This window comes from Prevotella pallens, assembly GCF_900454935.1.
Taxonomy (GTDB): domain Bacteria; phylum Bacteroidota; class Bacteroidia; order Bacteroidales; family Bacteroidaceae; genus Prevotella; species Prevotella pallens.
The window spans coordinates 1,787,813-1,903,155 of sequence record NZ_UGTP01000001.1; the positions used below are offsets into that span (position 1 = coordinate 1,787,813).

General features: G+C 38.2%; 78 protein-coding genes, 1 tRNA gene and 3 rRNA genes (2 of these 82 running past the window's edge). 35 read left to right on the forward strand and 47 right to left on the reverse strand.

Annotated features, from left to right (window positions below; genetic code table 11):
• Positions 1 to 1,022 carry the 3' end of a leucine-rich repeat domain-containing protein gene (locus DX009_RS07580; protein ID WP_115083572.1) on the forward strand. The gene continues 1,936 nt to the left of window position 1, outside the view, so 1,022 of the gene's 2,958 nt are visible here — the last part of the coding sequence; the start codon falls outside the window, past its left edge; its stop codon occupies positions 1,020 to 1,022.
• Between the two features lie 78 nt (positions 1,023 to 1,100).
• On the opposite strand, the gene DX009_RS07585 is transcribed toward DX009_RS07580, so the two are convergent.
• The 8 genes from DX009_RS07585 to DX009_RS07625 form a co-directional block, all read right to left on the reverse strand.
• Positions 1,101 to 1,565 carry an HU family DNA-binding protein gene (locus DX009_RS07585; RefSeq protein WP_006044422.1) on the reverse strand — a complete coding sequence of 155 codons (465 nt, stop codon included), beginning with the start codon at positions 1,563 to 1,565 and terminating at the stop codon, positions 1,101 to 1,103.
• A 907-nt stretch (positions 1,566 to 2,472) separates the two neighbouring features.
• Positions 2,473 to 3,036: a transposase gene (locus DX009_RS07590; RefSeq protein ID WP_115083573.1), complete on the reverse strand. Its 564-nt coding sequence runs from the start codon at positions 3,034 to 3,036 to the stop codon at positions 2,473 to 2,475.
• 928 nt (positions 3,037 to 3,964) lie between these two features.
• Positions 3,965 to 6,688: a fimbrillin family protein gene (locus DX009_RS07595; RefSeq protein ID WP_115083574.1), complete on the reverse strand. Its 2,724-nt coding sequence runs from the start codon at positions 6,686 to 6,688 to the stop codon at positions 3,965 to 3,967.
• 89 nt (positions 6,689 to 6,777) lie between these two features.
• Positions 6,778 to 6,978 carry a hypothetical protein gene (locus DX009_RS07600; protein ID WP_115083575.1) on the reverse strand — a complete coding sequence of 67 codons (201 nt, stop codon included), beginning with the start codon at positions 6,976 to 6,978 and terminating at the stop codon, positions 6,778 to 6,780.
• A 653-nt stretch (positions 6,979 to 7,631) separates the two neighbouring features.
• Positions 7,632 to 8,228 (reverse strand): tetratricopeptide repeat protein, encoded by a 597-nt coding sequence (locus DX009_RS07610; protein ID WP_115083577.1) that lies wholly within the window; start codon positions 8,226 to 8,228, stop codon positions 7,632 to 7,634.
• Between the two features lie 15 nt (positions 8,229 to 8,243).
• Complete coding sequence (locus tag DX009_RS07615; RefSeq protein ID WP_115083578.1) at positions 8,244 to 9,101, reverse strand: CvfB family protein; 858 nt, start codon at positions 9,099 to 9,101, stop codon at positions 8,244 to 8,246.
• 23 nt (positions 9,102 to 9,124) lie between these two features.
• On the reverse strand, positions 9,125 to 9,802 hold the full coding sequence (locus DX009_RS07620) for an ABC transporter ATP-binding protein (protein ID WP_115083579.1): 678 nt from the start codon (positions 9,800 to 9,802) through the stop codon (positions 9,125 to 9,127).
• A gap of 4 nt (positions 9,803 to 9,806) precedes the next feature.
• Positions 9,807 to 11,927, reverse strand: a complete 2,121-nt coding sequence (locus DX009_RS07625) for a cation:proton antiporter (protein ID WP_006044415.1) — start codon at positions 11,925 to 11,927, stop codon at positions 9,807 to 9,809.
• A gap of 174 nt (positions 11,928 to 12,101) precedes the next feature.
• On the opposite strand from DX009_RS07625, the gene DX009_RS07630 reads away from it, so the two are divergent.
• Complete coding sequence (locus DX009_RS07630) at positions 12,102 to 13,115, forward strand: aspartate-semialdehyde dehydrogenase (RefSeq protein ID WP_115083580.1); 1,014 nt, start codon at positions 12,102 to 12,104, stop codon at positions 13,113 to 13,115.
• A 90-nt stretch (positions 13,116 to 13,205) separates the two neighbouring features.
• Here DX009_RS07630 and DX009_RS07635 read toward each other — a convergent pair whose 3' ends face one another.
• The 5 genes from DX009_RS07635 to DX009_RS07655 all read right to left on the reverse strand — a co-directional run bounded on the left by DX009_RS07635 (position 13,206) and on the right by DX009_RS07655 (position 16,868).
• Entirely contained in the window at positions 13,206 to 13,601 is a 396-nt protein-coding gene (locus tag DX009_RS07635) for an FMN-binding protein (protein ID WP_115083581.1), read from the reverse strand.
• Between the two features lie 85 nt (positions 13,602 to 13,686).
• A complete protein-coding gene (locus DX009_RS07640) occupies positions 13,687 to 14,073 on the reverse strand; it encodes a hypothetical protein (protein WP_245944605.1) in 387 nt (128 codons plus the stop codon).
• A gap of 301 nt (positions 14,074 to 14,374) precedes the next feature.
• On the reverse strand, positions 14,375 to 14,824 hold the full coding sequence (locus tag DX009_RS07645) for an HU family DNA-binding protein (protein ID WP_115083583.1): 450 nt from the start codon (positions 14,822 to 14,824) through the stop codon (positions 14,375 to 14,377).
• A 191-nt stretch (positions 14,825 to 15,015) separates the two neighbouring features.
• Positions 15,016 to 15,750, reverse strand: coding sequence for a LytR/AlgR family response regulator transcription factor (locus DX009_RS07650; protein WP_115083584.1), 735 nt, complete (start codon positions 15,748 to 15,750; stop codon positions 15,016 to 15,018).
• The gene (locus DX009_RS07655) at positions 15,735 to 16,868 is read right to left on the reverse strand and encodes a sensor histidine kinase (RefSeq protein ID WP_245944606.1); all 1,134 of its coding nucleotides are present in this window, start codon (positions 16,866 to 16,868) and stop codon (positions 15,735 to 15,737) included. Before DX009_RS07655 ends, DX009_RS07650 begins: the two co-directional genes overlap by 16 nt.
• A gap of 408 nt (positions 16,869 to 17,276) precedes the next feature.
• Between DX009_RS07655 and DX009_RS07660 the strand changes: the two genes are divergently transcribed.
• From DX009_RS07660 to DX009_RS07680, 5 genes are all read left to right on the forward strand, one after another.
• Positions 17,277 to 17,358 (forward strand) — tRNA-Leu (locus DX009_RS07660).
• A 72-nt stretch (positions 17,359 to 17,430) separates the two neighbouring features.
• Positions 17,431 to 18,363, forward strand: coding sequence for a DUF3575 domain-containing protein (locus tag DX009_RS07665; RefSeq protein WP_115083585.1), 933 nt, complete (start codon positions 17,431 to 17,433; stop codon positions 18,361 to 18,363).
• A complete protein-coding gene (locus DX009_RS07670) occupies positions 18,360 to 18,914 on the forward strand; it encodes a DUF3575 domain-containing protein (protein WP_006044409.1) in 555 nt (184 codons plus the stop codon). Before DX009_RS07665 ends, DX009_RS07670 begins: the two co-directional genes overlap by 4 nt.
• Before the next feature lie 10 nt (positions 18,915 to 18,924).
• Positions 18,925 to 21,414: an OmpA family protein gene (locus tag DX009_RS07675; RefSeq protein WP_115083586.1), complete on the forward strand. Its 2,490-nt coding sequence runs from the start codon at positions 18,925 to 18,927 to the stop codon at positions 21,412 to 21,414.
• Positions 21,411 to 24,635, forward strand: a complete 3,225-nt coding sequence (locus DX009_RS07680; protein ID WP_115083587.1) for a hypothetical protein — start codon at positions 21,411 to 21,413, stop codon at positions 24,633 to 24,635. Before DX009_RS07675 ends, DX009_RS07680 begins: the two co-directional genes overlap by 4 nt.
• A gap of 932 nt (positions 24,636 to 25,567) precedes the next feature.
• On the opposite strand, the gene DX009_RS07685 is transcribed toward DX009_RS07680, so the two are convergent.
• Together DX009_RS07685 and DX009_RS07690 are read right to left on the reverse strand one after the other, a co-directional pair.
• The gene (locus tag DX009_RS07685) at positions 25,568 to 26,335 is read right to left on the reverse strand and encodes an ABC transporter ATP-binding protein (protein WP_115083588.1); all 768 of its coding nucleotides are present in this window, start codon (positions 26,333 to 26,335) and stop codon (positions 25,568 to 25,570) included.
• A gap of 28 nt (positions 26,336 to 26,363) precedes the next feature.
• On the reverse strand, positions 26,364 to 27,110 hold the full coding sequence (locus tag DX009_RS07690) for an MlaE family ABC transporter permease (protein ID WP_006044404.1): 747 nt from the start codon (positions 27,108 to 27,110) through the stop codon (positions 26,364 to 26,366).
• A gap of 139 nt (positions 27,111 to 27,249) precedes the next feature.
• On the opposite strand from DX009_RS07690, the gene lptB reads away from it, so the two are divergent.
• Both lptB and ettA read left to right on the forward strand, forming a co-directional pair.
• The gene (gene lptB, locus DX009_RS07695; RefSeq protein ID WP_115083589.1) at positions 27,250 to 28,089 is read left to right on the forward strand and encodes an LPS export ABC transporter ATP-binding protein; all 840 of its coding nucleotides are present in this window, start codon (positions 27,250 to 27,252) and stop codon (positions 28,087 to 28,089) included.
• A 101-nt stretch (positions 28,090 to 28,190) separates the two neighbouring features.
• On the forward strand, positions 28,191 to 29,888 hold the full coding sequence (ettA, locus tag DX009_RS07700) for an energy-dependent translational throttle protein EttA (protein WP_006044402.1): 1,698 nt from the start codon (positions 28,191 to 28,193) through the stop codon (positions 29,886 to 29,888).
• A 159-nt stretch (positions 29,889 to 30,047) separates the two neighbouring features.
• On the opposite strand, the gene DX009_RS07705 is transcribed toward ettA, so the two are convergent.
• The 16 genes from DX009_RS07705 to DX009_RS07795 form a co-directional block, all read right to left on the reverse strand.
• A complete protein-coding gene (locus tag DX009_RS07705; RefSeq protein WP_115083590.1) occupies positions 30,048 to 30,749 on the reverse strand; it encodes a DUF6630 family protein in 702 nt (233 codons plus the stop codon).
• Between the two features lie 177 nt (positions 30,750 to 30,926).
• The gene (locus DX009_RS07710; protein WP_006044400.1) at positions 30,927 to 32,087 is read right to left on the reverse strand and encodes an OmpA family protein; all 1,161 of its coding nucleotides are present in this window, start codon (positions 32,085 to 32,087) and stop codon (positions 30,927 to 30,929) included.
• A 2,506-nt stretch (positions 32,088 to 34,593) separates the two neighbouring features.
• Positions 34,594 to 36,420 carry a DNA mismatch repair endonuclease MutL gene (gene mutL / locus DX009_RS07730; RefSeq protein ID WP_115083592.1) on the reverse strand — a complete coding sequence of 609 codons (1,827 nt, stop codon included), beginning with the start codon at positions 36,418 to 36,420 and terminating at the stop codon, positions 34,594 to 34,596.
• Positions 36,421 to 36,427: 7 nt separating this feature from the next.
• A complete protein-coding gene (locus DX009_RS07735; RefSeq protein WP_115083593.1) occupies positions 36,428 to 36,700 on the reverse strand; it encodes a hypothetical protein in 273 nt (90 codons plus the stop codon).
• Positions 36,701 to 36,717: 17 nt separating this feature from the next.
• Positions 36,718 to 38,661: an OstA-like protein gene (locus DX009_RS07740; protein WP_115083594.1), complete on the reverse strand. Its 1,944-nt coding sequence runs from the start codon at positions 38,659 to 38,661 to the stop codon at positions 36,718 to 36,720.
• On the reverse strand, positions 38,658 to 40,091 hold the full coding sequence (locus DX009_RS07745) for a peptidylprolyl isomerase (RefSeq protein ID WP_115083595.1): 1,434 nt from the start codon (positions 40,089 to 40,091) through the stop codon (positions 38,658 to 38,660). The genes DX009_RS07740 and DX009_RS07745 overlap by 4 nt, the downstream gene beginning before the upstream one ends.
• A 16-nt stretch (positions 40,092 to 40,107) precedes the next feature.
• Positions 40,108 to 41,535 (reverse strand): foldase protein PrsA, encoded by a 1,428-nt coding sequence (locus DX009_RS07750; RefSeq protein WP_115083596.1) that lies wholly within the window; start codon positions 41,533 to 41,535, stop codon positions 40,108 to 40,110.
• Positions 41,536 to 41,643: 108 nt separating this feature from the next.
• A complete protein-coding gene (gene guaB, locus DX009_RS07755; RefSeq protein WP_006044388.1) occupies positions 41,644 to 43,128 on the reverse strand; it encodes an IMP dehydrogenase in 1,485 nt (494 codons plus the stop codon).
• A gap of 782 nt (positions 43,129 to 43,910) precedes the next feature.
• On the reverse strand, positions 43,911 to 46,094 hold the full coding sequence (gene recQ, locus DX009_RS07760; protein WP_006044386.1) for a DNA helicase RecQ: 2,184 nt from the start codon (positions 46,092 to 46,094) through the stop codon (positions 43,911 to 43,913).
• Between the two features lie 92 nt (positions 46,095 to 46,186).
• Positions 46,187 to 47,419, reverse strand: coding sequence for an ATP-dependent Clp protease ATP-binding subunit ClpX (gene clpX / locus DX009_RS07765; protein WP_006044385.1), 1,233 nt, complete (start codon positions 47,417 to 47,419; stop codon positions 46,187 to 46,189).
• Entirely contained in the window at positions 47,400 to 48,089 is a 690-nt protein-coding gene (gene clpP / locus DX009_RS07770) for an ATP-dependent Clp endopeptidase proteolytic subunit ClpP (RefSeq protein ID WP_006044384.1), read from the reverse strand. Before clpP ends, clpX begins: the two co-directional genes overlap by 20 nt.
• 817 nt (positions 48,090 to 48,906) lie before the next feature.
• Positions 48,907 to 50,340, reverse strand: coding sequence for a trigger factor (gene tig / locus DX009_RS07775; protein ID WP_115083597.1), 1,434 nt, complete (start codon positions 50,338 to 50,340; stop codon positions 48,907 to 48,909).
• Between the two features lie 262 nt (positions 50,341 to 50,602).
• A complete protein-coding gene (locus tag DX009_RS07780) occupies positions 50,603 to 52,270 on the reverse strand; it encodes a formate--tetrahydrofolate ligase (RefSeq protein ID WP_006044382.1) in 1,668 nt (555 codons plus the stop codon).
• Positions 52,271 to 53,060: 790 nt separating this feature from the next.
• Positions 53,061 to 54,098, reverse strand: coding sequence for a S41 family peptidase (locus DX009_RS07785; protein WP_115083598.1), 1,038 nt, complete (start codon positions 54,096 to 54,098; stop codon positions 53,061 to 53,063).
• Positions 54,098 to 54,916, reverse strand: coding sequence for a DUF3316 domain-containing protein (locus tag DX009_RS07790; RefSeq protein ID WP_115083840.1), 819 nt, complete (start codon positions 54,914 to 54,916; stop codon positions 54,098 to 54,100). The genes DX009_RS07785 and DX009_RS07790 overlap by 1 nt, the downstream gene beginning before the upstream one ends.
• A gap of 6 nt (positions 54,917 to 54,922) precedes the next feature.
• The gene (locus DX009_RS07795; RefSeq protein ID WP_115083599.1) at positions 54,923 to 57,757 is read right to left on the reverse strand and encodes a DNA gyrase/topoisomerase IV subunit A; all 2,835 of its coding nucleotides are present in this window, start codon (positions 57,755 to 57,757) and stop codon (positions 54,923 to 54,925) included.
• A gap of 693 nt (positions 57,758 to 58,450) precedes the next feature.
• Between DX009_RS07795 and DX009_RS07800 the strand changes: the two genes are divergently transcribed.
• The 7 genes from DX009_RS07800 (at position 58,451) to DX009_RS07830 (ending at position 64,638) form a co-directional block, all read left to right on the forward strand.
• Positions 58,451 to 59,620 (forward strand): sensor histidine kinase, encoded by a 1,170-nt coding sequence (locus tag DX009_RS07800; protein ID WP_115083600.1) that lies wholly within the window; start codon positions 58,451 to 58,453, stop codon positions 59,618 to 59,620.
• 363 nt (positions 59,621 to 59,983) lie between these two features.
• Positions 59,984 to 60,502: a YceD family protein gene (locus DX009_RS07805; RefSeq protein ID WP_115083601.1), complete on the forward strand. Its 519-nt coding sequence runs from the start codon at positions 59,984 to 59,986 to the stop codon at positions 60,500 to 60,502.
• A 22-nt stretch (positions 60,503 to 60,524) separates the two neighbouring features.
• On the forward strand, positions 60,525 to 60,710 hold the full coding sequence (gene rpmF / locus DX009_RS07810; RefSeq protein ID WP_006044375.1) for a 50S ribosomal protein L32: 186 nt from the start codon (positions 60,525 to 60,527) through the stop codon (positions 60,708 to 60,710).
• 7 nt (positions 60,711 to 60,717) lie between these two features.
• Positions 60,718 to 61,737: a beta-ketoacyl-ACP synthase III gene (locus DX009_RS07815; RefSeq protein ID WP_006044374.1), complete on the forward strand. Its 1,020-nt coding sequence runs from the start codon at positions 60,718 to 60,720 to the stop codon at positions 61,735 to 61,737.
• An 80-nt stretch (positions 61,738 to 61,817) separates the two neighbouring features.
• Positions 61,818 to 62,699 carry a GTPase Era gene (era, locus tag DX009_RS07820; protein WP_006044373.1) on the forward strand — a complete coding sequence of 294 codons (882 nt, stop codon included), beginning with the start codon at positions 61,818 to 61,820 and terminating at the stop codon, positions 62,697 to 62,699.
• 212 nt (positions 62,700 to 62,911) lie between these two features.
• Positions 62,912 to 64,225 (forward strand): ribosome biogenesis GTPase Der, encoded by a 1,314-nt coding sequence (gene der, locus DX009_RS07825; protein ID WP_115083602.1) that lies wholly within the window; start codon positions 62,912 to 62,914, stop codon positions 64,223 to 64,225.
• Between the two features lie 14 nt (positions 64,226 to 64,239).
• Entirely contained in the window at positions 64,240 to 64,638 is a 399-nt protein-coding gene (locus DX009_RS07830) for a hypothetical protein (protein ID WP_115083603.1), read from the forward strand.
• A gap of 593 nt (positions 64,639 to 65,231) precedes the next feature.
• Here the strand turns inward: DX009_RS07830 and DX009_RS07835 are convergent.
• Genes DX009_RS07835 through DX009_RS07855 form a run of 5 tightly spaced genes read right to left on the reverse strand, consistent with a single transcriptional unit; the run spans position 65,232 to position 71,269 of the window.
• The gene (locus DX009_RS07835) at positions 65,232 to 67,541 is read right to left on the reverse strand and encodes a RelA/SpoT family protein (RefSeq protein WP_115083604.1); all 2,310 of its coding nucleotides are present in this window, start codon (positions 67,539 to 67,541) and stop codon (positions 65,232 to 65,234) included.
• A gap of 33 nt (positions 67,542 to 67,574) precedes the next feature.
• Positions 67,575 to 68,696 carry a lytic transglycosylase domain-containing protein gene (locus DX009_RS07840; RefSeq protein WP_115083605.1) on the reverse strand — a complete coding sequence of 374 codons (1,122 nt, stop codon included), beginning with the start codon at positions 68,694 to 68,696 and terminating at the stop codon, positions 67,575 to 67,577.
• Positions 68,697 to 68,733: 37 nt separating this feature from the next.
• Positions 68,734 to 69,507 carry a DUF5683 domain-containing protein gene (locus DX009_RS07845; protein WP_115083606.1) on the reverse strand — a complete coding sequence of 258 codons (774 nt, stop codon included), beginning with the start codon at positions 69,505 to 69,507 and terminating at the stop codon, positions 68,734 to 68,736.
• Positions 69,508 to 69,547: 40 nt separating this feature from the next.
• A complete protein-coding gene (locus DX009_RS07850; protein WP_115083607.1) occupies positions 69,548 to 70,459 on the reverse strand; it encodes a ParB/RepB/Spo0J family partition protein in 912 nt (303 codons plus the stop codon).
• Between the two features lie 42 nt (positions 70,460 to 70,501).
• On the reverse strand, positions 70,502 to 71,269 hold the full coding sequence (locus DX009_RS07855) for a ParA family protein (RefSeq protein ID WP_006044366.1): 768 nt from the start codon (positions 71,267 to 71,269) through the stop codon (positions 70,502 to 70,504).
• Positions 71,270 to 71,379: 110 nt separating this feature from the next.
• Between DX009_RS07855 and surE the strand changes: the two genes are divergently transcribed.
• The 3 genes from surE to DX009_RS07870 are packed head-to-tail and all read left to right on the forward strand — an operon-like array spanning position 71,380 to position 73,924.
• Positions 71,380 to 72,153, forward strand: a complete 774-nt coding sequence (gene surE, locus DX009_RS07860; protein WP_115083608.1) for a 5'/3'-nucleotidase SurE — start codon at positions 71,380 to 71,382, stop codon at positions 72,151 to 72,153.
• Between the two features lie 51 nt (positions 72,154 to 72,204).
• Positions 72,205 to 73,344 (forward strand): lipid-A-disaccharide synthase, encoded by a 1,140-nt coding sequence (gene lpxB / locus DX009_RS07865; RefSeq protein ID WP_115083609.1) that lies wholly within the window; start codon positions 72,205 to 72,207, stop codon positions 73,342 to 73,344.
• A gap of 7 nt (positions 73,345 to 73,351) precedes the next feature.
• Positions 73,352 to 73,924: a hypothetical protein gene (locus DX009_RS07870; protein WP_115083610.1), complete on the forward strand. Its 573-nt coding sequence runs from the start codon at positions 73,352 to 73,354 to the stop codon at positions 73,922 to 73,924.
• A gap of 791 nt (positions 73,925 to 74,715) precedes the next feature.
• Here DX009_RS07870 and DX009_RS07875 read toward each other — a convergent pair.
• From DX009_RS07875 to DX009_RS07910, 8 genes are all read right to left on the reverse strand, one after another.
• A complete protein-coding gene (locus tag DX009_RS07875) occupies positions 74,716 to 75,348 on the reverse strand; it encodes a DedA family protein (protein ID WP_115083611.1) in 633 nt (210 codons plus the stop codon).
• Positions 75,349 to 75,398: 50 nt separating this feature from the next.
• A complete protein-coding gene (locus DX009_RS07880) occupies positions 75,399 to 76,841 on the reverse strand; it encodes an MATE family efflux transporter (RefSeq protein ID WP_115083612.1) in 1,443 nt (480 codons plus the stop codon).
• Between the two features lie 82 nt (positions 76,842 to 76,923).
• Complete coding sequence (locus DX009_RS07885) at positions 76,924 to 77,616, reverse strand: FKBP-type peptidyl-prolyl cis-trans isomerase (RefSeq protein ID WP_115083613.1); 693 nt, start codon at positions 77,614 to 77,616, stop codon at positions 76,924 to 76,926.
• Positions 77,617 to 77,645: 29 nt separating this feature from the next.
• On the reverse strand, positions 77,646 to 79,196 hold the full coding sequence (locus DX009_RS07890) for a glycine--tRNA ligase (protein WP_115083614.1): 1,551 nt from the start codon (positions 79,194 to 79,196) through the stop codon (positions 77,646 to 77,648).
• Positions 79,197 to 79,610: 414 nt separating this feature from the next.
• Positions 79,611 to 79,723 (reverse strand): 5S ribosomal RNA (gene rrf, locus DX009_RS07895).
• 145 nt (positions 79,724 to 79,868) lie between these two features.
• A 23S ribosomal RNA gene (locus DX009_RS07900) occupies positions 79,869 to 82,770 on the reverse strand.
• Positions 82,771 to 83,124: 354 nt separating this feature from the next.
• Positions 83,125 to 84,655, reverse strand: a 16S ribosomal RNA gene (locus DX009_RS07905).
• Together the 16S, 23S and 5S rRNA genes form the textbook arrangement of a ribosomal RNA operon.
• 489 nt (positions 84,656 to 85,144) lie before the next feature.
• Positions 85,145 to 85,513 (reverse strand): desulfoferrodoxin family protein, encoded by a 369-nt coding sequence (locus tag DX009_RS07910; protein ID WP_006046517.1) that lies wholly within the window; start codon positions 85,511 to 85,513, stop codon positions 85,145 to 85,147.
• A 276-nt stretch (positions 85,514 to 85,789) separates the two neighbouring features.
• Here DX009_RS07910 and DX009_RS07915 point away from each other — a divergent pair, with 276 nt between their 5' ends.
• Entirely contained in the window at positions 85,790 to 86,236 is a 447-nt protein-coding gene (locus DX009_RS07915; protein WP_115083615.1) for a hypothetical protein, read from the forward strand.
• Positions 86,237 to 86,391: 155 nt separating this feature from the next.
• Here the strand turns inward: DX009_RS07915 and DX009_RS07920 are convergent, their stop codons facing one another.
• Both DX009_RS07920 and DX009_RS07925 read right to left on the reverse strand, forming a co-directional pair.
• Positions 86,392 to 87,273, reverse strand: coding sequence for a hypothetical protein (locus DX009_RS07920; RefSeq protein ID WP_115083616.1), 882 nt, complete (start codon positions 87,271 to 87,273; stop codon positions 86,392 to 86,394).
• 236 nt (positions 87,274 to 87,509) lie between these two features.
• A complete protein-coding gene (locus tag DX009_RS07925; RefSeq protein ID WP_115083617.1) occupies positions 87,510 to 90,125 on the reverse strand; it encodes a hybrid sensor histidine kinase/response regulator transcription factor in 2,616 nt (871 codons plus the stop codon).
• Positions 90,126 to 90,506: 381 nt separating this feature from the next.
• Between DX009_RS07925 and DX009_RS07930 the strand changes: the two genes are divergently transcribed.
• From DX009_RS07930 to DX009_RS07970, 9 genes are all read left to right on the forward strand, one after another.
• On the forward strand, positions 90,507 to 92,816 hold the full coding sequence (locus DX009_RS07930) for a TonB-dependent receptor (protein WP_115083618.1): 2,310 nt from the start codon (positions 90,507 to 90,509) through the stop codon (positions 92,814 to 92,816).
• Between the two features lie 29 nt (positions 92,817 to 92,845).
• The gene (locus DX009_RS07935; RefSeq protein ID WP_115083619.1) at positions 92,846 to 94,744 is read left to right on the forward strand and encodes a GH32 C-terminal domain-containing protein; all 1,899 of its coding nucleotides are present in this window, start codon (positions 92,846 to 92,848) and stop codon (positions 94,742 to 94,744) included.
• 18 nt (positions 94,745 to 94,762) lie between these two features.
• Positions 94,763 to 95,917: an MFS transporter gene (locus DX009_RS07940; protein WP_115083620.1), complete on the forward strand. Its 1,155-nt coding sequence runs from the start codon at positions 94,763 to 94,765 to the stop codon at positions 95,915 to 95,917.
• 11 nt (positions 95,918 to 95,928) lie between these two features.
• On the forward strand, positions 95,929 to 96,813 hold the full coding sequence (locus DX009_RS07945) for a carbohydrate kinase family protein (protein WP_006044350.1): 885 nt from the start codon (positions 95,929 to 95,931) through the stop codon (positions 96,811 to 96,813).
• A 502-nt stretch (positions 96,814 to 97,315) separates the two neighbouring features.
• Positions 97,316 to 98,536, forward strand: a complete 1,221-nt coding sequence (locus DX009_RS07950; protein WP_115083621.1) for a BaiN/RdsA family NAD(P)/FAD-dependent oxidoreductase — start codon at positions 97,316 to 97,318, stop codon at positions 98,534 to 98,536.
• A gap of 622 nt (positions 98,537 to 99,158) precedes the next feature.
• Entirely contained in the window at positions 99,159 to 101,852 is a 2,694-nt protein-coding gene (locus DX009_RS07955; protein WP_115083622.1) for a 4-alpha-glucanotransferase, read from the forward strand.
• Positions 101,853 to 101,926: 74 nt separating this feature from the next.
• The gene (locus tag DX009_RS07960) at positions 101,927 to 104,140 is read left to right on the forward strand and encodes a glycoside hydrolase family 97 protein (protein ID WP_115083623.1); all 2,214 of its coding nucleotides are present in this window, start codon (positions 101,927 to 101,929) and stop codon (positions 104,138 to 104,140) included.
• A 43-nt stretch (positions 104,141 to 104,183) separates the two neighbouring features.
• Positions 104,184 to 106,100 carry a type I pullulanase gene (gene pulA / locus DX009_RS07965; protein ID WP_115083624.1) on the forward strand — a complete coding sequence of 639 codons (1,917 nt, stop codon included), beginning with the start codon at positions 104,184 to 104,186 and terminating at the stop codon, positions 106,098 to 106,100.
• 9 nt (positions 106,101 to 106,109) lie between these two features.
• Positions 106,110 to 107,960: a glycoside hydrolase family 13 protein gene (locus DX009_RS07970; RefSeq protein WP_115083625.1), complete on the forward strand. Its 1,851-nt coding sequence runs from the start codon at positions 106,110 to 106,112 to the stop codon at positions 107,958 to 107,960.
• An 889-nt stretch (positions 107,961 to 108,849) separates the two neighbouring features.
• On the opposite strand, the gene DX009_RS07975 is transcribed toward DX009_RS07970, so the two are convergent.
• Entirely contained in the window at positions 108,850 to 109,638 is a 789-nt protein-coding gene (locus DX009_RS07975) for a hypothetical protein (protein WP_115083626.1), read from the reverse strand.
• A gap of 488 nt (positions 109,639 to 110,126) precedes the next feature.
• On the opposite strand from DX009_RS07975, the gene tsaB reads away from it, so the two are divergent.
• The 6 genes in view from tsaB to rseP are tightly spaced (at most 52 nt apart) and all read left to right on the forward strand, a layout consistent with a single transcriptional unit that may run on beyond the window.
• Entirely contained in the window at positions 110,127 to 110,819 is a 693-nt protein-coding gene (tsaB, locus tag DX009_RS07980) for a tRNA (adenosine(37)-N6)-threonylcarbamoyltransferase complex dimerization subunit type 1 TsaB (RefSeq protein WP_115083627.1), read from the forward strand.
• Positions 110,820 to 110,871: 52 nt separating this feature from the next.
• Positions 110,872 to 111,474, forward strand: a complete 603-nt coding sequence (locus DX009_RS07985) for a DUF4290 domain-containing protein (protein WP_006044339.1) — start codon at positions 110,872 to 110,874, stop codon at positions 111,472 to 111,474.
• Positions 111,475 to 111,478: 4 nt separating this feature from the next.
• Entirely contained in the window at positions 111,479 to 112,792 is a 1,314-nt protein-coding gene (gene murA, locus DX009_RS07990; protein WP_115083628.1) for a UDP-N-acetylglucosamine 1-carboxyvinyltransferase, read from the forward strand.
• A gap of 13 nt (positions 112,793 to 112,805) precedes the next feature.
• Complete coding sequence (gene rimM / locus DX009_RS07995) at positions 112,806 to 113,327, forward strand: ribosome maturation factor RimM (RefSeq protein WP_040595535.1); 522 nt, start codon at positions 112,806 to 112,808, stop codon at positions 113,325 to 113,327.
• A 9-nt stretch (positions 113,328 to 113,336) separates the two neighbouring features.
• The gene (locus tag DX009_RS08000; RefSeq protein ID WP_115083629.1) at positions 113,337 to 114,491 is read left to right on the forward strand and encodes a 1-deoxy-D-xylulose-5-phosphate reductoisomerase; all 1,155 of its coding nucleotides are present in this window, start codon (positions 113,337 to 113,339) and stop codon (positions 114,489 to 114,491) included.
• 52 nt (positions 114,492 to 114,543) lie between these two features.
• Positions 114,544 to 115,343, forward strand: the 5' portion of a protein-coding gene (gene rseP / locus DX009_RS08005; protein ID WP_115083630.1) for an RIP metalloprotease RseP. Its footprint extends 601 nt past the window's final position; 800 of the gene's 1,401 nt are visible here — the first part of the coding sequence; it begins with the start codon at positions 114,544 to 114,546; its stop codon lies off the right edge, out of view.

Genomic DNA, 115,343 nt, shown 5'->3' on the forward strand with positions numbered 1-115,343 from the left:
AGGACGTTAATTGTTCAGGCAACCCCATTGCATCGCTCAAGGTAAGCTCTCCCGAATTGCTGTCTTTGTACTCTATGGAAACCAAACTTACAAGCATCGACCTATCGAAACTTGTCAAGCTAAAGTTTCTTATGCTCAAAGGAAACGCAGGTATTACATCGCTCAACTTGGAGAACAACAAGGACTTGGAAGAACTTGGATTCAGTTCTTGCAAAGTAAACCAAATCGACTTGAGACCTTTGAAGGGATTGAAGAAACTGTGGTGTGGCAAAAACCTATTCACAACGCTCAACCTTTCTCAGAATAAGGAAATAGCACTATTAGATGCAACCGAGTGTAAGCTCACCACGATTGCATTCCCCGAAAACAATTCGACCTTAGAAAAAGCACTGCTCTCCAAGAATGCTTTTGAAGCCATCGCATTCGAAAATCTTTCTGCGCTGAAAGTCATCAACCTACGAACAAACAAGCTAACAAAGGCAGAACTGAAGGGCTTGAGCAGTTTGGAAGAATTAGAACTTTCTTACAACCAACTCCACAGCGTGAACCTGAAAGAATGTCCGAACCTTAAGCAGCTCGGCGTTACTGCCAACGGTATGACTGCCTGCGAGCTCAACACCCTCTACAACCAGCTGCCAACATTGCCAACAATGCCTAAAAAGTATAATCTATACAACGGTACAAAGAAGGACGAAGCCGCATTGACAAGTAAAACCTCTATCGCAACAGAGAAGAACTGGAAGGTTTATGTGGAAGGAGATGGCAGTGGCTGCGCCGACGGAATAGACAATGCCAATGCCGACAACACACTCTCCATTGTCGCAAGCGAAGGTTTGTTGCGCATACACAGCCCATTTGCCCAATCCACCATACGTATTTACACACTCGACGGAAAGCTTTTGGCACAACAACATCTTACCCAGCAAGACACGACCATAAGTGTTCCGTTCGACGGAGCCTGCATTGTTCGATGCACCGACGATATTAGCCAAAATACAACAACAACGAAAGTTGTGCTTTAATAGGAAAAACTTCAAGAGGGTGTGCCCAAATAGACACACCCTCTCCATAATCTTTACATAACGCTACGCTTGTGCACCTTACGGGTGTGGTTGTCCGCCACCACCTTCGGGTTTCTTTGGGTCGGCTTCTTTTTCTTTGCCTTTCCATTCGTTCCACTCAATGTCTACGTCCGATAAACCTCGGGTAGACACCCTGCCCTTGCCTGCTCCACGATATCGGGTTTCGGGAATAAAACGCACACGAACGCCACTAATTTGGTTCGCCGATACTTCTTTCTCCGTTGCCACACCGTTCTTGTTTGTAACTGCCGTAAAGTAGAACGAACCTACACCGTCCAACTTCACCGAACGACCTTGTGCCATAAAGTCGCCCATCACACCGCCCAATGCCGTCAGCACTGCACGCACATCGGCAGGACTTACCGTCGATTCGGCTGCCAGACGTTTTGCCACTTGGTCTGTTGTTGCCGGACTCGATACTAAAACGGCTTTAGGATACCATTTACCGTTCACCTTCATTTTGGTTTTCTTATAAAAAGCCATAATAAAAATTTGTTAAGCCGAAAGCCCCAATTGTTAATATCAACGAAATGTACTGCCGTGCCCCACGGGTCCTACTGCCGTGCCCCACGAGTCCTACACCCGTGCCTTACGAGTCCTACACCCGTCAGAATATAAAATTGTAGCCCTTCGGCTGAGTTATATAAATTGTTTGTTTATACTCGCATTCGAGATTTTCTCCAACACGAGTTTTTATTTGGTTTTATCCAGTGTATGTTTGCGAACGAGCGCACAATAATTTGTAGTTATTCGGTGCGGACGGGCGCAATGAATCGGTCCCCTACGCCTACGGAATGTACGCTGCAATTGTTTATGCGCAACCAATGTTTATTCCACGAACACGTAATATTTACCCACGTACACCAACGTTTACCCACGTGCACCCACTGTAGGGGCCGATTTATCGTGCCCGCATATTACGGAATACACGGTGCAGATAACCGTGTACAACCAATGTTTATCCACGTGCACCAACTGTGATGCGTGATTGCATTTATACAATTCGGTGTGGACGGGCGCGATGAATCGGCCCCTACGCCTACGGAATGTACGCTGCGATTGTTTATGTACAACCAATGTTTACACCACGAACACGTAATATTTACCCACGTACACCAACGTTTACGCCACGTACACCCACTGTGATGCGTGATTGCATTTATATAATTCGTGCGGACGGGCGCGATAAATCGGCCCCTACACCTACGGAATGTATGCTGCGGATTGTCCACGCACACCAATGTTTATCCACGTACACCCACATTTACACCACGTGCACCCACTGTAGGGGCCGATTTATCGTGCCCGCATATTACGGAATACACGCTGCGATTGTCCACGCATGACTACGTTTAACCCACGTACACGCTGCTACACGCTATTTGGTACATTATACATCTCTTTCTTCCTCAAAATAATCGACTGGATTAAAATTTGCATCTATTCCTATTAAACTTAAAGTACCCATTATACAATCGCAGTTAGCATTATGTTCTGGATTTAACTTATCCTTACCCCATCGTTGTGGATTTTTAAATATATAGTTACGAACGAAACATAGTTCCCTTTCGTTTCTAATTACTCTGTCGAAATAGTTTCGTTGCCAAAGTTTCACATCATTATCTTTTATTTGTTTCGTATATTGGCATGAAGTTAAAGCCTTAATTGTCCGAACTACTTTTGCTATACTTTCTTTACCGTTATTCTCTATAATGAAATGAATATGATTAGGCATTATTACAAAATCGTCTACTCGGACTGTTATAAACTTTTTATGTATTTCTCGCAAACATCTATTTATTTCTCGTCCTATTACACTCAAGTATATTTCTCCATCTTTAACTTTGCTCAGAATTGTCTTTCGTTTATACGTAACAATTGTGATGAAATAATAACCTGGCAAAGTATAATCGTAATTTGCCCATCTAATGTTTTTCCGCTGTAAATATGCCATTATCGTATTTATAAGTTGTTTATTCGTAGTAGTTGCAATATTGTTTTCCTTATGTAGTATGTATCAATCTGTAGACAGAACACATGCAGAAAATGCAAATATACATAAAAATTAGTTTATGTCCATCGTAATTTTATCGAAAGTTGAATCATATTTTATTTAATACCCACTGTGATGCGTGATTGCATTTATACAATTCGGTGCGGACGGGCGCGATGAATCGGCCCCTACGCCTACGGAATGTGCGCTGCGATTGTTTATGTGTAACCAATGTTTATTCCACGAACACGTAATATTTACCCACGTACACCCACTGTAGGGGCCGATTTATCGTGCCCGCATATCACGGAATGTGCGCTGCGATTGTTTATGTACAACCAATATTTATTCCACGAACACGTAATATTTACCCACGTACACCAACGTTTATCCTCGTACGTCCACTGTGATGCGTGATTGCATTTATACAATTCGGTATGGACGGGCGCGATGAATCGGCCCCTACGCCTACGGAATGTACGCTGCGATTGTTCACCTACACCAATGTTTACACCAAGAACATGCAACATTTATCCACGTACACCCACTGTAGGGGCCGATTTATCGTGCCCGCATATCACGGAATATACGCTGCAATTGTTCATGTGCAACCAATGTTTACCCACTTACACCAAACGTGTATCCTCGTACACCCATTGTGATATGTGGTTGTATTTACATAATTTGGTGTGGGTATTTCTTTGTTTCATTAATTTTGTTTTTCATTTGTGCCATAGTATCTGTGCACTCATGATACTCTTTTTTTTAGAAGTGTGGCACCGACTCACGTCGCCACCACACTGAATTAAAATAGATTAACTGAAACTAATTGTATGTCTAAATACGGACGTACCGCCTGCAAATTAATCAAATTAATCAAATTAATCAATTATTCTGAGACTGGACGTACCGCATACCCGTTCGGACGGCGGATGTTGACCAGAAATAACACTTGGCTCCGCTCGAAGTACAGGCCGTAACTGTTGCTCGCGTTGTACGGAACTGCCGACCAATAGTAACCGCTGTTCCCAACATTGAACAACGACCCATCGTTCTGGCGGCGGATACCCGAAGCAGGAAAGAAAATTGTTTTGTTCTTGCTGCTATTGGTATAGAAGTTATGACCGTAAGCAGCAAGATACTTCTGGGAATCTGTTGTACCATCTACATTGATATTAGCTGCTGTAGTTTGAAACTTACCATTGCTGGTGAAACCAGTAAAGGCATTGCTTGCAGGCATCTTGAAACCAACAGGACTGGGGTCGTAAACAGTTTTAACTACAGCGTTGTCGTTCCAACCAGTGGTGGTGTTATCGGCAGACCAAAGGTTGTAGTAAGAGTAACCGGCAGGAGGTCTTTTCATCCAAGAGGAACCGACAATATAGAAGTTTTGAGGGTTCTGTATACCGTTGATGATGGACATTTTGTTGCCAGCATTCTTGTTAAAGGAGCCTTGAGGAAGAGATTCGTCAGTACCGGGGAAAGCATCTTTACGCCCAAACTGGTAAATGGTAGAAATACCTGTTCTTACAGTGCCTGGATTTTGGGTGATGGTAACGTCGCTGACCTGCTTTGTACCGTTGTTGGCAATGGTTTGTTCAACACGAACCTTGACGGTGTGGGGTGTATTGTAGAGAGTACCCTCCCACTTAGTAGGCTTCCAACCAAGTGTCTCTTCGGTGAAATTATATTTTACGCCTTGATAGTTGGTAACTTCTATCTTGTTGAGTGCACTCTTAGGAGCAAACCATAAATGCCAAGACCAAACTACAGTGCCATCTTTGGTAACAGCAACAACGGCGTTGCCACTCTTGATGTCGGTTGCCTTAACTTCGAAGTCTAAGTAACCATCGCCGCTTGCATCGTGTGCAATTTTAGGAGATGTAACAAGGTCTTTCTCGTCAGCCCAAACTATTTTTGCACCATCGATATTAGCATTGGCTGTATTGCTCTTTTCAATCCAAGGATTGGTAATGTCTTGGTTATTGTGGTCTTTGAAATTATGTAATATCATATCAGTACCGCCAGACATTGTAGGAGGTGCAGAACTGATATAGGAACTACTGTTTGTTGCACCATTCTCTATAGCATTACCATAAACAAGCGGTATACGATAATGGCCAGGAGCTGAGATAACGTAACAGTTGGCTGTGCTACGACTTACAGAGCCACCCTCAGTAGAAAGGTCGTAAGGGGCAGCAGCTGTGCCTAACGGAGAGGCTTTCTGTAATCCGTCGTTGCGTTGTTTTAAAAGATCTATCAGTGCTGCCTTCTTAAGTGTGGCTGTACCTTGTTCGGCAGCTGTACCACCGTTGCCCTCGGTCTTGCTAAGGCTGGTCAACCAATCTGGCTTCTCTGCCATAGAGAAGGTTCCATCGTTGTTGGCATCGTAGCCTATTACTTTCCAAGCTACAGCCTGTTGAGTACCATCAGGAGCTTGGCGATAACTGGTGATGCCGTATGGTTGTGATGTTGTTTCGTCGTATTCGGCTGCACGGCTTGGGTCGGTTGGGGTAAGCACATACTGCCAAGTAGAGTTTGTCTGGCTTAGCTTTAGTGTACGTGTTGTTCCTGCTTTCCATTCACCCTTCAATGTTGCCGTGATTTCAGTGTTATCTGTGAAGTGTACGTAAGCTGTAACGCTATTACCCGTAAGCACCTGTGGAATCATATAGAAGGTGAAGTTATCACCCGTGTTGCCCATGATGGTAACGTTAGGGTTGGAACTGGTGTTTACGCTTAAGCCCGAGAGAGTTGCTGTGCCACGTGTATCAGTAGAGTGGTCCCAATCTGCACCTACGCCATCGAGTCGTTGAGAAAGTGTGTACTTGCTTGCCATTACAGCATTGCGTATTTCTACTTTATCTATAGTTTTATTCCATGATAGATTCTGTCCAACGGCAAAGCGAATAGCGGTAAGGGCGTGGCGGAAGTTAAGATTGGTTGTTGGGTGTTCGCCTTGTGTAGCGTAGTGTACATCGCCAGTACAAGCAGTCATTAGGTCTACTTGGTCTGCTACGTTCGACTTAACTGTGAAATCTACATTTGGACTACCAGCCGTTGTTGTATTGTTAATAGTCATACTTGAATATTTCTCCTTTGAAGGATAAACTGCAAAGAAGCGAGCGTTTGGCTCTGCCATAGACCAACGTATAGGGTTGTAGAGTTCGCCGTTGCTCTTTGTTTTCTCTGCATGGAACCATTCGGGAGTTGTAAGAATGCTTGCAGCACCACGAATACCAGTAGACGAGAAGTCATCGTCTATATTGGTTTTTATTTTTGCACGTGTAGCAGCGTCTGCCTTTATTGGGTTCACGCCTTCTACGGTGGTTTCTATAAAACACACGTCTATGTTTCGATTGCTATGTGCTGCGAGTTTGTGTCCGGCAAGGTCGGCAGCTGTAATGCCGTTGGCAATGGCTCCGCGTGTCATTTCCAGTCCACGATTTACGGCTTGTTCCTGCACGTCGTTTATGCTGAAACGCACAAGGGCGTCGCCGTTGTTTTCTTGATTGGGGTTTATATCATCGTCGGCACACGATGTTACCGATAGCGCAATTCCACCCACCAAGAGTGAAGAGAGCGCATAATGGAAAATACTTTTCTTCGTCATGTTGTTTTCCGTTTTTAAATGTTAGTTACTGTTTTTTTGGTTTCTAGAGTTCCTAGGATTCCCAGGAAAGCTAAAGCTACTTAGTTTGCTTAACCCTCCACCTCGTCGTCAGGATTACTATCGTCTGATATATGTGGAACCACGATAATTGTTCCTGGTGTCTGGCTTCCTGAACCGCCACCACCTGGGCGTACTTGTGGACTTTCTGCTAATAAGTGGCTTTCTTCGTCGATACTAAGTATCGCTACATCGGGCTGTAGATAGTCCTTTCTTTTTTGGTTTTCTTTCATAATCTCATTCTTTTATGCAATTATTATATTTAAAAGGGTATGAGGCTATACAGTGGCATAAACCCCATAGATGCTTATTATGTTTTTACGAGATAAAATTGTGCTTATTTCTCTCTTGAGTTGTAAACGGCAGGGCACAAAAAAAGAACAAAGGAAACTCCTGCGAGTCCTTTGTTTACTATGGTTTGCACGGCACGCTTCGCGCGCGCGTACGAAAAAGTGTAAAGTTTTGTTTACGCCTGCATTACTAGAGAGAGAGAGAGAGAGAGAGAGAGAGAGAGAGAGAGTATACAAATATTTGGAACTACCAAATATTTAGCAATCTTTTTTTCGTTTTTCTCCTCGTGCTTTTGCAAGCCACATATAGACGCAACACTATTTACACCTTTATTATATAAGGTGTAAAACAACGTTATAATATGTAGATTTACTTGCATTCTTGTTAAATCTGGCTTAATTTGGTGGCAAAGGTAATAAAAAGCTATAAAAACAACAAATAAAATAGAGAGAAATTAAGAAAATATCTTTATAACCAATAAACCATAGCGTTCTATTTAGTTACATAACATTATTGAAAATACGCTGCATTTATTACATAAGACAGTATGTATTTACGCACATCTCGGCACATTTATAGTGTTATAAAAAAATAACTATTCTGAACTATTTGGCACATCGATACCTAATTCTTTTAGAACATTGGGTGCATCTTCGTCGCCATATTCAGTTGCTTTTTTATACCAGTGTATGGCTTCGTCTATGTTCTTCTCTACGCCATCGCCACGTCTATAACAATTTCCTATATAGAACATTGCCCATGGCTCGCATCCATTTGCAGCTTTATAGAGCCACTCTAAGCCACGTTTCTTATCTGGTTTTTCGCCATTCCAGCCTTCAAAATAGAGAATGCCAAGATAGTATTGCCCCAAAGCTGAACCTGCATAAGCAGCTTTTTGATACCAATGTAACGCACTCTGAGCATTGAATGCTACGCCCAAACCATAGGCATAGCATCTCCCCAGACCAGTATAAGCATCTATATTGCCAGTTTCGGCAGCCTTTTGATAATACTTAAAAGCGGTATCAAAATCTTCGTTATTAAACGCTTCGTCGGCATCTTCAAGCAATTTATCTGCTTCTGTTGCAGGCTTTCCTACATAATTGGTATCTACTCTGTGTGGCACTTCCTCTTGTGCAACACCCATCAAGGGTATAAATAGGGTGCAAAAGACTAAAGCTAACGTCTTCATTTTTAGATTATAATATTACACCAAGCGAATGGCAAGCGGTTCAACTGTAATGAGATGTCGCTTATAAAGGTCGCCAACGGCTTTCTTGTAGACTTTCTTTGACACATGAAAGAGATGTTTAATATCTTCTGCTTCGCTTTTATCGCCAAGGTTGCATACGCCTCCGTTGTCCTTTAAGTATTGCAGAAGCACTTCGGCAAAGTCTTTTGCATATTGCTGTCCTGTTGGTTGCAGCGTGCAGTCAATCTTTCCGTCTGGTCGGACTGTGGCAATATAACCCTTCAGATGGTCGCCCGTGTGGACGTATTGGAACACTTGGTCGCCATAAACAAGGGCAGGATACTTGTTGTCAATAATGACTTTGAAACCGAGTTCGGTCTTTTGCCAAATCATCAAATCAACCTCCTCGCCTTGCTTGTACGTTGGTTTCTCTTCCTCGAAATAATGTTCCACCTTCGCCGATGCCACCAAACGGTAAGTCTCTTCGTCAAGATGTACGTGCACAATATACGATTCGCCTATCTGCATACGTTTCTTCTGCTCGCGGAACGGACAGAACAAATCTTTTGTTACACCCCAATTAAGAAATGCGCCATACTCGTTTACCCACGAACATTCCAAATATGCAAACTCGCCCACTACGGCAAGTGGCTGCTCGGTTGTAGCAATGGGGCGTTCTTCCTGGTCGAGATACACAAAAACACGTAAGTCGTCGCCCACCGAAACATTATTGGGAACATATTTTTGAGGCATCAATATTTCGCCTGCGCGACCACCGTCGAGATACAATCCGAATGGATCTCTATTGCCTTCGCGCAATGCAACCTTCAATACAGTAAGCGTATTGTAATCGCCTATTTTTAGTTTTGCCATTTGTTATTTCCTTTCTTACTTTATTATACTGCGCTGGATTCGTTGCCCTCTCCCACTATGCGTCCGTCTTTCAAGTGTATGGTGCGGTCGGTTAGTGTAGCCAACGTTTCATCGTGTGTTACAATAACAAAAGTCTGACCAAACTTATCGCGCAAATCGAAAAAGAGTTTGTGTAGTTCTTCTTTATTCTTTGAATCCAAACTACCCGACGGTTCGTCGGCAAGAATTACTGCAGGGTTGTTCATTAGCGCCCTTGCCACTGCCACACGCTGCTTTTCGCCACCAGAAAGTTCGTTGGGTTTATGGTTTGCTCGTTCGCTTAGGCCCATAAACTCCAATAGTTCTTCAGCACGATTGTGCGCCTCTTTAGGTTTCATACCTGCAATATAAGCAGGTATCATAATGTTTTCTATTGCCGTAAACTCTGGTAAAAGTTGGTGAAACTGGAACACGAAACCAAGATGTTTGTTGCGAAACTCGCTTAGTTTATTGGTTGATAATGTGCTGGTTTCAATGCCATCTACTACAACGGAGCCATTATCTGGTTTATCTAACGTACCAAGAATTTGCAGCAACGTGGTTTTGCCTGCTCCAGAAGGACCAACAATGCTCACTATTTCGCCTTTTTCAATGCACAAGTCAATACCTTTCAGCACTTGCAGTGAGCCAAAACTCTTAGTAACACCTTTTATCTCTATCATAATTCTATCTTATTTTCTTTTGCATAAACTCTCGTAGAACATCATAAGCACTACGTTCTTCGGTGTGTTGCGACTGTGCAAACGTCATACCGTCCATACGATTGCCATACTGATCGGGGAATATTATCATAAGAGTCTTACTCTTAAAGAAGCGATTTACTTCTTCTGGTATGCGTTCCATCGCATTCTTATAAGATATAGTACCCTTTCGCGCTGTGATAATTACAAACAAATGGTCGTCTTGCACCTCTGTAGCCAACTGTGGAAGTTCTTTCCAATGCTTCATTTCAACATATTCAGCCCGTACATTTGGGTGTCGATTACGAATATATACAGTAATTAGTTCGATGGTTTCTTGACGAGCATGAAAAACAACACGGCAATCGCTGTTCGATGCTAAACGTGCTATTCGTTCCAACCAACGATAAAAGCCAGGTTCAAACTCAGCCCGCGAAGGCACAACAACTTGTATTCTACGAATTGTATTCAATGGTTGCACAATACGAGCTATTGTAATTTGGCGGCTCAAACCATTGTAAAGGCTCTGTGTAAATTGTCCCCAAAATCCCTTCGATATAGCTTGTTTGGCATGTAGTCCCATTACTATCTCAGATGCTTGGAACTCTTTAAAAGCATGTTTTATACCATTTGCTATGTTGGCAGCAATACGCACCTGTGTTACCATCGGCACATTGGCAGACGCAGCTTGCTTTTGCAGATGTTCTAATAAACGTCGTCCTTCTTCTTGATTGGCTGCTGCATTCACATCGTCGTACACAACGTTTAGTCCAACAAGTTCTTTCTTAAGCTTTTCGTTACGCATCATTATGGCTAACGAAAGCAAATTCTCGGCATATTCTGGATATTTCACTGGTATAAGAATGCGTTCGTCGTTATGCGTTCGCGCCATTTCAGGTTCTTCTTTTTCGGTTAATCGAATTTTTTGAGCAGCTCTCTCTGTTACAAACGATGAGATTATGCAAGTAAAAAGTATCATAATAACGATACCATTCAGCACTTCATCGTTGAAAAGGAATTTTCCAGGAGCTACCTCAAGCTTTAATCCCACCATCACCATAGCTATTGCGCCTGCTGCATGGGCACTTGTTAAACCGAAAAGCATATCAGACATTTCTCGTTTTAAACGAAACAAGAAGCCAGCAAGATAGGCTGCAATGGCTTTTCCTGTTGTTCCAAAGAAGACAATACATAGTACAACCCAAATGATATGTGTGCCTTCAAACAACGAACGCACATTTATTAACATTCCAACACCTATTAGGAAATAAGGAATAAAGAGCGCATTGCCTGTAAACTCTATATGATTCATAAGTGGAGATAGACGTGGAATGAAGCGATTTAATATTAGCCCTGAAAAGAACGCTCCAAAAATACCCTCCAAACCTACTGCTTCTGAAAGTGCAGCAGACAGAAACAGAATGCCTAAAACAAAGAGAAACTGCATTACAGCATCGGAATAGCGACGCAGAAACCATCGTGTAAGGCGCGGAACAAAGTAAATAAGCCCTGATATATAGAGTGCAAATTTAAGCATAAACCATAGCCAGAATATGCCACCACTACCGCCTTGACACAAATTTACTATCATTGCCATAACAAGAAGCGCCAAGAACAATGCTACCATTGTGCCACCAACACTAAGCGTTGAAGCTGAATGCTGAGAAAGGCCATAGCGTCCTACAATAGGATAGGCTACGAGTGTGCTTGATGACATAATACAACCAAGTAGCAAAGACGATGTTACTGAGTAGTGTAGCAAATATATTCCCATTAAGAAGGTAAGAATATAAGGTATAAAAAAGGAGAGAAAACCAAACAGCATAACACGCCATTTATTTTTCTTCAGTCCGTCCATATCCATTTCAAGACCAGCAAGAAACATAATGTAATATAAGCCTACACTTCCAAACAATTCGAACGAAGCATCGCGTTTCAGCACATTTAATCCATATTCGCCCACCAAAACACCAGCCAAAACCATTCCTATAATGTGAGGAATACGCAGTCTACCCATAATAATAGGCGACAATAGAATTAGCATCAATACCACAAAGAAAATCAATGTTGGATCGGTTATGGGGAAATATTGGGCTATTCTGAACATAATTGCTATTATAAATATGTGCAAAGGTAGCAAAAAGTTATGGGGTAAGTAGTGAAAGTAGAGAGTTTTTTGTATTTTTGCAAACGCAAACAACACAAACTTATGCCTTACTGGTATATGTTTGAATAGACATTTTGTGATGTATTGCACTATTAAAATTATAAAAACAAGGATATGAAAGTAGCTATTGTTGGAGCCAGTGGAGCTGTTGGACAAGAATTTCTCCGCATATTGGCAGAAAGAAACTTCCCTATAGACGAGCTTGTGCTCTTTGGTTCAAGTCGGTCTGCAGGTAGAAAGTACACATTTAAAGGTAAAGAATACGAAGTAAAACTTCTGCAACATAACGATGATTTCAAGGATATTGACATAGCTTTTGTTAGTGCAGGTGGCAGCACGTCGGCAGAATTCGCCAACACCATTACCAAATATGGGACTGTTATGATTGATAATTCAAGTCAATTCCGTATGGAAAAAGACGTACCATTGGTTGTTCCAGAAATAAATGCAGAAGATGCACTAACTCGTCCACGTGGTATTATTGCTAATCCTAACTGCACCACTATTATGATGGTTGTGGTTTTAAACCCCATAGAGCAGTTAAGCCACATAAAACGTGTACGCATCAGTAGCTATCAAAGTGCTTCTGGTGCTGGTGCAGCTGCTATGCAGGAACTACAACAGCAATATAAGGAGATTATTGAGACGGGCGAAGCTGAGACTATTAGTAAGTTTCCGCATCAGTTAGCCTACAATGTGATTCCGCAAATAGACAAGATGACTGAGACCGACTATACAAAAGAGGAAATGAAAATGTTCTACGAAACACAGAAAATTATGCATTCTGATGTTCGTACCAGTGCAACATGTGTACGCGTTTCGTCGCTTCGTAGCCATTCGGAGGCAGTTTGGATTGAGACTGAGAAGCCTTTGGAGGTTGCCGAAATACGCAAAGTGCTCGAAGCCGCTCCAGGAGTTACACTCGTAGACGATCCTCAAAATTATGTTTACCCTATGCCGTTGGAGAGTGCAGGCAAAGACGATGTGTATGTTGGGCGCATTCGTAAAGACCTTGCCGATGAAAATGGTACAACACTTTGGCTCACGGGCGACCAGATACGTAAGGGCGCAGCTCTCAATGCCGTACAAATTGCTGAATATCTGATTAAGGTGGGCAACGTGAAGTAAGTCTCCTCGAAGATTATATTTAAACAAGCAGCATTACTGTACTGAAGGAACGGTAATGCTGCTTTTATTTATTGTGTATGTTGTGTTGTTCTACTTGTGCGCCTTGTAATATTTAACGGCTGCTTCTACGTTGGCTTTTACTGCTCTTGACGAGAAGGTGGCTCCTGTTACACCATCTACTGAACCTACTTTTGATATGTTTTTATCGTTGTATTTTGGCAACATCTTTGAGGTAACCTGTGCAAAATATTGTGGTGTTTCGTTGTTTTTAAGTGCTACTACTTTCACTACTTTATCCTTCTTGATGTGTACTTCTAATGGTGTTGCACCTTTATAGCCGCGCACGTTGGTTACCAATGTGGTTGTGTTTACTACATACGTGCCGTCTTCTTGTTTACGCATTACGTTGTCGTCGTTTGCTGCTGCAAATGCAAAGCCTGCTGTAGTTAGGGTTGCTATGGCTATGGCTAAAGCTTGTTTTTTCATATTTCTTTCTATTGTTACTGATTATTATTTATTGTTGTTACTTATTTAACGTGAATTCGACGAATTCACGTTAAAATGGATGATTTCATTGTTTATATTTATCAATATTCTTTGTCCACGGCAATGCTTTCCCATTAGAAAAAGATTGCCAAATATTATTTACATCAAATGTTTTAAGATTAGATAATCGACAATCTGATGCAAATAAAAGAAAGTCTTTTTGTGTCTTAAAGCCATAAATCCTATTCTCATTAGCATTAATAATAAACCATGCTTCTTTGACTGGCTGTCCGGAAACTATCGGTTCTCCTTTACAATATAATAATATATACGGAGGATATACGCCCACTCTCTTAACATCGCTCGGTCCCTGTATATTTTGAATAGTTGTCGGAGGAATTTTTGTATCTACAATCCACTGGACATTATCGGTGCACGTTACTTCGAAAGGTTTAATTAGAGGTATCCTCATGTAATCCCAACCTGAAGTCCTTGTATAAAAATCCTCTTTGCTATCTTTTCTGTTATTTGTATTTGTACAACAACAAAAGAGTACAAAGTAAAGATACATTATTAATTTCATTATCGTCTCATTTTCTGTTCTAAATTCATCGAACTCACGTTATTTATTTACATGCAAATTTACATAAAATTATCGAACTTTATGGCTGTTGCTTTGAAAAAGTTGTGGCATATTATGAATATATAAAAGCCGCTTCTGCTTTGTTCAGAGGCGGCTTGTTGTTGATTACTGGAAAGTAGTGGGGGAGAGTTTAAGGGTGTGGTTGTCCTCCTTCTTTGCCTCCCTCTGGCTTACTTTCGTGCTTCTTTTTGCGTTTAGGGTTGTCCACGCTCAGCTCCACGTTCTTGGCAGCATCGCGCATCTGTACTTTAGGTGTGAACACGATTTTGGGCGACTTGAGTGTATCGACACACACGTCGATTTCGTTGTCCATCATCTTCGCAGGAACGAGGACACGGAACGAACCGAGGTCAGCCAAGTCTACGTTTACGCCCATAAGCAGCGCATCGCGTACGACGGCACCGAGCGAGATAAGAGCATTGCTTACATCGCCTGCAGATAACGATGTCTCACGCACAATGCGGTCTACTACCATTTTGTTTGTCAGGCGTTGTTTTGCCTTTGGCGAAGCGTAGTAAACGGTTTGTCCCTTACGCTTGCCGATGTTGAGCTTTCTCGATTTGATTTCAAACTCGATCATAATTGTTTTTTGTTTAATAGATTAATAAAATTGTTATATAATAGTACCTTTTATATACCACTCGTGGTATGTCATTGTATATCACTCGTGGTATACAATCGCATATCATGAGTGATATATTTCAGTTACTTCTTCACAGCCTTTCGTCCATTCACGATATACACACATTTCTATCGCCCTCTGCTGCACGCCTATTTCTCTAAGAACTTAGAGTTAATGTACCTTGTGAATTCTTCTCGATACATGTCGCCGATAGGAACATATACGCCATCGTTCATAAGAATACGATTCTTGTTTACTTCGTTTATATCTATCAAGTTAATAATCCATGAACGATGAATGCGCATAAAGCTATTATTAGCTAAATGTTTCTCCATCTTCTTCATACTCGAAAGTATCATTAATGGTTTTCTATCGCTTATAAAATGAATTTTTAGATACTCGCCCATACCTTCAACATAACGTATATCGCTGATGTTTACACGAATAATTTTATATTCATTCTTTAGAAACAGAGTGTCGTTATCTGCCAAAGAAACATTTGTTTTTGCTTGTTGCAACAACACATACTGCCGTTTTAAACTTTTAGCTGCTGCCATTAGTTCTTCTTGGCTAAATGGTTTAAGGAGATAATCAATAGCTTCTACTTTATAACCTTCTATAGCGTAGTCGCTATAAGCAGTTGTAAACACCACTAAAGGCTTTACTTCTAACGAGCGTACAAAGTCGAGTCCACTCATATCAGGCATATTAATATCTATAAATATAGCATCAACGGTTTGCCTTTCTATTTCTCTCTTTGCTTCAATAGCATTTTGGCATTCGCCAACCAGTTCTAAAAACGATATATTTTTTATATATGTAGCCAGCTGTTTCAGTGCCAAAGGCTCATCGTCTACTGCTAAAGTTCTTATTCTGTTTTCCATCTTGGAGTTGGTTTTTTGTCATTTTTCTTATTTGTTAATGATAATTCTAACCACACACTATAAGTTTTCTCGCCATCGTCTATTACGAGTTTGTGGCGGTTTGGATATATCAGGTTCAATCGTTGTTGTACACTCTTCAGCCCTACTCCGCCTTTCTCGCATTCAGTTTCAGACTGTTTACTATTTATACAGCAAAACTTTATCTTGTTGTTTTCTACAGAAAGCGAAATATCTATTGTGCTTATATACTGATAGCTTATACCATATTTAAAGGCATTTCCAACAAAACATACGAGTAGTAGTGGTGGTATTTCGCCCACTGGAAATTGCTTTGGGATATTAAGATTTATCTTTACCTTTTCTGTATAGCGCATACGCATCAACGAAATATAACTATGTATAAAGTCGCTTTCTTTCTGTAAAGGAATAAAAGTATTATTACCTTCGTAAAGAATATACCGCATCATCTTCGACATTACGATAATAGCCCACTTTGCTTTCTCAGGATCGATATCTACTAAAGCATGTATATTGTTGAGAGTATTCATAAAAAAGTGTGGGTTTATTTGATATTTCAGTGATATTAGCTGTTGTTCCAGGTTCTTTTTTTCTAAATCATATAGTTTCTTTTGGTCGTCATTATATTTAAAAAAGAGCTTTACGCCAAGATTCATTCCAAACATTAACACTAAGATTATGGTGTTTACAACTATTATTTGTGTTGTAATAGTAGTCTGATTATCTGTAATTCTGCTTTGAACATAGCCAGCCTGAACAATAGCTCTCAGACTTTCTTCCGCTGTTTGGGTATGAAAAACATATAACACAAGTACAAATATAAGTATTAGAATAATGGTCCCACACACATAGTGTATTCGTTGTTTGCGATAGATAATAAGTGGTAACAAAAAGAAATTATGCACTAAGAATGCACCAAAATATATGAAAACAACCGTCCAAACACTAAAAATATGAGTCCAACTATATGTTCTAAAGGTACTACTATCATAGAGAGACATTGCTGCTACGGGAATAAAAAAGATAAACAACCATAAAAGCGAATGAGCAACATTCTCTTTATACACTCTTGGTAGCTTTTTCCGTAACAGATTTATCATATATTCTATTTAAAGGTAGAGCATTCACATTTCAACAATGAGAACTCTTTGCAAAGATACAAAAATATTATTTCTTCACGCAAATCTCTACATAGAATATTCGTTTTATACTTTATAATTCACAGAAGTAAAGTTTTGCTCTAAAAAGACAACTAAATAAAACCGAAAAAGATACATTTGTGCCGAAACCGCAAAGCCATTGTAAACATTGAATATACATTTTTGTCGTTTCGTTAAAACTTAAAATACATCTATATACTTGCATCGAAGGAGAGCCGGGATACGAATAAATGGTATAACATGGGGATTCCAATAAGATGAAAAACAAAAAAGATAGTGTATTACAATAAAAATAAGCCAAATTATTTGGCTATTAATGAAAGTTAGCTTACCTTTGCACCCGCAAATGCGCTTGTGGCGGAATTGGTAGACGCGCTAGACTTAGGATCTAGTGATTTCCATCGTGCAGGTTCGATTCCTGTCAAGCGCACTCTTTCTTTATTAAGGCGTTGTTTCGCTAAAAAAGGATAACTCCACTAATTATACTTGCGTAATAAAGATTATGACTTACTCTAAAAAAAGCCTATTAACATTGGTTATGTTCTTGTTTGCTTATCCAATGATAGTATTAACTTATGCACAACATTCCACACTTTATTATAATAGAGTTGATAGCCTAAAATTAGGCGAAAGAATAGGTTTGCGCACAAATGTTGTAGACTGGATAATGCTTACACCTAACTTTGGCATAGAATACACCTTGGGAAACAAGAACTGGAACAAATGGACGCTCGGTATTTCGGGGAGAATTAACTGGAACACACAAACAAAAGACCCTACTTATAATGTGTACGATTTATACGATGGAAAAATAGAATTGCGCAAATATTGGCATGGAAATAATCCACGCCGCGTGTTTTATTGGGGTATATATGGTGGTGCCAATAGGTTTAACATTAAGTTTACAGACTTAGGAAAGAAAGGAAATGCATTTACTGGCGGACTTATGTTTGGCACAGTTGCACAGCTATATGGCTACCAAAATGGTGCAAGTTTAGATTTCGACTTTGGTATAAACGCAGGTGTCGTATTTGCAAAATACGAAGAATATCGTCGCGATGTTATCAATAACCGGCACGTTTATACCACTGTAACGCCACAAAATGGTTACAAACTAACGTTCAATCCTTTTGTTTATGCCGCTTCAACAGATATTTTTAGAGTGGGCTTAATATATCATTTCGGAACAAAAGTAGCTAACCGATACAAGAAACGTGAGGTTGTAGACGAAAAATATCGTATAGAACAAGCAAACAAAGCCTACGCAAAAGACACACTACACATTGCTAAGGAAGCAGAAAAGAAAGCTAAGCACATAGAAAAAGCTCGCAATAAACGACTAAAAGAATACGAGAAAGCTAAGAAGCAAGCAGAAAAGGCACAACAGAAAGTGGCTAAAGATATTGAAGAACGAAAGAAAAGAACAGAGAAATGAAAAGAATAGTCGCAACATTCTTAAGTATAATGTCGGCAATTATAGCCAACAGCCAATCCATCTCTGTAAATACAGATGTGGCAATGTTGGCTCTACAAACTTACAATATAGGTGCTGAGATGACAATTGGCAATCGTTCTACATTGGGATTAAGCGTGTTTGCAAATAACAAGCCATATTGGCACACAGAAACAAAGATGGTGGGCGTACAACCAGAATATAGATACTATTTTGGAGGGCGACCTATGTATCACCACTTTATAGGCGTAAGTGCCTTAGCCGTAGACTATAATGTTAAAGTAAGAAATACACGCTACGATGGCTTTGCTGCTGGTGCAGGACTAACGTTTGGCTATGTTGCATCTATTTCTAATCGTTGGACAATTGACGCGCATGCAGGTATCGGATTGGTTTTGTTTCATCAAAAGAAAACAACAGATGGACAACCAAACTTAGAAATATCCTCGGGTGTGAGAACATCAGATGGATACACTGGATACCAAATATTACCAACAAAAATTGGCGTTACGCTTTCATACATATTAAGATAAAGAAAACAATATGAGACTGAGTATAAAACGTTGCCTGACTATTCTATATCTACTGCTTGCTTACGTAAATATAACTAATGCGCAAGTAATGCACATAACGGGTAACGTATACAAAAACATGAAATCGTTTGATGGGGGTAAAACCAATAAAGTTCCTCTCTCCGTTCCCGTTTATATATTCGACAACCGAAACGAAGCCAATAAACAGGCTGCAACATATAGAAGTAAAAGCAAAAACATTAGTCAAGAGGTTACAATTAAAAGCAATGCAACCGTAACACCCGACTACGATGGACACTTCGAAGCTGATATTTCAGCCAAAGGAGCACTAATGGTTATAAACGAAGGCGAAGTAAAGGTAGTAAATATTGGTTCTAATCTGCAATACGATATAGTTTTTACCGATGGCTCAAAAACACTCTTACTTGCCAATACAACTGTTATAGGAAAACGCACAGGCGCAAACATCGTTGAAATGAAACCTATTGATGATGGTCCAAACCTGCATTGGAATGTTACAGTAAGGCTACCAGAATGGTATACAAAAGACCATTCACGGCTCATCTTCCAACCAATGGTTATCAATTGCGAAGAAGAAGACACCATACAATATCTTGAACCACTGGTGTTCGAGGGAAAACAATATCACAAGAACCAAATTAGAAGAAAGAGTTTCGATTACAATCGTAACGATTCGCTGCATAGCTATTACATCGAAGACCAACCAACCACTAACGATGCGTTTATCTTTCATTGGGAAACAACATATCCAAAACCTAATCCAAACAAGAGTTACAAGTGGGGCTCGGTGTTAAGACTAGAAGATTACACCCACATTTACTTTGAAGACAAATCGAAAAGCGGAACTTGCAATACACGTAAACCATGGAAGCTAATAGATGTTTCGATGGCTATGAAACAAATTAAGCTAACGCCACAGTACTATGAACAAGCCAGAGCTCAGCTTAGAGAAGTACCACGCGACCTACAATTGACATTCGTGGTTGGTAAAGATGAACTAACTTCTGATGCCTCTAATCAGCAGAATTTAGAACAGCTTGTTAAGGAACTTCGCTCTTATGGTCGTGCTTTAATGAACTTTACAGTTCAAGGAACAGCATCGCCTGAAGGCAATGTAGCATCAAATACTAAATTAGCTACTACACGTGCAAAGAAAGCACTGTCTATTATAGGCGGACAAATATCGAGTGCTGGCCTTGAAGTAAAAGAGCCTTTAGTTTATACATGGTTCGACGTTGCAGATTCGTTGAAAGCTCGTAACTTAGAAACAGAGGCTAACACATTACGCAACTACGCATTTAACAATAATATTAGTGGGTTGCGCGAAATGCAGAACCAACCTGTTATTCAGGAGATATTGCAGAATCAACGTCTAATGCGCTGTACTTATACGCTACGTCAGAATAAGGTTCTCGACCCACAAGAAGTGTTATGGACTTACTATAACGACAAAGATTACCAAAAAGGAGGCAAAAATGTATTCTCAAACGGAGATTATTATAATCTCTTTACACAAATAAAAGACTCCACAGAACTACGTAAACTAACTTATCGGGCATGGAATGAGATTAAAACACGGCGGACGATGCAATATAGCCCATTTGCTGCTTATATTGCAAACCGTGTTGCTTGCTATGCCATAGAGAGCGACTCTATAGACTTATCTATTCTTTCACCATTTATAGATATGAAGTCTGGTTTAGAAGTTTCGCGTCCAATATCTTTCGATAACGAGTATCATTACATCGTAAACAGACGAGAGCTTGTAGCCAACCAAGCTATAATGTATTTCAAAGCTATGAAACTTGGTGAAGCTTATCACCTTGCGAATAAACTTCCAAATACCGATGAGTATAAGAATATAAAGATGTTTACTGACTTAGAAACTCTTTTCTTCAAGCAAAACAAGACTGCTGATGAAGCTCGTCGTGCCAAAGATGCATTGGATTACGTTATGAAAACAAATGCAGAGAATTATGCGATACTAAATTTTGAACTAGCTTCTGAATTAGGAAAAACGTACGAAGAGCTTGAACCACTTATAGATTCGCTGCCCGATAATAACGCGAAGAAATGGTATATGAAAGGGGTTATTGAAGCAGGAAAGCCAGAAATAAGCGATGATGATTTTATGGAACTCACCGCAAAATATGGTCCTGATGTAGCATTGCGAATGACCGATAACACTATACCTTCATTCTTAGCCTACTTTCAGCATTGTTTCGATATGCGTCCACAATACAAAGGCTTATATAATTCAGATGCAAATATTCCTGATGATGTGCGCAAAAGAAACCCTTACGATGAAAAGAAGGCAGAGTTATACAGACAAAAGTTTACTGATTTGATGATTGCTGCTGGTAAAATTAAGGCACCAGAACAAGAAGAAGAGTCAAACGACAATAAAGAAACAACGGAAGAGAACAATAATAATGGCACGCCAACAACCACTTTACCTGTAGAGGAGATTAAAAAATGAATAGAATAGTACCTTTGGTAATGGCATTTTTTGCTATTATAACCCTTCAAGCACAAACTCCAATAAGCCAACCTACCGACACTGTTGTAAGGGATTTGAGCGAGTTAGAACAGAAAATGCAAGCAGAAGATATTACGGCAAAAATTGATACGGCTTATTATGGAACACCAAAACAAAGAAACTTCAATGCATTAGACTACAGTTTAGACAACCGACACCGCTATCAAGGCGACAAATGGACAAAGGGTGGCTTCGGTAAACATACATTCTTAGACTTAGGAGCTGGTGCCGTATTCTATCAGCATAATAACGATTATCAATTAACAACGCAAGCTGGTATTCATCTCCGAATAGGAAAAGAACTTAGTCCAATGAGTTCTTTCCGTCTGGGAATAGGCGGAGAGCTTGGTTACATTAGTGGCGAAGCTAACGTAAATTGGACGATGCGCGCCAATGCCGACTATCTTTTCAACTTCTCAAACTATCTTTTGGGTTATCGTCCTGACCGTCCATTAAGCGTATCGGGCATACTTGGTTTAGGTTTTCAACACTCACACTTAACAAAATACAATGGTTCTGCTGTTGCGAGAACTATGAAAGATAAAGCAACCTCTTACAATATACATACTGGTTTACAGTTTAAATTCCTTGCTGGAACACATGCTGCACTTGCCATAGAACCGTATATTATGGCTGGTACAGAGGGAATGGACTTAGATAAAGCCTCTAAATTTAACCACTTCAGCATTGGTTATGGTGTAAATCTATCGTATATTTGGTACTTCTACAACAATATGTCTGCACAAAAAGATGCGGGCGACTTCCAAAAACATTTTACCGATGATAAGCGATTGTTCCTCGAAGACCCTGCTAGACTACGCTGGCGACGTCCTTGGTTCTTCGAATACAGCATAGGTCCATCGTATTATTATTCTACAAACTTAAAGGTTGGAAAAACCATTGGTTATAGTGTTAGTGCTAATATTGGTCAATGGATGTCGTCGGCTATTGGTTTACGAGCAGGCATTAACCTAACGAATGCTGCATGGACAAAGGCAAGCGAAACCACATCGCTACTTGGAAAGTCGGGTGTTTCGCTCGATGCTATGCTCAATCCGTTCGGTTTTACACGCCATTACAACTGGGATAGCCCGGTGGGACTGAATCTTTACGGTGGTTACGAATTAGGACAGCTCCAATTAGTACACACTAATATAAATGATAAAACGAGTGGACGATACGCTGGATACCGATTAGGTGCACAATTCTGGGCTAAAATTACAAACGATTTGCGCCTAACTTTTGAGCCAAATTACATTCTAATAGAACACTTCGATCGTCCAGATGGACGTATGAAATATAGTCAGACTGACTTTAAATTGGGTTTAGCTGTACTATTCCGCAATAAATTGCAACGTAACTACGATGTTAATAATGCAAAGAATGACCTTCCAGAGAGTGGCTTCTTTATGGGGGGAGGATTTGGTTGGAACACTACCATTAACAAATGGAGATATACAGGCAAGTCGCGCGGACTGCTTTTAAACTTCAATGGCTTTGTTGGCTATAACTTTAATATGTATAGCGGAGCAAAACTTATGGTAGATTATGTTGCGAATCCCATCTGGCAAAAGAATGGCAGCGGCAACTTCTATAAGTTTACTTATAAAAACACATTCATATCTGCCGACTATCAGTTCAATGTACTCAACGCTATGACGGGATATCGTCCTGGAAGAAGATGGAATGTAGAACTTTATGGCGGACCATCTCTGGTGCTAAGCAAATATGGTAAAAAAGCAGATGTTGGTGCTAACTTTGGTGGAATGCTCTCATATCGTGTTCTCCCCTATCTATCCTTGTTTTATAGCCACACTGTTTATTGGATGCCAAGCAGCCATTATGACTCTGACCAGATATACACAACTCCTGGAGCCATATCGAATGTACTTACAGTGGGAGCTAAATATCATCTCGACGGATTTATTAAAACCATTAAGAACCTGCCGTGGAAAACAGCACCATCGTCGGGTTTACATCGCTTCTTTCTCGATTACGGATATGGGTATGCCAACTATCCTATGCTACCAAGTAAGGGAAAAGACTCGTGGGGAACATCAATGCAACTATCTTTAGGCTTGTGGGCAAACTCTTTCTTAGGAGCACGTGTTGGTTTGAATATGGCAAAAGGTGTGGATATGACCACTACACACACTACGAATGGACAAACAGAAGACATTCACCACGCTATTGGCTTAGGTACAATTGCTGGCGATGTGCTCATTAATCCGATGGGATTAAGCAAAAACTACAACCAGCACTCTCTGGTTGGAGCAAATATTCTCTTAGGTTACCAAAACGGTTGGCTTGTTATGAACGATGCTGAGCATACTATTAAGGGTTCAAGAATTACGGTAGACGGCTTCCGCGTGGGACTACAGCTATGGACACGACTTAGTAGAGACTTGCGTCTAAACATTGAACCAATGTATTCTTCGCTCAATGCACACGACAATATCTATATTAACGCAACAGGAAACACTCTATATAGAACAAGAGAAATGGACAGCACACCACTTAAGTTGGGCAATTCGTTCTCTGTTCGTGTAGGTTTAACTGTGCCTTTCAACCGTATTGCGCGCTACGAAGATGCAGATATGACATCGTTTGTGTCTAAAAAACCAATGCGCTTTTTCGCCGCTCTGGGTGGTGGTTGGAATATTCTACTCACAAAACACCGGTTTAAAGATAGCGGTGCAAAAATTAACCTATCGGCTTTTGGAGGCTACAAACTGAATGAGGTTTCGGCTGTCCGACTTGGATTAGAATACATGATGGACAATGTTAAGTATGCCTACATTGAAAACAATATAGCTAGCTTCAACGAAGATAAGCGTAACATTCTATTTGTTTCGGCAGATTTCCAACTCGATTTACTCGCTTATTTCCGTGGATACAGACCTAACCGTGCATGGAACGTTGCGCTATATGCAGGTCCTGCCATTGGCATTCAAACCAACAAAGAGCACTCTAAAGATGGCGCCATAAATCTGGGAATGACGGTTAGTCACCAGATTGCAAAGAATTTTTCTGCATTCTATAATCACAACATCTACTTAATGGGCTTCTTAGGTCGCGACAGTTTGCTACCAGGAACTAATCTCTTAGGAAAGATTACTGCTTTAAATTGCATAGACTTTGGAGTAATGTACAACTGGTAAGTTCCATTAAGAAAAATAAAATACAAAAAAGAAAGACATAATAGGCTGAAGGGAGAGGCAACCAACATATAATTGTATGCCTCGCCGGTCAGCCTTTTTTTTATTCAAATAGGCTATTAGAACCTTAATTTATTTTGTTTTTCTGTCGAGCAGATTAAGTGACTTTATACCGAAGGTATAATGAATTGCAACAAGTTAGATATACTCAACAGAATAGAGATGAAGACTTTTTAGAAAAGAAAACAATTGTGATAAAAGCCACAACTATATAACAATACACAAAACAACATATTACTGTTCAACAACTTAGAAGAATATCCAAAGCAAAATACCACAGAAAAAACAAATTCATACTACGCATCTGAATAAACATATTTTAGGTAGTATAATATAGCATTATAAAAGACATAGTTTTTTATGATATCTAAAACGTAACTGACAGATATCTGAGACGAACGTGACAGATATCTGAGACAAGCGTTAGAGATATCTGAGACAAGCGTTAGAGATATCTGAGACAAGCGTTAGAGATATCTAAAACAAAAAGAACTAAAATGTGGCTGATTTTTCTTACTATCTAAAATGTTCTATTTTATTTTTCAAAACCAGTAGACACAGCTTATAAAGTCTCCACCAATTTACTACGGAATCAAGTTAGAAAGGCTAACAAGATGCCAAGCAGACAACAAAAGATGGCAAGAAGTAATAGTATAAACAAAATACGACGATGCTACGGTAGAATAATCAAATTGTTTTTTAAACATTATCTCTCACTACTCGTTTGCATCGGCTATAAAACTCCTACGCAAGAAGTACATATAAATATCCATAATCAATAAAAACGCATATTCTTAATAATGTTAGCCATATAAACCAAACATACAGAATATGCGAAGAAAAAAGCAATGAAATATGGATAAAAGCAGAGTGCTTTATTTTTTCTTTCCGGTCTCTACCTGCTTTACTTTCTTAAACAAATCAGATGCAAATACAAGGTCGTTTAGTTTCTGATTATTGCTCGACATCACCGTGTCTTTGTTCCCTTGCCACTCTGCTTTACCATCTGCAATAAACACAATGTGTTCACCAATTCCCATAACAGAGTTCATATCGTGCGTATTAATAATAGTGGTAATATCAAATTCTTTCGTAATGTCCGACAATAGTTGGTCGATAACCAACGATGTTTTAGGATCAAGACCAGAGTTCGGCTCATCGCAAAACAAATATTTAGGATTCATTACTATAGCACGCGCTATAGCCACACGCTTCTGCATACCGCCCGATATTTCTTCAGGATATTTATTTTCTGCTCCCGTTAGGTTCACACGTTCTATACATTTTTGCGCCTGTGCATCGCGCTCTGCTGGTGTCATATTAGAAAACATATCAAGAGGAAAACGAACATTTTCGAAAACAGTGAGCGAATCGAACAAAGCAGAACCTTGGAAAATCATTCCCATCTCTCTGCGCATTCTAATCTTCTCTTTTTTATTCATCGCTACAAAGTTGCGATGGTCGTAAAGTACTTCTCCACTTGTAGGCTCTAACAATCCCACAAGACACTGCAGTAACACTGTTTTTCCTGCTCCACTCTGTCCAATAATCAAGTTAGTTTTACCATCTTCAAACACTGTATTTATGTCGTGAAGCACTTTTTTATCGCCAAACGATTTATATAAGTTTTTAACTTCTATCATATTTGTAAGCCTATTACGAAATAAACAATTAGCTAAGAAGCTGGGTTAAAAATACATCGCTAAATAGAATGAGCACACTGGAACTAACCACGGCATTGGTAGAAGACTTGCCTACTTCTACCGAACCACCCTTCACTGTGTAGCCAAAAAATGATGAGACACTTGCAATGATGAAAGCAAAGAAGAGACTTTTGGTTATACTCATATACATAAACCATGGATTAAAGTCGTGCTGCAATCCCGAAGTTAAATCTACAGGAGTTATAATATGCGCAAAGAAAGCAGTTGCGTAGGCTCCCACAATACCCATTGCAGCAGAAAAAATAACTAAGAAAGGCATTATGGTAATGAGTCCTACTATCTTAGGCAATATTAAATAGCTTGCCGAGTTTATACCCATAATCTCTAAAGCATCTATTTGTTGTGTAACACGCATAGTTCCTAACTCTGAGGCAATGTTCGAACCAACTTTTCCTGCAAGAATAAGACACATAATACTCGAAGAGAATTCGAGCAACATAATCTCACGCGTAACATAACCCGATACCCAAAGTGGCATCCACGGACTTTGAACATTTAATTTTATCTGTATGCAAATAACAGCTCCGATAAAGAAAGATATAAGCAAAACAATACCAATAGAATCGACACCGAGTTGCGACATCTCTTTTACATAGCGTTTAAAAAACATGCGGAAACGTTCAGGACGACTGAATGCGCGTCCCATCAGGAGCAGGTATCTACCAAGAATTGTAAGCCAATTAAATATAAGCATAGTTTGTATGTTTATTGTATGCGAGTGCAAAAGTAACCAAAATCCGCTAAAAAACTGCAATATAAGTCATTGTTTTAAGCAATATCAATGATATTAGCATTTATTTTACTACTTTTGCAACATAGAAACGAAATTAGAAATGCTCGACACAGAAAACATAATCATTGAACCCGAGAGCGAAAGAAACAGTGTTCTTCGTACCGAAGGACTTGTTAAACGATACGGAAAACGTACTGTGGCAAACGGAGTAAGTATCAATGTGCGACAAGGAGAAATTGTTGGACTGTTAGGACCAAATGGTGCTGGCAAAACAACATCGTTCTATATGACAACCGGTTTGGTGGTTCCAAACGAAGGACACGTTTACATTGACAACCTAGAAATAACAAAATATCCTGTTTATAAACGTGCTAAAGCAGGTATTGGCTATCTGCCACAAGAGGCAAGTGTTTTTAGGAAAATGAGTGTTGAAGATAACATTATGTGTGTGTTGGAGATGACAAAACTCACCAAACAGCAGCGCATAGAGAAAATGGAAAGCCTTATTAAAGAGTTTCGCTTAGAAAAGGTACGAAAGAATCTTGGCGACCGTCTTTCGGGAGGAGAACGACGCAGATGCGAAATTGCACGTTGCTTAGCAATAGATCCAAAGTTCATAATGCTCGACGAACCATTTGCAGGTGTAGACCCAATTGCAGTGGAGGATATTCAACACATTGTTTGGCGATTAAAATTCCGCAATATCGGTATTCTCATTACTGACCATAATGTGCACGAAACTCTAAACATTACCGACCGTGCCTATTTGCTATTTGAAGGACAAATACTTTTTAAAGGTACGCCAGAAGAATTGGCTGCAAACAAAATTGTGAAAGAAAAGTATCTTGGTACTGATTTCGTTCTGCAAAAGAAAGATTTCCAATTGTTAGACGAACGCAAACGTGCAAAAGAAGCAGAAGAAGAACTAAACAGAGAGTAAAGTCTATTACCTTTATATAAAACATAAGTGCAACAAATTTATACTATACCATAAATAACACTAACACAACTTAGAACAAATCAACAACAATAAAAAAATACATGGCAACAGTAGACGACAAGAAGATTATCTTCTCAATGGTGGGAGTATCAAAGATTATTCCACAAAATCAAAAACAAATTCTGAAGAACATTTACCTCTCGTTCTTCTATGGTGCCAAAATAGGTATCATCGGCTTAAACGGTGCTGGTAAGTCTACATTAATGAAGATTATTGCAGGCATTGAGCAGCCAACATCGGGCGAAGTTGTATTCAGTCCTGGTTATTCCGTAGGCTATTTACCACAGGATCCACCTCTCAACGAAGAGAAAACCGTAAAAGAAAACGTACAAGAAGGTGTACAACACGTTTACGATGCACTTCGTGAATACGACGAAATAAACGTAAAGTTTGGTTTGGAAGAATACTACAGCGACCCAGACAAAATGGATAAGCTAATGAAACGTCAAGCAGAAGTGCAAGATATTATTGATGCAACGGACGCTTGGAATATGGATTCGAAGCTAGAACGTGCTATGGCTGCGTTGCGTTGTCCTGCAGGCGACCTTCCTGTAACTCATCTTTCTGGTGGAGAACGACGTAGAGTGGCTCTATGTCGCCTATTATTGCAAAAACCTGACGTGTTATTGCTAGACGAACCTACTAACCATTTGGACGCTGAAAGTATAGATTGGTTAGAACAACACCTACAACAATACGAAGGAACTGTTATTGCTGTTACTCACGACCGTTATTTCCTTGACGATGTTAGTGAATGGATTCTTGAACTTGACCGTGGCGAAGGCATTCCATGGAAAGGAAATTACTCTTCATGGCTTGATCAGAAGACAAAACGTATGGAACAGGAAGAAAAAACTGCTTCTAAACGTAGAAAAACGCTTGAACGCGAGTTGGAATGGGTTCGTCTTGCACCAAAAGCACGCCAAGCAAAAGGCAAAGCTCGCCTAAATTCATACGAACAAATGCTTAATCAGGAGCAAAAAGATCGCGAAGAGAAGCTCGAAATATTTATACCAAATGGTCCACGTCTCGGTAATAAGGTTATCGAAGCACAGCACGTACAAAAAGCTTTTGGCGAAAAAGTTCTCTTTAACGACCTAAATTTTATGCTTCCACCTAACGGCATTGTGGGCGTAATTGGTCCGAATGGTGCTGGTAAAACCACTCTTTTCCGCCTTATTATGGGCTTGGAGACTCCAGACAATGGCAATTTCGAGGTAGGTGAAACAGTAAAACTTGCATACGTAGACCAACAACACAAGGATATAGACCCTAACAAATCGGTTTACGATGTTATTGCACAAGGCAACGAAAATATTAGAATGGGCGGACGAGATATTAATGCACGTGCTTACATATCACGTTTTAACTTCTCTGGAACTGATCAAAGCAAACTTTGTGGTGTTCTTTCTGGTGGCGAACGCAACCGTTTGCAGCTGGCTTTGGCATTGAAACAAGAAGGAAATGTGCTCTTGCTCGACGAACCTACCAACGATATTGACGTGAATACACTGCGCGCATTGGAAGAAGGTTTGGAAAACTTTGCAGGTTGTGCTGTTGTTATCAGCCACGACCGTTGGTTCTTAGACCGCATTTGTACGCATATTCTTGCTTTCGAAGGCAATGGCGAAGTGTTCTTCTTCGAGGGAACTTACTCTGAATACGAAATTAACAAGGCACGTCGCCTTGGAAACGAAGAAATTAAGAAAGGGCGTTACCGTAAATTAATGGAAGACTAATAGATTTTCGTATTAGCTGTAAAAAAAATAGGAGACTAACATTATATTGTATATGTTTGCCTCCTATTTTTGTATTCTTGCTTAATTAGAAAATTAATCCTAAATGGGTGGATTAGTCCCGTAACATTTTCATTTAATGCTTATATTGTTATAACCTGATTATATTTTTTCCGACAATGGCACTATTGTCACCCAATATTCATCGCTATTTGTATCAATAAACACTGTTTGAAATCCAATAGATTTCCATTGCTCGTTTAGATAGAAGCATTGTTGTGGAATATCGTTTAATGTAGATAAAGCTGCTTCGTCTATAGGAAGATTATTTTCTTTAAAGCATTTTAGGTTACGTATTCCATACAAAAACGTTTCCAAATCGTCTTTCCAATCAAAATTAACTACAAATTTAGCATTGCCAAGTACATAGAGTGTTACGATGTGCAATAAGGCAATATTGTTATCTCGGTGCAAATCTAACAAATAATCGTTATAATCGTAAGGCTGTTCTGGATTGTTTTCTATTTCTGTTTTGCAAAATCCTTCAGGGTCTTTAATCATATTAAGAACATTTCCCACCATTTCTGCATTATTGTTTGTAACACATTTCACCAGCTCTATAAGTTTATCATTAGTAGTAGGAACTGGAATTTGGGGTATATGTTGTTCTTTATCTGCGTTTTTCTTTGATTTTGAAAACAAACCTATCAATACAGGAATAACAACTAGTAATACCGTAAACAATAAAAAGCCTCCTTTTATGTATGCACCGTTTTTTATCATACTAATGGCAGACAATAGCATTACTATGAAAATTATAACAATAGCAACACTAAAGCAACCGCTAATTAGTTTATCTTTCATATATCCGATTTTTATATTTGTGTTTTATTTGTTTCACTTGTTTACAGAAACAAAGGTAGGTATTAATTATTTTAGCAAAGAAATAAAAGTCTATAATCTTGTTTTTTATCTCTAATAAAAACAAAATAGGTCATATTTTTCAATATGACCTATTTTTTATATTTATGTAGATTCTAATTAGTCTGTAACCTGAACAGTTGCACGACGGTTGAAAGAAATTGGTGTCAATGTATCTACACCACCCTTACCAACTTGTGAAATTTTGCTAGATTCTACACCCATCTTAACAAGTTCGCCTGCTAAAGTCTTAGCACGTTCTTCAGACAACCACTGATTGTGCTTTGCAGAACCTGTTGCACTATCAGCATAACCTGTAACAAGAAGGTTATTATTGTTGTCTACTGCATATTTAGCAAGTGCGCGTACATTTACAAGATCCTTCTGTGAAGCGATATTTGTCTTATCGAGGTTGAAGAATACTGAAATTGGAGTAGAAATAAGTTCTTTTACTGACTGACTTACTGTTTCTACTGGTTTTTGATTTGCAAGTGCATCGCGTAAACGAGCATTTTCAGCCTCAGCATCGCGTAAACGAGCATTTAAAGCATCGAGAGCTGATTGGTGTTGTGCGTTAAGAGCATCAACATCTGGAGTCTTTTCCCAACCAGATTTTCCAAGATTGAATTGTAAACCTAATTCTACATAAAGGTTGTTATCGTGTGAATCCCAACCACGGTTGCCATAATATTGGTCATATCCGTCAAGATCACCTTCGTAACGGTTCCAACCTGCTTCAGCATACAGACGCATAAGCTTACTTAAACGGAAAGATGCCTGAACACCTGCACTAAGTCCTGTTGCATATAAGTTATGACTCATTGTACGACCAACGCCTGCACCTACAAAAGGAATAATATCTACAAGACGATTTTCGCTATAACCTAAGAACATATTGGTAAGATTAAACATTGCCTGACCTTGTGCAATCCAATATTTGTTACCATTGTCTACAGTTGAAGTGTGAACATCTGTATTACCTACACGTTTACCCCAAATACCTTGTGCTTTAATACGAAGACCAAGTCCAGGAGTAAACCATTTTCCAATAGCTACAGCTGCACCTGGGTTTGAACGAAAGTCCTTAAATGGATTTCTTTTTAAATCAGCACCATGTTCCTGACCAGAATACCATGCATTCCAATCTGCACCTACTTGAAGAAACCAATTGCTCCAAAAAGAATTTGTAGCAACGCTATACTTTTTTGTAGGCACTTCGTCTTGTGCAAAACCAGCTACTGATAAGCTAGTAAATGCCAATACCATTAAAATTTTTCTCATAATCTTTATTTATTATACAATCAATTTTATGCTTAATTTTGTAATTAGTAAGTTGTATATCTCGAATTCAAGTGCAAAATTAAATATATTTTTTTAATAAACAACATTAAAACAGAGAAAAATACTGTTTTATGAAATATTTTTAATTTATACGGCATTACAACTTGATATAAAACATATATATATGTTCTGCATTTCGAAAGCAAAAAAATAATAGGAGAGTTTTTTAATAAGAAAAAAATAATTCGTAATTACAAAATATTTTTTTTTAATTATTTTTTTGCTGAATATTAATAAATATTTGGTTGGGGTGTAACAACTAAGGGCTCTGAACACATCACAATATCATTATTATTTATTGTTCCTACACCTAATATATATATTAACAGAAAGGCATTTTTAGTATATATTTTGTTTGTTCCCCTTACACTATATTTAAACATAGTGCTATCCGCCATGATGATTAAGATAATCAAGTATAAACAGCAGAATAACTTCTAAAATGAAAATACTATAGTTAAATATCTTGGCATTTTTCATCTTTCGTTTCATTGCAGGAGTATCTATTTGCTTCTCATACTCGGTAAAGATTTTAAGGTATCTGTCTTTCCGAAAGAATACAAGATACTCAAATATAAGAGAAATAATTGAATAAGACCAAATAAAAGGCTTATTGATAATATTTTGAATCTCAAGTAATTTACAAAGGAAGTGTGCAACCCCCAATATTAATCCAATGAAGAAAGACAAGTTCAAGGAACAGGCATAGAGTAAGCAAATATCCCGATCTTCAGTACTTCGTTTTCTATAAAACCGATACACTACGTAGTGTATCATAAAATAAAAGTCTATCATTTATTCCAAAAATCCATATCAAATTCTTCAAAGCCATATTTTCCTAAGAAATATCTGTGCACAGTATAGTGAAAGATGGCAATAATATAACGTGAATTCAACGAAATCACGTTATATTATATTTAAACATAATGCTACCCGCCATGATGATTAAGATAATCGCCTATAAAAAGCATAATAATGTCTACTATGAAAATACTATAGTTAAATATCTTGGCATTTTTCATCTTTCGTTTCATTGCAGGAGTATCTATTTGTTTCTCATACTCGGTAAAGATTTTAAGGTATCTGTCTTTCCAACAGAATACAAGACTCTTAAATATTAGAGAAATAACTACATAAAAACACAGGAATGGCTTATTGATTATATTTTGAATTTCAAATAATTTACAAAGGAAATGTCCAGCCCCCAACAGTAAAAATTCTGAAAGAATTATGTGCAAGCTAAAAGCATAAAGTAAGCAAGTGTCCCTATCTTGAGTACTTCGCTTTCTATAAAACCGATACACTACGTAGTGTATCATAAAATAAAAGTCTATCATTTGTTCCAAAAATCTATATTTAATTCTTCCATTCCATATTTTCCTAAGAAATATGCACCTGAAACAACCCAACCATAAGGAGGAATCATTGATTCCATACCACTGGCTTCCTGCTAATTGCATAGAGCTTATATCGAACTCACGTTCTTTTAAATGTTTTCAAATACAAAGATAAGAAAAAAGGGGCTTACACACTTTCATAGGACAGTACCACTTGAACTGTATTTTATATCACAAGACATTCAATAATAACATACTTACCACCAAAAACATAAGAGTTATAAGTAAAGCTAAATGTGTATTCTTTTGCCATTTCTTTATTATTTCAGGTGGTAATTGCTTAAATTCTTTGAAGTATAAACGATACTTCTCTTTGTGTATTACAGAAAACCAAACTAATAATTCAAAAAAAATTGTAGAGTAAAAATCATAATCTGACGAATAAGAAATATGAAATATTTTATAAATTAAACTATGAATAATAAGTAATTGCATCACAAGAATTAAAGAAAGCCACATCATAATAATTCCAGAATTCAAACTTGGACTATAATCTGGTAAAAAACGCTTGTATTTTATACAATATACATATATAACATAGTGGAATATGTTCAAATAGTATTCTATTAATTTCATATACGACTTATTGATAGAAAATTTCATTTACTATATCTCCTATACCCTTTCCGATTTTATCACCCAAATATGTTCCTTTATTCTATGCCCAATATTACCAAAATAGTATGCTTTTACATAGCCCTTAGGAAACAAATATTTGTCAATTCGTCCATTTTCTAAAAGAAATGTACTGTTGGGCATATAAGTATCTCCGTCAAATTATAATGCGTACATATTTCATTAGTGCATAATAAAAAACTTTTTTGCATATAACGATTGTTTGTTAAATTGATTTTAATGTTACAAAGGTATAATATTAAAAAAATATAACCAACAAAGAAAATAAAAAAAATGGTTTTAATGGGTGTTTTTAGAGAATAGAAAAGAATATTTTTTTGCTTTTATGGGTTTATTATTCTATAAAAGTAAGAAAAAGCGGAGTATATGCATAGTGGAAAGTAACCACTATGTTACGCAAAATATGTGTCGGTTTATTGAAACATTTTTTCGATATCAGCTTGTTTTAAAATTGTTAGAATGGGTTTTCCATTCGGTGTATAATTAACATTGGTGCATACAAACAACTGGTTTACAATATTCTCCATTTCTTCGTTGCTTAATACCTGTCCGTGTGGAATAGCTGCATTTTGTGCAAGGCTTAATGCTAATTTTTTATCAATATCTTGTTTCACAGAACTTTCTCCTTCTATAGTAGAAGTAACCATTTCGTTCACAAGCATAGGCACATTTAGTCCTTCTATTCCTGTAGGAATACCATTTACAGCATAGCTTCCGCTACCCATATTGCTAAGTTCGAAACCCATAGTTTCCATTTCGAGAAGTATATTTTGCAACATAACTTCGTTGTTAGATGGCAGGTTTACAATTTCTGGGAACAGCAATTTTTGTGTGTGCGCAGTATGTTCGTCTAACTGTTTCAGATATTGTTCGTACAAAATACGCACATGTGCACGATATTGGTCTATTATCATTAGTCCCGATTTTACAGTAGTTATAATGTAACACCCTTTATATTGATAATGTATAGGCGACCGTTCGTCTTCGATATGTGTATTATCAAATTCGTCTGGTTTAAATAAAGTTTGTTCATCGGTAGAACTTAATGCAGATGGCATTTCTTCAGATCCTACATTTAGTTCTTTGTAAAGTTCTTCCCACTGAGTTGTAGAAGAATTGTTTTTCTTAGTTTCTTTAAAAGGATTGTAAGTGGGATTGAAACCTACAGATGGAGCATTAATGTTTGCAGAAGGATTAAAGACAGGAATGTCTGGTTTTCCTTCGGTATCGAAATCTATAGATGGAATATCGTTGAATTTTCCTACAGCTTCTTTTACAGACGCCATTAGAATTTGCCAAATAGCTTGTTCGTTTTCAAACTTAATTTCTGTTTTCGTAGGGTGAATGTTCACATCTATATTTTCGGCAGGTACTTCGAAATAAAGAAAATAAGGAACTTGTTCGCCAAATGGTATCAGTCGTTCGTAGGCATTTACTACAGCTTTATTAAAATAGGGGTGTTTCATGTAGCGATTGTTCACAAAGAAATATTGCAAAGCACCACGTTTCTTTGCCGATTCTGGTTTACCCACAAAGCCATAAATACGACACAATGTAGTTTCGACATCTATAGGAAGTAGGTTTTGATTAATGCGCTTACCAAAAACATCTACTATGCGTTGGCGCAAATTGCAAGCTTTGAGCGAAAAAACTTCAACTCCATTAGAATGTAAAGTGAAAGAAATATTAGGATAAACAAGAACAATACGTTCGAATGCCGAAATAATATTATTTAGTTCTGTGGTATTCGATTTCAGAAACTTTCGCCGTGCAGGAACATTATAAAAGAGATTTTCTATCTTAAAATTGCTTCCTACCGGACAAGTACAAACTTCTTGATTTTCAAATTTGCTTCCAGAAATAATTAGTGAAGTTCCTATCTCATCTTTTTCTTGACGTGTCTTTAATTCTACACGAGCAACAGCAGCAATAGATGCTAAAGCTTCGCCACGAAAGCCCATTGTTGATAATGCAAATAAATCGTCGGCTTTTCTTATTTTAGAAGTGGCATGGCGTTCAAAAGAAAGACGAGCATCTGTTTCAGACATTCCCTTTCCATCATCTATAACTTGTATTAAAGTGCGCCCAGCATCTATAATTACAACATTTATAGTTTTTGCTTCTGCATCAACAGCATTCTCTATTAACTCTTTTACTACCGAAGCTGGACGTTGTATTACTTCTCCTGCAGCAATTTGATTTGCAACACTGTCTGGTAAAAGCTGTATAATATCACTCATTCTCTTTTTATTTAAGATAGATAATCAGTAGAACTGCTAAGATTATAACAAAAATGATAGTCCCAAAGAACGATAGCTGCAAACTATTTATCTTTCTATTTGCATTTCGGTTACTACGAAAATCAAAACAATATTCTTTTTCGTTTGCATTTACTTCTATTTCGCTTCCCGTTGTCTTCTTTAATTTCTCTTCCAATTTTTTTAGACGTTCTTTTCTTTCATCAAAATAGATATATTCATGATGGAATCGTCGTGGTTTTGGTAAATTAAAGAATATCATAAGTTAGAAATCTACAATTAGTTGCTAAACTTTTGACGTGGAGGAGCAGCTACTTCGGAAGGACGAATATCAGAATCGTCTTTTCGTGCCACTTTCCTGAATATATCGAATTTATCTTTCGGTCGTACCGTTTCGTACCAATGAAAATTAGGGAGAAATACTTTGTCGGGAGGTATTTGCGTAATAGGATATAAGGTAGAAGTAAATTTGTTTGTCCAAATTTTTTCTAACTGTTGTTGTGGCGACATATAAATACGCATTGTGTCGGTTTCCAAATAATTTAAGCCTATAATAGAACTATCCTTCTCTTCTATAGGATAATAAACGGTAAGAACATTGCTGATAGCTTGTGCAGTTCGCATTTTACCATCTAAGAACTGTGCATGCATTGTTTTAGAGGCTACCTGATTATAATGTTCTTTATCTTTAAGTTGTTCTATTGATAATGCGTTTCCAAAAATATGTGCTTCACGAATGGTGGAATCGTTCATAAAAACTTTGATAGAATCGCCGAGAAGTTGCCTATTGTCGCTCCAAACAATAGGTTCTTGGTACATAACCAAGCAAGAATCTTTAGTGTTAGCAATGAATAAACCACACACAGCTTGAACATCTGTACGATAAGCACGTACATTATCAATACCAAAAATTTTACGATAAACTTGTGGCGTGTTAAAATTAAAAGCCTTCATCGTAATAGTATCGGCATGTACAAACAAAGTGTCGTTACCTTTTGAAAAATCTTTGGCAACTGGACCTGGTTTTCCACCGTATGCAATGGCAGCTGTATCGGTATAATGAATATAATCGCCCTTAAAAGCGTGTTTACTTTTATAGTCAATATAATCTACATTACCTTTACCTTCTCCAACATGAGTCTTACTATTATATAAAAGATTATCGCCAGTTATGGTACGCTGCTTAAGTTCATCAACAATTTTAACATTGCCATGTCCCTCGCTATGTCCAGTATTTGCATTATAAATAACCTCTTCGCCAGTAATTGTACGTTTTTCTTTATGGTCTATAATTTTAACTTTTCCATGTCCTTCTGTATGTCCACTCTTACTATTATAAACAATGTCTTCGCCCATCATGGTACGTTTGTTTACTTTATCGTTTATCTTTACGTTACCATGACCAGTTGCATCGCCAGTAATACTATTATAAGTTATTTCGTTTCCTTCTATATCGCGTTGTGGAGACTTAATAGTAGAGAAGCCATTCAGTTGCATATTATCGGTTTTACTATTATATGTTCCATCTTCCGTATGAACAATTTCGCCTCGTTTAGTTCTAATTACCGATTTTCCAACAACATTCATTATTCCCGTTTCGGTATTTCCGTGTGCAGTTGGCGTATTAATATTGTATTTTGGTGTACGAATTACAACATTACCATAGAAATTAGCATCGTGTGTTTCTGTATTGTAATCGCCTTGATCGGCTGCAATTACATTTCCACCATAAATTAATATTCCACGTCCACCAAAATAATTTGCAACATTCGATGCCATATTGTAATCTAAACTATCGCATTTTAAAGATTTGAAAGGTTGGCGCACAACAACTTTTCCACGTGCTCTTAATGTTTGCTGAAAACCATCGTAAAAAGCTCGCTGACAAGTTAAGTGTGTTCCATCTTTGCGTTTAAAGTTTACATGTCCAAATGCTTGAAATGTATTTTGTTGGTCGTTAATATAAGCACTATCGCAAAGCAAAGTCATATCTTTATGCCTAAATTTTACATTGCCCTTTACAACTTGAACATTTGGCATTTCCATTTGGTTATAGCGTAAAATGTCGGCATGGTCAATATAAACCTTCGATTTTTGCTTTTGCTTCTCTTTTTGAGCAAAAACAGAAAGCGATGAGCTTAATCCAAATAGGCATAGAATCAAATAAATGAAGATTCTATGCCCGTAGAAATATTTTGTTTGTCTGTTTTTATCTATAATCATCTAACCCAACCTTCATATTCGAAATCGCAATCTCGATATTCAGGAGCCATCTTTACGTATGTTTCTTTTATCTTTTTCTCTATCCAATTACGGATAACTTCTTGACGTTTCTTTGCTACAACAATATCTTTCATAGGCTGTAAGTCTTCAGTAATTGTTGCACGATGTTCGTCAATTCTACTTTTCAGTTTAATAATGGCACACACTTCTTGCTCTCTCGAATTTTTCATTGTAAAAGGAGCTGATATCTCGCCAACTTTCATTGTGTCTACAATATGTGCTACTTCAGAAGGCAATTCTTTCATTGCAAAGTGCGATGTACGTGTTGCTCCTCGAACATTCATCATAAGTCCATGATTATTCTTTGTATCTTTATCGTCAGATAAATATGATGTAGCATCATCGAAAGTAAATTTCCCTGCCTTAATATCATTAGAAATAGAATCTAAACGATGCATTGCCGCATTTATTGCAGCATCCGAAACCTTTGGTTTTAACAATATATGACGACAGTTTATTTTATCACCACGTCGGTCTATTAATTGTATAATATGGTATCCAAATTCGCTTTCTACTATTTTAGAAATCTTTTTAGGGTCTGTCAAATTAAAAGCAGCTGCAGCAAATGTAGGATCTAACATTCCACGTCCCATATATCCTAATTCTCCTCCTCTACGTGCAGATTCTGTATCTTCAGAATACAGACGTGCAAGGGTCTCGAAAGAAGTTTCTCCTTTCGTAACTCGGTCTGTATAATTACGAAGTTGGTCTTTAATTCTTTCTATTTCTTCTGGGTCAATCTTAGGAGTTTGGGTCAATATTTGCACCTCTACATTTGTTGGTATCAATGGGATACTATCTGTTGGTAATTTTTTAAAGTATTCACGAACTTCAGCTGGAGAAACTTTAACATCGCCAACTAGTTTCTCTTGCATTCGTTCTATCAACAAACGATTTTTGAAATCATCGTGTAAGTCTTGTCGTATTTGCGCTATACTTTTGTGTTGATATTCCTCTAACTTCTCTTTTGAACCTATTTGAGGAAAAGAAATCCATGCATTAATTTGTTGTTCTACACTCTGCATCACCTCTGCTTCTGTAACAGAAATACTATCTAATGCTGCTTGATGCAAAAAAAGTTTTTGTACAGCAAGCTGTTCTAATATTTCACAATTAGGATTTTTCTTCCATTTCTTACCATCTGCTTCGCTTTGCAATCGCATAATTTCTAAATCAGATTTAAGAATTGGTTCATCGCCTACAACCCATAATACCTCATCGACAACACTTTCGGGGTTCTCTTTATCTACATTTGCCGAATCGTTTCCTAAAAGAGGTTTGGAAATAGAAAGCATTTTTGCTGGAACACCCATCATTGTGAGGACTGTTCCAACAAAAATAAATATAACACAATATTTCTTTAAATTCATAAGCTACTATTCTATATTAATGCTTATTAACTGTGGCTAAAACTTCAGGGTTTACTACGACAGAATATTTCTGACGAAGACTTTTTACCCACTCTTTTTCGAGTTCTTCTTGATAATCTGAAATTACAAGACTACGAACATCGTCTAAATCTTCTGGCGCTTTTAGTTTTTTACCATAAACTGCATCAATAGGATAATCTTTCATTGGTTTTACTTCTACTTTTTCTTTAAAAATATCTCTATCCACTAATGCATTGTCGCCTTTCTTAAATATTCCTTTTTCGACACGAATACGAATAGTACTATCGTTATTGAACGTTGTTCGTAGTTTTTCACCCCATGCTTTGAATGGAATTTTAGCTACACAGTCTTTCACTGCTTTTACATCGGCAGGATTTTGCACATGATAGGCTATACCTTTAAAGCGAGGTTCTTTCCACGCATAGTTTTTTCTATGCTTATTAAAGAATGTTTGCAAGCCTGCTTCGTCAGATGCTGCTTTATCCCATACTGTACGTGTGCTCATTTCTATAAGCAATAGACCATCGTGATATTCTTTTACAAGGTTTTTAAGATTTTCATCTTTCGCTTCCATTTCAGCAAGCTTCTTTTCTATTAGCTGTTCTGGTGTAACTCCATTTCCAGCTTCTGCAGCCATTCTACCAAGTTTTTGGTCGATAATTTGCTCACGCAAGTTGCGTGCTTCTATAAACTGACGAATATCAGCCTTTAAAGAGTCGTAGGGTTGAAATTCTTCTTTCTTAATATATTTAATGATGTGATAACCAAATGGAGACAACACTGGGTGGCTAATTTCTCCTGGCTTCATAGAGAAAAGTGCATTTTCGAAAGCTTGTACAGTCTGACCTTTTGTTATTAAAGGTAACTCTCCACCACGTACTGCCGAACTATGATCGTCAGAATATTTCTTTGCCAATTCTGCAAAGTTACCACCTTTTTTCAATACATTATATATAGAGTCGGCTCTGTTAGCGATGGCAGTTTGCTCAGCATCCGTTGCTTTCTGTTTAAGCGATAGCAAGATATGAGCACAGCGAATCAATCCACCATTTTTTTCAATTCTATCTCTTGTTTCTTTATAGATTTTCTGAGCTTCAGCCTCTACGTCAGCATCGGTAATCATTGTAGGACGTACCTGCTGATCGCGGTAAGTCATAAATTCTTGTTTAAAGGAACTAAGTGTATCCAGTTTCGCATCTAATGCAGCCTGTACCTTTAATTTATAGTTTATAAAAAGATCTACATAATCGCGTATAGATTTCTTATCAATCACGCCATCTGTATTATTCTTATTATACGAATATTCAAATTCCGAACGATGAATGGGATTACCATCTATCGTCATAATTACAGGATCGTCTTGTTGTGCAAAAGCCATTAAACTGCTGAGCAGTATAGTAGCTAAAGAAACTATTATTCTCATTTTAAACAATACTCGTTCTTTTGTTTTTTATATTATAGCCTATCTTCTTTCAGATTGTATGTAAAGCAATAAGCTTCTTTTATTGTAAACGAATCCGATTGCTATTTATTATTCTGGGCGTGAATAGTTAGGAGCTTCGCTTGTAATAGCAATATCGTGTGGGTGGCTTTCCATTACTCCTGCATTGGTTATGCGTGTGAACCGTGCATTATGAAGTTTTTCTATAGATGCTGCACCACAATATCCCATACCTGAACGCAAACCACCTACAAGCTGATAGACCACTTCTTGTACGGTTCCTTTATAAGGAACGCGTCCTGCTATGCCTTCTGGAACAAGCTTCTTATTGTCGTTAATATCGCCTTGGAAATAACGGTCGCGCGAACCATTCTTTTGCTCCATAGCTTCTAATGATCCCATACCACGATAGCTCTTGAACTTACGTCCATTGAAGATGATGGTATCGCCAGGAGACTCTTCTGTTCCTGCTACCAACGAACCAATCATTACACAACTTCCACCTGCGGCTAAAGCTTTTACCACATCGCCAGAATAGCGTAAACCTCCATCGGCTATCAATGGAACGTTTGTATCTTTCAATGCAGAATAAACGTCATAAATGGCACTAAGTTGTGGTACACCAACACCTGCAACAACTCGAGTAGTACAAATTGAGCCAGGGCCAATGCCCACTTTTACTGCGTCAGCACCATTCTCTACAAGAAATTTTGCAGCTTCGCCTGTTGCTATATTCCCTACTACCACATCTAGATTAGGGAAAGCTGTCTTCACATCGCGCAATTTTCCAATTACACCTTGCGAATGTCCGTGTGCGGTGTCTATAACTATGGCATCAACACCAGCTTCTACTAATGCCGAAGCACGCTCCATCGTATCTACTGTAACTCCCACACCAGCAGCAACGCGCAAACGTCCTTTTTCGTCTTTGCATGCCATTGGTTTATCTTTTGCTTTAGTAATATCTTTATAAGTAATCAGTCCTACCAAATGATTACTCTTATCAACAACTGGGAGTTTCTCTATTTTGTTCTCTTGCAATATTTGTGCAGCTGCCGTAAGGTCGGTTTGCTGATGTGTAGTTACGAGGTTTTCACTTGTCATCACTTCATCGATGGTCTTGTCGAAGTGACGTTCAAAGCGTAAGTCACGATTAGTAACAATACCCACTAAATGGTTTTCTTCATCAACAACAGGAATACCACCAATATGATATTCAGCCATCATAGCCAACGCTTCTCTCACAGTACGTCCTCGTCGAATGGTTACTGGATCGTATATCATTCCATTCTCAGCACGCTTCACTATGGCAACTTGCCGCGCTTGCTCTTCGATGGTCATATTCTTATGTATCACACCTATACCACCTTCGCGTGCAATAGCTATTGCCATAGCACTTTCGGTTACGGTGTCCATCGCCGCCGTTACGAAAGGAATGTTCAGTTCGATGTTACGTGAGAACTTGGTTTTCAACTCCACCCCCTTGGGTAGTACCTCAGAATAGGCTGGTATTAAAAGGACGTCATCGTAAGTCAGTCCGTCCATTACGATTTTATCTGCAACAAATGAAGACATATATGTATATTAGAAAATTTATTGCGTGCAAATGTACTAATTATAATTCGTATAGGTTATCATTTCTATGGTTTTTCTACTGTGCGTTAAAAGTATTTAACGCATTATACTATTTAATACCTTAATTCTCTATCATCTTTGTTTTTTACTCTTTTCATCAAACTTGTAAACGAAGGATATGCGTACAAAGAGATATATAGTTTCTTCTCATTGTTTGGTGCGTTGCATTGGTATATTGATAGAACTATTTCGCAGTGTTTAATGCACAGATAGTAATATTGCTTTTTATGTAGAACAACTTATGTTTTACTTGGAAAAATGGTTGGGAAATATTAAAAGCTTTCATCAGACCATAATAATGCTACGCCCCTATTACCTATTTGGGGTAAAAATATGAGATATCTAAAACGCTCGTGACAGATATCTAAAACGCTCGTGACAGATATCTAAGACGCAACTGACAGATATCTGTCAGTTACGCTTTAGACGTCATAACAAATAACAACCTGTGTGAGTTTATATATTCAGATGAAGATTTAAGAAATTCATTAGTTGCAACGTTTTAATATAAGTATTATTATAAGCGCCAGAACAACTATAAATTACTACAATCTTATTACATAAAAGTAGAGCTCATTACAATTATCCGCCTTTTCAATATATCCTCACATATTTCTATCGAGCTTAAAAACAATTTCTTCGCATCTATAGTTAAAGCTGTGAGATAATGGTAAAAAGAAACCGCCCTTTCTAAGTAGAAAGAGCAGTAGAATTTTCTTTTATTAGTTTGCCATTTCTGATATAAACTTAATTCGAACCAATCTAATATCTTCATCTGTGTAGTCCTCATCAAGCTCTTTGAGAGCCTCATCGATGCTGTCTGTATGACTGTTCATAAAGTAATCGTAGATATCATCTATTTTATCTTCATCGTAAATATCGTTTAAGAAGTAGTCTATATTGAGTTTTGTACCACTAAATACTATTTCTTCTATCTTCGAAAGTAGTTCATCAAAGCTTAGCCCTTCGGCAGTAGCAATGTCGTCTAACGGCAATTTGCGATCAATACCTTGTATTATCTTCACTTTTTGCATCGACTTCTTTGCCACAGTGCGTACACGCAGTTCTTCGGGTCGCTCTATATTCTTCTCTTTACAATATTTTTTAATGAGTTTACAGAACTCTTCGCCGTATCGTTTTGCCTTACCAACACCAACACCTTGTATGTTTTGAAGTTCCTCTTCGGTAACGGGATACATCATTGCCATTTGGTCTAAAGATGGGTCTTGGAAGATTACATAAGCTGGGATTCCTAACTTACGTGCCAGATGCTTACGTAAATCTTTTAGCATTGCATAAAGTTCTGGGTCAGCTACACTTGTTCCTCCCACCATACACTCGTCTACATCATCGGTTTTGAATTCTTTATCCATCACTATCATAAACGATTTTGGTTCTTTCAAGAATTGCTTTCCTGCTGCAGTGAGGCGCAATAAACCATAATTTTCTACATCTTTCTTTAAATAACCGTCCAACATAGCCTGTCTAATAACAGGGTTCCATATTTTAGGGTCTTCTTTCTCACCTAATCCAAATTCTTCTAGAAGATTATGCTTATGGTCTTTTATATCATCGGTACCACGTCCTTTAACAAAGTCAATAATGTATTCTTGACGGAAATTACCTCCCAAAGCCTTCACAGCTTGCAACACAATTAACAACGGTTCTTTCGCTTCTATTTTCTCTTTCGGGTGTAAACAATTGTCGCACATACCACAATTATCTTTAGGATAGTCTTCTCCGAAGTAGTGAAGCAATAATTTTCTACGGCAAACCGATGATTCTGCATACGTCTCAGTTTCTTGCAGCAATTGTCTTCCTATATCTTGCTCTGCAACAGGCTTGCCGTCCATAAAGTTTTCAAGCTTTTTAAGGTCATTTTTAGAATAGAAAACAATACATTGTCCTTCTTCTCCGTCACGCCCTGCACGTCCAGTCTCTTGATAATAGCCTTCTAAACTTTTTGGTATATCGTAATGAATAACAAAGCGCACATCGGGTTTATCTATACCCATACCAAATGCAATAGTAGCAACTATTACATCGATATTTTCCATAAGGAAGTCGTCTTGCGTTCTAGAGCGGGTCTCCGAATCTAAACCTGCATGGTAGGGTTCTGCCTTTATATCGTTTGCTTGCAATACAGCTGCCAGTTCTTCTACTTTTTTACGCGAAAGACAATAGATGATACCACTTTTTCCTGGATTTTGCTTAATAAACTTTATTATCTGTCTGTTAGTATCTTCTTCGTTCTTCTTAGATCTTACTTCATAATAAAGATTAGGACGGTTGAACGAACTCTTAAATTCGGCGCAGTCTTCAATACCCAAACTCTTCACAATATCAGTACGTACCTTATCAGTAGCAGTGGCAGTGAGTGCTATTATAGGAGCTTTACCTATTAAATCTACAGCTTGTCGTATCTTACGATATTCTGGGCGGAAGTCGTGGCCCCACTCCGATATACAGTGTGCCTCGTCTATTGCATAGAAACTTACCTTTACGGTTTTAAAGAATTCAATGCTTTCTTCTTTGTTTAACGACTCTGGCGCAACATAGAGTAACTTTGTTTTGCCATTCAATATATCAGCTTTAACATGGTCTATCTCTGTTTTCTTTAACGATGAGTTTAGATAATGCGCAACTCCGTCTTCTTCGCTGATACCGTTAATTACATCTACTTGATTTTTCATTAAGGCTATCAACGGAGAAATTACTATTGCTGTACCATCCATTATTAGAGAGGGCAGTTGATAGCAAAGGCTCTTACCGCCTCCCGTAGGCATCAATACAAAAGTATCGTTACCTGCTAACACGTTCTGGATAATAGCTTCTTGCGCACCTTTAAACTTATCGAAACCAAAGAAATACTTCAGTTTTTCTGTCAGATTGACTTCTGTTACCATGTTAATAGTTCAGTGTTCCTTATTAGAGAGGTAGGTTTATTTACGCTGCACTCATCTTATAAGTAAGATAGAGTGCAACGGTTGTTTATATTTTAAGCAGACTCAAGCTTATTGAGTTTTGCTTTATCTAATTGTTGTTGTGCATATTGGGCTGTAACCTTATATTCTTTCACATCTTTAGAGGGCAATTCAAACATCGTATCCATCATTACAGCCTCTACGATAGAACGAAGTCCACGAGCTCCTAACTTATATTCTACAGCCTTGTCAACTATATAATCGAGCGCATCTTCTGCAAATGTAAGATCGATACCGTCCATTTTAAAGAGTTTTACATACTGTTTGATAATGGAATTCTTTGGTTCCACAAGTATTTTACGTAATGCCTCTCTGTCTAATGGATTAAGATAAGTTAGTACGGGTAGACGTCCAATTATCTCTGGAATAAGTCCGAACGAGCGTAAGTCTTGTGGCAGCACATATTTCATTAGGTCCTTCTTATCGATTCTAGACACATTCTGCACCGAGTTGTAGCCCACAACGTGTGTATTGAGACGTTGTGCTATCTTTCGTTCTATACCATCGAATGCGCCACCGCATATAAATAGTATGTTTCGGGTATCTACATGAATGTAATCTTGATCTGGGTGCTTACGTCCTCCTTTAGGTGGAACATTTACCATAGTACCTTCGAGTAGCTTTAACAATCCTTGTTGTACACCCTCTCCGCTAACATCTCGTGTAATACTAGGATTATCGCTCTTCCGTGCTATTTTATCTATTTCGTCTATGAATACAATTCCACGTTCAGCAGCAGCAACATTATAGTCGGCAACTTGCAGTAAGCGTGACAGAATACTTTCTACATCTTCACCTACATATCCAGCCTCGGTAAACACTGTAGCATCTACAATAGTAAATGGGACATTCAGCAGTTTAGCAATAGTACGAGCTAAGAGAGTTTTTCCCGTACCTGTTGAGCCCACCATTATAATGTTACTTTTTTCTACTTCTACACCATCGTCGTCTTTCGACTGCTGTAACCGTTTGTAATGATTGTATACCGACACGGCAAGATAGCGTTTAGCCTCATCTTGTCCGATAATATATTCATCTAAATAAGCTTTTATTTCGGTTGGCTTTGGAACTTTCTCCATATCAATATCCTTGAGTTCTGGTGTTTGTTTACCCAATACACCAGACTCAACTACGATATTATAAGCCTGCTGTGCACAGTCTTCACAGATGTATCCTGTAAGTCCTGTAATGAGAAGCCGGACTTCATTCTCAGTTCTTCCACAAAAACTACATTTCTTTTGAGGCATTGTCTACTTCTTTTCTTATTAATACTTGGTCTATCATACCATATTCTTTAGCTTCTTCGGCAGTCATCCAATAATTACGGTCGCTATCGTTCCATACCTTTTCAAAAGTTTGGTGCGAATGATTACTGATGATTGTATAAAGTTCTTTCTTGAACTTCATTATCTCTTTTGCCTCAATTTCTATATCTGAAGCCTGTCCTTGTACGCCTCCAAGTGGTTGATGTATCATTACACGGCTATGCGGCAATGCCGAACGCTTACCCTCCTGACCCGCTACAAGCAATACGGCTGCCATAGAAGCTGCCATGCCAGTGCAGATGGTAGCTACGTCGCTGGAGATAAACTGCATGGTATCGTAGATGCCAAGTCCTGCCGTTACGCTTCCACCAGGCGAGTTGATGTAGATGGAAATGTCTTTCCCAGGGTCTACCGAGTCTAAATAGAGCAGCTGTGCCTGCAGTGTGTTGGCAGTATAGTCGTCAATTTGTGTGCCAAGGAAGATGATACGGTCCATCATTAAACGCGAGAACACGTCCATCTGTGTTACGTTCAACTGGCGTTCTTCCAATATATATGGATTAAGATATTGGTTCTGCATACTTGTAACCTCGTCTAACACCACACCATTTATACCCAAATGTTGGGTCGCAAACTTTCTAAAATCTTTCATTCTGTTTCTTTCTATTATTTTAATTAGACAATAATAAGGAGCAAGCGCCTTATTCGGTTTTATTGTCTTTAATACAAAGATTATGCCATTACAAAAACATTATCTATAGTATTCTAACACAAAGATAATAAAAAAAATAGTAACTACTTCAATAAAATAAAGAATTTTATTTGATATTCCATTGTTTTTTCTTTTTGAAGTGAGTGTAAATATGTTATATTCGCTTTCCAGACGTATAGAGACAGCTGAAAACAAGTGAAGATTTTACAAGCGGCGCCTACAGTTTATCCACATACACCTACTAATAAAATAAAAATATACTAGATATTTAGAAGAAACAATCCAGATGTTAGCTAGTCTTATTTCAGATATCTATCACGTTCGTCTCAGATATCTGTCACACTCGTCTCAGATATCTGTCAGTTACGTTTTATATATCATAACAAACAACAACCTTTATGACTCTATATTTAAATGGTATTTATTCTAATGATGATGATAAAATATTTTATTCTGTAATATTCTGATTTAAGCGTTATTACAAATATTTAAACTACAACATATTGTTCATCATTTTAGTATGTAGAAGCAATATTATTTACAACAAGATTCTTTTCCATAGTATTTTTATCACTTTCTAACTGGATATAGATTTAGGCTCTAACCAACGTAACAAATAGTTTGAGACAAAATATATCTCGAGATATAAAAAAAACAACACCTTCTCTAAAAACTTTCTTATTTGAAAGTTTATAGAAAAGATGTTGTCGCTCTATTAATGTAGTGTAAACTCTTACATTAACATTTCACTTCTTGTTTATTTCTCTTCGTTCTCTGCCTTATCAGCTTTTTTAGTCCTTTTTGCTTTCACTGGCTTTTCAGTGTCTGCAGGTTCAATAAGCTTATTAAACTCGTCGAGTGAAACAGACTTCTTCTTTAGCTTAACTATTGTTTTCAATACAGCAGAGAGCTTTTGGTCGAGTGCAGCATCAACAAAAGGTTCAATATCCTTACGATTCTTCAACATATCATTAACGTATTTGTCAATGTATTCGTCTGGAACATTATTCATTCCGTACTGTGCGAACTGTGCTCTAGCCATTTGTGCTGCGCTCTCACGTACATCTGCATCTTCTATCTTAATATTGTTAGCTTGTGCTATTCGGTCTCTAATAAGATGCCATTCAAGTTCTTTTATGCTTTGTTCGTAGTTCTTTTCTACAAACTCAGCACCTTTATCTTCGTTATTAGAGAGCATTATACGTTTCAGAAGTGCGTCTGGGAATTGAAGTTTACCTACTTTCTTCTCAGCGTAAGCACGTACATCTATCATAAACTTATAATCAGAGTCTCTTTCAAGTTGTTTGCTTACACCTTCAGCTATCGTTTTACGGAACGTTGCTTCATCGTTTATATTTGCATCTGGTCCATAAACGCTATCCCAAAGTTCTTTATTATTCTCTGCATTTACATAACGTGTTATCTCCGTTATCTGGTATGAGAAGTCGCCAATATGCTTTCCAATATCCTTATTGTCTATTTTCAATAGCGAAGCTACCTCTGCATCGTTTGCAGGATAAGCCTTGCGTGGGTTAAAGGTGATAATATCGCCCAGCTTGCAATTATCGAAAAGTTTCTTCTGATCGTCTACCTTAATATATTGAGGCATCATTACAGCACCTTCTACAGTAATGCCACCTTCCAAAGTGTTTCCGTTTTCATCAAGTTCACGAAGATCTCCCTTAAGCATATCACGCTTCTCTGGATCAAACTCTTCAACCTTATCGTAGTGTCCAGAACGACTTGCAAACATCTCTATTTGTTTATCAATAAGGGCATCGTCTACTTTTATATCGTAATATTCAATGGTATCTTTGCTTGTAAGCTCAATATCAAATTCTGGTGCAATTGCTATATCAAACTTAAAAGTATAAGGTGCTGGTTTCTCAAGTTCTACTGCCTCTTGTGAAGCTGACGCCATTGGTTGGCCAAGCATGTGGATTTTATTATCGATAATATATTTCTGAAGATTATCGCCTAATATTTTATTAATAGCATCCATTTTTACTTGTGTACCAACTTGGCGTTTAAGCAATCCCATAGGTACTTGTCCTGGACGGAAGCCTGGTATATTTGCACGCTTGCGATAATCTTTAAGTGCCTTTTCAACTTCTTCTTTGTAATCTTGTTCCTCAACAACAATAGTTAAAAGACCATTTAACTTATCGGGGGTTTCGAATGAAATTTTCATCTTTGAAGTATTATATGTTTAATATTTAATTATCAAATGAGTTCCTATAAAAAGAAAAGAAATGTACCATCTCCGTTTCCTTTTAGGCGCAAAGTTACTTAAATTTTAGCTAATCACATAATATATATAAAGAAAAAAAACATTTTTAAGATATTGACTTCTTTGTTATATCAATGCTAGTGAATAGTTCTATCACTATTATAAAGCAAAAACCTCGAAGACAATATATGTACTCCGAGGTTCGCAATTTATGGATCGCTTTTTATGACAAGCCTTCTATTACGCCATTCACTACGTGGATATTCTCTGCCTGTGGTTTTTTCGGCAGACCTGGCATTCGCATTATTGTGCCAGCAATAGCTACAATCATACCTGCTCCTGCATTAATTACGAAGTTGCGAATAGTAATTGGGAACCCTGAAGGTGCTCCGTAAGCTTTTGCGTCTTCAGAAAATGAGTACTGCGTTTTGGCTATACATACTGGAAGATGCTCTAAGTTGAGTTCCTTAATACGCTGTAAGTCGCGTTTTGCAGCAGGACGTAATACCACTTTTCCTGCTCCATAAATATTGGTAGCTATTTTTTCTACTTTAGTAGCTATATCATCTGACTCTTCGTATACATAGTTTAATGGTGCAGATGGATTCTTCTCAATAGTATCAACTACTAAATGTGCTAAATTTTCTGCGCCTTTTCCTCCTTCGCCAAAAGCTGTGTTAATGGCAAATCCAACGCCTTGTGCCTCGCAATGTTCTTTTACTAAAGCCAATTCTTCGTCTGTATCGGTTGCAAATCGGTTTAAACAAACCACAACTGTCTGTCCAAATGCTTTTAAATTGGCTATATGTTTATCTAAGTTGCATAGTCCTGCTTTCACTCCTTCTAAGTTTGGCTTGCTTATTTCTGCGACATCTATGCCGCCATGCATCTTTAAGGCTTGTGCAGTTGCTACGAGAACGGTGAGTACTGGAGATATTCCTGCTTTACGACACTTTATGTCTAAAAATTTCTCTGCGCCTAAATCGGCACCAAATCCTGCTTCCGTTATACAATAATCGCTAAAGGTCATTGCCATTTTTGTAGCCAATATGCTGTTACAACCATGTGCTATATTAGCAAACGGACCACCGTGAATAAATGCGGGTGTATTTTCTATGGTTTGAACAAGGTTCGGATTAATTGCTTCGTGTAAAAGTGCTACAATAGAACCTGTTATATTCAATTCGCGCAAGTATAGCGGTTTACCTTCTAGAGTTATACCTAAGATTATATTATCAAGACGCTTATGCAGGTCTTCTTCGCTAGAAGCTAAACAAAGAATAGCCATTATCTCTGAAGCAGGAGTTATATCGAAGCCACTTTCGCTAAGCAATCCATCTGTACGAGCACCCAATCCTGTTATAATGTTACGCAAATTACGGTCGTTTACATCTAAGACACGACGCCACCATACTTCCCTCATACCGAAGCCTTCATCTTGATGCTGATAAATATAGTTATCTAACATTGCCGATATCATATTGTTTGCAGAGGTTATTGCATGGAAATCGCCAGTAAAATGCAGGTTAATTTTCTCCATTGGTAACACTTGTGCATAGCCTCCTCCTGCAGCTCCGCCTTTCATACCAAAACATGGACCGAGCGAAGGTTCACGAAGGGCTGGTATTGCATTTTTACCAATGCGATTCATACCCAATGCTAAGCCTACACTTACAGTTGTTTTGCCTATCCCGGCTTTTGTTGGTGTAATAGCTGTAACAAGTATTAACTTCGATTTCTTAACCTTTTCTTCATCAATAAGTTTGTAAGGCACTTTTGCTATATACTTTCCAAACGGCTCAAGTTCGTCCGTTGGGATATTCACTTTTTTCGCAATACTATCTATTAATTCAAGTTTTGCTTCGTGAGCAATCTCAAAATCTGTTTTCATTTGTTTGTTCTTCTTTTTTTTAATGATAAGTGTTAACTGACGACTATTAGTTGTTTATGTTGCCAAAAGTATGAATTTTATATCTTACCACCAACTTTTAAAGCATATTTTTGTACAAAAATTTATTTAACGGCACATTTTTAGAACACTGTGCAACACTATTGCTATCTACAGATTGCAATATTACAAATTATAATGGAATAGGAATGGAATTACACTAATATCTTTGCATATCTACAATAAAGTTATATGTACGAATGAAAAGAAATACTTGTCTATTGAATTTGCCTAAAACAAAGTAAAGAAATTAGTTTGAATCTCACTTTATAGTACTAAAAAGTGAACCATAGAGCTGTAAATATATCTCATAAGTAGTATTCTTGCACAACTTATTTCATATTAATGTTGCTTAGTAGGAAAGAGGTAGAAAGCTTATAAACAGTTCTTACCAATTACTCACTTATCAAATAGAATTACTTTGTTTGTTTAGGAAAAGCCAGACTGTTTTTAGTTTCGTTTGTTTCAGATATCTGAGACGTGCGTCTTAGATATCTGTCGCATTCGTCTCAGATATCTGTCAGTTGCGGTTTAGATATCACAAAAAACTACATCATTTATGACCCCATATTTTATAGCTCTTAAAAGGTATTTATTCTACTGAATATTTATGGTTGTCTTAAGAAATACCTTTTACGAAATTAAATATATTTTATGCAGGCAACTAATAATAAAAACAGAAAATTAATACATCTTACATATATTTACCTATGCATAGATATTATCGCAATTATTAGTATACAAGATGACGTGCAAATTCTATAATGGTGTCTTTTCCACGATGAAAATCTTCTGAAGTAAGATTTACCTTATAGTCTGGGTCTATTCCAAATTCTGTCATTTGCTTATTCTTATCGTACATCGGACAAGCAGAAAAACGTATTAACCAGCCATTGGGAAGCTCAGCAGAGAATGGTAAGCCTGCTCCTCCACCAGTACGATCGCCCACTATTCTTACATTGGGAAAGCAGCGCATATACTTTACAAACTCGTTAGCAGCCGAAAAAACACTACGATTGGTTAATACAAATACAGGTTTTTGCCAGCGTATTCCCTTCCCTGGTTTTAGTATCTGTGAGCGAAGTGGCGAGAAATCGTTATGTCCTTTTCCTATTTTATGTTGCATATACCCCACAAGTGTTGGCTTATCAGTAAATCTTGCTGCCAATTCTTCTGCATTGCTCAGAGCACCTCCTCCATTATTTCGCACATCTATAATTAAGGCTCTACACGGTTGAAAGTATAAAAGAATATCATCGAGGTTGCCTGCCCCTATTCCATTTTGAAAACTTTCGCAACGCAAATATCCTATGTTGTCGTCAAGAATGGTATAATCCATTCCGCTTGCTATAAGGTAATCGGTTTTTAAATACTTTCGTAAGAGCGAGTCTGAATAGTTCTGTGGGTAATCTTCATGCCACGACCAATAACGCGCAGCATTAAAAGAAGTGTATAAATTTACGTGTCCATCTTTCAGTTCAGACAGCATATTAGCCATTACCTCAAATTGTTGGCGTTCCGTCATCGAGTTATCGAACTGCCGTAGATACTTATTTCGCACCGCTTCCCAATCAATACCTTTCTGGTCAAAGAAACAATAATGTTCATCAATAATCTTCCAAAGTGCTTCTGCATTACCTTGTACGGTATTCTGATACTCGTCGTTAGTTACACAAGATGAGAGCAACGACATTATAGATAACGATATTATAAATAATGTGTATGCTAACGCAGAAGTGGTATGATGGAAGAGACGTTTATACTTTTTCATTATGGAATAATCTTTGATATTGAGAATTTTCGTGCGATACCTATTATAAGAAGATTACTCCATGTGTGATATTTTAAGCCATTTATGCGTGCTTGTTGGAAGTCGCCTAAATAGCCAATTCGCAAAGTAGTGTGTTTCAAAGTAAAATCAATAGTAAGCATTTGCCGAAGCGATGGAGTAGTAAAAATGGTAGTGGCCATTATGTTGTGGTCGTAGTTGCCCTTCGAAAATATTTCGTAGTAACTTTGACCGAAGTTTGGTGCAAACATTACTCCAGCGAGTGGAGCTTGTATTTCGTATCTTACTTGAAAGGGCTTGTTACACAAACGAAATGTATATGCAGCCGAAGCTGATGGTGATATATTTACATTTAAGTAAGCTTGTGCTGGATTATTACCATTGCGCATATTGTATAAGAAACCTATGTTAGCATCAATACCACCTCCTGCCGTAGCTGTTAGAGTACCGTTGCCCGCTCTCCATTTAGCAAATGCATAGTGTAGGTTGTATTGAAAGTTGTACATTCCACCTATATTGTTGTTTTTATTCGAAGCGTTATGTGTGTATGAAAGGTGTGCTTGATGAATGATTTCGCGCAAAAGCGACGTTCCATTTTCTCGTAGCGTATGCGAAATATAGCGAATTTCTGTTCCTGTATATTCGCTTGGTGACAGATATGTATCTAACTGGTTTACGGTACCAATACCTACCAGCTGTACATTAGTAATAATTTTACCAGAACTCAACGTATCTTGCGCATAGATTGTAACACCATATAGCAACAATAAGAATACAAAAACTATTTTCCGCAACGTCATATCCATTTATTCATCAAAGAATTGTAGACTTAATTGTTGGTCATCGCCATTGTCTTCTTTCGTCTTAGTAGACTTTGTTATTGCTTCTGACTGTTCTTGTGATTCAGATTTAAGCTGATTCACAGACGAATTTTCTACGGTTTCCACATCTGACGCTGCATTCTCGTTCGTTTCTATCTCTTCCGAATCAGGAAAGCGAATAGGCTCAAGCTGTTTAATCGTGCTAACTTTGAAAGTAGTAAGGCGTTTTCCTTTTGCCTTAAAGCCTTTTATGCCTACAAATTCCTCTGCATCTACAATGTCTGTACCTCGTGCCGCATCACTTCCACCATACGTTATTTCTACGCGAGGATAAGCATCATCTGTCAAGAACACGAGTTTCGACTTAGGATTGTCGCCTACCACGTTCTGATGACGTACAGACCTTTCCATATAGAAGCGTTTTAGATAAGGATAACCTTGATTATCGGCATCGTAGACTACTGCTGTCCATGGTTTTTCAGAATCAAACTTCTCTATATATAAAATATTATCTTCGTAATGGTTGGCAGTATCGAAGTTAGTAGTATAAAACTCTCCATTGTTTAAAACCACAAGAATGACGTCTTTATCGTTAAATTCGCCCAACAAACGCCCTTGTTCTTCGTAGTTGATACGATTGACATCGGCATCGAACCAAACCTTTCTACCACCTAAAGTAGATACTCCATGTGCTTTTAAAGATACACGTTCAATTGCTTCTTTTGTAAGCAATACGCCACGAGCAGTCTTCGACTTTATAAGTACTTTAGAGAAATCGCGTTCGAAATAACGCATCAGGCGCGTCCTACCTGGCTGGTCTTTCAATATAACCTTAATAGTTTCTGCCTCTCCGTTTGGATTTGCCGTAAAGTAAAGCACCCGCGAGCTTGGTTTTCCTTGTGTAAGATCGTAATCTCTATCACGAGTAATGGAAACCACATTAAACCGCTTTATGTAATAAGGACCTTTTTCGCCATCACGGTAAACAGCATTGTAGATAGTGCGACGGTCGTTGCGTTTGAACACTTGTAGATGGATAATGCCCTTACCAACAAATACTTTATCAGCAATATGTACTATACGATACTTACCATCACGAAAGAAAACGATAACATCGTCAAGATCGGAACAATTTTGAACGAACTCTGCTTTCTTCAAGTCGGTACCTATAAAACCACCTTTGCGGTCTATATATAGTTTCTCGTTTGCATCTACTACCTTAGCAGCTACAATGGTATCAAAGCTCTTTATTTCTGTTTTGCGTGGGAAGTCCTTACCATATTTGGCTTTCAAATGCTTAAACCATTCTATGGTTACACGCACCATTTCGCTGAGATCTTTATTTATTTCGGCTATTTCTGCTCTTATTTTCTGAATTAATTCATCTGCTTTATCCTTGTTAAACTTTAGAATGCGTTGCATTTTTATTTCAAGCAAGCGTAGTATATCGTCTCGCTTCACTTCGCGAATAAAGTCCTTTTTAAAAGGTTCAAGTTTAGAATCAACGAAAGCAACAACCTCGTTCATCGTTTTAGATGTCTCAAACTTATGTTCTTTATAGATGCGCTCTTCTATGAATATACGTTCGAGGGAGTTAAAGAATAGCTGTTCTTCCAACTCATTCTTACGTATTTCGAGTTCTTTACGCAACAGCTCCAATGTACCATCAACTGAATGTTTCAACACATCAGATACTGTTAAGAACTGTGGTTTATTATCGGCTATAACACAACAGTTAGGCGAGATTGACACCTCACAATCGGTAAAGGCATACAAAGCGTCCATTGTTTTATCGCTTGAAGTGCCTGGCGTCAGGTGTAGTTGTATCTCTACTTCAGACGCTGTCATATCTTCTACCTTGCGAATCTTTAGTTTTCCCTTTTCTACTGCTTTCGTAATAGATTCTTGGAGTGTACTGGCTGTCTTGCTAAAAGGTATTTCGCGAATTACAAGAGTTTTGTTATCTATCTTTTCTACTTTAGCGCGCACTTTCAAAGTGCCCCCTCTCTGCCCATCGTTATATTTTGAAATATCAATGCTACCGCCTGTTGGAAAGTCTGGATAAAGCTCAAACTTCTTTCCACGTAAATAGTTTATAGCTGCATCGCATATCTCAGCCATATTGTGTGGGAGTATTTTAGATGATAGACCAACAGCTATTCCCTCTGCTCCTTGTGCTAATAACAATGGGTATTTGGCTGGAAGAGTAACAGGTTCTTTATTCCTGCCGTCGTAAGACTGTTGCCATTCGGTGGTTTTAGGGTTAAAAATGGTTTCCAATGCAAACTTAGACAGACGAGCCTCTATGTATCTTGGAGCTGCAGCACGGTCGCCAGTGAAGATGTTTCCCCAATTTCCTTGCGTATCGATAAGCAAGTCTTTCTGACCCATTTGCACGAGAGCATCGCAGATAGAAGCATCGCCATGGGGGTGAAACTGCATTGTATGTCCTGCAATATTCGCTACTTTATTGTATCGTCCATCGTCCATTCGCTTCATTGAGTGAAGTATGCGACGCTGAACTGGTTTTAATCCATCGTCGATATGAGGCACGGCGCGTTCCAAGATTACATAACTTGCGTAATCCAGGAACCAGTTTTTATACATTCCAGATAGGTGCTTAACGGCAGAAGCATCGAATCTGTTAGATGAGACATAGTCGTTTTGTAGCTCGTCCACATCGTTTTCGTCGTCCATTTTGGCATTTGCTACCACATCTGTATAGTCATCTGTATTCGCAGCGTTACCATCTTCGTTCTTAGCTTCTTCGTTTAATGGGGTATCATTCCCGTTGTTTCCTATTATCTTATCGTCGTCCATAAACCGTTGGATTGTATATATTTTTGAGGCTCAAAGGTACAAATAAAACTCGAAACATACAAATTCGAATGTTAGAGCTTCGTGTTTTTTATTGTATTAGTAGTCTACATTGAGTGTATGGGTAACTTAACTCTCACAAATACTTATTATTTCTAAACAGCCTGTCTATATATAACAACGTTTTAATTTTACGTAAGACTCCCCTTCGTTTCAGATATCTGTCGCACTCGTTTCAGATATCTGTCACGTTCGTCTCAGATATCTGTCAGTTGTAAATTAGATATCACAAAAAACTACGTCTGTTATGTGGCTATATCACGATAGTTAGAAGATATCTATTTGTATAAGGAATATCAATTCATACACACTAGAATATATCGATTCATACATTACTACAACCTATTGATTATCAATAAATTCATCAATATATTATTTCATCGAAACGGATTCCATTACAATCATTATTTTTCCCAAAGTATCCTCACTTTCTTTCTACTGATGCTACATTTCCAGAAATCTTCATAAAGCATTCATCATCGCTTAATAGTCGATAATGATATATTCTATTAAACGAAGGTTGGCAAAGTCAGGAAATATATCTATTGGTAAATACACCTTAATATATATAGCAGCATACCAACACGACACAACTTCATACAATAAAACAAGCCATCTGCCGTTAATATAAGCATTATGCAATGGACAGATAGAATAAGACAGGTTAAGATTATACTTGTTATAGTAGCAATTGTAATTGCAGTTGTGTCACTGGTAGCATCGAATATACTTACTAAAGACTTGGCTCGAGAAGAACGAAGCAAAATGGAAGTATGGGCAGAAGCTATGCGCGCATTAAGTCAAGCCGATGAAAATACCGATTTAGCATTGGTTTTAAAAGTGCTAAACGAGAACAATACAATTCCTGTTGTAGTGCTCGATAATGTTGGAAACGTTACCGACTTTCGTAATGTTGCTATCAATGCTAAGAACTACAAAGACAGTTTGCAATACATTTCCGCCATAGCAAAACGACTGAAAGCCAACAAACAAGATATTAGAATACAACTATCAGATGCTAAGAACGAATATATAGATGTTTGTTACGATGATTCGTTAATGCTGAAACGTCTTGCGCTCTATCCATACGTACAGTTAGGTGTCGTAATGCTCTTCGTGGTTGTAGCAATATTTGCCCTCTTAACATCAAAGCGAGCAGAACAAAACAAAGTATGGGTGGGTCTTAGTAAAGAGACAGCTCACCAGCTGGGTACACCAATATCGTCGCTTATGGCATGGACAACTATACTAAAAGAAAACTATCCTGACGATGATTTGTTACCCGAAATGGACAAAGATGTAAAACGTTTACAGCTTATTGCCGACCGTTTTTCTAAGATTGGTTCGCTACCCGAACCTGTACCAGTGAGTTTGAGCGAAGTGCTTGACCACGTAATTGACTATATAGACCGTCGTACATCAAAGACAATTCAAATAATAAAGGTTTTTCCCGATAATGATATAATAATCCGTCTTAATGCTTCGCTATTCGAATGGGTTATAGAAAACCTTTGTAAAAACGCAGTAGATGCAATGGGTGGAGTATCTGGAACAATTACGTTACGCGTAGAAACCATTGGCGAACGTGTAATAGTAGAAGTTAGTGATACAGGCAAAGGCATTAAGAAAAAAGACTTACGCAACGTTTTCAAACCAGGTTTTACCACTAAGAGTCGTGGTTGGGGCTTAGGTCTGAGTCTTGCCAAACGCATCGTAGAAGAATACCACAATGGCAAAATATTTGTAAAAAGCTCCGAATTGGGCAAAGGAACTACATTCAGAATAGAACTGAAAGCAAGCAAATAATAGCTTGGCACAATAAATATATCTACTCCTTCCTTCTAAACAAGTTACCAATAAACTACTTTTATTTTATAAAGATTATCGTATTAAATAAGTATTGAACCCTTTGTAGTACTCCTCCACCCAATTTTATCACATTGCGAAGAAACTCGTTTCACCTTATTAAATATTATAAAAAGCCAGCAAACAAGATGAGTAATAAGAAAATAAAAGAGAACAGAAAGTAATAGCATAAAAAAGATATGAAGGTATTGCAGTCAAATGATTAATTTTGCTCTAACACTTCTTAAGAATAGTAATGCAAGATATTTTTTACTTTTAATTTGCTTAATATCAGAAAAATATTAGTAACTTTGCACACCGATTATGGACTTGAATATCCTTAAAATAGATTTGAAAGGTCTTTCGGAAGGCTTAAATAAGCTAGAGTTCGACCTTGACAATACTTACTTTAAGGCGATTAATGCTTCAGAAGTGAGTGGTGGAAGTGTGTACGTTTCATTAGAGATTGTACGCACACAGAACGATTATTTCACGCTCGATTTCTACGAGAAAGGAACGGTTGTATTGCCATGCGACATTTGCTTGGACGATATGGAACAACCTATCGAGACACAACAGCGACTTGAAGTAAAGTTTGGAAGCACATACTCAGACGATGACGACCTTGTTACTGTACCCGAGAACGAAGGAATACTCGATGTATCGTGGTTCGTCTATGAATTTATAGTACTTGCTCTACCTATCAGACATGTGCATGCACCTGGAAAATGCAATCCTGCCATGATAAGAGCGCTTAATGAACACTCTGCCGCCCGAAGCGGTTCGGAAGACGAGAAACCTATGGATTCACGCTGGGAAGCCTTATTAAAATTGAAAAAATAAAATATTAAACGTTTAAAGAATTATGGCACATCCTAAAAGAAGACAGTCAAAGACTCGTACACTTAAAAGAAGAACCCACGATAAAGCTGTAGCTCCAACATTGGCAGTATGCCCTAACTGCAGCAATTATTATATTTACCATACCGTATGCCCATCTTGTGGCTACTATCGTGGTAAAATTGCTATCGTAAAAGAAACTGTAGAGTAAGACGCAAATGGAGAAAATAAATGCCATTATCACTGGTATTGGTGGCTATGTACCCGATTATGTCCTCACTAACGAGGAACTTTCGCGTATGGTAGATACTACTGATGAATGGATTATGGAACGCGTGGGCATTAAAGAACGCCGTATTCTAACCGAAGAAGGACTCGGAACTAGCTATATGGCACGTAAGGCTGCAAAGCAACTCCTAGAAAAGACAGGAGCTGACCCAGACAGCATCGATGCTCTTATCGTTACAACAACAACTCCAGACTATAAATTTCCATCAACTGCTTCTATCGTTATAGGAAAGTTAGACCTGAAGAATGCTTTCGGGTTCGATTTCTCTGCTGCTTGTTGCGGATTTCTTTATTCGCTTGATGTAGCATCAACGATGATTCAAAGCGGACGTTACAAACGAGTAATTGTTATTGCAGCTGATAAGATGTCGTCTATTGTAGATTACACAGACCGTCAAACTTGCGTTTTGTTTGGCGATGGAGCAGCTGCAGTTCTTGTTGAAGGTACAACCGAAGAGAATGTTGGTGTACAAGATTCATTCCTACGCACCAATGGAAAAGGACTACCTTTTCTACACATGAAGGCTGGTGGCTCTGTTTGTCCTACATCTCAATTCACAGTAGATCGTCGTTTGCACTACCTCTATCAAGAAGGACGCACAGTGTTTAAGTACGCTGTAACAAGTATGAGCAGCGATGTTCAGGAAATTTTGAAGCGTAATAACCTCACTGGAGATGATGTTTCATGGGTTGTTCCACACGAAGCGAACCTACGAATTATTGAGGCTGTAGCTAAACGTGCTAACGTTCCATTAGAGAAAGTGATTATTAATATTCAGCACTACGGTAATACTAGCGCTGCAACAATACCACTTGCACTTTGGGACGAAGAAGCTAAGTTAAAGAAAGGAGATAACCTTATATTTACAGCTTTCGGTGCAGGTTTCGTTCATGGCGCCTCTTTCTATAAGTGGGCGTACGATGGAGCATCTGCAGTAGCAAAGAAATAAAATTCTTAATTCGTATATAACAAAAGATTAACGCATCTTTCTTTGCAAACAAAGACAGGTGCGTTTTTTAATTTAAAGATATGCACAAAGCAGGATTTGTAAACATAGTAGGCAATCCTAATGTAGGTAAAAGTACACTAATGAACCAACTCGTTGGTGAAAGAATTAGCATTGCTACATTTAAGGCGCAGACTACTCGACACCGTATAATGGGCATTGTAAATACAGAGAATATGCAAATTGTTTTCTCTGATACTCCAGGTGTACTGAAGCCAAACTACAAAATGCAAGAGTTGATGCTGCAGTTCTCTGAATCTGCGCTTGCCGATGCCGATATTTTGCTCTATGTTACTGATGTAATAGAGAAGCCTGAGAAAAATGCAGACTTCTTAGATAAGGTTGCAAAGATGACGATTCCTGTTATCTTACTCATTAATAAGATAGACGAAAGCAACCAAGAAACACTCATTACCCTTGTTGAGAAGTGGCACAATTTGTTACCAAAAGCAGAAATCTTACCTATTTCAGCAAAAAACAAATTTGGTACTGATGTACTAATGAAGCGTATTGAGGAACTCTTGCCAGAGAGTCCCGCCTACTTCGATAAAGACCAACTTACAGATAAACCTGCAAAGTTCTTTGTAACAGAGATAATTCGTGAGAAGATTCTTCGTTATTACGATAAGGAAGTCCCTTACTCTGTTGAAGTCGTGGTAGAGCGTTTTAAGGAAGATGAGAAGAAAATACACATCAACGCAATTATTTATGTGGAGCGCGACAGCCAGAAAGGCATCATCATTGGGCATCAAGGACAAGCATTAAAGAAGGTTTCTACAGAGGCACGCAAGAGTTTAGAGAAGTTCTTTGATAAGAGAATATACTTGGAAACTTATGTTAAGGTGGACAAGGATTGGCGTAACTCACAAAAAGAATTGGGTAATTTTGGCTATAACCCTGAATAAAAGAATGTGAAAACTATTGGCTGCACGTATATATATACAAGGTGGCAATGCCAAAAGAGTTAAGAAACAACTCCCTGACTGTATGTAGGGTGAACTCTCGCACAGTGCGAGGGCTGGAGACGTGGTCATCTTCGGCAAATATTCATAAGGTGCAGACCTCACCTTAACCCATTGAGATTTGTTTCTCTATATGGGAAAGACCATCACTATAAATGGCAAATTTAGTAGCAATTGTAGGTAGACCAAACGTAGGAAAGTCTACTCTTTTCAATCGATTAACACAAAGCCGACGTGCTATTGTAAGCGATACGGCTGGCACAACACGCGACCGTCAATATGGTAAATGCCAATGGAACGGGCGTGAATTTTCGGTAGTTGATACTGGCGGATGGGTTGTTAAATCTGACGATATATTCGAAGATGCTATTCGCAGACAAGTTTTAGTAGCTACGGAAGAGGCAGATTTGGTGCTATTTGTTGTTGATAACGAAACTGGAGTAACCGACTGGGACGAAGATGTAGCTCAGATTCTTCGGCGCACGAAACTCCCTGTAATACTTGTTGCTAACAAGGTAGACAATAGTGGCGAATACTATATGTCGGCAGACTTCTATCGTTTAGGACTGGGAGACCCTGTTTGCATTAGTGCACAAACGGGTAGTGGAACTGGAGATTTACTCGATTTGATTCTCAAACGTATGCCCGACGCACCAGACGAAGGCATCGATGATGAAATTCCACGCTTTGCTGTTGTTGGACGTCCGAATGCTGGTAAATCCAGTCTTATCAATGCTTTCATTGGCGAGGACCGCAACATTGTTACAGATATTGCGGGTACAACGCGCGACAGCATTTACACACGCTACAATAAGTTTGGTTTCGACTTCTACCTTGTTGATACTGCTGGTATTCGGCGCAAGAACAAGGTTACGGAAGACCTTGAGTTCTATTCGGTTATGCGTTCTATTCGTAGTATTGAGAACTCTGATGTGTGTATTCTAATGATTGATGCCACTCGCGGAATTGAGGCGCAGGATATGAATATCTTCCAGCTCATTCAGCGAAACAATAAGAGTTTGGTAGTAGTTGTAAACAAGTGGGACCTTGTAGAAAACAAAGACCAGAAGGTTATTAAGACTTTCGAGAATGCTATTCGCGAGCGTATGGCTCCATTTGTAGATTTTCCCATCATCTTTGCATCGGCACTCACTAAGCAGCGCATCTTCAAAATACTCGATATAGCCAAACAAGTGTACATTAATAGAAACACACGCATTGGAACTACCAAACTAAACGAGGTGTTGTTGCCTATCATTGAAGAAACACCACCACCATCGGTAAAAGGTAAATATATAAAGATAAAATATTGTTCGCAGCTACCAAACACACAGATACCATCGTTTGTGTTCTATGCAAACCTGCCGCAGTATGTGAAAGAAGCTTACCGTCGTTTCTTAGAAAACAAAATTCGCGAACACTGGAATCTAAATGGGTGCCCAATTAATGTATTTATACGTCAGAAGTAAACTCTTATAAAAGAATGAAACATTTACTTTATGCCTTGATCTTTGGCTGTTTGTTAACAGTTTCGTGCAACAAGAAGAATGAGATAGACCATGCGGCTATTGCTGCAGAAGCTGCAAAGCACTATTACGAAAATCTCATTTCGGGTAAACACGAACTATTTATGAAAGGATTAAACCTGCCAGACAAACTTCCAGAGAGTTACAAAAACCAGATGATTAAAAACTTTGAGGACTTTATTAAACGTCAACAGAAAGAGCATAAGGGCATAAAAAAGGTGAGTGTTCGTAGTGCGCAATTCCTTGCAAAAGACAGTATGGCAAATGCGTACTTATTGTTACACTATGGCGACAGCACCACCGAACAGGTGGTGGTACCTATGCTTAAGAAGCACGGTTTGTGGTATATGCGTTAATTAACTATTGGTTTTCCGTAAATATTTATACCATTCGAAGTAGAATATTATAAGATTACTCGCTTATAGAAAAGTCGATTGTATTGCGCAATCGGCTTTTTTTATACATTTATAGGGCTGAAACCAATTGATTATTATAGTTCGACATATTATTTCTACAGTATTCTTTCACGCAGTTTATGCACGTACACCAATTTTACACGCAAGGTAGAGTTTTATTTACACGTAAATAAAGTTTTACTTACACGTAAGTAAAGTTCTACTTACACGTAAATAAAGTTTTACTTACACGTAAGTAAAACTATTAGATAAGAGTTCTGTTGATACGATATGCCCATATAAATGTAACGGATACGTGAAAGAATCGTAGCCGATACATTACTTAAAACATTGGTTTATAAGGTGGGAACTGTGCACAATATTAGCAGGCTGTAGGAATTAATTCCAAATCGTTCATTGTACATTCAACAGATTTGGACTAAACAACAGTATTATTGTTTATAAAACGCCTACTACTATTGTGCTTTCAAAAGTGGTTGCGAAATGCTTTGGATAGTATTTTGGCAGCTAAAGTTAGCTAAGGCAACTATCCGTTACAGAATGTCTAACACATTCTGCATACCTTCTATCTTCATTAAACTCTTCTTTATAAGTTTCACATCTTCACGGTCGTGAACGCCCATATCTATACAGCCCACAACTATACCATTATCTGTTTTCAGTGTAACATTACGCATATTAATACCTAACTGTTCTGATATAACCTTCGAAATATCTAGCAACATTCCCTTGCGGTCTATGCCATGAAGCTCTATTGTGGCATCGAAAAACATTACTTTGTGCATATTCCACTTCGCATCGAGTATACGTGGTCCGAAACTTGCCTTTAGTTTTGCAGCCACAGGACATGACCTGTTGTGTATTTCAATGTGGTTGTTGTTGTCGATGAAGCCTATTGCATCGTCGCCAGGAATAACATGACAACAGTTAGGAAATATATATCGGTTTATGTTATCTTCGTCAATGAAGATAGGTTTCTTCTTATTCAGATTTTTATCAACAATTATAAGTCCAGCCTTATTTTCTCCAGTAGTTGCACTATTGGTATCGCTTCCGTTAGTAGTTTTGTTGCGATTAAGGAATGGAACATATCTGCACCATACAGAAACGTTGTCGGCTTTCTCCATTTTATGCTTACGTTTCCCGCGCAGTTCGTCTAAGTCGGTATCGCCAAGAATAACCGTTTTCTCGCCAATAGCTACAAACAGGTGGGTATGTTTCTTTATTTCGTGTAAGTCGCAAAGACGGTCGAGCACCGAAGTAGTCATCTCGAAATCGTGTTCTTTAAGCCATTTCTCTAGTATTTCCTCACCTTTCTTTTGGGTTTCTCGTGCATCTTTTCGCAGAATAGCCATCACTTTACTTTTCGCTTTGGCAGTAGAAACAACATCTAACCACGACTTTTCTACACGTTGTGCCTTCGAGGTAAGAATTTCTACCTGGTCGCCGCTTTGCAGTTTATGGCTCAACGGCACAAGCTTATGATTTACTTTTGCTCCTATACAATGACTTCCAAGGAACGTATGTATTTGGAAAGCAAAGTCGAGTGCAGTGCACCCAGCTGGCATCATTTTTATTTCGCCTTTCGGAGTAAACACAAATATTTCAGAAGCAAATAGGTTCAGCTTTATGGCATCAAGAAAGTCCATTGCATCGGGCTGCGGGTCGTCTAGTATTTCTTTTATGGTGTGTAGCCAATCGTTCAGTTCGCCTTCGTCTTCAGTTATTTCTGTGCCCTCTTTATACTTCCAATGAGCAGCAAATCCTTGTTCAGCAATTTCGTCCATACGGTCAGAACGAATTTGAACCTCAATCCATTGACCTTGTTTCGACATAAGTGTTACGTGCAAAGCTTGGTAGCCATTGGCTTTTGGGTGGTTCACCCAATCGCGCAATCTATCGGGGTGGCTCTTATAGAGTTTACTAATTGCTACATAAATTTGGAAACACTCGTTAGCCTCGTCCTGTCGTTTTTTAGGTTTAAACACTATTCGAACAGCCAGAATATCGTATATTTCTTCGAATGGAACGTGCTTTGTTTGCATTTTGTTCCAAATAGAATATGGACTTTTCACACGCGCTTTTATCTCGTATTCCAACCCCATTTGGTTGAGTTCTGCACAAATAGGGGCTGTAAAGTTCTCGAAAAGCGATTCGCGCTGTGCTTCAGTCGAAGCTATTTTTGCCTCAATAGCCTTGTAAGCATCTGGGTGTTCGTAGCGGAAACTAAGGTCTTCGAGTTCAGTTTTTATTTTATTCAACCCTAACCTATTAGCCAAAGGAGCATAAATGTAAAGCGTTTCGCCAGCTATTTTGTATTGCTTGTTGGCAGGCTGCGATGCAAGTGTTCGCATATTGTGTAAGCGGTCGCATATTTTTATAAGAATAACACGAATGTCATCGCTCATTGTTAGCAATAGCTTCTTAAAGTTTTCGGCTTGTGCAGATGCTTTATCACCAAATATACCACCCGATATCTTTGTTAATCCATCTACTATCATTGCAATTTTTGCACCGAATATATTTTCAATATCCTCTACAGTGTAGTCCGTATCTTCTACAACATCGTGCAAAAGAGCAGCGCAAATACTTGTTGAGCCTAATCCTATTTCTTCGCATGCAATCTGTGCAACAGCAATAGGGTGTAAAATATAAGGTTCTCCCGAAAGGCGTCGTACCCCCTTATGAGCCTGCTTTGCAAAATGGAAGGCTTTCGTTATGATATCAACTTTCTTGCGGTGAGGCGATGCTAAATAAGTGTCCAACAAATGTTGAAAGGCATCTTCTATAAGTTTATCTTCCTTTTGTGCATCAATTCGGCTATTGTTGTCTTCTGTTGTCATAACGTAGTTCCTCCTTTTGGTATAATTCGTCGATTAACTATGCTGATTATGTATAGTTCCTTTTACTATTCTAGCAGCCATCTCCATTTTCTGCTCTTCTGGAGCCTTATTGTTTTCGTACAATTGCGAAACATTATCGGTAAAGCATTTCACCTTGTCGGAAGGCAACAAAAGCGTTGCACCGCCCTCCGAAGTTCTTACAATACCCTGTTTATATTGTGGATTCAATGCTTGCAAATCGGCAATATCCATATTCAACACATCGGCTATCTTAGCCAACGAAACGTCTGCTGTTACTACAACTTTCCCAGCTTTTTCAGGCAATCCTGTAGATACTGGAGATATATTGTATTCTGCATAACAGTTCATTATATAGTTTGCAGCAATGAAAGCAGGTACATAGCCTCGTGTCTCTTTTGGTAAGAAGTTATAAATTTGCCAAAAGTCAGCATTTGCTCCCGCTTTTTCAATTGCATTGCTCACCCTTGTAGGTCCACAATTGTATGCAGCTAACACTAAAGACCAATCGCCAAAACGTTTATAAAGGTCGGCTAAAAATTGTGCGGCAGCATACGATGACTTTATAGGGTCGAGTCTTTCGTCTACAAATGCATTTATTTGCAAGTTATATTGTCGTCCCGTTGCAGGCATAAGCTGCCATAACCCAGCAGCACCTTGCCGGGAAAAGGCTTTCGGATTCAGACTCGATTCTATCACAGGTAGATGCTTTAGCTCCAAAGGAAGACCGTAATAGAGTAAAGCCTCTTCAAAAATAGGATTGTAATAACTAGCTCGTGCCAGTAAACAACTAGTAGAATGTCTGCCTTGCTTTACATACTTATCTATATACTTCTGCACTTCAGGACCATAAGAAAGACACAACGAGCCTGATATTCTATTAATAAGACGAGCAATAGCAACGCTTTCTTCTTCTACCTCGATGGGCGCAGCTATTGCTGTCAATTCGTTTTCTGTCTTAAAACACCTTGCATTAGCATTACTTGCTCCAGACGCCGCTGTTCCTCCCACAGCGTCTGGAATGTATATTTCCATTGTTCTGCCATGATTATCTCTTATCGTCTGCTGTTGTCCAAATGTAACACAAACACTCAACAATAACAGTATAATGGCAATAAATCGTTTTCCTTCTATCATCTTCTCTTCTTCGTGCTTTTTTATCTTGTTTGACCTACTAAAAAGTTAGCTTACACCCTATGCCAATAGCCGAACCTTTAAATATATTAGTTGTTGTAGCTGGCGAATTAGTGTTTAATAGAACAGGAGATATATGCAACGATAAATCGTCTGATATGTCAAAGTTAGAAAGTGATGCGTCCACGTAAGCATCAATTACCGACAAAGCATAGACAGCCACTGTTGCGAAAATACTTAAATCACGCCATCTGCGGAAACGGTCTTTACGCTTCTTAAATAGATTTTGGTAGTAACTCTTATTTGCATCGGTTATTGTTGTTCCCAAATGCAAGAAGCTGTTATAGCTCTGTGTAGTAGGGTCATCGTCCATTATATCTTTATAGGCTTGTTGATAGTCGCGATACATTTGATTGTTCCATGTCAGCGCATAAATACACCCCGTTAGTCCGCCATAAAATATAGGCAATTTCCAATATTTACGATTATATATCTGACCAGCACCAGGTAAGACTAGCGCCAGCCACAAAGCTTTTTTAGGATTCGGACGCCACTTGTTCCAATCTTTCATTAAATGTTCACTAGCTTTCGCTGTGCTCTTATTGAGCTGTGACTTCTTATCGTTTGACAACGAAAGCTTATTTCCTGACTCATATCCCACGCTGCCCGACAAAGTGTCAAGTGTAACTTCTTTAGGATATAATATCTTTACAGAATCGCTATAAACAACTTGCGCCCTCGCTATTTCAGTATATCCCGTTGCCAACAGAAATGCTAGCAACAAGAGATAGAATATTTTCTGATTTCCTTTCACGTAGTTTTATATTATACTTTCTATTGTTGCTTCAATCTGTCTATTGTTGCTTCAATCCGTCCATTACTTCCATTATATGCAATAATTCCTCCTCAGAGGCGAAAGGAATACTTATTTTACCTTTCCCTTTAGCTCCATAAGTCATTTGTACCTTCGTGTTAAAGAAGTCAGAAAGACGCTTTTTTAACAGATTAAACTCGTCTGGGAGTTTAGATTTAGCTGCTATTTTCTTCTTAGCTGTCTGTATGTCTTCGCCGTTATTAAGTTGTTGGCAAAGTTCCTCAACCTTCCGCACACTAAAGGCATTCTTCTGTATTTCGTGAAACAGCTTTATTTGTTGTGAAGGACTATTCAACGATAGCAATGCTCGAGCATGCCCCATATCTATTTCCTTCTTTTGTAGAGCCATCTGCACCTGTGCAGGAAGTTTAAGCAAACGCAAATAGTTGGTAACTGCAACACGACTCTTACCTACTCTTGCAGCTACCTTCTCTTGTGTTAAGCCACTTTTTTCTTGTAAATGCTCGTAAGCAAGAGCTATCTCTATTGCATTTAAGTCCTCGCGCTGTATGTTTTCTACCAGCGCAAGTTCCATTACGTTTTCATCTTTTATAGTTCTAATATAAGCCGGAATAGCAGTAAGACCAGCCAATTGCGATGCACGCCAACGCCTCTCGCCTGCTATAATTTGGAATTTATGCTCGGCTAATTGCCTAACTGTTATAGGTTGCACTAATCCCAGCTGCTTTATACTATTGGCAAGTTCTTCTAATGCAACAGAATCGAACTCTCTTCGAGGTTGGTCGGGGTTCGCTTCTATTTGGTCAATGGGTACCTCGTTTATGGTAGAACTGCCTTGCGCACTTACTGTTTCTGTTGAGATTAAAGCATCTAAGCCTCTACCAAGTGCACTAACTTTTGCGTTCCTATTATATTTTTTATGTACTGCCATCGTTTTATTGGTATTTTCTTTAAGAGGTTTAGTAGTTCTCGTCTATTTCTTATTCTTCTCTATAATCTCTTTAGCCAATGCTAAATGATTCTTTGCACCTGTAGAATCAGCATCGTAAAGTATTACTGGTAATCCGTGACTAGGACTCTCCGATAGTTTAACATTACGCTGAATAACGGTCTTAAACACTAACTCTTGGAAGTGCCGCTTTACTTCATCGTAAATTTGACGTGCCAATCTTAAACGACTATCGTACATTGTAAGCAAGAATCCCTCTATTTCTAACTTTGGATTCAGCTTACTCTTTATTATCTTAATCGTGTTCAGCAGCTTACTAATGCCTTCGAGTGCAAAGTATTCGCATTGCACTGGAATAATAACAGAGTCGGCTGCTGTCAGAGCATTCACAGTTATCAAACCCAACGATGGGCTACAATCTATAAGTATATAGTCGTAATCATTACGAATTGGAGCCAAGAGCTTTTCCAAAACTTCCTCTCTATCGCTTATTTGCAGCATCTCTATCTCTGCTCCAACAAGGTTAATATGGCTCGGAACAATATCCATACCTTCTATGTCTGTGGTATATATAGCATCACGAACATCGGTATGGTCAATTATACATTCATATAAAGAACAATCTACTTCGTTTATATCAACGCCTAAACCACTTGAAGCATTTGCCTGAGGATCGGCATCTATAACGAGTACCGACTTTTCTAGTGTTGCCAACGATGCTGCAAGATTGATGGTAGAGGTAGTTTTTCCAACACCACCTTTCTGGTTTGCCATTGCGATTATTTTTCCCATCTTATTCTTTTCCTATACTTGTTTTGCCGACAAAGATACATATTTTAAGCGAGAAAGCTGTATTTATAAACCTTTTTTCGTATTTTTGCAGACAAAAGAAAGAACTAATTATGAATTGTAAACGCCCTCTCATACTCATCTCCAACGATGATGGGTACAATGCTAATGGCATAAAAGCATTGGCTTCCTTCCTATCTGATTTTGCCGACATTCTAGTTTGTGCACCTGAAGGACCTCGCTCTGGCTTTTCGTGTGCTTTCTCTGCAAATACTCCTCTACGGTTAAATCGTCGTTACAATATCCCGAATTGTGATGTTTGGTCGTGCACTGGTACTCCCGTTGATTGCGTAAAGATTACTTTCGAGCAGATTTTAACTGACGGACGCAGACCTGATTTAATTCTCGGCGGTATTAATCACGGCGATAACTCATCAGTTAATACTCACTATAGTGGCACTATGGGAGTGGCTAGAGAGGGGTGTTTAAAGTATATCCCATCTATCGCTTTCTCATCGTGCGACTATAACAACGATGCAAATTTAGAACCGTTGAGAAACTATGTGGTGAAGATTGTAAAACGAGTTTTAACCGATGGACTACCTAAAGGGGTTTGCCTGAATGTAAATTTTCCCATTGGAGATTCTTTCAAGGGTATTAAGGTGTGCAGAATGGGCTACGGTAGTTGGACAAAAGAAACGCTTCGATGCGAACACCCACGAGGTTTTGAATACTATTGGATGTTAGGACAATATCATAACGACGAACCTACAGCAACCGATACGGACCAATGGGCATTAGAACAAGGATATGTTGCCATTACACCAACACGGATAGATGTTACCGACTATGATTTGTTGAACAAAATAAAAACGTGGGAGGAATAAACTGAACTTCTATAAAAGGATATGTATTAACAAACAACAGCAATCTGAAAAATGAAATATTACTTAATAGTTGGCGAGGCTTCAGGCGATTTACATGCCTCACGTCTAATGAAATCGCTTAGAAAATTTGACGAGATGGCAGAATTTCGCTTCTTTGGGGGCGACTTAATGAACGATGTTGGAGGCACTCGTGTACGTCATTACAAAGAGCTTGCTTATATGGGATTCGTTCCTGTTTTATTGCATTTGCCAACCATTATAAAGAATTTAAAGTTCTGTAAGGAAGATATTGTTGGGTGGAAACCTGATGTAGTGATACTTATAGACTACCCTGGATTTAATTTAAAGATTGCTAAATTCCTTCGCAAAAACACTAAAATTCCTGTTTACTATTATATTTCACCTAAAATATGGGCATGGAAAGAATGGCGCATTCGCGCTATAAAACGCGATATTAAGGAGATGTTTTCTATTTTGCCTTTCGAAATAGATTTCTATGAACGTAAACATAACTATAAAATACACTATGTAGGAAACCCTACTGTTGAGGAGGTTACGGTGTTTAAGAGTCAGTATGTAGAGACGACAACCGACTTTTGTAGCCGTAATGGCTTGCAAAATAACAAACCTATTATTGCTATTCTGGCTGGGAGTAGAAAGCAAGAAATTAAAGACAACTTACCTTCAATGCTCGAAGCTGCCTCACGCTTCGAGGATTACCAGATGGTTATAGCTGGAGCACCTTCTATAGAAAATTCTTACTACAATAAGTTTATAAATAATTACAGTGTGAAAGTAGTTAAGAACATTACATACGAACTTCTCTCACACACAACTGTAGCAATTGTTACAAGCGGAACTGCCACTTTAGAAACAGCTTTATTTAATGTTCCACAAGTGGTTTGCTACAAGACTCCATTACCAAAACTTATTCGGTTCGCATTTAAACATATTATAAAGGTTCCTTTCATCTCACTGGTAAATCTCGTAGCTAACAAAGATGTTGTACAGGAACTATTTGCCGACCGGTTTAAAGTAAAAAATATAGCAAACGAACTTTACCGCATTCTGCCTGGACAGCCTTATCGTGAAACTATGCTTGCCGAATACAAACAAATGAGAGATAAACTTGGCGACCACATTGCGCCTGATAATGCTGCTAATTTAATGGTTTATTTATTAAAAAAATAGCTTTGCTTTGATACGTACTATTCTTCTTTCACTCGCACTATTTGCAGTAGTTTCCACTTGTAATGCACAAAAAAATTGTGCAACCGCAACAATCCATTCCTCACAAAAAGAAGCATTTGCTACGTTTTATGAGCATATTCCAACCATCAGACTTCCATTTGAATACTCTTACAACTTCATTTTGGATTTACCCAATACTATCTGCCCAAATAAAGAGACAATGAATTTCATTGCTACTTGCGTAGATGCAGATACCGATTTAAGTATATGCCGTATTGCTAAACTACCTTCTACTAACAACTGGCATCTTTTTTTAATTTTCGGAAACAATCAAACTGGTGAAAGCAGAATCTTTCTTTGTGCGTTAGATAGCAAGTATAACTTAACCAATAAGTTGCTCATTTACACAGCAAAAGACGTGCAATGGAAAGGTAAAATAGAGAATTGTTATCTACACTACACCATTATGCCCGACAATAGCGTTATTTTAAAGGAGATGATCGCCACACCTGGTAAGCCTAAACTTGTCAGAAAAAGAATCTACTCGTTTTCTAAAGGGAAATTTAAATTAAGAAAGTAACACTTTGTTATATAAGTATAAATCAAGGTGATACAAATGATCTAATTGGTTCAGTAGAAAAGCTGTGAAGATTTTATAAGCAACAACTACAGTTTACTTACAAAGCAAATAGAATATTGCCAATGCTTAAACAAGTCTGTTAAGCGTAGTTATTCCTATGCCAAATTTCTGTTACATTTATTTTAGATATCTATCTGTTGCAAATTAGATATCTATGGCGTTCGTCTCAGATATCTGTCGCATTCGTCTCAGATATCTGTCACGTTCGCCTCAGATATCTGTCATTTGCAAATGAGATATCATAACACATAACAACCTTTATATCCATACATTAGAATACCTAAGATATGTCTATTCTGATGAGATTTATAGAATTATCTATTCTGTTATATTTGCTTCTAAACATTATTATAAATTCCTGAGCAAAAACTTGTTGCTTAAAATCTTATTATATACAAGAGTAGAGTTCAATACAATTATCTTCTTTTCCACAGTATCTCTACCTGGTATCTATTGAACTCTCTAATCTACAATCGCTGCACTTCAATATACATAAAGAGAAAGAAAGAATGGCATCGGTATTCGGTCTGTATATTATAGATAGAAAAATATCACAGCATATTTTTCTATCTATAATATACAAATGCTATACAACACACACCCATAAATGTGCTTTTTCCATATAGCACATCACACAGAAAACTATATACTTAAACGTTTATCGCTCTAAATAGTATTTTCTGCCCTCTCTTCAATTTATAAAAAATAGTTTAGAAAGAGACTCAAACCTATTATTTCTTTCCTTTTGCTTTCTTAATATAAAATCGTACCACAAAGAATATTACAACTAAAGCAACAATACCCAAAATAGCGTATTTAATATAGTCGTTATATTCTTCAATCTTTGCATTGAGCTGATTTTCAGGAACTACAGAATGAAGATACCAACCAAGTGTTGCAAGTACACAGTTCCACAATCCTGAACCAATGGTAGTATATAACGCAAACTTCCAAAACTTCATTTTAGACAAACCAGCTGGTATAGAGATAATCTGGCGAATACCTGGAATAAGTCTGCCCGTTAAGGTTGCTATAACCCCATGGTCGTAAAAATACTTCTCTGCAGTGTTCACTTTTTCTTCGTTTAGCAAACAAAGATGCCCAAACTTACTATTTGCGAATCGGTAAATAATTGGTCGCCCTAAATAATAAGCAGCAACATAGTTTGTAGCAGAACCTGTAACAGCACCTAAAGTGGCTATTATAATAACCCAAACTATGTTGAGATGACCAGCTGCGGCATGATAGGCAGCAGGCGAAACAATAAGTTCAGAAGGAAACGGAATAACTGTACCTTCAATATACATACCAAAGAAAATAGTCCAATAATTAAGAGTGTTTAATAGAGACGAAAACCAATGCATCTTTAAAATCCTTTTTTAATAATATAATACCGTTATTTTTAAACTGTTGTTTATTTTGTTAGTGGCGCATCTACAACATTATTTAACCAATTGCCACGATAAATTCGTACGAGAAACAGCGTTCCACGGAATGTAAGCTCCACAGCCATAGCAAACCACACACCGCGCAAACCATAAGTGGTGGCTAATGTGTAAGCCAAAGTAAGGCGAACAAGCCACATAGAACCCAAATTTATTAACGATGGTTTAAAGGTATCGCTGGCACCAACACATACACTATAGGCAACAATAGCAGCGGCAAAGAATGGTTCAGCAAAGGCTTCTATGCGCAAAACCGCTACTCCTAGTTCTCTAATCTCAGGTACTGGCGAAAGTATTCCTATCATTTCTGGAGCAAAAATATACATAATGGCACCCATAAATGCCATAACTGCCATACCAATAAATATCGTCATATAGGCAAAACTTTTGCAAAGCTCTTTTCGTTTAGCCCCAACACTTTGCCCAACAAGTGTTGTTGCTGCTTCAGCAATACCATAACCTGGCATATAACACAAACTTTCTGCAGTTACAGCAAACGAATTGGCAGCAATGGCAAAGTTACCTAAAGGTGCTACTATCTTGGTTGAAACTACTTGCGCACCATTCATCAACAAATATTGCAAAGCCATCGGAGCACCTATTTTCATAGCATTAACAATATAACTCCACACCCATACAAAACGTTTAGTATCAAGTTTCCATGCTAAAACTGGACTACGAAAAATAGCAAAATAAACTAACGGAATTGCAGCTACTACAAACGAGAGTAGTGTGCCAAGGGCTGCACCTTCTACTCCTAATCCAAAACCAAACATCTCGAATCGAAAACCAAACACAGTAAGTTTGCGAGCTGGAAATATTAAGATAAAATTGAATATCACATCCATCAAGCACATAAACACGGCTATAAGACTTGGATGTCGCATATCGCCAGACACTTTCAACATTGCAGCCGATAAATATTCCACAAAATGTATGGGGACTGCAAACGAAAATATAAGAAAATAGATAGAAGCATCGTGCTGAATATCTATACCACCTCCTAACCAACGAGGTAATGGAGTTGCTAACAATGCGGCAACTGCCATTAAGATAAAACTAAGAAATAGACCGAATATGTAACCATGCCGCATTACAGCACGGGCTTTCTCAAAATCGTTTGCACCAATAAAATGAGCCACTTGTACAGAAAAGCCCATCCCTGCAGCTGCTACTAACGAACCAAAAAGCCATGTCGCAGGCTCTACCAACCCTATTGAGGCTGAGGCTTCTGCACCCAATGAGCCTACCATTGATGCATCGATATAAAACATCATTACAGAAGTAACTTGCGCAAGAATAGATGGGATACTTAACTGAACTATGAGATTCAGCTTTTCACCCATCGCCATCGCATCGCCATGTCGTATCTTTCCTAAAAGTGCATCAGTTACAGTCTTGCTAAATAGCATAATATATAAGGTAGCATAGTTAGGGCAGACTGAATGTGAATGCCCACCGTAAGTCTTCGCTAAGAGTTGGTTGGTATATTACTTAAATAATGTCTGGAACCTTTGTCCCTGCTCTATAATACGAATGGAGACGTAAATCGAATATTAAATTAGAATAAGCAGGAATAGGCTTATTATCTACAGAGCCATAACCTAACTGATAAGGAATATAAACCATCCAGTGGTCGCCAATGTGCATATTTTGTAAGGCAGTAGCAAATCCATCAACAACGCCTCCCTTCTCTCCACCAATTAAAAGCTGAGCCGGACGTGATGTTTGCGGATTAAAAACTAAGCCATTGCCCCCCCAACTACTATCAAACATTAATCCTGCTGTATAAGTTGACGAAGGAATAAGCCGTCCTTGATAGTGAACTAAAACAGAATCGGTATACAAAGGACAGCCTGAGCCTGTGCCATGTTCTAACTCGTGTACTATTATATAGTTTTCTGGAGAATAACTTTTCATACCATTATCTTTCTCCTGTCCTTGGTAAGAATAGCTCAATATAAGTTTCCAAGAAGTATCGCCATTTGCTATTTTCTGTTTTGTGGTATTATAAAGTTCGTTCCAATATTTTGTATTCTTAGCCTTCCAGTCGGCAAATTCATCACTATCTTTTTCGCTATCCGAACAAGACGACAACATTCCAACGCCCATTATAGCTGCAAACAGTAATGGAGCGACATAAAGAAAATAACGTAGTCGCAATTTAAATTTATTCGTATTTTGCATAACTTTATTCTGTTGTGAATATAGTAAATTTAATTTTTCTCATCTATTTTCTTTAACAAAGAAGTAATAGATACACGATCTTCTATTATCTCGCGAAGCTTTGCAATAGGCACACGCTCTTGTTTCATTGAATCACGGTAACGTAAAGTTACAGTATTATCGTTTAGCGTGTCGCCATCAACAGTAACACAGAAAGGCGTACCAATGGCATCTTGACGACGATAACGTTTACCAATAGAATCTTTTGCTTCAATGCTGGTATTGAAATGAAACTTCAAATCGTTTACAATCTCTTGTGCCTTCTCTGGTAAACCATCTTTATTCACTAATGGCAGCACTGCACACTTTATTGGAGCCAATGGCTCTGGCAATTTTAAAACAATACGACTAGAACCATTTTCTAATTGCTCTTCAGTGTAACTGTGGCACATAACACTCAAGAACATACGGTCTACACCAATAGAAGTTTCTATTACATAAGGTGTATAGTTTTCGTTACGCTCTGGATCGAAATATTTTATTTGCTTACCAGAGAACTTCTCGTGCTGAGAAAGGTCGAAATTAGTACGCGAATGAATTCCTTCTACTTCTTTAAAACCAAAAGGAAGGTGAAACTCTATATCGGTTGCAGCATTTGCATAGTGAGCTAACTTCTCATGGTCATGGAAACGATAGTTCTCATCGCCCATACCAAGTGCCTCGTGCCAAGCCAAACGGTGCTGTTTCCAGTATTTAAACCATTCCATCTCCGTACCTGGCTGACAGAAGTATTGCATTTCCATCTGTTCAAACTCACGCATTCGGAACACAAATTGGCGAGCTACTATCTCGTTGCGAAAAGCTTTTCCTATTTGAGCAATTCCAAAAGGCAATTTCATACGCCCTGTCTTCTGAACGTTCAAAAAGTTCACAAATATACCTTGTGCTGTTTCCGGACGTAGATATATCTTGGTAGAAGCATCAGCAGAAGCCCCCATCTCGGTTGAGAACATAAGGTTAAATTGACGTACTTCTGTCCAGTTTTTTGTACCACTTATAGGGTCTACAATCCCCTCATCAAGTATTATTTGTCGCAGTTCTGCAAAGTCGGAAGCTTCCATTGCCTTCGCATAGCGTTCATGAAGCTCATCGCGTTTTTTCTGATGTTCTAAAACACGAGGATTAGTATCACGAAATTTGGCTTCATCGAAGTTATCACCAAACTTCTTAGCAGCTTTAGCTACTTCTTTTGTTATCTTCTCTTCATACTTACCTATCTGATCTTCTATTAGCACATCGGCTCTGTAACGTTTCTTCGAGTCGCGATTGTCTATTAAAGGATCGTTGAAAGCATCTACGTGTCCACTTGCTTTCCATATTGTAGGGTGCATAAAAATAGCTGAATCTATACCAACAATGTTACTATGAAGCAACACCATTGACTGCCACCAATACTGCTTTATGTTATTTTTAAGTTCTACACCGTTTTGACCGTAGTCATAAACAGCTGCAAGACCATCGTAAATATCACTACTTGGAAAAACAAAGCCATACTCTTTACAATGGCTTACTATCTTTTTAAACGTATCCTCTTGTGCCATAATCTATTTCTTTTATCGCTAATATTCCGAATTTGGCACAAAGTTACGGCTTTTTAATGAAACAAGGGAAGTTATAACCGGGAAAGTTTACGAAATAAACGTATTACAAAGTCTACACTTATTTACCCAATTAAAACAGAAAAGCACATTCAAACCTATAAATGAATAATAATATTCATCGAACACTCCGCAAGGTCTATTTATTACATAAAATGTATAACAGCAAACATTCCGTAGACGTAGGGGCAGATTCATCTCGCCCGTACAATCGTCTATTATTACTCTCGAGAAGGTTAGCAAAACTACTCAAGTCGCTACAGTTCGATAAATATAATTCACCCCTAAATAGGTAGAGTAATATATAAACACAACAAAAAAGCCCCGACTACTCATCGTAATCAGGGCTATTTAGAAAAAAGGCAGCTACCTACTCTCCCACATTGCATTGCAGTACCATCGGCGCAATCGGGCTTAACTTCTCTGTTCGGAATGGGAAGAGGTGGAACCCCGACGCAATAACCACCTAAAATAATGCTAGTGTTAATAATATATACGATATTATAGAATAAATATAATAAACCAAATATAAAATACACTGTATAAGTGACTATGCCACAAGCAAAAACTAAATAAAGAAAAGTAAAAATACGATTCTTAAAGTATAAACACACTGAATGAAAGTTTTGGGCAATTAGTAGTGCTCGGCTTTGACATCGCTGTCTTTACACCTACACCCTATCAACGTCATAGTCTATGACGACCCTTATGAGGAGTTCTAATCTTGCGGAAGGCTTCGCACTTAGATGCTTTCAGCGCTTATCCATACCAGACTCAGATACCCAGCGGTGCACCTGGCGGCACAACTGGTAAACCGGAGGTCTGTCCACCACGGTCCTCTCGTACTAGTGGCGGCACCACGCAAAACTCCAACGCCCACGATAGATAGAGACCGAACTGTCTCACGACGTTCTGAACCCAGCTCGCGTGCCACTTTAATGGGCGAACAGCCCAACCCTTGGGACCTTCTCCAGCCCCAGGATGTGACGAGCCGACATCGAGGTGCCAAACCACCCCGTCGATATGAGCTCTTGGGGGGGATCAGCCTGTTATCCCCGGAGTACCTTTTATCCTTTGAGCGATGCAGTTTCCATACACTTGCACCGGATCACTATGCCCCAGTTTCCTGCCTGCTCGGCATGTCTGCCTCCCAGTCAAGCGCCCTTATGCCATTACACTCTATGAGGTCGGTTACCAATCGACCCGAGGGCACCTTTGGAAGCCTCCGTTACGCTTTTGGAGGCGACCACCCCAGTCAAACTACCCACCAAACAATGTCCACGAAAGTACGTGTTAGACCTCAGACAGCCAAAGGGCCGTATTTCAAGGATGGCTCCACACACACTGGCGTGCATACTTCAAAGCCTCCGGCCTATCCTACACATCGGATGACCAAGGTCAATGCTAAGCTGTAGTAAAGGTTCACGGGGTCTTTTCGTCCCATCGCGGGTAATCGGCATCTTCACCGATACTACAATTTCACTGAGATCATGATTGAGACAGCGTCCGGATCATTACACCATTCGTGCAGGTCGGAACTTACCCGACAAGGAATTTCGCTACCTTAGGACCGTTATAGTTACGGCCGCCGTTTACTGGGGCTTCAATTCAAACCGTCGACATACATCTAAGCTCTCCTCTTAACCTTCCAGCACCGGGCAGGTGTCAGGCTGTATACATCATCTTTCGAGTTAGCACAGCCCTGTGTTTTTGTTAAACAGTTGCCTGGACCTATTCTCTGCGCCTCATTAAAAATGAGGACCCCTTATTCCGAAGTTACGGGGTCAATTTGCCTAGTTCCTTAACCATGAATCTCTCAACGCCTTAGTATGTTCTACCCGACTACGTGTGTCCGATTACGGTACGGGTTGCTCAAACATTAAGCTTAGCGGATTTTCTTGGAAGTATGATTACCTGTACTATCAAAGCTCTCCGAAGAAAACTCTGTACTATAGAAGATCAGCTCTAAATGCGGATTTGCCTACATCTATCTACACCTAACTTCTTTAACGCCCATATCCGTAAGGGCGCGACAGTGTCACTGCTCCGTCTCCACATCGCTGAATGAGCAAGTCACGGAATATTAACCGTGAAGCCATCGCCTTCGCCATTCGGCTGAGACTTAGGACCCGACTAACCCCAGGCTGATTGACATCGCCTGGGAAACCTTAGTCTTACGGCGAGGGGGAATCTTACCCCCTTTATCGTTACTTATACCTACATTTGCGTTTCTATACGCTCCAGGATCAATCAATATCACCATTCAACGCATATAGAATGCTCCCCTACCGATACTTTTTATATACAATGCTATCCCGCGACTTCGGTATCTGACTTATACCCGATTATTATCCATGCCCGGACCCTCGACTAGTGAGCTGTTACGCACTCTTTGAATGAATGGCTGCTTCCAAGCCAACATCCTAGCTGTCACCGGGACCAGACTTCGTTAGACTAACTTAGACAGAATTTCGGGACCTTAGACGACGGTCAGGATTCTTCTCCTCTCGGGGACGGACCTTAGCACCCGCCCCCTTACTGCACGACTACAGTCCGTGAGCATTCGGAGTTCGTCAGGTCGCGATAGGCGGTGAAGCCCTCTTGACCTATCGGTCGCTCTACCTCTCACGGAGAACATCGCACGCGGCACCTAAATGCCTTTCGGGGAGTACGAGCTATCTCCAAGTTTGATTGGCCTTTCACTCCTACACTCAACTCATCGGGAAGCTTTTCAACGCTTATCCGTGCGGTCCTCCATTCTGTGTTACCAGAACTTCAACCTGGTCAAGTGTAGATCACTTGGTTTCGCGTCTACCCCATCCAACTATACGCCCTATTTAGGCTCGCTTTCACTACGGATACGGGGCTGAACCCCTTAACCTCGCTGGACATGGTAACTCGTAGGTTCATTATGCAAAAGGCACGCCGTCACATATATATATGCTCCGACCGCTTGTAGGCGTATGGTTTCAGGAACTATTTCACTCTCCTCATTGGAGTGCTTTTCACCTTTCCCTCACGGTACTAATTCACTATCGGTCTCACGGGAGTATTTAGCCTTACCGGATGGTCCCGGCAGATTCATGCAGAATTACTCGTGCTCCGCACTACTCAGGGATTCACTACGTCTCATCAAGCTTCGGATACAGGATTATCACCTTATATTATTGAACTTTCCAGAACATTCTCCTCACTTTCAAAGTACGATATCGTGACCCTACTACCCCTATCACGCATTACTACGTCATAGGTTTGGGCTTTTCCCCGTTCGCTCGCCACTACTAGGGGAATCATTAAATTATTTTCTTTTCCTACAGGTACTAAGATGTTTCAGTTCCCTGCGTTTGCTCCCATAAAAAATATATGGGTGACTATCCTTCAGACAGTCAGGTTGTCCCATTCGGAAATCCTCGGATCAAAGATTATTTGCATCTACCCGAGGCTTATCGCAGCTTATCACGTCCTTCATCGCCTCCGTGAGCCTAGGCATCCGCCATACGCCCTTAATTACTTTCTATTCATTTTATATACTACCAACTAATAATAATAGTGGTAGCACATTCATGCTCATACTTTCAGCTGTATTTTGAAATCTAATTCTAATCCTTCTTGTATAAACAAAAAGAAATTACTTTACTTTACAGTCTTGCTTGTGTCAATATGTCAAAGAACGATATCAATGATGCAACGATAAACGATGCAAAAATGATGAGTGAAGATAATGGACTTGAACCATAGCTGTAGGCCTTAAACCTTATCTTCTCTATATTGTAGAACAAAGATGCGAGTACAAGAAGAGAAAACTTCCTAACATCTATTATTTATATGGTGATAAACATTTAGATAATACAAAAATAAAAGTCCTATCCAGAAAGGAGGTGTTCCAGCCGCACCTTCCGGTACGGCTACCTTGTTACGACTTAGCCCCAATTACCAGTTTTGCCCTAGGTCGCTCCTTACGGTTACGAACTTCAGGCACCCCCGGCTTTCATGGCTTGACGGGCGGTGTGTACAAGGCCCGGGAACGTATTCACCGCGCCATGGCTGATGCGCGATTACTAGCGAATCCAGCTTCGTGAGGTCGGGTTGCAGACCTCAGTCCGAACTGGGACCGGCTTTTAAGATTTGATGCAATTTACATTACACCATCCCTCTGTACCGGCCATTGTAACACGTGTGTAGCCCCGGACGTAAGGGCCGTGCTGATTTGACGTCATCCCCACCTTCCTCACACCTTGCGGTGGCAGTGTTCCCAGAGTGCCCAGCATTACCTGATGGCAACTAAGAAAAGGGGTTGCGCTCGTTATGGCACTTAAGCCGACACCTCACGGCACGAGCTGACGACAACCATGCAGCACCTTCACAGAGACCCCGAAGGGCATATTTATCTCTAAATAATTCCTCTGCAATTCAAGCCCGGGTAAGGTTCCTCGCGTATCATCGAATTAAACCACATGTTCCTCCGCTTGTGCGGGCCCCCGTCAATTCCTTTGAGTTTCACCGTTGCCGGCGTACTCCCCAGGTGGGATGCTTAATGCTTTCGCTTAGCCGCTAACGCCAGGCGCTAACAGCGGGCATCCATCGTTTACTGTGCGGACTACCAGGGTATCTAATCCTGTTCGATACCCGCACCTTCGAGCTTAAGCGTCAGTTACACTCCCGTATGCTGCCTTCGCAATCGGAGTTCTTCATGATATCTAAGCATTTCACCGCTACACCATGAATTCCGCATACGTTGCGTGTACTCAAGTCTGACAGTTCGCGCTGCAAGTTAAATGTTGAGCACCTAAATTTCACAACACGCTTAACAAACCGCCTACACTCCCTTTAAACCCAATAAATCCGGATAACGCCTGGACCTTCCGTATTACCGCGGCTGCTGGCACGGAATTAGCCGGTCCTTATTCATACGATACATGCAATAACGCACACGTGCATCAAATTATTCTCGTATAAAAGCAGTTTACAACCCATAGGGCCGTCTTCCTGCACGCTACTTGGCTGGTTCAGGCTTCCGCCCATTGACCAATATTCCTCACTGCTGCCTCCCGTAGGAGTTTGGACCGTGTCTCAGTTCCAATGTGGGGGACCTTCCTCTCAGAACCCCTACTGATCGTTGCCTTGGTGAGCCTTTACCTCACCAACAAGCTAATCAGACGCATCCCCATCCTTTACCGATAAATCTTTTATTCATATCTGATGCCATCAATGAATTACATCGGGTATTAGGCCGTCTTTCAACGGGGTATCCCCAAGTAAAGGGCAGGTTGGATACGCGATACTCACCCGTGCGCCGGTCGACGTCCAAAATGTGCAAGCACATAATGCCGTTTCCCCTCGACTTGCATGTGTTAAGCCTATAGCTAGCGTTCATCCTGAGCCAGGATCAAACTCTCCATTGTAAAATGTCTTTTATAAGAATATATAAATATCACTATAAAATAGTGATACATATATATAAATTCAATATCTGCTCAGAACTAATTATCCAGTAATATCAAGTTTATACACCTATAATAAATTAACTAGGACGTTTCTTTTACCCATCTGATACTATATTTAATAGCAACAGACGCTTCTTGTACTACTTCTCTGTCTATGTAAATCTTTTCAAAGAACGATGCTTTAAAAACAACTAACAGATAAACTGCTTGCCGTAAAAGCGAGTGCAAAGGTATAACAAAAAATAATAACCACCAAACTTTTCGAGAATTTTTTATAAAAAAATAATAGTTATAGGAGATTTACGCCCGAAATTTAAATTACACCTTATATAATATATAGATACAACATTGACGATATAATATATAAAGAAACGCTAAATGATATTGAGCATTTTTGCTATGCAATTCATTTAGCGTTCGCTTTTTAATAAGTTTTATTCTATATAATTATTCTGATTTCCATAATCCATGAAGATTGCAATATTCTCTAGCATAAACTTTTTTAGCATCTGTTTTAAATTCTGCAATTGGTTTATCGGTTGGTTCAAGATATTTGCGTAAAACTTCATTATTGTCTGTTATAAGTTCAATCCATTCAATAAAGTGAGTTTCCATCATTGGGTGCTCCACTGATCCCACTGTTACACGATAACCACCGTCTATTTTCTCTACTACAGGAATATGTTTTTCTGTTGCAGCTTCTGTTGTATTTTCAACTACTCTTTCTAAACCACAAACTGCTTCATTTGATGGGATAATTACTTCAAATAAATTTTTACTCTCTGAACACTTATAAATTTCGTTTCTTTTTGTCATAATATATTCTTGTTAATGTTTTTGCGATACAAAGGTACGCATTTCTTTCTAAAGAACAAAATTAAACTGTAATAAATACAATAAACTTTTGCAGTTATACTATTTTATTGCAGTCCGGAGTATTATTATTACATTATTCAAGACAAAAACTTTATAAAAGCTAATATTACGCAAGTTTTTTTTAACTAAAAAAACATTATCCATCTTTGCATATTTTTGTTTTCTCTATACCTTTGCATTATTGAAGTCAAATTATTAAAAATTTAAGTTTACACAATGAAACAAATTAGTTTTCTCATCACGGCACTATTTCTAAGCATATTTGCAGCCGCTTGTCATTCTGACGAACCTGTTGGAGCATGGGAACCTATGAAATGGCAACACGAAAGTATTACATTAAAAACAAAGGAAAAGAAAACTTTCACTGTTCCAAAAGAAGGTCGTACTTTCCAATTCAAATGTAAAAATTATAATGTTCTTTGGTTTTCCGATGTTACCGAAAAAATAAACAACACTACAGTTAGATACGATATAAGTTCGGTTAATGCACACTTACCTAAAAACGATAACAAACATATATATGGGAATTTTTCGGCTTCAAGCATCAAAGACAATATTTTAACTGTAACAATTAATCCAAACAATTCGGGGGTAAAACGCTACATTGATGTTGCGGTTACAGCTGGTGATGTTTTCGATAAAATATACTTTGAACAAGAATAAACAAAACTTTCTGTATACAAAAAAATTGACGTTATACTCTCTTTAAATATAACGTCAATTTTTTTACAACATATTTTCTTACGTATATTTTAAAAGCTATCTATTGTAGACTTCTAAATTACAAACAGACATCTTAGAAAAATACAATTTCTTAACTAATCTTCTACGCCCAGAAAACTATAAATTAGAGAATGAACTAATAACATTGTATGCTGATTATATGCTGCTTCGTAAGAAGACGAGAGTAAAGTAGCTACATTTTTACGTGCAGAAAGCCAATTATTCATTGCTATTTTAATTTCAGATACAGGATAAGAATTTGTTAATCTATATGCTTCTTTTTTTGCTTTAGCTATTGACATAAAACTATACTCTTTTCTCAACTTCGAAACTTTAACAACTGGACGAAGACTTCGCATATTTGCATAAAATTGTGTCAGCAACAATCCTTTATCATCATTTACGTTTTCTTGCTTTATACCTTTAAAAGTATTTACATCTTCTTGCAAACAAGCAAAACGAGCATAACTTATACCTTGCCGTGTACTTGCATTCACTACTTGAAAAATAGTTCCACCAATCAAAACATTGTTTATTTCGAATACCACGCTATTAAAGTTATAGAGTAATTTTTCTAATTGGTTCCACATTTCTATTTCAGCGCACACAGCATTACGAAAAAGTTTAGCTTTTTTAGCTCCCACAACATTCACGTTTGCGCTTAATGTTTGAAGCTGCTTTGTTAAGAAACCTATTTTTCTATCGCTAATTGTTTTTCTTTCTCCATACCAATTCACCATTCCAGCAGTAGAACAGTCTTCGCAAGAAGCTGTATCGGCATAGCAAACACCATAATTACCACTATCTATCTGAACTGATAAATTTAATTTTCCTTCAAAAAAACTATCGATTGCTTTTGTTTTTACACTCACCTGCACTCTTTTCTTTTTCTGAGGCTTAGTTTTATACACTTCCGACGTAGCAAAACTATTAAAAGATATTACTAACGAGAGTAAAACCAATAGAAACTTTTTCATAACACACTATTTTTATATTTACTTTACATTGCAAAAATACATAATTATTGCACCATAACAACATTGACTATGCAAAAAAAAATAAACAACAACAATAGTAGCCAAAGTGTGTAATTGTACCAAAGAAAAATATAATAAGAAATACAGAGATTTATAATTAGAAAATAAAAATCTTTAATTACAAAATTTAAAAAATTAATAATATTTTTCCGAGGAACAATAACAGCCTGAAAATCTTAATGTTTTTTATTGGGAGTTCGTCCAAAAAATTCCCTATAACATTTTGTGAAATACGATGGAGAAGAGAAACCAACTTCGTATGCTATCTCTGAAATAGATTTATCTGTAGTTTCCAATAATCTATCTGCACGTTTCAAGCGTGCTTCACGAATAATATCGTTGGGAGAAATACCAGTCATCGTTTTTATTTTTCTATACAATTGTGCCCTACTAATGCCCATTTCTTTACTTATAGTTTCTACGCTCAATTCAGAATTTCCAAGATTATTTTGAATTATGGCACGAAATTTTTCCACAAATTTATCTTCAATGCTCTGCATTACCTCTTCGTGTACCTCTTCGCGAGCATCGTTTCCAAAGGCAATTTTCATTAATTTTCTATTCTCTATAAGATTTTTTATACGTGCCTTTAACACCATTCCACTAAAAGGTTTGGTTAAATAAGCATCAACACCATACATATAGCCCTCAACTCTATATTCGTCTAATGTTTTTGCAGTAAGTAAAATTATAGGAATATGCGATGTAATTCCATCGTTTTTCAATCGTTTGCAACATTCTAAGCCGTCCATTCCAGGCATCATAACATCGCATACTACAATATCTGGTACTTCTCTAATGGCTTTTTTCAGTCCTTCTTCGCCATTAGAAGCAACAATCACGTCATATTCACTGTTCAACAGCACAGTTGCATAGGCACAAATATCTGCATTATCGTCTATCACGAGCACACGAGGCTTATCTATTTGCTGAATAGAAGTAATTCTCGATTTTTTATTTTCGTTCGAAATATCAGTTACTATTGAATTGTCTATCAGTTCTTCGCTCATAGCATTAGGTTTTATTGCTAACGGAACATTATTGTTAGCTACACGTATAGGCAGAGTTACTATAAATTTACTTCCTTTTCCATATACGCTTTCCACTTTTACGGTACCACCTTGCAATTCGGTAAACGATTTTACTATAGCTAATCCTATACCCGTGCCTTCTTTATTACTATTTTGCACCTGATAGAACCTATCGAATATATGTTTTATATCTTCTTTTGGAATGCCTTTTCCCGTATCTTCCACGCAAATTTGCACCATTCCATCGAAGTTTTCGGCTTTTACAGTAATATTTCCACCTTCGTCTGTATATTTCAAAGCATTGCTTAAAAGATTATAACAAATATGTTCCACTTTATATAGGTCTGCATACATAAAAATAGAGTTGGGCAAAACAAGATGTATCTGTTTTTTTTGTTTTCTCACGATAGAATCGAACGTATTTGTCCATTGTTTTAGATAGTCGGTAAGTTCAAATTCGCTCAACTCCAACTTCATTTTTTTATTTTGTATTTTACGGAAATCTAGAATTTCGGTTATCAAGCGCATTAAAATAGATATATTCTTCTCCACCATTTGCAACATATTTCGTTGCAATTTAGTTAAGTTCTCTCCATTAGCAATTTGTTCAATGGGTTCTGCAATAAGTGTTAGCGGAGTTCGCAATTCGTGGCTAATATTAGTAAAGAACTGTAGTTTTGCATTTGTAGCATCTTCTTCTAACTTTCTACGAGCAATAGTAGTTCTATAAATATAAACAATAAACCCAATAAGCAATATAATTATTACCCCACACAACAACATATACATTTTTTGGTGATTGTATTGCGCAAGATAAATATCAATTTTACTATTCAAATTAGAAAGTCTATTTCGTTGCTTTATAATTTCTTCGTTTTGCAATAGCAACACCTTCGCATTATTTTTTGTAACCAGAGCGCCTTTCAGGTAATTATCTCGATGAAATGGGCGTTTTTCTAAAATATCTACAGCCAATTGCATCACCATATCGCCACGAGTAGGATAAATATACGATGCTAACAAGCTGCCTTTATCTACACTTTCTATACCTCCGTCCTTTCCAGGCAGCGCATCTATTCCAACAAATTGTACACCTTTAATGCCAGCTTCTGTTAAAGCACGTTGTGCTCCGCGTGCCATACGGTCGTTTTGCGCCCACACTATATTGCAATTTTCAGTTTTAGCAAGCATTTTCTTCATACATTTATATCCAGAAAGCTCAGTCCAATCGCCCGAAATAGTATCTGTTAGCTGAATATTAGGATATTTATTTAGCGCCTGAACAAAACCATTATGACGGTCTATGGCTGGAGAAGAATGGTTTAGCCCTTTTATTTCTAAAACAGAACCTTTACCGTGTAGAGATCTTGCAACAAATTCGCCAATATCTTTCCCCACTTCAATATTGTCAGCCCCTATAAAAGCCGTATATTTCTGCGAGTCTGTTTTACGGTCGAACAAAACTATAGGTATACCTTTGTCAAAAGCTTTATCAATAATAGGAGTTATGGAATGAATTTGGTTAGGAGAGATAATAAGCAAATCTACACCACGATTTATAAAATCCTCAATTTGCTTTACTTGTAGTTTGTCGTTATCCTTTGCCGATGCAAACAACAAATCTACATTTTTATAATCGTAAGTTCCAATTAATAATTCATCGTTAAGTTTAGTGCGCCATATATCTTCAGAACACTGCGATACACCTATAACATATCGCTTTGTGGTTTTATTGCACGACTGAAACAATAATAAAACCATAAAATAGCAAAAGAAGTAACTCCATTTACACATTCCCCTACCTGTTACTTTAGTTTTCGTTGTTAATTTATACCCCCTTGTATTCCCAGTTGTATATATGTATGCAAAGATACTATTTTTTATGAATTAACGAGAAAATATAATAAAGAAAACACAATCTACACCAAACTTACCAACATTTGAGTTTCAATGTATTAGCAAAATATCTTTACATCAGGTTTAGAATTATAAAAAACATATTTCGAAAAGATAAATATTTGTTGCATTAAGACAAAATTAATAGTTTACGCAACATTTTTTATATCTGTTTTTAGAATAAACCATTTACTTTGCAAACAGTTTTCAGTAAATAGACAACAATTTTAAGATCTATATAAGATAATGACTACCAACACATCAACTAAACTAAGAACTGTAACAACAGTTTTTGCTATGGTATGTTTCTTTACAGGAGCTTTTGCCCAAGTAAAAGAGAAACAAAACGAGAGTAAACCGAATGAAGAAGGCGATAGAAATGTAATGCTTAATGCAGCAAGTGCAAACGGTCCACGCGAAATACAGATAGGACTTCCTATGTCGGACGTAAATGTTTTAGAAAATGGTTTGCCCATTACCTATGCAACCAACCCACATAGTGTAAATTCTATTTGGCGTTCTGATGCAAGTTTAGGGTATGTTGGACTTCTAAAAATTTCGGAAACAGCTTTAACAACTGGTAATATAGGATATGCAGTGAATTCTTTCACTAAACTTGGAGAAGAAGGATTTCATGGAACTCTAAATTATAAGACCAACCATTTTGGTTTGCAAGAGTTTTCGCTGAATGCTAATGGCGGTTTCGGAAACAATTGGTTCTATAGCACAAGTATTTATCAAGATTTCGATCCAGGTACATTTAAAATTAAATCGAGCCAACTACAAGATCGCACACAAATTTATAAAGCTTCTATAACTAAACGTTATAACCACAACCGTGGTGAATTTACAGCAATGTACCATTATTCTAATTCGCACCCAGTATATAATTATGCAACACAATCGGCTCCTTTTATATACGTTGGCGATGGCAGTGTAAAAGAATATGGAAAATTTAAACTTGGCACAACTTCGTATTTACCAACCGACGGTAATATTGTTTATCGCGATATGAATACGGGAGAACTGAAACAAACTACGATGTATGATGCCTCAGTAAACCGTTCGAGTGAATTTTCTTTAATAAATAAATACAATTGGGATAATGGATATAGCTGGAAAATAGCAGCACGATACGACCACGCACGTGGAGCTTTGGTTTATCAAAGCCCTATGTCGCTTATAAATATAAAAGACAATCCAACAGCATACAATTATGTAATGCCAACTATAACTGGAGGAACAACACCTTATACAGGCGATTACGTCCAAACGCGAATGTCAAGTTTAAATTCAGGATTCATTAACGAATTTCTTTTAACATCAGAATTACAGAAAAAGTTTACTACTTCAACCTTACGTTTAGGTATAAACGAGTGGTATTACCACATCGATTACCGTTCAAATACATCTATGTACGACCAAAGTGTGTCGTCAGATGGGAGCTTTCCTGTCAGACTTTACGACACAAATAAGCACTCAACCTACTTCTACGATTTTAATAAGAATGCTTCAGAATTCTATCGTGGACACGAAAACAAATTAGCTTTATACATGATTCACGATTGGGATGTAACGCCAAAACTTAATCTTTACTATGGTTTCAGATTAGAAAGCCAGAAACTTAAAGGTGTTAATGCAGCTGTTAAAAATGCCACTGGTGGCTATGTTGGCAGATTTGCAGATTACTATATTGGTGCAATTGCTCCCGATGGAACAAAAATTACACCAAATCCAATAGATTACAATTGGTTTAATTATGATGTTTCGGCTGCTGCAACCTATAAAATTAATAATAACTTTGGACTTACTGGCGACTTTACTTATATTGTTCAGCATCTTCGTTTTGAATCGTTCGCTCCAGCAACATTACCAAATACAGGAAAAGTAGTGGTGCCTTTAGGAAGAGCAGGTGTATATTACAACAATTCATGGCTAACATTAACTTCGCTGTTCTCTTATATTTCAAAGACAAACAACAATTCTACACTAAATTTGCAACATAGTGGCGAAATTATGGCAACACCATTAACATACGATATAAAAACTTGGGGTTGGACAACCGACCTTATTGCACACCCATTGAAAGGATTGGATATACATTTCCTTTTCACCTATCAGAAACCAACTTACAAGAAGTATGAAACTTCTATTACTTTCTCTGATGGATATGTAGGAAAGATTAATGCTACAGGAAATATTGTTGCCGAAATTCCAAAAATACTTATCGAGTTCGATCCAAGCTATATGCTTACAAAAGATTTAAAATTGTGGGCAAGCTTCCGTTATTTTAGTAAGACGTATGCAAACATTAACGATGCTTACCATTTTAATGGTCATTGGGAAACATTTGGAGGTGTAAACTGGCTAGTAAATAAGAAGTTGTCTTTAGGTTGTACTGTTGTAAACTTCTTAAATCAAACAGGAGCAAAAGGAAGTATAGCTGGTGCAGAACTTATAACAAAGGCTGATGCAAAAAACATTTCTAATGTATTAATGACAGGAAGTTATCTACGCCCATTTACAGTAGAATTTTCAGCATCTCTTAATTTCTAAGAATAAAACACATACGTAAAAACTGAATTATGAAGTGTATTAATAAATTATTAACGTGTGCTGTTATATCTTTAGCAGCCACATCGGTAAAAGCACAAACCATACAAATGTCTCAAAAAGGAGACACAACCATATTAAATATAACCAATCCAACAAAATATTTGCTATTACCTATAGAAGAATCGAAAGACGAGGCAAAAGTTCTTCTCGATACATCAAGTCCTGCCGATACTTGGATGGATATACGTTTAGCACAAGATAAAATAGATTATTATGTTCCATTCGAATTAGGTAATGGCTCAAGAGCTACTGTAAAAATTCTCAATCTTAAACACGATGCTATCTGTTATAAACCAGGTATTTTAAAATTATCAAATGAATGGAGTACCGTTAATACCGATTTTTATCGTCCATCTTACCACCACACACCATCGTTTGGGTGGATGAACGATCCAAATGGAATGTTTTATATGGACGGAGTATACCATCTTTGCTATCAATATAATCCCTACGGTTCTAAATGGGGTAATATGCATTGGGGACATGCAACGAGTAAAGATTTGATTCATTGGAAAGAAGAGAAGCCATCTATTACTCGCGATACTCTCGGACATATATTTTCTGGAAGCGCAGTCATAGATAAAAATAACACTGCAGGTTATGGAAAAAATGCTATTATAGCCCTTTATACGTCTGCAAGCGATAAAAATGGACAGATAGAATGTATGGCTTATAGCACCGATAAGGGTTATACCTACACAAAATACGATAAGAATCCTGTTTTAAGACCATTCGATGGACTAAAAGATTTCCGTGATCCGAAAGTTTTTTGGTATGAGCCTGCACAGAAATGGTATATGATTATATCTGCCGATAAGGAAATGCGTTTCTACAAATCGGCAAATTTAAAGAAATGGGACTATGTAAGTGCCTTTGGAAAAGGATATGGAATGCAACCTAACCAGTTTGAATGTCCCGACTTTGTTCAGCTTCCAGTTGATGGCAATAAGAATAAAATGAAATATGTTATGTTAGTTAACATCAATCCTGGTTGCTTATTTGGTGGTTCTGCTACAGAATATTTTGTTGGTGATTTCGATGGAAAGAATTTCAAATGCGATACTCCTCCAAACGAATATAACTTTCTTGATTATGGTAAAGACAACTATGCCACTGTTTGTTTCTCTGGAGTAGAAGATCGTGTTCTTTCTATAGCTTGGATGAGTAATTGGCAATATGCTAATGTTACACCTATAAAACAATATCGTGGAGCAAACACTCTTCCACGAGAACTAAAGTTATATACAGGTACAGATGGTAAGCTTTATGTTTCTAATAATATAGCTCCTGAAGTTAAAGCTCTACGAAAAAATACCACAACTCTACCCGATATGAATGTAAAAACTCTTGCCGATAAGAAGAATATCATAAAGAGTAAAGATAATGCTTTCGAGCTTGAAATGGATATAACTCCAAATATTACAGGTATAACGGGTATTGAATTGTATAATGCAAAAGGCGAAAATGTGAAAATATACTTTGATACGAAAGAAAGAAAACTCGTTATGGACCGTACCGAAAGTGGACTTATAGAATTTGGAAAACTCTCTGTACCACACGACATAGAGAAGAATTATTCCGATGTTCATCAAGGTGCTGGAAATACACCATTTCGTGTTTTTAATTCTGTAAATTACAAAAACGATTTCGCACTCGGAACTTGGGCTCCACTAAGTTTGTGTAAAGGGAAAACATATCATGTAGATATTTTCGTTGATAAATGCTCGGTTGAAATCTTTGTTGATGGTGGGCGCATTGCAATGACAAACCTCGTATTTCCAACAACACCATACACTTCTATTAAGTTTTATAATAAAGGAACTTCGGCAAGCTTCCATAATATAAAAATTAGTGAGCTTTCATTGTAATAAAAATACCATTCTATTATGACGAATTCAAAAACGTTAAAGCTCATTCCCATTATGTTCTGCTTCTTTGCGATGGGTTTCGTAGACTTAGTGGGTACTGCTTCTAATTATGTTAAGGCAGATTTACATCTTTCTGATATGAGTGCAAACATATTTCCATCGCTTGTTTTCTTTTGGTTCTTATTCTTTTCTGTGCCAACAGGAATGTTAATGAATAAAATCGGACGTAAGAAAACCGTATTGTTAAGCCTCATCATCACAGTCGTATCGTTGCTTTTGCCTATTTTTGGAGAATCGTACGAACTTATGCTAATATCGTTTTCGTTGCTTGGAATAGGTAATGCACTTATGCAAACATCTATTAATCCGTTAGTAATGACAGTATTGCAAGGTGGAAATTTGGCAGCAACTTTTACTTTCGGACAGTTCATTAAGGCTATAGCTTCATTCCTCGCACCTTATATTGCAGCTTGGGGAGCAATGGCAAGTATTCCTTCTTTCGGACTTGGATGGCGCATTCTTTTTCCCATTTATATGATAATAGGAATATTAGCTTCATTTCTTTTAGTATCTACTCCCATAGAAGAAAAAAAGACCGAAGGCAAAGCCAGTAGCCTTTTGCAATGCATTCAGCTATTAACTAAACCTGTTATATTGTTGAGTTTCTTTGGTATTATGTGCCATGTGGGAATAGATGTTGGTACTAATGCCACTGCACCAAAAATATTAATGGAGCGTTTGGGTGTACCTCTTAACGAAGCAGTCTTTGCAACTTCGCTATATTTCATTTTCCGTACCATTGGTTGTCTTACGGGTTCATTCTTTCTTCGCATAATGAAAATGAAATATTTCTTTATTATTTCCGTTATCCTTATGGCATTAAGTATGTGTGGATTGTATATAGGAACTAGTAAAGCTATTCTCTATATAGCTATTGCATTGGTAGGATACGGTAATAGTAATATCTTTTCAATGGTTTTAGCACGTGCTTTGGAAAGTGAACCTAAAAAACAGAACGAAGTTAGTGGACTTATGATAATGGGACTTTTTGGTGGCACTATCTTTCCACTTATAATGGGATTTGCTAGCGATAGTTTTGGACAAGCTGGAGCTGTAATTGTTATGGCAGTGGGTGTCATTTATCTTTTTACGTATATTTCTGAAATAAAATAAACATAATAATTATGAAACAATATATTGTTGGTTTGGGAGAAGCTCTTTGGGACTGTCTCCCAGAAGGTAGAAAAGTTGGTGGAGCACCTGCTAATTTTGGTTTCCATGTAGGTCAATTCGGACACGATTCTATTGCTATTAGTGCCGTGGGAAACGATAAACTTGGTGTAGAAACGTTGGCTGAATTCGACAAAAAACACATAAACTACCTAATGCCTGTGGTAGATTATCCTACAGGAACAGTACAAGTAACACTCGACGAAGCTGGTGTACCTACCTACGAAATAAAAGAAGGCGTAGCTTGGGACAATATACCGTTCACACCGGAAATAGAAGAAATAGCTAAAAACTGCCGTGCAGTTTGCTTCGGTTCACTTGCACAACGTAGTAGTGTCAGCCGAAATACCATTCAAAAGTTTCTCAATGCGACTCCAAAAGATTGTTTAAAGATTTTCGATATAAATCTCCGACAGAACTTTTACAACGAAGATATTATACGAAATTCGCTTAAACAATGCAACATTCTAAAGATAAACGATGAGGAATTGGTTACCATTGGACGTATATTTGGCTATCCCGGCTTAGATATGGAAAACAAATGCTGGTTGCTTATTGGTAAATACAATCTCGATATGTTGATACTTACATGTGGTATAAATGGTTCTTATGTGTTTGCACCTAACACTGAATCGTATCAAAAGACTCCTATCGTAGATATTGCTGATACTGTTGGAGCCGGAGATTCATTCACAGGAACTTTTGTTTCGGCTATTCTTAACGGAAAAAGTATAACAGAAGCACACAATTTGGCTGTTGAGGCTAGCGCATTCGTTTGCACTCAGAACGGTGCAATGCCTATTATGCCTAAAGAATTGTTAGAAAAAGCAAGATTATAAAAGAGAGTTTTTTCATACTAAAGGGCACAATTTGTTGGTACCACAATACAAAACAACAAATTTGTGCCTTTCTTTTTTTGACCTATATACCTCTTTTTTCTACTTCGTCATAGTCTTATCATAACATTTAATCAGCCAAAAAGTATCTTCCTAATACTTTTTATATGGAACTAACATTAATGTTTTACATAGCTGTTGTGTATTTCGATCATCTAATTGTTTAATTTTCTAACAACGTGTAGCGGACTACATCAAGTTATAAAAACAGGTAATATGCCTGTAAGCAGCCAATTTGATTAACAATATAATGAGTTCACGAGACATTATTTTGCCATATCAGCAGATATAAGTTTGTGTTTTGTCAAACATATTGATTATTCATCTCCCGCCCTATCTATCGTTTCTTGCCCTATCGTTTGTACACTTCAATCATTTATCGTAACTTTGTTCCATATTATTAATATAAGGAATAAAGTGTATTAATATTAAGCTCTGAAAGGATATGCTAAACATTGCAATTATAGGAGGAGGGGCTGCAGGATTTTTTGCTGCTATTTCGGCAAAAACAAAAATGCCCAATTCCAATGTTATAGTGTTTGAAAAGACAAATCGTATACTAGCTAAGGTTGGTATTTCGGGGGGTGGACGCTGTAATCTAACTAACTCGTTTGCCGATATAAGCGATTTAAAACAAGCTTATCCGCGTGGCAACAAACTGATAAAACGACTTTTTAAAAGATTCGATTATAACGATACTTTTCAATGGTTCGAGGCTCATGGAGTTCAATTAGTAACACAACCAGACAATTGTGTGTTCCCTTTTTCGCAAAATTCACAAACCATTATCGATTGTTTAACACATACAGCACAACAACTTGGTGTTGATGTTTGTTTGCAACATAGACTTACAAACATTACTAAACAAACAGAAGGAAAAATAGAAGTACACTTTAAAGATAAGCCTTATCGTACATTCGACAGAGTTATTATAACCATAGGAGGGTCGCTACGTACTGCAAACTTACAATATTTAGAGAATTTAGGGCACAAAATAGAAGCGACTATACCAGCACTATTTACGTTTAATATAGCCGAAAAGGCGTTCAAAAACCTTATGGGAACAGTAGTAGAACACGTTTTATTATCTATTCCTGCTACTAAATTTCATAGCGATGGAGCTTTGCTTATTACACATTGGGGTATGAGTGGACCTGCTACACTAAAGTTATCGTCGTATGCTGCACGATATTTAGCAGAGAACAACAATAAAACACCAGTATCTGTGAACTGGGTGAACGAAACAAATGCGCAATCTGTTGCACAAAACATTACTGCCATTGCTACTGAAAATGCTAAAAAGCAAATAGTAAATACACGTCCATACAACCTTCCTACTCGCCTTTGGGAATATTTACTGCAACGCGCTAATATAGAAAAGGAGAAACGCTGGATAGACATTGGAAAGAAAGCAATGCACAAACTTATTGAGACTCTTACGAACGATGTACACCAAATAGAGGGTAAGGGTAGCTTTCGCGATGAGTTTGTAACATGCGGTGGAATTAGTTTGAAGAGCATAAATCCTAATACACTGGAAAGCAAAGTGTGCAAAGGAGTTTTCTTTGCAGGCGAAGTGCTCGATGTAGATGCCATTACTGGAGGATTTAACCTACAAGCTGCATGGACCACTGGTTATGTTGCAGGACAAGAAGTATGTGTTTAAGATACATCAACAGAATGTAAACAAAACCTAAATAAAATATATTTAGCGAATCAAATGTTAATTCTCGAATAACAAGACAGAAGTCTCTAAAAAACAAGAAACTGCCTACTTCACACTATCTAATTTGGTTTCGCACCGCAAAAAAGTAGGTATCGTTTACCGAAATGTAGGCTTTTGCATGGTAAAAGAGCCGTTTTCGCATCACAAAAATAGGTATTTCTGCATGAAGAAACTAATCTATATGTATTCTATAATGTTCTAAACACGAAATAATTAAGACTTAATTATTGCACATATCCATTTCTTTTTTCTATAAAACCTTATCAATCAATAATTAAAGAATGCACACAATTGGTTGCCTTTTTCTGAAAAAAGAATAATATTGACTGAAAAAACGCTCGGCATTTGCTATATTAAGAGGTTAAAAATAAACACTTGGCAACATTTATTAACAAAACAAAGGTCATATAAAAATCTATGTATCATTACTTTATCCAGTGGTATATATTAGCCAAGATATACATTTGCAAACGTTTGCATGATATTAATCAAAAAACGAGCAAAAAGGTTTTGCAAGTTCGTTTTATTATTACTACCTTTGAGCCATATAACTAACAACTATATGAACTTACAATTTAATATAGAATACAAGACATATTACGGACAAGAACTTGTTCTTAATATAGTAGGTAACGAGGGTTCCGAAGCCAATTCGGTGTGCCAATACAGAATGCACACGTACGATGGACTGGTTTGGACAGTGGATATTAACAAAGAAATAAAGCCCGGCACGGTGATAGACTACTTTTATAGTGTACACGTTGGCGACCATGAGGAGCGTCGTGGGTGGAGTGTTGCACCCCATAGGGTAATGTTCAATTCATCGCAAGCATTGAATTACAGGATATTCGACCATTGGAGAGAAATTCCTGACAATGCTTTCTTATACTCTTCTGCCGTAACCGACTGTATTGTTGGTGCAAAACCAGAGAACCTAAAATTAGAGAAATTCAGCAAATATGTATGCTTAAAGGTGCGTGCACCTCAGCTTAGTGTAGGCGATTCGCTTTATTTAATAGGAGCAGACCCACTATTAGGATCGTGGAAAGAACAGAAAGCTGTAAAAATGACACAGGTTTCTACCAACGAATGGGCTGTATGTTTCGATGTAAATCGTCTGGCAAGCAACAAGTTAGAGTTCAAGTTTATTATTGTAAACTCTAACAAAGAATACTCTCCAATGTGGGAGAATTGTAACAACCGCACCATTGAACTACCTTCAATGGAGGAAGGCGATGCTATAATATACGAACTAGACGAAGCCTATTTCACTTTACCCACAATGCGCGTAGCCGGTACGCTTGTGCCGTTATTCTCTCTACGATCTGATGATAGCTTCGGTGTTGGAGACTTTGGCGACCTAAAGAAAATGATAGATTGGGTAAGTTCAACTCAACAAAAGGCACTTCAAATCCTGCCAATAAACGATACTACCATCACACACACGTGGACAGACTCTTATCCTTATAGCTGCATCTCTATCTTTGCACTGCATCCACAGTATGTAAATCTAAATCTTCTGCCTGCATTAAAAGACAAGATACAACGCGAACGCTTCGAAAATGAACGCAAAAAACTGAATGCACTACCACAAATAGACTACGAACGTGTTAACGAACTTAAATTAGCTTATCTTAAACTCATCTTTGAGCAGGAAGGAAAAGACACAATTGCAAGTAAAGAGTATAAGAAATTCTTCACAGAAAACGAAAGTTGGTTGGTTCCTTATGCACAATACAGCATGCTGCGCGATAAGTACGGTACTGCAGAATTTGCTAAATGGCCAGACCACAACCAATGGGACGAAGCAGAAAGAAAGCAACTCTCTACAAGTGGTAGCAAGGCTTACAAGGAGGTTGAGTTCTACTATTACGTACAATTCGTGCTAAGTAGTCAGCTCAAAGCCGTACACGAATATGCCATTTCTAAACACGTCATACTGAAAGGAGATATTCCTATCGGCGTAAATCGTAATGGCTGTGATGTGTGGATGGAACCACGCTACTTCAATTTGAATGGTCAGGCTGGTGCACCACCCGATGATTTCTCGGTAAATGGACAGAATTGGGGTTTTCCAACCTACAATTGGGACGCTATGATAGCCGATGGTTGTAAGTGGTGGTTACATCGTTTCCAGAATATGGCAAACTATTTTGATGCTTACCGCATAGACCACGTGTTAGGTTTCTTCCGCATTTGGGAAATTCCAGCCAATGCAGTGCACGGTCTTTTAGGTCAGTTCGCACCAGCATTGGGTATGACACGCGAAGAAGTAGAAGGCTATGGACTACGCTGGCAAGAGGAATTATTCACAGAACCTTTCATTACCGATTGGGTATTAGACCGTATTTTCCGTGAACATACGAACGAAGTACGCGACAAATACATAGAAAAAACATGGGGTAATCGCTACAAAATGCGTCCAGAATACGATACACAACGCAAAGTAGAAGCAGCTTTTAAGGGTAAAGAAACCGACAAAGATATTTGGATTCGTGATGGTTTATATGCTCTAATCAGCGATGTGCTCTTTGTACGCGACCATAAAGACCCTAACAAATTCCACCCACGCATTAGCGTCCAGATGGACTTCATCTACGAAAGTCTATACGATTGCGACAAGAATGCTTTCAACACGCTTTACAACAACTATTTCTATCGCCGCAACAACCAATATTGGTATCAAGAAGCTATGAAGAAATTGCCGAAGTTAGTGAACGCTACACGTATGCTTGTATGCGCCGAAGACTTGGGAATGGTACCCGATTGTGTCGCTTGGGTTATGAATGAACTACGCATATTAAGCCTCGAAATACAATCAATGCCTAAAGACCCACATGTAAGATTTGGACATTTAGGCTCCAATCCTTATCGTAGTGTCTGCACAATTTCTACCCATGATATGGCTACATTACGACAATGGTGGGACGAAGATTGGAACAGAGCACAAGAATACTACAATACAATGTTACACCAAGGCGGACCAGCTCCACACCCAATGCCGGGTTGGTTGGCAAAAGACATAGTTGAGCGACACTTAACATCGCCAAGTATGCTCTGTATTCTTAGTATTCAGGACTGGATGAGCATTGATGAGCACCTACGCTTAGCCAATGCCGATGCTGAACGCATCAACATTCCAGCCAATCCAAAAAACTATTGGCGATACCGAATGCACGTTAGCATTGAGCAACTGATGAAGAATAAAGATTTTAATAAAGTGGTTTCAGACTTAATTGTAAGTTCTGGACGATAAAAAGAAGAGAGTAATGGGACGCATTTTGCTACGTCCCACTGCTCGTATATATAAGGATAAAGAAAAAAGAGGGTATGAAAAGATTGAAGGTATTGATTGTTTTTGCGGTTTGCTCGCTCGTGGCTATGGCGCAAGTGGGAATTTGTCTGGGCGAAGAGGACAGAATGTTGTACTCGCCAAATAAAAAAGTGTTTTTGTTGTTCGGTATTGATGACGGTAAACCTAACTATTTTGTGTCTTACAGAGACCAAGCAGTAATATACAAATCTTTCCTCGGTTTGGAATTGGCAAAAAGTAAATACGCAAGCAAAGGAAAAGAAGAAACCGACTTAATGGACGGTTTTAAACTTATAGATAGTAAAACTTCTACTTTCGACGAAACATGGAAGCCTGTTTGGGGCGAAACAAACAAGATACGCAACCATTACAACGAATTGGCAGTTACTTTGAAACAGGAAAAGACCAATCGTGAAATGATAATTCGTTTCCGTGTTTACGATGATGGAGTAGGTTTCCGTTATGAGTTTCCGCAACAAAAGGATCTCAATTACTTTGTTATAAAAGAAGAACACACACAGTTTGCTATGGCAGGCGACCACAAAGCATGGTGGCTTCCAGGCGACTATGACACACAAGAACAGGAAACACAAGAGAGTAAACTATCTGAAATACGCAGTCGCTTCCACGATGCCGTAAACTGGAGTAACTCTTCTGTGGCTGTTTTCTCGGATACTGGAGTCCAAACCGCTCTACAAATGAAGTCAGACGATGGTCTTTACATCAATATACATGAAGCTGCCTGCATCAATTATCCTACAATGCATTTGAATTTAGACGATAAAAATATGGTATTCGAGAGCTGGCTAACACCCGATGCTACTGGTTTGAAAGGCTATATGCAGACTCCTTGCAATACGCCATGGCGCACAATACTCGTTAGCGACGATGCACGCGATATGCTTTCGAGCCATTTAATACTGAATTTGAACGAGCCTTGTAAGATAAAAGACACCAGTTGGATTCACCCAACCAAATATGTTGGCGTTTGGTGGGAGATGATTGTAGGCGAAAACAGCTGGAATTATACTGACGAATTTCCCTCTGTTCAGCTTGGAATAACTGACTACAGCAAGGCAAAACCAAATGGAAAGCACGGTGCAACAACCGCTAATGTAAAGAAATACATCGACTTTGCAGCCGAAAATGGTATAGACCAGGTGCTCGTTGAAGGTTGGAATATTGGTTGGGAAGACTGGTTTGGACATTCAAAAGACTACGTTTTCGACTTCGTTACGCCTTACCCTGACTTCGATATAGATTATCTGAACAAGTATGCGCACGAAAAAGGTGTGAAACTAATGATGCATCACGAAACGTCTTCTAGCACTCAGAACTACGAACGGCATCTTGAAGCAGCTTTCAACCTAATGAACAAATATGGCTACGATGCCGTTAAAACTGGTTACGTGGGCGATATTATTCCACGTGGAGACCATCATTTTTCTCAATCAACCAATAATCACTATATGCACGTCATAGAAGAAGCAGCCAAACACCACATTATGGTGAATGCGCACGAGGCTGTTCGTCCAACAGGACTATGTCGTACATACCCTAATATGATAGGTAACGAAAGTGCACGTGGTACAGAATACGAGGCATTTGGTGGCAGTCGCCCTGACCACACGGTTATTTTGCCTTTCACACGACTACAAGGAGGACCTATGGATTACACTCCTGGTATTCTTGAAACGCAGCTAAAAACATGGAGCAACAACCAAAACTATGTACATACTACGCTTGTTGGACAGCTCGCACTTTATCTTACAATGTACAGCCCACTGCAAATGGTAGCCGACTTGCCCGAAAACTACAAGAAATACAACGACGCTTTCCAATTCATAAAAGATGTTCCATGCAACTGGAGCAGGAGTATTTACTTGGAAGCAGAGCCTGCTGACTACATAACCGTTGCTCGTCAGGACAAGAATTCAAACGATTGGTACATCGGAGGAAAGTGCGATGAGAACGGACACAAGAGTGTTTTGAAACTCGACTTCCTCGATAAGGATTACGTTTACGATTGTACGATCTATGCCGATGCAAAGAATGCGGACTACAAGAACAATCCGAAAGCATACAAAATTACCCATAGAAAGGTGAAGAAAGGCGATGTATTGAAGCTGACAATGGCTCCTGGTGGTGGCTTTGCTATATCTTTGGAGGCACGTTGGAATGGCGAAGAACATGCCGAACAGCTTACAAAAGTGAACAATACAGATTTTTAGAAATACAATATAAGGAACTTAACAAAGCAACAATATAACTAACATGAAACTAAAATATAGTATTTTCACGCTAATGACTACTTTTCTGCTCGCACTAACAGTACAAGCACAAAGTGTTTTTAACGAAGTTAGCTACTCTCCAAAGCAAACTACGTTCAAACTGAATGCTCCCAAAAAACCTATACTGCGTATATACGACACAGGAAGGGGTGGCAATGCAATAAAAAAGATAAAAATGAAGCAAACAGCTACGAATGTTTGGGAAACTACTATCAATGGAGATTTGAAAGGAAAGTTCTATACGTTCGACATTGGACGAGGTGAAACACCTGGCGTTTTTGCCAAAGCTGTTGGCATAAATGGACATCGTGGTGCAATAGTAGATATGCAAACTACCAATCCAACTGGCTGGAACAACGACCATCGCCTGAATTTGAAGAATCCTGCAGACCTTATTATATACGAAATGCACCACAGAGACTTCTCTATTGACCCTTCTTCTGGTCTTGTAAATAAGGGCAAATTTCTTGCGCTTACCGAACAAAAGGCTATAAAACATTTAAAAGAGTTGGGCGTAAACGCTGTGCATATTCTACCATCGTTCGATTTTGCATCTATTGATGAAGCGAATACAACAACTCCTCAATACAATTGGGGCTACGACCCTCTAAACTATAACGTTCCAGAAGGTAGCTATTCGTTCGATGCGGAGCAACCTACACGACGCATTTTAGAATTTAAACAAATGGTACAAGCCTTGCATAAAGCGGGTATTCGTGTTATTCTCGACGTGGTTTATAACCATACTTTTGATATAGCCGGAGGAAATTTCGACCGTACTTTCCCTATGGCATACTATAGATATACGGCTGATGGAAAACCAAGTAATGGTTCTGGCTGTGGAAACGAAACAGCTTCTGAAAAGTCGTTAATGCGACAATTTATGCTCGAAAGTATGAAATATTGGGTTAATGAATATCATATTGATGGGTTCCGAGTGGACCTTATGGGTATTCATGATATTGAAACAATGAATATTATTCGGAAAGAGTTGTCTGCTATCGACCCTAACATCTTCATTTACGGCGAAGGCTGGACAGCTGGAACTTGTGCTTATCCTGCCGAGAAACTAGCTCTTAAGGCACACATAAAGCAGATGCCAGATATTGCTGCCTTCTCTGATGAATTGCGCGATGCTCTCCGTGGTCCATTCTCTGACAACAAACAGGCTGCCTTTCTAGGAGGAGTTCCTGGATTTGAGGAAAGCATTAAAGCTGGAATAGCAGGTATGATTGCTCACCCACAGATAGATTACACTAAAGTAAACTACACCAAAGAACCATGGGCAAATCAACCTACACAAATGATTTCGTATGTTAGCTGTCATGATGATATGTGTTTAACAGACCGTTTAAAAGCATCGATACCAGAGACTGAATACGATTTAGATGAACTTATACGCTTAGATGAACTTGCACAAACTGCCATCTTCACCTCGCAAGGCATTCCTTTTATGCTCTCTGGAGAAGAAATGCTTCGCGATAAGAAAGGTGTGCACAACTCATTCAACTCACCCGACGAGATAAATCATCTGGATTGGAACAACTTAAAGAAGTATCCACAACTATTCAACTACTATAAAGGCTTAATTCAGATGCGCAAAAACCACCCTGCTTTTAGACTGGGCAATGCAGAACTAGTACGCAAATATCTTGAATTTCTGCCAACACAGCACGATTGCTTGGTGGCTTTCCGACTGAAAGACCATGCTGGTGGCGACAAATGGAATAACATTTATGTTGTGTTAAACGGAAACAACACAATACAAAGCATTAATATTCCAAAAGGCAAATATACTATTGTTGCCAATAATGGCGTGATAAACGAAGATGGAAATGGAGAAATGGAAGGTGGTGAAATAACCATCGACGCACAAACAGCACTTATTTTACACGATTAAACTACCAATATGAAACGATTATTTTTATTGATAGCTCTCTGCTCTCTGATGATTACAACCAATGCAAAGATTGAAATTAAGAAAATAGACCCTACCAATTGGTATGTGGGAATGAAAGATGCATCGTTACAGCTAATGGCGTATGGCGCTAATATACGCAACGCAGAAGTAACAACAAACTATCCTAACGTACGTATAGATTCGCTTGTTCGGCTCGATTCGCCTAACTATCTGCTTATATATCTTAATTTAAAAGATGCACAAGCAGGAACTATGAACATTGATTTCAAAATAGGAAAGCAAACTACAACTGTGAAATATGCCTTGCTAAACCGAGAAATGAGCGGAGACGAACGTAAAGGATTCGACAATTCAGACGTTCTGTATATGCTTATGCCCGACCGTTTTGCTAATGGCAACCCAAAGAACGACATTGTAAAAGGTATGCAAGACCAGCTCTGCAACCGTAATGAGCCAAGTCTTAGACACGGTGGAGATATTGCTGGAATTATGCAACATCTTGACTACTTTACCGACTTAGGCGTTACTGCTCTTTGGTTTACACCTGTTTTAGAGAACGATAGACCTGCTGATGGTGGAAAATCTAGCACGTATCACGGATATGCCACTACCGACTACTACAGGGTAGACCCACGTTTTGGCACTAATGCCGACTACAAAGCACTGACAGACGCTTGCCACAAACGTGGACTGAAGGTGGTAATGGATATGATTTTCAACCATTGTGGCGACTATCATATATGGAACAAAGATGTTCCTGCAAAAGATTGGTTCAACAGTCCTAACTATGCACTACAAACTTCGTACAAACTTACACCAGTACTCGACCCATACGCTAGCAAAATTGATAAAGCCGAAACTGTAGACGGGTGGTTTGTAAGGTCGATGCCCGACCTTAATCAACGCAATCCGCACGTAATGAAATATCTCATTCAAAATTCAATATGGTGGATTGAAACTGTTGGAATAGACGGTATTAGAATGGATACTTATCCATACGCCGACCGAAAAGCAATGGCTGACTGGATGAAATGCATTAATTTGGAATACCCTAACTTCAATACAGTAGGAGAAACATGGGTAACCGAACCTGCCTACACTGCTGCTTGGCAAAAAGATAGCAAGCTAACAAACGAAAACAGTTACTTGAAAACCGTTATGGACTTTGCTTTCTTCGACCGACTTTCGATGGCTAAAAACGAAGAAACTGACGATTGGTGGAAAGGATTTAACCGTATTTACAACGTGCTCTGTTACGATTATCTTTACCCAAACCCAGCCAGCGTAATGGCATTTATAGAAAATCACGATACCGACCGCTTTCTTGAAAACGGCAAAGATACTTTAGCACTGAAGCAAGCATACGCTCTACTGCTAACTATGAGGCGCATTCCACAACTTTATTATGGTACAGAAATATTAATGAATGGTACAAAAGAAGTTACCGATGGCAATGTTCGCAAAGATTTCCCCGGTGGTTTCCCCGGCGATAAAGCAAATAAATTTACACGCAAAGGACGCACTGCCGCTGAGAACGCTATGTTCGACTGGACCGCTCGCCTACTCCATTGGCGCAAAGGTAACGACGTTATTGTTTATGGTAAGCAAATTCAGTTCATTCCATGGCACGGCATCTATGTAGTAACACGTCAATATAATGGCAGAACCGTAATGACTGTTATTAATGGGCGCAACACATCGGGCAAATTGGAAGTGAAACGCTATGCAGAAATTATTGGAAACAACACAACTGCTCACGATGTCTGCACAGGAGAAAGTGTATCGCTATCGGCAGATGTTCCACTAAAAGCGCGCCAAACAATGGTGTTAGAATTTTAAAGAAAACACTTTACGTTAGATAAACACATTTCTACAAAAGAAACACAACTCTACAATACATCTGCTGAATGGTTCGTTTAAACACTATTCAGCAGATGTTTTTTTAACGCAAAAACTATTATTAAAAGCACCAAAAATTTAGTTTTTGCACAACACCAATCTCACTATATACTTCCACGTAACATATATGTCCGTATAATTTTATTCAGAAGTTAAGCCATTGAATACAGTCAGAAATAGTTTTACTTACACGTAAGTAAAGTTCTACTTACACGTAAGTAAAGTTTTATTTACACGTAAGTAAAGTTTTACTTACGTGTAAATAATAGCACAGAAACAGAGTATTGCTAATACGCAATGCATATTTTATTAGAATAGCAACATTAAAAAACCACAATAAAACCAATGTATCAACGCAGATTACAAGGTTTAACCCCAAACGGTTATTAGAGCTTAAACATATTTTGTTTTATTATAGAGCAGATTGTATGCCTTTACAACGCATGCGTAGCGGGCTACGCCAGGTTACGAAGACAGACAAGATGCCGATAAGAAAATAAACAATGTTAGGAAACAACACCCTAATAATAAGAACTATATTGTGGCTTAATTACCGGAGATTCGGGTTTAAATACAGCCGTACACACTCTCCAGAGATAGCATATAGTACTTGTACAACAGCAATGGAAAATTAGTTATCCAAAAAATATACTTCCGAAATATATTTATAATGCACTCTACCATTTATCGCCTTTAGATATAAAGACATCATAGCTATTGCTATTATAACAAGTATCTTTATAAATTGGTACAAAAAAATAGGGGCGCCTCTTTTAAAAGAGACACCCCTGAAAATATATTTTTTCACTAATTATTATACTATCGCCAATTATTTACCGATGTATTTTACAGACTTTGTTGTACCATCAGCAAACTTAACAGACTTGATAGATACACCCTTACCAGCCTTAGACAGCTTGCGACCAGAGAGATCGAAGAATGTTTCGCCTACAACCTGCTTGTTTGCACCAGCTGCAACAGTTTCGATACCATTAGGATCAGTAGTAAATACTGTCTCAATATCGCCACAGAAGAGAGACTTCTCGTCGCTCCAATAGCCGCCTAACATCTTTAACTTTAAGTCGTCCGCTGTTTGACCTTCCATGTATGTTTCGCCAAGTTTAATAGAAACACCATCAATATAGAACTTAATAGGGTCGTCTATAGGTTGTATTTGTTTATCTTTTAATTCCATATAACCTACTTGGATACCAGCCTTAGAGCCATCTTGAAGTTCTCCGTAGTATATGTATTGACCTGCAGGAACAGTAATAACGTTGCCATCCTTTGTACCTTTTATCCAAGCGTTGAATGGATCATTATTAATATAAGTACCAAAAGTAAGTGCGTTCCTCAGATAAACAGTCTTGCCATCAGCAGCTGTAACCACAAGCAAATCGCCTGCTGGCTGACCGTTTTCTGCCAATTGTGCAAGGTCAAACAAAGAGAGTTTCTGCTTACCGTCCTCACCTTTTTGGTAGGCAAACATCTTACCGCTAACACGTTTGTAGGTTGTTAGAGTACCAGCTGGCTGGTCTTTAATAACTGTAGGATCGTTTTGTGCTTGTACACTAACGCCAAAAATTGCTACGAGAGCAAGGAGTAATAGTTTCTTCATAATTTAAATGTTTAAGTGATATAATATTTGTTCTTAAAAAATCTATTGCTATTATCTTGTAAAAGGCATTCTCAGCTTACACAAAACAGAGACATTTGCTTTTCTACAATTGCAAATGTAGGAAATGTTTTATTGGGCGACAAATTTTGATACTAACATTTTTAATTATTTAACACTAATTCTTTACTATCGATATAGATTTCTCTATATATGCTAACTAATACATATATATAGGCAATACTGCAACACAGCAAATGTAAAATTAGCAGCATTGTCTTCACACTCGCATAGAGAGTAAATTTGTTTACAGTATAGAAGATTATAGTTTCGCACATCAAAGATTTACCGAAGCAAGACATCTATTTTATCAAAGTTGCATTCTACTTTCATAGTTTAATCTATTTTCAGTTGGATAAAGATAGATTAATTAAAAATTTAATAGTATCTTTGCAAGTTGTATAGATAAGAAAGCAAAAGTAAAACAAAAGATGTCGTGCATATTAAACATAGAAACAAGCACTAATGTGTGCTCTGTGGCACTAAGCGAAGATGGTGCTTGCATATTTACAGAGGAGGATCATAATGGTCCTACCCATTGCGAACAATTAGGAAAGTTCGTTGATGAGGCTCTATCGTTTGCCGATAGCCATGCTATTCCAGTTGATGCAGTAGCAGTAAGTAGTGGTCCTGGTTCGTACACGGGGCTTCGCATTGGAACCTCTATGGCAAAAGGAGTATGCTATGGAACTAATATAAAACTTATAGCAGTGCCCACATTAGAGCTTCTTTGTGTGCCAGTACTGTTACATCACGAGGAAATAGAAGACAACGCATTGCTTGTTCCAATGATTGATGCACGCCGTATGGAAGTGTATGCTCAGGTGTTCGACCGTGCTTTACACGAGGTTCGGTCTATCCAAGCCGATGTTGTAGACGAGAATACCTATAAAGAATATCTTAACAAAGGTCCTGTATACTTCTTTGGTAATGGTGCTGAGAAATGTATGGAAACTATCAATCACCCAAACGCACACCTAATAAAAGGTATTGAACCTTTAGCTAAGAATATGCTTCCATTAGCAGAAAAGCGAATAGCATTAGAACAATATGAAGATGTAGCATATTTCGTTCCGATGTATTTAAAAGACTTTGTAGCAAAACAAGCAAAGCCTCTATTATAAATAAAGGTAGAAAATAAAAAAGAAACGAAACAGAATAAAAAGAAATAGTAGAATGGAGATAGAGGGATTGGACTATAATACTCAGCGCAAAAAACTATTGTTGCCTGAATATGGACGCGAAATACAAGATATGGTGAACTACTGTGTAGACCTACCAACAAAGGAAGAGCGCCAACAATGTGCCGAAACTATTGTTTCTATTATGGATAGAATGAACCCACAAAGTAGAGAAAACACTGACTATGAGCAGAAATTGTGGGACCATTTGGCTATTATGGCTGACTTTAAGTTAGACATAGACTATCCATTTGATGTTTCGCAAGCTCTAAAAATTACAACAAAGCCGAAACCAATGTCCTACCCAATGTCAAGAATACCTGTTCGCCATTATGGAAAAATGATGTTCGAACTATTCGATCAGCTAAAAACAATGGAAGATGGAGACGAGAAAGACGAACTCGTTAAGTTGGTTGCAAACCAGATGAAACGTTGTTTAATACAATGGGGACATGGTTCGTCAGACGATGAGAAAGTAGCTTCGGACCTTGCTCGCTTCACGGACGGAGCTATACAATTGGATTTAGATACCTTTAAATTCGATAAAATAAATCTAAAAGATTTACAACCTGCACGCAATAACAAGAAGAAAAAATAATATTATGGAATGTTTTGTTATTGAAGGAGGACATCGTTTATCGGGAACTATCGTACCACAGGGAGCGAAGAACGAAGCTTTACAAGTGATTAGTGCAACTTTACTTACCAGTGAAGAGGTTGTTATTGACAATATACCTAATATCTTAGATATAAAAAACCTTATAAAGCTACTCAAAGATATAGGTGTTAAGGTTACTAAACTTGACGAAAACAAATACTCGTTCTGCGCTAACGAAGTGAATTTAGACTATTTAGATAGCACTGCCTTTGTAGAAAAATGCTCTTCTCTGCGTGGTAGCGTTCTGCTTTATGGTCCACTTTTAGGTAGGTTTGGTAAAACAACAATAGCAAAACCTGGAGGCGATAAAATTGGACGTCGCCGTTTAGATACTCACTTTCTTGGTTTCAAAAGTCTTGGAGCACACTTTGAGCATAGAGAAGAGCGCAACGTGTACGACTTAAAAGCAGAAAAACTTGTTGGAACTTATATGCTTTTAGACGAAGCATCGGTTACGGGTACTGCTAATATCGTTATGGCTGCAGTCTTTGCTGAAGGTAAAACCACTATATATAATGCAGCTTGCGAACCTTATTTGCAACAATTGTGCAAGATGCTCAATGCTATGGGGGCAAAAATAAGCGGTATTGGAAGCAATTTGCTCACCATAGAAGGTGTTAAAACTCTAAAAGGAACTCAACATCGCATACTTCCAGATATGATAGAAGTAGGTTCGTTCATTGGAATAGCAGCTATGATAGGCGATGGTATAAGAATAAAAGATGTTTCGATTAAGAGTCTTGGTATTATTCCCGATACATTTCGCCGACTCGGTGTGCAGATAGAAGAACAAGGCGACGACCTTTTTATTCCACGTCAAGAACATTATAATATTGAGACTTTCATTGATGGAACCATTATGACCATTGCCGATGCTCCATGGCCAGGTATAACACCCGACCTAATTTCGGTATTACTAGTAGTTGCAACTCAAGCTCAGGGAAGTGTACTCTTCCACCAAAAAATGTTCGAAAGCCGCCTATTCTTTGTTGATAAGCTGATTGATATGGGTGCGCAAATTATTCTTTGCGATCCACATCGTGCGGTTGTAGTAGGACATGATAATAGTCGCCCATTGCGAGGAGGTAGAATGTCGAGTCCTGATATACGTGCAGGAATTGCTCTACTAATTGCTGCTATGTCGGCTCAAGGAACTAGTCGCATCGACAATATATCACAAATAGACCGTGGTTACGAAAATATTGAAGAACGACTCAATGCATTAGGTGCAAAAATAAGTCGTGTGGACATTTGTTAAAGCTGTATTGCTAATGATAAAACAAGAGGAAGTTTATAAAATAGGTATACTCGGGAAACCACACGGAGTGCGAGGAGAAATACAATTTCGATTCACCGATGATGTGTTCGATCAATGTGATGCAGAATATTTAGTGCTCAACATAGATGGCATTCTTGTACCTTTCTTTATAGAGGAATATAGATTTCGTTCAGAAGAAATGGTACTTATAAAGTTTTGCAACATTGATACAGAAAAGCAAGCACGCGAACTTACAGGAACAACAGTTTATTTTCCACGTGCCGTAGCAGAAGAGAATAAAGACGAATTATCGTGGGCTCAAATTGTTGGATTTAATTTATTGGACAATAGGACAGGTAAGATTGTAGGTAAAATAATTTCTGTTGATGATTCAACCATCAATTTATTATTTGAAACAAAGACAGAAACTGACAATATCCTCTTAATTCCTGCTAACGAAAATCTTATAAAAGGGATTAACAAAGCAAGGCAAACTATTGCAATGGAAATACCTGACGGACTCTTAGAACTCTAGTTTAAAACAATGAAACAACAAATATGTATACTTGGTTCAACTGGAAGTATTGGCACACAAGCTCTTGATGTAATAGAGCAACATACCGATTTATACGAAGTTTATGCCTTAACAGCTAACAACCAATGGGAGAAGCTAGCAGCACAAGCACGTAAATTTCAACCTGCAGCCGTAGTTATAGCGAACGAAAAGCACTATAAGACATTGCAAAAGGAACTTTCCGACCAGCCAAATATAAAAATTTATGCAGGTAAAGAGGCATTAAAGCAAATTGTAGAAGCTGAACCTATCAATATGGTGGTTACTGCTATGGTGGGCTTTGCTGGTCTTGAGCCAACAATACACGCTATTAAAGCACGCAAAAAGATTTGTTTAGCAAACAAAGAAACACTTGTTGTGGCAGGAGAACTTATTTGTAAGTTAGCAAACGAGTATCATACACCTATTCTTCCAGTAGATAGCGAACACAGCGCTATTTTCCAAAGCTTGGTGGGAGAGGATAATAACGAGATTGAAAAGATATTGCTGACCTGTTCTGGAGGACCTTTCCGTCTTTTCGATGCAGATAAATTAAAAGCTGTTACAGCTGCCGATGCTTTGAAACACCCAACTTGGGATATGGGAGCAAAAATCACGATAGATTCTGCTTCACTAATGAATAAAGGCTTCGAAGTTATAGAGGCTAAGTGGTTATTTGGTGTTCCTGTAAGCAAAATACAAGTTTTAGTGCACCCACAATCTATCGTTCACAGCGCAGTACAGTTTATTGATGGTAGTGTAAAAGCACAATTAGGCGTTCCCGATATGCGTTTACCTATACAATATGCTTTTTCTTTCCCAAACAGACTTACATTAAAAGGCGATCGTTTAAACTTATTCAATCAGCCATTAGAATTCTTTGAGCCTGATATGGATAAATTTCGCTGCCTCGCAATGGCGTATGAAGCTATCGAAAGAGGTGGTAATATGCCTTGTATCCTCAATGCTGCCAACGAAATAGTAAATGAGGGATTCCGCAAAGGACAATGTTCATTTCTTAAAATGGGTGAAATTATTAACGAAACCATGCAGAAAGTGGCATTCGATGCTACACCATCACTTGATGTTTATTTGCAAACAGATGTAGAAGCACGTAGAATCGCAAGTGAACTAATGGTTAATTAAGAGAATAGAGAGTAAATAATTAGAAATAAAAAAACAGATTATAAAGTAACGAATGGAATCTTTTCTTATCCGATTGCTCCAGTTTATAATGGCAATCTCGCTGCTTGTTCTTCTCCATGAAGGCGGGCACATGTTCTTCGCAAAGCTATTTGGCGTCCGCGTTGAGAAGTTTTTTGTATTCTTCGATATGGCTATCGGCAAATGGAACGGTATGTTATTCAAGTGGAAACCTAAGAACGACGACACAACATACGGTATGGGGTGGCTTCCTCTCGGTGGCTATTGCAAAATTTCAGGTATGATAGATGAAAGTTTCGACACGAAACAGATGGAGAAAGCGCCACAACCGTGGGAATTTAGAGTGAAACCCGCATGGCAACGTCTACTTATTATGATTGGTGGTGTGCTCGTAAACTTCCTTTTAGCACTGTTTATCTACTCTATGATAATGTTTACATGGGGTGAAACCTACTTCAAAGTATCAGATATGCGTATGGGTATGCAGTTCAATGAACAGGCAAAAGCTCTTGGCTTCAAGGATAAAGATGTTATGTTGGCTACCGATAAGGGTGCATTCCGTGAATATGCTAATATCAATGGCGATTTCTTCCGTCAGATAGCTCAGTCTAAATATGTAGAAGTGTTGCGTAATGGAAAGAAAACACGTATTGAAATGCCAGGCAATTTAGATATGCTTTCGATGGTAAAAGAACGACCTCTATTTGCCGAACCATACATTCCATCACGCATCGATAGTGTTGCTGCAAACACTCCAGCTATGAAAGCTGGTATAAAAGCAGGCGATTTACTAAAATCTATCAACGGTAAAAATATTAATACATGGGCTGACTT

Excerpts from the sequence above, each read along its gene's own strand:
- DX009_RS07585 (WP_006044422.1), bottom strand. The coding sequence starts at position 1,565 with ATGGCTTTTTATAAGAAAACCAAAATGAAGGTGAACGGTAAATGGTAT.
- DX009_RS07590 (WP_115083573.1), bottom strand. The coding sequence starts at position 3,036 with ATGGCATATTTACAGCGGAAAAACATTAGATGGGCAAATTACGATTAT.
- DX009_RS07595 (WP_115083574.1), bottom strand. The coding sequence starts at position 6,688 with ATGACGAAGAAAAGTATTTTCCATTATGCGCTCTCTTCACTCTTGGTG.
- DX009_RS07600 (WP_115083575.1), bottom strand. The coding sequence starts at position 6,978 with ATGAAAGAAAACCAAAAAAGAAAGGACTATCTACAGCCCGATGTAGCG.
- DX009_RS07610 (WP_115083577.1), bottom strand. The coding sequence starts at position 8,228 with ATGAAGACGTTAGCTTTAGTCTTTTGCACCCTATTTATACCCTTGATG.
- DX009_RS07615 (WP_115083578.1), bottom strand. The coding sequence starts at position 9,101 with ATGGCAAAACTAAAAATAGGCGATTACAATACGCTTACTGTATTGAAG.
- DX009_RS07620 (WP_115083579.1), bottom strand. The coding sequence starts at position 9,802 with ATGATAGAGATAAAAGGTGTTACTAAGAGTTTTGGCTCACTGCAAGTG.
- DX009_RS07625 (WP_006044415.1), bottom strand. The coding sequence starts at position 11,927 with ATGTTCAGAATAGCCCAATATTTCCCCATAACCGATCCAACATTGATT.
- DX009_RS07630 (WP_115083580.1), top strand. The coding sequence starts at position 12,102 with ATGAAAGTAGCTATTGTTGGAGCCAGTGGAGCTGTTGGACAAGAATTT.
- DX009_RS07635 (WP_115083581.1), bottom strand. The coding sequence starts at position 13,601 with ATGAAAAAACAAGCTTTAGCCATAGCCATAGCAACCCTAACTACAGCA.
- DX009_RS07640 (WP_245944605.1), bottom strand. The coding sequence starts at position 14,073 with ATGAGGATACCTCTAATTAAACCTTTCGAAGTAACGTGCACCGATAAT.
- DX009_RS07645 (WP_115083583.1), bottom strand. The coding sequence starts at position 14,824 with ATGATCGAGTTTGAAATCAAATCGAGAAAGCTCAACATCGGCAAGCGT.
- DX009_RS07650 (WP_115083584.1), bottom strand. The coding sequence starts at position 15,750 with ATGGAAAACAGAATAAGAACTTTAGCAGTAGACGATGAGCCTTTGGCA.
- DX009_RS07655 (WP_245944606.1), bottom strand. The coding sequence starts at position 16,868 with ATGATAAATCTGTTACGGAAAAAGCTACCAAGAGTGTATAAAGAGAAT.
- DX009_RS07665 (WP_115083585.1), top strand. The coding sequence starts at position 17,431 with ATGACTTACTCTAAAAAAAGCCTATTAACATTGGTTATGTTCTTGTTT.
- DX009_RS07670 (WP_006044409.1), top strand. The coding sequence starts at position 18,360 with ATGAAAAGAATAGTCGCAACATTCTTAAGTATAATGTCGGCAATTATA.
- DX009_RS07675 (WP_115083586.1), top strand. The coding sequence starts at position 18,925 with ATGAGACTGAGTATAAAACGTTGCCTGACTATTCTATATCTACTGCTT.
- DX009_RS07680 (WP_115083587.1), top strand. The coding sequence starts at position 21,411 with ATGAATAGAATAGTACCTTTGGTAATGGCATTTTTTGCTATTATAACC.
- DX009_RS07685 (WP_115083588.1), bottom strand. The coding sequence starts at position 26,335 with ATGATAGAAGTTAAAAACTTATATAAATCGTTTGGCGATAAAAAAGTG.
- DX009_RS07690 (WP_006044404.1), bottom strand. The coding sequence starts at position 27,110 with ATGCTTATATTTAATTGGCTTACAATTCTTGGTAGATACCTGCTCCTG.
- lptB (WP_115083589.1), top strand. The coding sequence starts at position 27,250 with ATGCTCGACACAGAAAACATAATCATTGAACCCGAGAGCGAAAGAAAC.
- ettA (WP_006044402.1), top strand. The coding sequence starts at position 28,191 with ATGGCAACAGTAGACGACAAGAAGATTATCTTCTCAATGGTGGGAGTA.
- DX009_RS07705 (WP_115083590.1), bottom strand. The coding sequence starts at position 30,749 with ATGAAAGATAAACTAATTAGCGGTTGCTTTAGTGTTGCTATTGTTATA.
- DX009_RS07710 (WP_006044400.1), bottom strand. The coding sequence starts at position 32,087 with ATGAGAAAAATTTTAATGGTATTGGCATTTACTAGCTTATCAGTAGCT.
- mutL (WP_115083592.1), bottom strand. The coding sequence starts at position 36,420 with ATGAGTGATATTATACAGCTTTTACCAGACAGTGTTGCAAATCAAATT.
- DX009_RS07735 (WP_115083593.1), bottom strand. The coding sequence starts at position 36,700 with ATGATATTCTTTAATTTACCAAAACCACGACGATTCCATCATGAATAT.
- DX009_RS07740 (WP_115083594.1), bottom strand. The coding sequence starts at position 38,661 with ATGATTATAGATAAAAACAGACAAACAAAATATTTCTACGGGCATAGA.
- DX009_RS07745 (WP_115083595.1), bottom strand. The coding sequence starts at position 40,091 with ATGAATTTAAAGAAATATTGTGTTATATTTATTTTTGTTGGAACAGTC.
- DX009_RS07750 (WP_115083596.1), bottom strand. The coding sequence starts at position 41,535 with ATGAGAATAATAGTTTCTTTAGCTACTATACTGCTCAGCAGTTTAATG.
- guaB (WP_006044388.1), bottom strand. The coding sequence starts at position 43,128 with ATGTCTTCATTTGTTGCAGATAAAATCGTAATGGACGGACTGACTTAC.
- recQ (WP_006044386.1), bottom strand. The coding sequence starts at position 46,094 with ATGGTAACAGAAGTCAATCTGACAGAAAAACTGAAGTATTTCTTTGGT.
- clpX (WP_006044385.1), bottom strand. The coding sequence starts at position 47,419 with ATGCCTCAAAAGAAATGTAGTTTTTGTGGAAGAACTGAGAATGAAGTC.
- clpP (WP_006044384.1), bottom strand. The coding sequence starts at position 48,089 with ATGAAAGATTTTAGAAAGTTTGCGACCCAACATTTGGGTATAAATGGT.
- tig (WP_115083597.1), bottom strand. The coding sequence starts at position 50,340 with ATGAAAATTTCATTCGAAACCCCCGATAAGTTAAATGGTCTTTTAACT.
- DX009_RS07780 (WP_006044382.1), bottom strand. The coding sequence starts at position 52,270 with ATGAAAACAGATTTTGAGATTGCTCACGAAGCAAAACTTGAATTAATA.
- DX009_RS07785 (WP_115083598.1), bottom strand. The coding sequence starts at position 54,098 with ATGAAAAAGTATAAACGTCTCTTCCATCATACCACTTCTGCGTTAGCA.
- DX009_RS07790 (WP_115083840.1), bottom strand. The coding sequence starts at position 54,916 with ATGACGTTGCGGAAAATAGTTTTTGTATTCTTATTGTTGCTATATGGT.
- DX009_RS07795 (WP_115083599.1), bottom strand. The coding sequence starts at position 57,757 with ATGGACGACGATAAGATAATAGGAAACAACGGGAATGATACCCCATTA.
- DX009_RS07800 (WP_115083600.1), top strand. The coding sequence starts at position 58,451 with ATGCAATGGACAGATAGAATAAGACAGGTTAAGATTATACTTGTTATA.
- DX009_RS07805 (WP_115083601.1), top strand. The coding sequence starts at position 59,984 with ATGGACTTGAATATCCTTAAAATAGATTTGAAAGGTCTTTCGGAAGGC.
- rpmF (WP_006044375.1), top strand. The coding sequence starts at position 60,525 with ATGGCACATCCTAAAAGAAGACAGTCAAAGACTCGTACACTTAAAAGA.
- DX009_RS07815 (WP_006044374.1), top strand. The coding sequence starts at position 60,718 with ATGGAGAAAATAAATGCCATTATCACTGGTATTGGTGGCTATGTACCC.
- era (WP_006044373.1), top strand. The coding sequence starts at position 61,818 with ATGCACAAAGCAGGATTTGTAAACATAGTAGGCAATCCTAATGTAGGT.
- der (WP_115083602.1), top strand. The coding sequence starts at position 62,912 with ATGGCAAATTTAGTAGCAATTGTAGGTAGACCAAACGTAGGAAAGTCT.
- DX009_RS07830 (WP_115083603.1), top strand. The coding sequence starts at position 64,240 with ATGAAACATTTACTTTATGCCTTGATCTTTGGCTGTTTGTTAACAGTT.
- DX009_RS07835 (WP_115083604.1), bottom strand. The coding sequence starts at position 67,541 with ATGACAACAGAAGACAACAATAGCCGAATTGATGCACAAAAGGAAGAT.
- DX009_RS07840 (WP_115083605.1), bottom strand. The coding sequence starts at position 68,696 with ATGATAGAAGGAAAACGATTTATTGCCATTATACTGTTATTGTTGAGT.
- DX009_RS07850 (WP_115083607.1), bottom strand. The coding sequence starts at position 70,459 with ATGGCAGTACATAAAAAATATAATAGGAACGCAAAAGTTAGTGCACTT.
- DX009_RS07855 (WP_006044366.1), bottom strand. The coding sequence starts at position 71,269 with ATGGGAAAAATAATCGCAATGGCAAACCAGAAAGGTGGTGTTGGAAAA.
- surE (WP_115083608.1), top strand. The coding sequence starts at position 71,380 with ATGAATTGTAAACGCCCTCTCATACTCATCTCCAACGATGATGGGTAC.
- lpxB (WP_115083609.1), top strand. The coding sequence starts at position 72,205 with ATGAAATATTACTTAATAGTTGGCGAGGCTTCAGGCGATTTACATGCC.
- DX009_RS07875 (WP_115083611.1), bottom strand. The coding sequence starts at position 75,348 with ATGCATTGGTTTTCGTCTCTATTAAACACTCTTAATTATTGGACTATT.
- DX009_RS07880 (WP_115083612.1), bottom strand. The coding sequence starts at position 76,841 with ATGCTATTTAGCAAGACTGTAACTGATGCACTTTTAGGAAAGATACGA.
- DX009_RS07885 (WP_115083613.1), bottom strand. The coding sequence starts at position 77,616 with ATGCAAAATACGAATAAATTTAAATTGCGACTACGTTATTTTCTTTAT.
- DX009_RS07890 (WP_115083614.1), bottom strand. The coding sequence starts at position 79,196 with ATGGCACAAGAGGATACGTTTAAAAAGATAGTAAGCCATTGTAAAGAG.
- DX009_RS07910 (WP_006046517.1), bottom strand. The coding sequence starts at position 85,513 with ATGACAAAAAGAAACGAAATTTATAAGTGTTCAGAGAGTAAAAATTTA.
- DX009_RS07915 (WP_115083615.1), top strand. The coding sequence starts at position 85,790 with ATGAAACAAATTAGTTTTCTCATCACGGCACTATTTCTAAGCATATTT.
- DX009_RS07920 (WP_115083616.1), bottom strand. The coding sequence starts at position 87,273 with ATGAAAAAGTTTCTATTGGTTTTACTCTCGTTAGTAATATCTTTTAAT.
- DX009_RS07925 (WP_115083617.1), bottom strand. The coding sequence starts at position 90,125 with ATGGTTTTATTATTGTTTCAGTCGTGCAATAAAACCACAAAGCGATAT.
- DX009_RS07930 (WP_115083618.1), top strand. The coding sequence starts at position 90,507 with ATGACTACCAACACATCAACTAAACTAAGAACTGTAACAACAGTTTTT.
- DX009_RS07935 (WP_115083619.1), top strand. The coding sequence starts at position 92,846 with ATGAAGTGTATTAATAAATTATTAACGTGTGCTGTTATATCTTTAGCA.
- DX009_RS07940 (WP_115083620.1), top strand. The coding sequence starts at position 94,763 with ATGACGAATTCAAAAACGTTAAAGCTCATTCCCATTATGTTCTGCTTC.
- DX009_RS07945 (WP_006044350.1), top strand. The coding sequence starts at position 95,929 with ATGAAACAATATATTGTTGGTTTGGGAGAAGCTCTTTGGGACTGTCTC.
- DX009_RS07950 (WP_115083621.1), top strand. The coding sequence starts at position 97,316 with ATGCTAAACATTGCAATTATAGGAGGAGGGGCTGCAGGATTTTTTGCT.
- DX009_RS07955 (WP_115083622.1), top strand. The coding sequence starts at position 99,159 with ATGAACTTACAATTTAATATAGAATACAAGACATATTACGGACAAGAA.
- DX009_RS07960 (WP_115083623.1), top strand. The coding sequence starts at position 101,927 with ATGAAAAGATTGAAGGTATTGATTGTTTTTGCGGTTTGCTCGCTCGTG.
- pulA (WP_115083624.1), top strand. The coding sequence starts at position 104,184 with ATGAAACTAAAATATAGTATTTTCACGCTAATGACTACTTTTCTGCTC.
- DX009_RS07970 (WP_115083625.1), top strand. The coding sequence starts at position 106,110 with ATGAAACGATTATTTTTATTGATAGCTCTCTGCTCTCTGATGATTACA.
- DX009_RS07975 (WP_115083626.1), bottom strand. The coding sequence starts at position 109,638 with ATGAAGAAACTATTACTCCTTGCTCTCGTAGCAATTTTTGGCGTTAGT.
- tsaB (WP_115083627.1), top strand. The coding sequence starts at position 110,127 with ATGTCGTGCATATTAAACATAGAAACAAGCACTAATGTGTGCTCTGTG.
- DX009_RS07985 (WP_006044339.1), top strand. The coding sequence starts at position 110,872 with ATGGAGATAGAGGGATTGGACTATAATACTCAGCGCAAAAAACTATTG.
- murA (WP_115083628.1), top strand. The coding sequence starts at position 111,479 with ATGGAATGTTTTGTTATTGAAGGAGGACATCGTTTATCGGGAACTATC.
- rimM (WP_040595535.1), top strand. The coding sequence starts at position 112,806 with ATGATAAAACAAGAGGAAGTTTATAAAATAGGTATACTCGGGAAACCA.
- DX009_RS08000 (WP_115083629.1), top strand. The coding sequence starts at position 113,337 with ATGAAACAACAAATATGTATACTTGGTTCAACTGGAAGTATTGGCACA.